Raw genomic sequence first — 115343 nt, forward strand, 5'->3', positions numbered from 1 at the left:
CGTCGCGCTCGGCCACCCGCCGCGCAGGGATCTGCGGGCTGAAGCCGAGCCGGTGCATCAGCCGGGTGGCACCCGAGACGCTGTAGGCGACGTGGAACTTCCGGCCAATCAGTGTGGCCACCCGCGCCGCGGTCCACACCTGGTCCTCCACCCAGCCATGCGCAGCCGGCCCTTCATCGAGGTACGCGGCCAGTTTCTCCAGACAGCGCGGGGACAGCCGGCATCGCGATCCGCTCGGGCCACGAGAGGCCAGAGCCTGCATGCCACCGTTCCGCCACAGCCGGTGCCACCGGTAGGCCGACTTCAGGCTCACCCGCAGGCGCCGTGCAACGTCCGGCGGCTTGATGTCCTGCTCGAACAACTCGGCCGCCTGTATCCGGACCGTCTCCCGGCACCGACGTCCCGCAGGGGTCAGCCCGCCCCCATCCGCATACCTCATACACCACGGGATACAGACAACACTCCCGGCTCATCAGGGCCTTCGAGAAAGATCACCCTAACGAGCCGAAGTCAGTAACAGCCTTCTTGTCGTACCACTTCTGGTACTGAGACAGCCTCCCCTCTACGTAGTCCTGCGCCGCGGCCACAGGCCGGGAGACAGGCGGGTGGGCTTCGAGTGACTGACCGTCATCCGTTCCTGACATGCGCGGAAGTACATCGGTGGTCTAACGACGCAGTCAACTCGGCAGCCCCAGGACAGCCCTGGAGCACCAGTTTGGAAGATCGCGTAACCAAATCGGGCCTACCTGGCGAGACGCTGACCTGTGTGTTCCCGGGGTGCTCACCGTCACTCCCCGTTGTTCCTCGTCGCGCGCTGCTCGATCGGGCATGCAGGGGGCACAGGTGGTCTTCTCCCGCTGTCGCGGGGCGTTGGCGCTCTCGCCCTCCCCGCCCGTTGGAGCCTAGTCGGCGCTCAGGCGGCCGAACAGGGGCTGTGAGGCATTGCCCTGGCGGTCTGGGCGTGATGTTCAAGCGCACCGGGTATCGCAGGCGCATGCGGTTATGGGGAGAGGCCTTGTCGGCGGAACGCTGGGTGGAGGCTCTTCTGCCGGGCGTAGTGAGGCGTGTGCTGGCGGGTGCGGAGCCCCAGCCGCGTTGGATGCCGCGGCGCGTGATGATGGTGGTGTCGGCCGATGTCGACACCACGGCCGGTGTCGGGGCGGTTTGGATCGTGTGGCATCCGAAGTCGGCGCGAGCGCGTGAGCACACGCCGCTTCTGGAGTGGTACGACGAGCAGTGGCGGTACGTGGGTGGCGGTAGTGGCCCGGTGAACGACCCTGCCAACGTCGCCGTGATCGAGCTCTGCGGCGGCGGGGGCGCACTCAGCCTCACCCGCCGCCTTGACCTGCCGCACTCCATCACCACGGCCCCATGGATCGCCTACGTCATGATCTACCTCGGGCGGGACGTCAGCCACCTCCTCATCGGCAGCCGCCGGATCAACGTTCCCGAGGGGCGCAAGCTCGTCGCCGCCTGGATGTCCCCATATGGCAGCCGTGGAGTCCGTCCCGTCATCGTGGCTCTCGGCCGCGACGGCACGGAACTCTCCCGCATAGGCCCCCACGACAGCCTGGACACCTACACCTGGGCACGGCTGAGAGCGGAGTTGTAGACGGTCCGGTTCTGAGGCGCGCACATGCCCACGCGGTCGGTGGAGCGGCTTTGGGCGGGAGCTGCTTTGGGGCGAGTGATCATGGCCCCTTAAGCTTCCGGCGAGTCGGGCAGTCTGTGGACCTGGCTGCATAGGAAGGTCTCCGCAGTTCGAGGGGATTGACAACCCTGCTTACAGCGGCCGGAGTCGCGCCCCGCGTCGTGATGGAGATCCTCGGGCACAGTCAGATCAGCATCACCATGGACGTCTACACACACGTCGTCCAGGACACGCAGCGCGAGGCCATGAGTCACATGGATCGGCTGCTCAGGAGGCGTCCCGGTCGTCAGTGACCGTGCTCGTTGATGTCAGCTGTGGATATCAAAGGCCCCGGACCATGATCGGTCCGGGGCCTTTGCCCTGGTGCCCCCGGCAGGATTCGAACCTGCGACACCCGCTTTAGGAGTGGGGTCCAATCCGTGATCGGGGGTGTTCGTTCATGCCGGGTGTTGCTGTCCTCGCAGGTCGGAAGTACCTGGCGGGCCGCTTGATCCTGCTCGTGACGGCTTGTGCTCGACGATCCGCTCACGCATCGCTCACGCGTGGAGGCCCTCTGGCCTGGTGTGAGTGGCCATGCCATCAGGTTGCCCTGATGCCCGGGATGGCGCGACGCCAGGGATGGCACGAGTGGTCGCTGACGGGAAGGCGATGGGCCCTCAGGGGCGGTTCACCGCGTGGATGTGCGAGTTGGTGGCGTCGGTGATGAAGTCGCGGGTGCTGTCGGCGCCGAGGGCCTGGGCCTGGAGGCCGTCGTACATCACGTGGCTGCGGAACTGTCCCCGTCCGGTTGATGATTGTCGGCGCGCGGCGTGGCCACGGCGGCCTCCGGGCTCCACGTGGCGGTGACCGCCAGGTGGGCTTGGCCGTTGCCGTTGACGATGCCCAGTTTCAGGTCCTGGCCGAGCTGTACGCCGAACGTGACGGTGATCTCGGTAGGCGGAGTGGGCACGGCGCTCATGGCGTCGTGGACCTCTTGGACCAGGGGGCCGAGCGGCTTGAGCGTGGTGCGCAGCACGCCCGCGGCGACGGTGGCAACGGCTTCCCCTCGCCTGCCCACGGGGATGACCGGGCCGAGACCGTCTGCCGAGTCGTCGTCATCGAAGGCGGGTTGTCCTGCGCCAGCGAGCAGGAAACGGACTGTGGTGCCGTCGTCGAGGAGGTAGTTCTCTGAATCGGTCATGGGAAGAAGTGTGCAGAAGGGGCGCTTGGTGAGGCCGGGCCGCGAGCAACTCGGTTACAAGATCGTGGCAGTTGGGGCTCGGGGAGCCACCCGCGCTCGCCGTGCGTCCCGGTCAGGGACAGGGGGGACCGGGCGGGGTTCCCTCCGGGAGGAGGTCGCGCTCCGCCTCGGTGTAGTCGCGTCCGGCGGCTGCGCAGAGTGTGCGGAACTGGTCTGCGGGGCGAAGGCCGAAGGTCCGGCGCCCGGCGCTGTTGTCGATGAGTAGCTGGTACCCCGGGGTGATTCTTGCCGTCGCGTTGGTTATCTCCTCGTCGATCTCCGCCGTCACGTTCAGAGTCACGGAGGAGCCGTCCGTCAGGTCGTGGATCTCGATCAGTCCCTTGTCCGCGACGTGCGAGACGAGACTGCCGTCCGGTCCGAAACCGATCAGTTGGTTCAACAACAAGCGGGACACCCCTTCCGGCAGCTGTTTTCCGCGGTCGACGTCCCACACGCGCACCTGTCCGTCGGAGTTCTGCACGGCGAGGCGCGAACCGTCGGAGGTGAAGACGAGTCCACTGCCGAGAGAATCCTCCGTATTCGGCATGCTGATGACAGGTCCCGTCAGCTTCGCGACCTGTCGCGGAGCACGGACATCCCACAGCAGGATCTGGCCGCGACGCACTCCTGCCCTGGTCACGACGGCGACCTGTCCCAAGTGCCCGGGACGGGGCATGAGTTGGCCGTAGATGAAGAGGTCCCCGATGGGACCGTTGGAGTTGGGTCCCTGGGCAGCGAGAAAAGGCTGGGTAAGTACGGTCCCGTCGGTGGCGTCGAGACGCGCCAGCGTCCCGTCCTCGGTCAACAGGACGATCTCGCTGCCCCGTAGCCCGACGACGCTGTCGACCTTCTTCCCTCTCCGTACCGCGTCGGGGAGCGGCACGCCCTCACCGAGGTTCCGCGCCGGGTACGCGCGGTGGAGGCCGCTGTCCCGCCCCCACACCACGACCCACCGCGAGTCGGCGGTCCAGGTGACCTTCCAGTCGCTGGAGCTCTCCGCGGCCGGGATCGTCACGGACCGGAGCCGGGTACGGGAAGCATCCATGACTTCGAGGGTCTTCTCGGTGACCTTGGCGAGGAAGCGCCCGTCGGGCGCTAGCGCGTAGCTCCCGCCCAGAAGGGCGTCGGCCTGGAACCGTGCATTGCCCGACCGCTCGGCACGCACGGCCATCAGTGTCGTACCAACCGGTACGAGAACGGTGAGCCCGCCGCCCTTCCGCGGCACAGCCGCGACACCCGTGTACCCGGCGGGAGCCTCGCCCGAGGTGGGCAGGCGAGTGCGGTAGGCCTGCCCGGTACGCACATCGGTCAAGGTCGACTCGGCATATCCCCCCTTCTCGACTCCCCCGTCGGCCGCCGAACCGTCGACGTTGTAGTTCCCCGTGGCGTCGCCGCTCGTACTCACAGCGGGAATCGCGGTCTTCGGTCCGGGCGTACGGCCGAGTGACTGGGCATACCACCGGTCACCGACCGCCGAGATCGCCGATTCACCTCCGGCTCTGAGAAGCGGGGTGCCAGCCGACATCCCCTTGGGCTCCGGGCCCGAGCTGTAGAGCTGTCGCCCGGTCGTGAGGTCCTTGATCTGAACCTGCCGTCCGCTCTTGCCCCAACTGGTCACTACCACGGTGCCCGGGTCCGTGGTGAAGGCCGCCTCGTCCACTCCGGAGGCGGACACGAGACTGTCTGCGACAGGCAGCCGGTCACCGGAGGGCACTTCCCACGCCTCGGCGAAAGGCGGGACACACTGCCGGACGTCGTTGTTGCACTCCACGGAGTGGTCGTCCATCGTCACCAGCAGCCGTTTCCCGTCACTGCTGAAGTCCGCGGTGGCTCCGAGCCTTTCGGGGATCTCGTGCTTCCCGCGGTTCAGGAGGATGGGATCCTTCGGGCTGCTCATCCGCCACAGCCGGACCGTGTCCCGTGTGGCCACGGCGAAAAGGCGGCCGTCGGGGCTGATGGCGCTCGTGAAGTCGCCCGCGGGGACTCCGCCGAGCTCCGTGGTCCGGATCTTTCCTTCGGCGGCGCCTGTGACCACGGTGAACGTCCACCGGTCGGTGCCGTTCGGCTTCGACACCACTACGAGCGTACGGCCGTCCGGTGTGGCGTCCATGCCCCTGACCTGGCCCTTCCACACTGACGGATGGGAGCCCACCAGGTACTGCCCCCGCACGTACTGATGCATCAGCGCATCGCGGGTCTTCGTGGTGTCTTTGGTCTTCCACGCGGCCAGCGCCAGCTGCAGGGCAGTGGCAGGGTCGCTGCCGGGGGTGCCATCGGCGGCTTGGGCCAGCAGCCCCGCGGCCTGGTCCCGCAATTGCTGCTTGGTGCGTTGAAGGCTCTGCCAGGTAGATATCGCCAGAACGAAAGCAAGCACGGTGAGAACGGTCAGCGCTCCCACGGCGGCCTGCTTGAGACGGGTCCCGCGCCGGGAGTGGCGGCGGCTGGCCAGGATGTATCCGCGCTCGTCGGCGGAGACGTCGTCAGGGTGCGCGGCCAGCCGACGATCAGCCTCCGCGAGTTCGCTTCCGCTCAGCAGCCGGGCGGACTCCCGCTGCTGCGCAAGCCAGCGTCGCAGGTCGGCCCGCAGCTGCTCCTGCCAGGCACGGAAGTCCCGGGACTCGGCCAGCCACTGCCGGAGGCGCGGCCAGAGCTGCGTCAGAGCCTCGTGCGCCAGATCGACGATCTCCTCGTCGCCGCCCGGGGCCCTGGAGAGGACGAGAAGCTTGCTCGGTGCCAGCTCCCGGGCCAGGCTGATGAGTTCGGGCGCAAGGTCGGCGACCTGGGCCGGACGACGGAGGAAGGCGTCCCCGTCAGGCCGAGCCAGTTGTACGAACAGCCGTCGCGCGCAGACCTGTTGGACCTGTGTCAGACCGGCGAGCGTGTCGTCCGCGTATCCGACAAGAGCCCCCGCCACACCACCCTGCTCGTCGTACGCGGTATGCGTCAGCATCGACCGGCTGCGACGCTTCCACAGCTCAACCAGGGCGAACTGAATCATGGGCATCCGGCCGGGCTCGTCGCCCGCGTCCGCGACGATCCGCTCCGGCAACCCCGGCTCGAACCACAGCCCCGGTACGGCGTCGACGGGCGCGGTCACCGCCCGCTCCAGGTCCTCGGCGGCCAGCGGGGCGAGGAACTCCACGGCGTCGCCGACCAGATCGGATGTGTCGGTCGTCACCAGCGCTTCCAGGGAGTCGGGCCGTGCAGTCGCAACGACCCGCAGTACCGCCGCGCCGTCCTTGCCCGCCAGGGCGACGAGCAGTCCGAACAGGTTGCGAGCGGCGGCCGCTTCGGCACCCGCGTACTCCTCGAGTTGGTCGACGAAGAACACGTGGCCGGCGCTGTCTCCGTGGGCGAGGATCCTGCTGCGCAGCTCGGCCGGCAAATCGTCACGGGTCTCCAGCAGTCCTGCCAGGTCCTCCGCCTTGGCGAGCCGATCGGTCTCGCCGAGCTCTGGCTCCAGGAATCCCATCAGCACCCGTGCCAGCACCACGGACGCCCGTGCGCCGGGCACGGGCCGCAGCTCGGACACACTCATCCCCTCGGCCCGGAGGCGGGGCAACACACCGGCCCGCACCAGGGACGACTTCCCGCACCCCGAGGGCCCCACGACCAACGTCACCGACCGCCTGCGGACGGCCGTGTGCACGCGGGCGGTGTCGCTGTCGCGTCCGTGGAAGAATTCCGCGTTGTCCTCCGTGAACGCCGCGAGCCCTTGGAACGGGCAGCGCGGCCGCAGCGTCTCCTCGTCGACCAGTTCGGCTGACGGCATCAGGTACGCAGTGCGCTCGCCCCGGTGCGCGGCGACCGTCATTCCGACGACGCCGTCCTGCGCGTCGTCCCAGACCGGTGACCCGCTGAATCCTCCCGAGATCCGCGGCCCCGGCCCCTGCGTCTCCATCTGCACCCAGCCCGAACCCTGCCCGGCCCGCAGGGTGCCCGAGGCCCATATACCCCGATCGGCGCCGACGGGGTAGCCCAGCGCCCGGAACGTGTGGCCCCATACGCCGGTCCCGTCGACCAGAGGTACGGGCCGCGCGCCCTCGACCGCCTCCTCCAGCCGCAGCAGTGCGACGTCCAGCCCGCCGTGCCGCCACGACACCACGACCGCGCGTGCCCTCGGCCGGCCCTCCAGCAGCGGAAAATCGAGATCCACCGCCTCGCCGGGTGCCTCTTCCGAACCGTTAGGCACCCCGAGGGCCTCGGCCACGACATGGGCACAGGTACACACCACATCGGCGGAAACGAGGAACCCGGCGCCGACCACCTCGCCCCCGGCCGAGCAGACCCGCACCTGCGACGCCTCGAGCACGTCGCTCCCCCGTACCGCGGTCATGAACTCCCCCAGTTCTTGACTTGTCTCCCGCCATGCCACAAGCCAGCATCCTCGGCGCAGTCACCCCACACAACTCATCACCCGAAGAACGCAGTTGAAGAGGAGCACGCCTGCGGTCCCGTACCAGGGGTCTTGGTGCGAAGTGGGTTGCTCCGATCCGTGCGTGATGCGGTGAGGTGCCCGACAAACGCGGCCCGGACGGGGCAGGCACGGGGTCTGCGACATCCCGGGGCCGGACGGCGACGGGCGGCGGCTCGTGGGCAAATTTCAGGGACTGGCGATCCATCCGCTCACGCAATCGGCCCCGGACGAGGAGCCCGAGGCCGGTTAGAGCGACTCCGGGGGGATAAACCACCAGGTCAGATGGGTAATGCGCTGTGCCCCCGGCAGGATTCGAACCTGCGACACCCGCTTTAGGAGAGCGGTGCTCTATCCCCTGAGCTACGAAGGCGGGGGGATCTCTGTGAGACCCGGCGACTAGCGTAGCGGATTCGGGGGGGGTGGGGGTTCTGGCGTTCGGTCAGTGGGTGGTTCGGGTTTCCAGGCCGTCCAGGACGCGGGCGAGGCCGTACTGGAAGTTCTCGTCGCGGGCGGTGCGGGGGTCCTTGCCGCGTTGTTCGGCGTAGCCCTCGCGGAGGTGGGGGTAGGACTCGGCGGCCTGTTCGGCGGTGGGCCAGAGGCTTTCCACGTACTGCTGTTCGGTGTGGCCGCTGCGGGCGAGGACGTTGAGGTAGGCGGCCTCGCTGGTGGCCATGCCGGTGACGTAGGCGACGAGGGTCGAGGCGGCCTGGTCGGCCTCGGTGGTGGGCAGGCCCGCGCGGGTGAAGAGGGCGAGCAGGAACTCGGCCAGGCGCATGGCGTTCGGGCCGAGGTACGACATGCCCATCTCGCCGAGGACCGAGGCGATCCACGGGTGGCGCAGCATCGTCGCGCGCAGGCTCTGGGCGCAGTGGGTCGCGTCCGTGCGCCAGGTCGCGGGGTCGGTGGACCGGGGGATCTCGATTTCGCCGTAGATCTCGTCGATGGCCAGCTCGATGAGCTCGTCCTTGTTGGCCACGTGCCGGTAGAGCGAGGTGGCTCCGGCGCCGAGGCGGGTGCCGAGCTTGCGCATGCTCAGGGCGTCGATGCCGTCGGAGTCGAGCAGGCGTAGCGCCTCGGCGACGATCTGGTCCCGGCTCAGCGCCGGCTGTTCGCGACCGGCCCGAGGGCGGGTCCACACCGACTGGACGGGCGTCGGCGGCCCCGCTTCGGCCTGCTCCTGGGGGGACATGCGGCTTCCTCTCTCCCGGTCCGGCCACCGTAGCGCACAGCATGCGCAGGATGCGTACGCGTAGCCATGGACCCGTACGGTGTTCTCTCTTGCGTACAGTGTGCGCATCGCCGTACGGTGTTCCGCGAAGCGCACGGTGTGTGCGGCTCAGCCCGTCGTTCGAGAGGTAGTGAGATGGACCGTCATCCGCGTCGCTGGCTCATCCTGATCGTGTTGTGCCTCAGCACCCTGGTGCTGGTCGTCGACAACATGGTTCTCACCGTGGCGATCCCGACGATCGCCGAGGACCTGAAGGCCGGCGCCCAGGACCTCCAGTGGATCCTCGACTCGTACATGCTGGTCTTCGCCGGGCTGCTGCTGACCGCGGGCAGCCTCTCCGACAAGTTCGGGCGGCGGAAGGTGATGGTCATCGGGCTCGCGCTCTTCGGGGCGGCCTCGGTGGTGGCCATGGAGGCCGCCACGCCCGGGGCGCTGATCCTGGGGCGGGTGCTGATGGGCGTCGGGGGCGCGCTGATCATGCCCAGCACGCTGTCGATCCTGGTCACCGTCTTCGACGACGCCGAGCGGCCCAAGGCCATCGCCGCCTGGAGCGCCGTCGCCATGGTCGGGCTCGTCGGTGGTCCGGTCGTCGGGGGCGCGCTGCTGGCCCACTTCTGGTGGGGGGTCGTCTTCCTCCTCAACATTCCCATCGCCGGTCTCGCGATCATCGCCGCGCTGGTCCTCATGCCCGAGTCCAAGGGGCCCTGGCGCAAGGCCGACCCGATCGGCATGGTGCTGTCGATGGTCGGCATGACCGCGCTCATCTGGACGATCATCGAGTTCCCCGAGGGCGGGCTGAGTCAGCAGGGCACGCAGCTCTCGCTAGGCGTCGCCGTGCTCGCACTGGTCGGGTTCGGGGTGTGGGAGAGCCGCTGCTCCTCGCCGATGATCCCGGTCTCGATCTACCGCAACCGTGTCTTCACCGGCGCCAGCTTCTCCCTCGTGCTGCTGACCCTGGCCCAGGGCGGCCTGATGCTGGTGCTGACCCAGTACCTGCAGTTCGTCCTCGGCTACTCCGCCACCCAGACCGGTCTCGCCTTCACCCCGCTGGCCCTCGCGACCCTCGCCTTCAACAGCGTCGGCGCCGCCCTGCTGCCGAAGACCGGCAACCGCGCCATGGTGGTCTTCGGACTCCTCGTCATCGCCTCCGGGTTCGGGTTGCTGTCCACACTGAACCCGGAGAGTGGGTGGGGCGTCCTCGCCGGTGCGATGTGCCTGATGGGCGCCGGTGGCGGGCTGACCATGCCCGCGGCGATGTCGGCCATGATGGGTGCGATCCCGGACGAGCACGCCGGTGTGGGCTCCGCGCTCAACGACACGGTCCAGCAGGCCGGAGCCGCGCTCGGTGTCGCCGTCCTCGGCGCGGTCCTCTCCAGCACCTTCACCGGCCGCATGCCGGCCGCCGCCCCGGCCGCCGCCCGCCACTCGATCGGCGACGCCCTCGCCGTCGCCGCCCGCACCGGCGACACGTCCCTGCTCGCCTCCGCCCACGACGCCTTCACCAGCGCGATGTCGGCGAGCTTCCTGGCGGGCGGGGCGGGAGTCCTGGTCGCGGCCGTCCTCGCCGTCTTCCTGATGCGCGACGGCGGGCCCGCCGGAGCCTCGGACCAGGGTGCGGCGGACGAGGGTGTGTTGGGTGAGGGTGTGTTGGGTGAGGTCGTGTTGGGTGAGGTCGTGTCGGCTGGGAGTGCGGAGGTCAGCCGCTGACGTACAAGGGGCACCCTCACACCTACCTGCTCACGCCTTTGTCCGGATCCTGCTCACGCCTTTGTCCGGATCACGTTCCCGTGGTCCGGACAAAGGCGTTCACGTGCTCAAACGGTCGTCGGAAGGGGTACGCGCCTGCGCGTCACGTCCGTGGTACCCGGCGGAACCGTCCCGCCACCCACAGGTCCTCCTCCATCCTTCCCACCGTGGCCCGCAACTCCGGCAGCACCTCGGCGACGCACTCCTCGGGCGTACGGCGGCTGCTGTGCATCGCGACATTGACGGCGGCCACGACCCGCCCACCGCGCTCGCGCACCGGCACCGCGACCGAGCGCAGCCCCACCTCCAACTCCTCGTCGACCAGGGCGTATCCCTCTTCCCGTACGCGGTCCAGGACGGCCTTCAGTCGAGCGGGGTCCGTGATCGTGCGGGGGGTCAACGGGAGCAGTTCGGTGAGAGGGGGCTCGGGCAGGTCCGCCAGCATCACCCGGCCCAGCGCGGTGGGGTACGCGGGCAGGCGGGTGCCGATGGTGATGTGGACGCTCATGACGCGGCTGGTGGAGACGCGGCCCGTGTACTGGATCTCGTCGCCGGTCAGGACCGCCAACGACACCGAGTCGTGCAGCCGCTGCGAGAGTTCGGTGAGGTGCGGGGCGGCGATCTCGGCGAGCGAGGTCCGTGACAGGGGTGGGAAGCCGAGGCCCAGTACGCGGGGGGTGAGGCGGAAGACGCGGTCGTGCGCGGTGACGTATCCGAGGTGTTCCAGGGTGATCAGGGCGCGGCGGGCGGTCGCCCGGGCGAGTCCGGTGGCTTGGGCGACCTCGGTGAGGTTCAGTTCGGCGCGGCCCTCGCCGAAGGCGGTGATGACGGTGAGGCCCCGGGCCAGCGACTCGATGAACTCCCGGCCCAGTTCCTGCTTGGAGGCGCCGGTCCATACGGCGAGGCCGGAGGGAGCGGCGGTGGTGCGGGGCGTGGCGGATTCGGCGTGCCGTGCCTCGCGCAGTTCCCGTTCCATCGCGGCGACGGCCTCCCGCAGCCGGGGCAGCAGGGTGTCGCGCAGATCGGCCGCGGTGTGCCGGCTGGTGTGGCTGACCACGCTCACCACACAGGCGATGCGGCCCGCCTCCCGTACGGGCATGGAGAGGGCGACCAGTCCCGGTTCGATCAACTGGTCGTCCAGCGCCCAGCCGGCCTCCCGCGCCTCGGCCGTACGCTGCTCGAAGTCGTCGCCGAGGGTGGGGAGTCGACGTGCGCTTCGGCCGGCGCCCGGCTCCTCCGGCCTGTCCGCCGCGAGGCTTTTGCCGACGGTGAGGTCTTTGCCGACGGTGAGGCCCTTGGTGACGGTGAGGTCTTTGGTGACGGTGAGGTCTGTGCCGTTCTTGCTGTTCGTGCGGCTCGCGCCGATCCTGCCCTTCTCGTCGTTTCGGTCGTCCTCGCCGTACTCGATCGGCCGGCTCCGCGCCGGGACCGCCGGAAACCCCCGGTCCTCCGGATCGGCCGCGCGCCGCTCGCGCCACCGCGCCCACTCCCGATCTCCCCACTCGGTCGCGAACAGCGGGCCGGGCGCGGTGCGTTCGGCGGGCAGCAGGTCGCCGATGCGGAAACTCAGCGACATGGCGCGGCGCCGGGTCGCCTGGTGGATGAAGCGGATGCCGTCCTGGTCGCCGACCGCGAGCGAGACGGACTCGTCGAGCTCGTCGGCGAGGGCGTCGGCGTGCGCGTCAAGGAGGCGGGGCAGGCGCAGGGCGGCCAGGTAGGCGTTGCCGAGTTCCATCAGACGGGGGGCCAGGACGGCGTCGCGGCCGTCGAGGCGTACGTACCCCCGGCGCGCCAGGGTCGCGGTGATCCGGTCGACGGTGGAGCGCGCGAGCCCGGTGGACCGCTCCAGACCGCTGAGGCTGGACACTCCGTCGGCGTCGGTCAGCCGCCGCAGTACGGCGATACCGCGGATGAGGGGCGTGACGGCCTCGGCGGGCACCGCGGTCTCGGCGCCTGCGGTGCTGCCGGCGCTGCTGGTGCCGGTCCCGGGGGCCGGTGCGACGTTCGATGGCATGGGCTCTCCGATGCGGATCTCTGAAGAGACGCAGTCGCGGATCTCCGAAGAGACTCAGAACAGACACCGTAGTCCTTGCACGGCCAGGTCAGCAGGTCGGAGGCCGGGAGGGGTGGGGGAGAGATCGGTAAGGGGAGGGGGAGCGGCCGGTCAGCGGCGGGTGACGGACACCCGGTAGTCACCGCTCGGATCCGACGCCGTGACCGCGATCGTGATGCCCGTCTTGGGGTCCTTGAAGGACTCGCCGGGGGTGAAGGGGGCGTCGGAGAGTTCCGCGTGGACGTTGGGGCTGCGGGTGCAGCCGCCGCTGTGGCGCTTGGAGTCGTAGACGGTGATGGGGCCGTTTCCGGTGTCCACGCCCGCGTCGACCTTGTAGATGAGGATGCCGGGGCGGCAGACGGCGGAGTCGTTGCCGTCGTGGGTGCGCAGTTCGAAGGCGTACCCCGTCTTGGTGCTGGTGGGTACGAAGACCAGTTTCTCGCCGCCGGGCCGGGACAGCGGGGTGAGGGTGTACTCCGTCGTCCCGGGCGACGCGACACATCTGACCTGCGACTCGTCGAGCCAGCCCAGCTTCCACTTGTGCCAGCCGAGGAGGTCGTTGTCGGCCCCCCAGTCCTCGCTCATGATGTCCCAGTGGCCGACCGCGCCCCCGCCCTCCGGGGTGTAGAGGTCGGGCAGGCCGAAGGTGTGACCGTTCTCGTGGGGGAGTACCCGGTAGCCGGTCTCGGCGTAGGAGCCGGATCCGTCGTCCTGGCGGCTGTAGACGAAGGACGCGTTGGAGACGGGGACGCCGTCGGCTATGGGTGCCTCGGTGTTGCCGGCGAAGGTGACGGACAGGACGGTGTCCAGGGCGGAGGGCCCGGCGTTCGGCGTCACCAGCACGTTCAGGAGGTCGTACGAGTGGAAGTCGACCTCGGGGTCGGCCGTCGCCACTATGTCCTGGACCAGATCGCGGTAACCGGGGTCGAAGGGGGCGCCGCGTTCTATGCCGTACGCCTTGAAGGGCTTGGGCATGCGCAGCCAGTGGTGGATGGGGGTCTCGGGGCGGTAGTCGAGGCGGCCGTAGGAACTGGTGCGAAACCAGTTCTGGGTCTGTGGGAAGAACTCGGCGAGCCGGTCGAGTGCGCTGCCCGGGCCGGGCGCGTCGGAGAAGTCGACCATCAGGGTGAGGGCTCGGACGGTGCCGGTGGAGCGGGCGTATCCGGGTTGGGTCGGTATGCCCTCGCCCATCTGTACGCCCATCGGGCCGGTGATCATGCAGGGGCCGAGCGCCGTGGAGCGGGCCAGCGCGATGGAGCCCGCCGTCGTGGAGCCCGCCGGGAGGTGACCGGTGCCGGCGGAGGTGCTGACCGTCAGCGTCAGAAGGGTCACCGTGGCGAGGGCGGCCACGCGGCGCGAGCGTATCCGGCGGGTGGTGGGCTGCATCGGCTGCATGCAGGGGCCCTTCGCTCACGGCAGCCGCCCGGTCACCGGCTGCACCCTGTGCGATCACCCTGTGTCGGGGGATGCGGGGGCGCGCGCTGGAAGAGCCCGAACGTGGGTTTCTTGCCGGGAGAGGGGTGACGGGAGCCGCGCCAGAGGTTTGGCCAGGAGTCGGGGTGGGGCGGATGTGTGGGGTGGGGTGGGCGTGCGGGAGTGGGGCGGGGTGGGGTGGATGTGCGGGCGTGGGTTGGGACGGATGCCGAGCTGTGGCTGGGGCGGATGCTGAGCTTCGGGCCGCGTCGGATCTTCGGCACCCCGACGCCATGCCGCCCCCCACCCCCAGCACCAGTCCGCCCCCACCCCCAGCACCAGTCCGCCCCCACCCCCGACACCGCGCCGCCCCACCCCCAACGTCAGACCGCATCCCGCCCCCAACCCCTAGTGACGCAGGTCACATCAGATCTCTGGGGATGCGGGAAATAACCGGGGACCGTTTCCCCGTTTAGCCATGTGTCCGAGCGAAACGGGGATGGATTCCCCGGATCGCGCCACAGTCTTCCTACACCTACGTCTGAGGAGTACGCCGTGGAGACCGCCACCCCCGTGAAGCGTCGCGTGCCCCGGCCCCGCGCCGATGCCCTGCGCAACCGGGAGCGGATCGTCGCCGCCGCGCGTGAGATGTTCGTCGAGTTCGGCCCCGACGTGCCGTTCGACGAGATCGCCCGCCGCGCCGGTGTCGGCAACGCCACGGTGTACCGCAACTTCCCGGACCGCGACGCGCTCGCGCGGGAGGTCGTCTGCTCGGTCATGGACCGTACGTCGGAGTGGATCGAGTCGGCTCTCATGGAGGGCGGCGACGCCTTCCAGGCGCTGAGCGACTTCGTGCACTTCGCGGCGGACGAGCGGATCGGCGCCCTGTGCCCCATGCTCTCCGAGGCCTTCGACCAGCACCACCCGGATCTGTTCGCCGCACGCGAGCGGACCATGGAGTTGGTCGGCGCGCTGATGAGGCACGCCCGCGAGGCCGGACAGTTGCGGCCCGACGTCGAGTCAGGTGACCTCATGGTCGCCGTCAGCCAGCTCACCCGGCCGCTGCCCGGCACCGCGTGCCAGGGCATCGACCGCTTCGTGCACCGTCATCTGCAGCTGTTCCTGGACGGTCTGCGGGCACCGGCCCGCTCCGTACTGCCCGGAGTGGCGGCCACCGTGGAGGATCTGCGAACAGCCTGACCAGCAGCCAGACCAGCCCGACCGATGAGATCGGCGCACAGCGCCAGTCTCTTAGTCCGACGTCAGTCCCAACTTAGTCCGACAAGCTTCCGGAGGCTTGCGGCCGTCGTCGACGACGAGCCGCCGGCTCCCGTGACCTTCCCTCACCTTTTTCACTGCGAAGTACCGGAGTGGGTATCCCCATGTCTGAAACAGGCACCTCAGCCTCGGCGAAGTCGGCGGCCGAACTCGCCGACGCACACAGCAACCGCTGGAAAGCGCTCGCGTTCATCGCGCTCGCCCAGCTGATGGTCGTCCTCGACGCGACCATCGTGAACATCGCGCTGCCCTCCGCCCAGCAGGACCTGGGGATATCGGACGGCAACCGGCAGTGGGTCATCACGGCCTACGCCCTCGCCTTCGGCGGTCTGCTGCTCTTCGGCGGCCGTATCGCCGACCTGTGGGGCCGCAAGCGCACCTTCGTCACCGGTCTGATCGGCTTCGCGGGCGCTTCCGCCATCGGCGGCGCCGCGCAGAGCGAGGCGATGCTGCTCGGCGCCCGCGCCCTGCAGGGCGCCTTCGGTGCCCTCCTGGCCCCCGCCGCGCTGTCGCTGCTCGCGGTGATGTTCACCGACGCCAAGGAGCGCGCCAAGGCGTTCGGCATCTACGGTGCGATCGCCGGTGGCGGTGGCGCCGTCGGCCTGATCCTCGGCGGCTTCCTCACCGAGTACCTGAACTGGCGCTGGACGTTCTTCGTGAACATCCCGTTCGCGATCATCGCCGCCCTCGGCGCGTACTTCGTCATCCGTGAGCCGGCCGGCGGCCGCAACCGCTCGCCGCTCGACATCCCCGGTGTCATCCTCTCCACCCTGGGCCTGGTCTCCCTGGTCTACGGCTTCACCCGTGCCGAGTCCAACGGCTGGAGCGACTCCACCACCATCGGTCTGTTCGTCGCCTCGGCGGTGCTGCTCGCGGCCTTCGTGTTCACCGAGTCCAAGGTCAAGGCCCCGCTGCTGCCCCTGCGCGTCATCACCGAGCGCAACCGCGGCGGTGTCTACCTCTCGCTCGGCCTCGCGATCATCGCGATGTTCGGCCTGTTCCTGTTCCTGACCTACTACCTGCAGATCGTGAAGGGCTACTCGCCGGTCAAGACCGGCTTCGCCTTCCTGCCGATGATCGCGGGCATGATCACGGGCTCCACCCAGATCGGCGCCCGTCTGATGACCCGCGTCCCGCCGCGGCTGCTGATGGCACCGGGCTTCGCCCTGGCCGCCCTGGGCATGCTGCTGCTGACCCAGATGGAGATCAACTCCTCCTACGCGGGTCTGCTGCTCCCGGCCCAGCTGCTGCTCGGCCTCGGTATGGGTACGGCGTTCATGCCCGCCATGTCCCTGGCCACGTACGGTGTCCAGCCGCAGGACGCCGGTGTCGCCTCCGCGATGGTCAACACCTCGCAGCAGGTGGGCGGCGCGATCGGTACGGCCCTGCTGAACACGATCGCCGCCTCGGCGACCACCTCGTACATCAAGGACCACATCGGTGGCGCCGCCTCCAAGTCGCAGCAGCAGCTCGTCCAGCTGCAGGGCATGGTGAACGGCTACACCAACGCCATCTGGTTCGCCGTCGGCATCCTGGTGGTCGCGGCCACGATCGCCGCGACCCTCGTCAACACCGGCCGCCCGGACATGTCCGCGGCCTCCGGTGCGGGCGACGGCGCCGAGGACGAGGTCAAGGTGCCGGTGATCGCCCACTGATCACCCGTACCGCCCGTACCGCCGCTGGTACCTCCGGTGCTTCAGGTGCTTCGAGTACGGGCGCGGGGTGGGGACGCCTCGCCCGTACGATTCCCAGGGTCCGCCCCGGTTCCGAGTTCATCGGGACCGGGGCGGACCCGCGTCCGCTCCCGGTCAACCCGTAACCCCGTAACCCCGTAACCCCGTCAGCCTGTCAGCCCGTCAACGCAGCCAAGGCAGGTCCGCGCCCGCGTCCTTCGGCTGCAGCCCCTCGGCGATGATCCGCATGGCCTCGCCGAGGGCGTTGTGCTGTTCGGGCGTGAGCCGGTCGAAGAAGGCCTGCCGTACGGCGTCGACATGGCCCGGCGCGGCCTTGCTCAGCACCTCGTAACCGGCGTCGGTGAGGACGGCGAACTGGCCCCGCTTGTCGGAGGGGCAGTCCTCGCGGCGCACCCACCCGTTCTTCTCCAGGCGGGCGATCGCGTGCGAGAGGCGCGAGCGGGTGATCTTCGCGTTCATGGCCAGCTCGGTCATCCGCAGCCTTCTGCGCGGCGCCTCGACGAGCTGGACGAGCAGACCGTAGTAGACGTGCGGCATGCCCGCGTCGCGCTGCAGCTGACGGTCGAGATGGTCCTCGAGGAGGGTGGCGGCGTTCATGTACGCACGCCAGGTGCGCTGTTCCTCGTCGGTGAGCCAGCGCGGCTCTTCAGCGGATGCGGATGCCGTAGTCATGTACTCCACTGTACGAGCCCCTTCTTGAATATTAAACAAATCGGGAGTATGGTTCCGCGTGGAAGCTTGAGACTTCAAATAACTTCCCAATCGGTCTTACGATGGACCCCCGGAGGGAGTAGCCGCCATGTCTGTCGCCACGTCTGCCGTCACCGAGGGGCGTGCCCCGCAGGAGCGCATGCCTGCCCTCTACCTCAGTCATGGCGCTCCGCCGCTCGCCGACGACCCGATCTGGCCCGGAGAGCTGGCCGCCTGGTCCGCCGAACTGCCCCGTCCCAAGGCGATCCTGATGGTCTCCGCCCACTGGGAGGAGGCCCCGCTGGCCCTCGGTGCGGTCCAGACCGTACCGCTCGTCTACGACTTCTGGGGCTTCCCCGAGCACTACTACCAGGTCCGGTACGCGGCTCCCGGCGCCCCCCAACTCGCCGAGTCCGTACGGAAGCTGCTGCGCGCCCCGGGCGTTCCCGTCCAGGACATCCCGGACCGCGGCCTCGACCATGGTGCCTACGTCCCCCTCGTCGAGATGTTCCCCGACGCCGACATCCCTGTCCTGCAGATCTCCATGCCGACCCTCGATCCGGTGAAGTTGATGGAGATCGGACGCAAGTTGGCGCCGCTGCGCGACGAGGGCGTCCTGATCGTGGGCTCCGGCTTCTTCACCCACAACCTGGCCGCGCTGCGCCAGGCCGGCGTCCCCTCCTGGTCGGTCGAGTTCGACGACTGGGGCCACCGCGCCCTGGACGCCCGTGACTGGGACGCCCTGCTCGACTTCGGCCACAAGTCCCCGGCCGGCCTGCTCGCCCACCCCCGCACCGAGCACTTCGCCCCGCTCTTCGTGACGATGGGCGCGGCGGACGCCACGGGCGAGCTGGACGAGCAGCGGTCGGTGATCGACGGGTTCTGGCTGGGGCTGGCCAAGCGGTCGGTTCAGTTCGGCTAGAGGTTCTTCTCGTATCGGCTAGAGGTTCTTCTCGTACCAGGCCACATCCCAGTACCGGCCGAACTTCCGGCCCACCTCCCGGTACGTACCGATGTACCGGAACCCGAAGCGTTCGTGCAGCCGCGCGGACGCTTCGTTGGGTTGGGCGATGCCCGCGTAGGCGCGGTGTACGTCCTCGTCGGCGAGCGCCTCGAAGAGGGCCTCGTAGAGCAGCGTGCCGACGCCCCGGCCGCCCGCGTCCGGGGCGAGGTAGATGGTGACCTCGACGGAGGTGACGTAGGCGGGCTTGGGGCGGAAGGTGCTGGACGTGGCGTATCCCAGAATTCGCTGTGCGTTCCCGGGAACCCCCTGTGAGTCCGTGTCCGTGGCAACCATCAGGCGGTGCGGGCCGTCTTCAGGGTGGGAGAGCAGCCAAGGGTGACGCTCTTCCGGGGTGAAGACGGCGGTGTCGAATGTGATGGGGGTCTCGCGAACGTAGTGGTTGTAGATGGCCGTGAGAGCGTCGAGGTCGGCCTCGACTCCTGGCCTGACCTGCACCTCTGTACGTTCCGTTGACATCCGACCTCCCGCTGTGGCGGCACAGGGTACTGCATGATCAGAAAAATAGGAGGGCGGGTTGGGAATTCTGTCCGGATTCCAGTCGTTGTTTCCTTCGGATGCCGGGCACTCGGAAGAGTGTCCGAGCCGCCACTAGGACCCGCAAGCCCACCATCGCAAGGGAGCACGCATGGCAACCCGTGCCGTCGCCCGTCGTCAGTCCGCCACCGGCGAGACCACCGACGCGGCACGCAGTGTTCGCGCCGTAGGCGGCGAAATCGCCGACCGCGACCTGGTCGGCATGTACCTCGACGAGATCGCGCGTACGCCGCTGCTCGACGCCGCCAAGGAAGTCGAGCTGTCCCAGATCATCGAGGCGGGTGTGTTCGCTCGGCAGATCCTCGACGACGAGGTTGATGCCCCCCAAGCGGACGCGACCCGCGAGGAGCTCGAGGCGCTGGTCGCCGAGGGGGAGCGGGCCAAGGATGTCTTCATCCGCTCCAACCTGCGGCTGGTCGTCGCCGTGGCTCGGCGGTATCCCCGTAGTGGCCTGCCCCTGCTCGACCTGATCCAGGAGGGCAACGCGGGCCTGGTGCGCGCGGTCGAGAAGTTCGACTACCGCAAGGGCTTCAAGTTCTCGACGTACGCCACGTGGTGGATCCGTCAGGCCATCACCCGCTCCATCGCCGACCAGTCGCGCACGATCCGCCTCCCCGTGCACCTCGTCGAGGAGCTGGGCCGGATCCGTCGCGTGCAGCGCGAGTTCAACCGCAAGAACGGGCGCGAGCCCGAGCACGCGGAGATCGCCGCCGAGCTGGACTCGACCCCGGAGCGTGTGACGGACGTCCTGGACTGGGCCCGCGACCCGGTCTCGCTGAACATGTCGGTGGACGACGACGGCGACACCCAGTTCGGTGACCTACTCGAGGACACCTCCGCGGTCTCGCCCGAGCAGTCCGTCCTCACCCTGCTGCGCAGCGAGGAGCTCGACGACCTGATCGGCCGCCTCGACCAGCGCACGGCCTCGATCATCAAGATGCGGTACGGCATCGACGACGGCCGGGAGCGCACGCTCACGGAGGTCGGCAAGGAGCACGGGCTCACCCGTGAGCGCATCCGCCAGATCGAGAAGCACGCGCTGCTGGAGCTGAAGAAGCTGGCCCGCGACACCGGTTTTGACGCGGCGGCTTAAGAATGTCCGCGGTTAGTGCGGTTTGCGTGGTTCATGTGGTTGGTGCGCCACGTATGGTTCGTACGGGTTCGACGGATCTGACGGATCCGATGGCCCCGAGGTCGGCCATAAGTCGACCGGACATGGCCATGTAACGCCGCTTAACTCGCTGGGCTCTGGGCACAAGACTTCAGGGCCCAGGGTTCAGGGTCCCGGGGAGCAGCCCCAAGACCCCCCAGAACCGAGTCCCGACGCACTCCCCCCCCGCGCCGGGACTCTCCAGAGCCGAGCTTCGGCGCCTTCCCCCCCCTGGCGCCGGGGCTCGGCTCCTTTTTGTGCGGGGTTCGGCGCGGTCGGTCGGGGTTCGTCCGGGGACAGGGCGGGGTTCGTTCGGGGGTGGTTCGGTCGCCGCTCCGGGGGAGCGGTGGTTTTCGGGCAGGCCGACGGGCCACCCCGTACCTGAACCCCGGGGTGACCCGGATGGCAGATTGTGCCACAGGGGCATAACCTGCCGTCCGTGACCGGTACCGACCGCCCGGCCGCCGCTCCCGGGCTCTCCCTCACGGAGCGACGCAAGGCCGCCACCCGGATGGAGATCGCGCGGGCCGCGGCCGGACTCTTCATGAGGCACGGTCTGCGCGCCACCCGAGCCGAGGACATCGCCCGCGCCGCCGGTGTCGCGCCACGCACCTTCTACCGCTACTTCGCCGGCAAGGAGGAGTGCCTAGCCCCGCTCTTCTCCGCGGGCGTCGAGAGGTGGGCCGAGGCCGTCCGCGACGCCCCGGCCGACCTGTCCGTGCCGGAGGCGCTTCGCCACGCCGTCGTCCAGACCCTCACCCCGGGCGTCGGGGTGCGACCGGAGTCCATGGACCGGGTCCGCGCTCTGCTCCGCTTGGCCGAGGGGAGCCCGGCGCTGCTGAGGGTGTGGGGCGAGGCGTGTCAGGGGGCGGAGCGGACGCTGGCGCAGGTACTGGAGGCGAGGGCTTCCGCGGCGGGCGGTGGGGCGGAGTTCCGGCTCGGTGCCGCCGTGGCCGGTGCGGCGGTTCGCGTGGCGGTGGAGGCCTGGGCCGCCGGTGACGAGCCGGCCGACGGTCCGGCCGGACCGGTCGCGCTCGCGGTACGTCATCTGGAAGCGCTGCGTGACTTTCCCTGGGGCGCCGCGTGACTTCCGCTGGGCTCCGTGTGAGCGCGCCGCGGACCGGTCGGACCCGCGCGGGGCTCACCCGGCCCTGACGCCGCGCCCTTCCCGGCGGCCGCCCTCCGACCCGTCTCCCGCCCCGCCCCCCGCCCCGTCTTCCGAGCCGCCCGCCGCCCGAGTCAGGCGCCCGCCCAACTCCCGTACGCACTCCACCAGTTCCGCCGGCCGTCGCACCGTGAACTCGCAGTCGACCATCGCGAGCCGTACCGCCAGCCACTCCACGGAGTCCCCGGCGGAGGAACGCAGCAGACAGTTGCGCTCGTCGATCGGCTCGGGCGCGCCGAACCACTTGGGCAGGCGGGCCGCGACGAACGCGGCGGGCGCGGCGAAGGCGACCTCGAAGTCGTACGTCTCCTGGCGCCCGTACATCGACTGCCGCAGGTATTCGGCCGCGTTCCCCGTCGGCAGTTCGCGTGGCGTGAAACGGACGCCGGTCGCGAAGGGCTCGGCGATCCGGTCGACGCGGAAGGTGCGCCAGTCGTCGCGGTCGAGGTCGTAGGCGACGAGGTACCAGCGACGGCCGGTGGACACGAGGCGGTAGGGCTCGGCCAGGCGTCGTGAGGGGGTGTCGTCCCCCGAGCGGTAGGCGAACCGCAGCCGTTCCCGCCCGGTCACCGACGCGGCGATCACGGTCAGCGTCTCGGGCGCGATGCTTGCGCCGTCCCCGCTGGTCAGCGGGGTGGTCGCGGCCTGGAGCGTGGACACACGGTGGCGCAGCCGGGACGGCAGCACCTGCTCCAGTTTGGCGAGGGCCCGTACGGAGGCCTCTTCGACGCCCTCGACCGCGTGCCCGGCGCCGGCCCGCAGCCCCACCGCGATCGCCACCGCCTCCTCGTCGTCGAGCACGAGCGGCGGCATCGCCTTGCCCGCCACCAGCCGGTATCCGCCGTCGGCCCCCTTCGTCGCCTGCACCGGATAACCCAGCTCCCGGAGTCGGTCGATGTCGCGGCGGACGGTACGCCGGGACACGCCCAGCCGCTCGGAGAGCTCGCCGCCGGGCCATTCGCGGGGCGTCTGGAGGAGGGAGAGCAACTGGAGGAGCCGGGCCGGGGTGTCCGTCGTCATGTTTCCCAGAGTGCCGCACATCTAGGACGTGATCTGACCTAATGGGGGTCTACCTTCAAGCCATGACCTCCACCGAGACCACTCTCAGCAGTCCGGCCGAGCCGCCGCAGGGCCCGGCAGCCGTGGCCGACCGACGGCGCTGGTTCGCGCTCGCCATCGTGATGACCGCGGCCTTCATGGACCTGGTCGACGTCACGATCGTCAACATCGCGATTCCCTCGATCCAGCGGGACGAGGGCGCGTCCTTCAGCCAGATCCAGTGGATCACCGCCGGCTACGCGCTCGCCTTCGCCGCCGGGCTCATCACCGGTGGACGGCTCGGCGACATCCACGGCCGCAAGCGGCTCTTCCTGGTCGGCATAGGCGGCTTCACGATCGCCTCCGCGCTGTGCGGCTTCGCCGCGAACCCGGAGATGCTCGTCGCCTCGCGCATCCTGCAGGGTGGGATGGCCGCGCTGATGGTGCCGCAGGTGCTGTCGATCGTGCACGCGACCTTCCCGGCGCACGAGCGGGGCAAGGTCTTCGGCCTCTTCGGAGCGATCGTCGGCCTGGGCGCCGTGTCCGGCCCTCTGCTCGGCGCGCTGCTCACCGAGTGGAACCTCTTCGGTCTCGAGTGGCGGCCGATCTTCCTCATCAACCTGCCGGTGGGCATCGCCGCGCTGATCCTGGGACGACGCTTCATCAGCGAGTCCAAGGCCCCGAAGGCCCTCAAGCTCGACCTCGTCGGCGTGGCCCTCGTGACGCTGGGCCTGCTGATGCTGCTCTACCCGCTGACGCGCGGGCGTGAGCTGGGCTGGCCGCTGTGGGGGTACGTGTCGATGGGCGGCGCCCTCCTCGTCTTCGCGGCGCTGGTGGCGTACGAGCGGCGGAAGGCGGCGCGGGACGGTTCGCCGCTGGTCGAGCTGTCGCTGTTCAAGGTGAAGAGCTTCGCCGCGGGCATCGCCGTCCAGACGGTCTTCGGGGTCGGCCTCGGCATCTTCTTCCTCGTCTGGACGCTGTACATGCAGGTCGGCCTGGGCTGGAGGCCGCTGCGGGCGGGTCTGACCGGGGTCCCGTTCTCGATCGCGGTCTCGGCCGCGGCGGGCATGTCGGTGCAGCTGCTCGTCCCGCGCTTCGGGCGCAAGGTGCTCCAGGCCGGCGCGCTGATCATGGCGGCCGGGGTGCTGCTCTACATCTGGGAGTCCGAGCGGTACGGCCTGTCCATCGCCTCCTGGCAGATGGCGCTTCCGCTGGTCGTCATGGGCGCGGGCATGGGCTTCATCGTGGCCCCGCTGACCGACGCGGTGCTGTCGGAGGTCCCGCGCGAGCACTCCGGTTCGGCGTCGGGCCTCATCAACACCGTGCAGCAGATGGGCAACGCGCTCGGACTCGGCCTGGTGTCCGTGGTCTTCTACGGCCAGATCGGCGACCGTCTGACCGCCGCCCAGGTGGGCCCGGCCTTCGTCAACGGCTTCCAGCACGCGCTGGGCTGGGTCGTGGCGGTGATGGTCGCGATCTTCCTGCTGATGTTCGCACTGCCGAAGCGGCCGGCGCAGCATGTCGAGGGGGCGGAGGACACCGCGGCCGGCGAGCAGGAGAGCGCGAACCCGGCGGCGGGCACCTCGGTGTCCGACAGCGAGCCGGCACTGCTGGGCTGACGTCCTGGTGTCGACGCCCTGGTTGTGTGCCCGCCCTCCGCCGTCGGAGGGCGGGCACACCTCGCTGGGGAGTGGTTCTGCGTTTCTTGACAGCACACGTTGATATACGGTGACGTAATGTCATCGAGGGAACACGTCACCCCCCGTGAAGTGGTGGTGTCCGGGGCGCCGCAATCCTGGCTTCCCACGTTGTCGGCACTGTCGCTCGAGGAGGTCGCGGCCCTTGATGACGCCGTTCTACGGCCGTCGATCGAGCGCTTGACTTATCGCGTCGGCCGTCCTGTGTCCACGATCGCGGGCAGCGAAGGCGGCTAGGCCCGCGGATGCGCCTTCACCACCTCTCCAACCCCGTCCTGGACGCGCTGAACTCCGTCACCGAGAACGAGCAAGCCGTCGGTTTTCTGCTCGACGCGGAGTCGAGCCGACGCCTGTTGCTGTTGCGCGCGATCCTGGACGCGGCAGCGGACGCCGACGACGTCCGTCGGGTCTGGAAGCTGCTCGAAGCCGCCGAGCGGGCGGACCCGGCGGCCTTCCGTACGGTGCTCCTCGACCCGCAGGTGGGTGTGTGGGCGGCGAGCCTGCTGCGCAGACTGTCCCTCCCGGATCCGGCGGCGACCGAGATCGAGACACCGCTGCACGTGGAGCTGGGGTTCCTCGGACAGTTGGCGGCGGCCGTGTTCATCACCGCCGGGGCCGACTTCCGTGCGTGTGTGCCGGTGCGGGAGGGGCGGGTGTTCCTGCCAGGCCTTGGCCGGGCCACGGTCGGTGGCGATCTCCGGGGAACCGCCGAGGTGTGGAGGCAGGACGGGGTGGTCCGGGTCGGCGCGGGCGGGGTGACCGTGACGGTGCCGGACGAGACGGAGAACGACGCCCCGGGATGGGAGGGGCAGCGGTGGCTGCGTGCGCAACACGCGGGAGTCGACCTCACCCTCGCCCTCGACGACCTCGGCCCCTATGCACCGGTGCCGCAGCTGACGGCGCCCGGACGTCTCGCTCCCGCGCAGTTCGCTTCCTGGCAGCGCTGGTTCGAGCGCATGTGGCCGGTACTGGTGGAGGGTCACATGGACGGCGCCCGGGCCTTGGCCGCGGGCTTGCGATCCGTCATTCCGCTGCCGCGGGGCGAGCGGCTGCGCGCGCGGGCGGCTTCGTCGAGCGACGCGTTCGGGTGCCTGCTGCTGTCCGAGCCGGACGAGGACGAAGACGTCCTCCCGGCGCAGCTGGGGGTCGCCGTCCTGCACGAGTTCCGGCACACCCTGCTCAACGGCCTCATCTTCCTTACGCCGCTGTTCGATGAGTGCGACGACCTGTTCTACGCGCCCTGGCGCGACGATCCGCGCCCCCTCGGGGGGCTGGTGCATGGGGCCTATGCCTTCTCAGGGGTCGCGCACTACTGGCGCACGCGCGGTCCGGAAGGGCTTGCGGGCTTCGAGTACGCGCTGTGGCGGAGCGCCGTCCGCACGGTGCTCGGGACCCTGCGCGACCACCCCGCCCTGACTCCGCTGGGGCGCTCGCTGATCGGCAGCCTGGACGAACAGACCGCGCCCTGGCATGAGGAGTCGGTGGGAGCGCGTGAACAGCGCCTTGCGCACCTCGCGACGGTCCACCACCGTGCGACCTGGCGTGTGCACCACCTCCATGTGCCCCCGGCGCATGCGAGGGAGCTGGCTGACGACTGGCGGGCGGAGCGGCGGGTGGATGTCGGCATGCGCACCGAGCGCGCGTTGCGGGCCGATTCGGGCGCCTGTCGGCTCGACACACTCGCGCTGCTGGCGCGCCTCAGCCTCATCGCCCCCGGCGAGTTCGACGCCCTGCGCGCGGCGGAGAACCCGGCGAGGACGGTGCCGGGTGTCGTACCCGCCGATCTGGCGCTGGTGGACGGCGACGCCGCGACCGCGGTCAAGCTGTACACCGAGGAACTCATGGGTCCGGTCGCCAGACCCGCCGCCTGGGCCGGACTCGGCCTTGCGCTGGCCGAGTGCGGCGAGCGAGCCGCCGGGACCGCCCTGATCGAACGACCCGAACTGGCCCTGGCCGTCAGCCGGTCGCTGCCCACCCCGCCCGATCCGGCACTCCTGGCTCACTGGCTCGCGGAGTAGGGGCACTGCTCGGGCCAAGCTCGACCCGAGCGGCGCGGATCCGTCACAGCGGCATCGGATCGATGTCGCAGTCCGCGCGGTGGTCCCAGTCCGCGGCCTGGGCGACGGCCGGGTGTCCGCTGCCCAGGGTGCGGTGGAGACGGTCGCGGGTGTCGCCGTGCAGTGCCTCCGCCTCCTCACCCCGTCCCACGGCCCGTAGATCCATGGCGAGGTTCGCGGCACAGGCCAGGGTGGAGGGGTGTGCGTCGTCGAAGACCTCCCGGGACCTGCGGAGTGTTTCGGTGTCGAGGTCCAGCGCGCCGACCGCGTCACCGAGCGCGTAGTGGTCGCTGGCGAGATTGGTGCGGCACACCAGCGCGGAGGGGTGCGTCGCGTCCAGCGTCTGTGTGAACTGCTCGAGCGCCACGGCGTCGATGTACTGTGCGGCCGCGGCGTCGCCCAGGAGCCGATAGGTGATCGCGAGGTTCACCGCGGCGGACAGGGCATGCGGGTGGTGCTTGCCGTACGTCTCCTCGTACCGTCGGCAGATCGCCGTACCCAGACGCAGTGCTTCCTCCAGGTCTCCCCGGTGGCGCAGGTGGATGGTCAGTTCGAGGGTGGCGGCCATCGACTCGGGGTTGCGGTCGCCGTACCGGCGGACGAGTTCCGCGCGAATGCGCTGCGCCGTCGCGGCGGCCTCCTCGTGCTCGCCGGCCTTGCGCAGGGCGACGGCCAGGAGGCGGATGCAGGACAGGGTGAACGGATTGCTGCCGCCGAGCAGTGTGGTGGCCTGCTCGGTGATCTCGCGGTGGTAGGTCAACGCTGTTTCGTAGTCGCCGAGTTCGCGGAGGTCGACGATCATCCCGAGCCAGGTGCTCAGTGAGTCGATGTGGTCCTGGCCGAAGATCTGGATGCGGTTGTGCCAGGTCTGCTGGTCCAGTTCGTAGGCGCGGGCGAACTTCCCCACCAGGCGCAGGCTCACGCCGAGGTTGTGCGCTGCGCGCAGTGTCTCCGGGTCGTCCGGACCGATGAGTTGCAGGTACTGCTGGTGCACGGAGTCGGAGAGTTGGAGGGCCTCGGTGAACGCGCCGCGCACGCGGTGGTCTATGGCGACGTTGCCGAGCGCGGCGAACGTGTCCTGGTGGTGGGGACCCAGCGACCTGAGATGTGCTTCCAGCGTCTTCGTGTTGAGCTCGGCAGCCTCCTTGTAACGGCCCATGCTGAACTGGAGGAACGCCAGCCACCGGGCGATCTGCAGAGTCTGGGTGTGCTCAGCGCCCAGGCGACCGGACCAGTCGTCGTAGGCGGATCGGGCGAGTTCCAGACAGGATTCGTAGTCCCCCCAGCGCCGCAGGTACTTGACCTCGTTCACCACCAGCCTGCGTACCCAGGTCTCGTCGGACTGCATCGCGCCGGAGACCACCACGTGGGGATAGAGCGCGCCGTACCGGTCCCAGCGCAGCGCGTTGCTGGGGTCGTTGGGGTCGCTCGCCACCAGCAGCATGTGCGCCCCGTGCCGCATGGTGGACCGGTCCGCCTCCGTCATCCGGAACTGCAGCGCCGCCTGCACCAGCCGGTGCATCTGGAGGGAGTTGGTGCGGTGGTCGAAGCGGGCCAGGGAGTAGCGGCCGATGTCGCGGATGGCCTGGCCGAGCCGGATCGGATCCTCCAGGGCGGCGTCCAGCTCGGGGGTGATGGGACTGGGCGGCATCCGCATGAACATGGTCCGCGCGATGGGTTCGGGCGCGTAGAAGGAGCACACCTGAAGCAGCTGGTACGCGGCCGGGCTCTTGGCCTCCAGCCGGTCCAGGGAGATGTTCCAGGCCGCTATCACCGGATGCTGGTTGCCGAGCGGCGCGGTGCCGCGCAGCAGGTCCACGCGCTTCTCGTCGAGCAGCCGCAGGTACTCGTCCACGGGCATGCCCGTCTCCGCGTGCCAGGCGGCGGCCTGCTCGATGGCGAGCGGCAGGTCACCGAGTGCCTCCGCGAGCCGGTCGGCCTCCGCGTCGCTGATCTCCGGGCCGCGTATGCGCAGCAGCTGTTTGCTCTCCTCCCGCATGAAGACGTCGACCTCCAGCGGCCGGGCGACGGAGGCCCATTGGGGATTGCGCGAGGTGACGAGGATGTTGCCCGGTCCTTGGGCCGGGAAGAACTGCCGTACGGATTCCGGGCTTTCGGCGTTGTCGAAGACCAGGATCCAGTTGGCGTAGGGCACGCCGATGCGCAGCGCCTCCAGGACCGAGGCGACGGTCGAGGAGACGTCGGACCCGGTCGGCAGGCCCAGGCGCGGTGCCAGTTCCACCAGGGACAGGGAGATCTGCGCGGTGCGCTCCGCGGAGATCCACCAGACCACGTCGTACTCCGCCATACGACGGTAGAGGTACTCGACGGCCAGCAGGCTCTTGCCGACGCCACCCATGCCGTGCAGCGTGTGGGGCAGCACGGCGGTCGCCTTCTCCCGCAGCAGCCGCTGGTGCAGCTTGTCGAGGAGTTCCTCGCGGCCCGTGAAGTTCGGATTCCTGGGCGGGATGTTTCCCCAGATAGTGGGCGTGCTCCTGGTACGTCCGTTGCCCACCGTGCTCGCCGGGGCCTGCTGCGGCATCACCGGCCTCCTCTTCCCCTGATCGGTCCGACGGTCGGCGTCGCCCGGGGGCCGGACGACGGCATCGCTGGGTGCTGTGGGTGTTGCGGGTGCGATGGCGGTGCCGTGGTGCTGTGCGTGCTGCGGGCGGGTCCGGTCGGCCGGGGCGGCCGCGAGGGCCTCGTCGACCTCCCTCGCCGGCTTCAGGAACGGCCCGGACAGGGCGTGGAGCACAGCGCTCTCCGCCATGAGCCACGGCCCGGACTCCGCGTCGACCGGCGGGAGTCGGTGCACGGCGGCCCCGCGCAGCAACCGGGGCAGTCGCCACAAGTGTTCCCCGCCGGATCCCCGGCGATCCCCGATCAACTCGACTACCCGCACCACATCGGTACGCCGTCCGGTGGCCAGCAGCTCCTCGCGGATCCCGGGGGCGAACGCGAACGTGGTGTGCCCGCCGTCGGCCGGCCGGACCAGGCCGTGCACCAGCAGGTGTGCGACGTCGGTGAGGGAGGTGCCGGGCAGGAGCGCGCCCCGCACCTCCTCGATCAGCCCGGCATCGAGGGGTGTCGCGGAGAGCATGGTGGCGAGCGTGAACACGCTCCGGGGCACGGAAGACTGGAATCGCGCCACCCGAGCCGCCGGGGTGGGGTCGGGCTCCGCCGCCGGAGCGGCGGGTACGCGCGCGTGGGGGAACATCACCGTCATCGGCAGCCACGACGGCGGGCCCCCGCCCAGCAGGCCGGACCAGGCGTCCAGCCAGCGGGGGGCGAGCTCGAGCACGGGCACCGCCACGTCGGGACGGTGGGCCGGTGGCAGGCCGTGGAGATCGGGGCCCAGGCCGCGGGGCCGCCACCGCATCCGGTGGTTGGCCGCGCCCGGGGCGGGCGCGCGCAGCAGCACCTGCCAGCCGCGCAGCCCCGTCGTGTGCCACACCGGGTGCGGCAGCAGGTGGATCAGCGCGAGCGGTCCGGACTGGCCCCAGCGGCGCAGCAGCGGTTCCACTTCGTGGGTGCGCCAACGCGGGCCCGCGCCGTCGGTGAGGAGCAGGGTCAGCCGGGTGCCCGCACGGTGACGCGGCAGGGTCGCGGGGTCGGCACTGTGTCCGTACGGCAGCCTGTGCGTGGTGATCCGGCCGAAGGCCCCGCACCGATGCAGCGCGGTGGCGAACTCGTGGACCGTCCGGTGCCAGATCCCCATCGTCGGCCCCGTGTCGGCCACCACCGCCACGTCCCGGACAGCGGTGCGGCCGAGCGCGGTGCCGATGTGCCGCAGGGATTTCGGGAGCCCCGGCGGGAGCGCCGCGGGAAACGGGCCGGGCCCCGTCATGGCTCCTCCGGCGCGGTCCACTGCCAGAGAGTGTCGACGGCCTCCTGCCAGGCGCCGTCCTCCGCCACGGCCTGGAGGACACCGTCGGCGGCCAGGCGGAGTGCGTCCAGGAACCGCTCCAGCACCGGTCCCTCGGTGGCGGTGGCCCGTTCGACGAAGGCGTCCACGGCGTCCGGCGCCGGGCCGGGACGTCCGGGCTCCGCAGGGAACCGGTTCGCCGCGATGGCGCGCAGCAGGTCCGGGCCGGGCCGCTGGGTCCGCAGGGTCACACAGCGGCGTACGAGATCCGATGGCAGATCCCGCTCACCCGTGGTGGTGATGACCACCACGGGGAAGGCTCGGCAGCGCACCGTTGCGTCCGGCAGGGAGAATCCTCCGGCCGTCAGTACCGTGCACAGGTCCTCGGGCAGACTGATCTCGGCCCGGTCCAGCCGGTCGATCAGCAGCACACGAGGCCTGTGGTACGGCAGGAAGGCGGTGCCCAGGGGCCCGAGCCGGATCCCATCGTCGGGCCCGCCCGCGTCAGGACCCTCGTGCGGGCGGTCGTGCCGGCCGTTGTGCGGGCCGTCGTACAGGCCCTCCCGAAGTGTGCTCAGGGAAGTGATCTGCCAGCGCAGGACCGGGCCGAGGCCGAGCTCCCCGCTGATGCGGTAGGCGAGGGACGACTTGCCGGTGCCGGGCTCGCCCGTGACGAGCAGGGGGCGGCGCAGGTGCAGCGCCACGTTCACCCGGGCCACCTCGTCCGGTGGAGCGGGCAGTGGCTGCTCGATGGTGCCCAGCACCGCGGGGGCGCACGGGTCGTCGACGGGTGGCGGGGGGAGCTCGGGGCCGCCGCCGAAGCTGCGCCAGGCCGGTGCCTGGGGCCACTCCTGCGGTGTCGCACCGGGCAGCCCCGTGCCTCGGTACAGTCCCCACGACTGGCTGTTCGGCGGCATGAGCGGCGTCCCTCCGTACGACGACTGGGGTGGCGATGCCCGGACCGGTGGCGCCGGTCCGCACTGCTGGTCCGTGGTCATGGATCCGCGCGCTGCTGGTCACGTGGTCCGTGGTCACGGTGGCTCGGGACGCACGGGTTTGCGGTCGGGGTCGTCCCACAGGACCGCGAGGTGGCGGCCGATGTGTGCGGCGTCCTCGTCGTCGGCGGCGTCGATCGCCGCACGGCGGCGGTAGGCGGCCACCTTGGCAGGGAACCGCGACAGGCCCTCGGTGAGGAGCCCGTCGAGGACACCCCGGAACTCCTTGGTGGAGCGGCCCGCGCGGTGCCAGATCACCACGGGCAGCCCGCTGCGCAGGGCCGCGTGCAGCTCCCGGCGGCCGTTGCCGTGGTCGGGCAGCGGCGGCTCGCTCAGCACCAGGGCCACGCAGTGCTCGTTGTCCCCGAGGCGGGCCTCCAGGCCGCGCAGATGGTTGCCGTTCTGGTGCGCGACGTTGACGTACACCGACTTCGACGGGTGTTCGTCGCGCGCCAGCTGCTGCCAGCGGGTACGCCAGAACCGGTACCAGTCCCGGTTCTGCAGCCGGTCCAGGCTGCGCACGACCACCGGGTAATCCACCGCGAGCGGCACGTTCGGTACTTCGGTGGTGTCCCGGGGCCACCAGTCGACGGGCAGGTTGAGCAGTTCGAAGGGGAGCACGAACTCCAGCCACACATGGGCCAGCCGGTCGCCGCCGCCCCCTTCGACCGTTTTGATGATGCGGGTCACGGCGTGCTGCAGCCCGTCGGTCGGCACCCGCTGCATCGGGTCGCCGTGCTGCCAGTTCGGGCCGCCGGCGTCGGACATGAGGGAGTGCGAGACCGTGTAGCGCCCGTTCTCCAGCGGGTCCGGAGCGATGTGGATCGCCAGGTACTCCTGGCCCGGCCTGACCGCCGGCGGTGGCGCCGGAGTCCGGGCGCGGTCGAGGTCGAGCAACTCGGCCAGGTCGCATCTCAGGGCCCACTGCCGGTTGCGTGCGAGCAGCTCGACCGCGACGGGGTGGCCCATCGCGTCGGCAGTGCGGTCGAGGTAGACCATCCACGGTGGCAGCCCGCCCCGTGGAGCTCCCTGCCCGGCCATGTGCAGGAAGTCGTGCCAGCAGGTGTCGGCGTGCGGCGGCGGTGCGGAGACCCTGGCCTCGGTGGCCGTCCGGACGAGGGCCGTCCGCATGGCGTACGACATGGCCAGCGTGCCCAGGGTGGTACCGAGGAACTGCCAGGAACCGGTGACCTCCGGCAGGCCGTCCAGCGAGTCCACGGCCGTCCATTCGTCGGCGAGCCGTTGCACGACGGGTCCCTGCGGGCAGCCCGGCTCCAGCATCGGCAGTTTCCGCGCGAGCGCCGACAGTCCGTCCTGGTGACGGGTGCAGAAACGGAACAGTTCCAGCAGCTGCAGCGGCACGGTGGACTGTTCCCGCAGGTCGGCCCGGTGCCCCAGCGCCTCGCCCACCAGATCGGTCAGCAGGGCGCGCGCGTATCGGTCGTGGAGCGCGGGGACCGCGAGCAGTGCGTCGAGGGTCTCCTCGCCGATCCGCTCCCGTATCCGTAACGCCGGGTTGTGGCGGCCCGCGCCGCCCCGTCCCGTCAACGTCGGCCCGCCGGGTCGGGGAAGCGCGGAGGTGCGGCGTGCCTGGTGGGGACGGTGCGGGTGACGCCGACGGCGTCGAGCAGCCGGGTGCGGGCCTCGTCCTCGCCGAGGCCCGTGAGGTCGGTGTGCGCGATCGTGGACAGTGGCCACGGGGGCCGGCACGGCTCCACCATGACCGGCACCAGCAACCCGGCCATGCCCTCCGGGCTCCGGCGATGCACGGCCTGCCAGGCCTGCTGGACGGGTGCGGAGCCGACGTAGGCCGGGGACAGGACGGCGAGGACGCGTTCGCGCTGTTCCGGACCTTTCTGTTCCAGGCCTCTGTGTTCCGGATCTCTCCGTTCCAGACCGTTCAGCGGTCCGTCGAGGAGGTCGAGGCGTACGCCGACGCCCGCGTCCTCCAGGTGCCAGGCGATCCAGGACGCCCATGCGAGGTCGGTGACGGCGCAGGAGAGGAACAGGTGAACGGGGAGGTCGGCGTACGAGGGGGCATGCGGTGGTGCGGCCCGTACGACGTGCTCCCGCACCAGCTCACCGACGGCGTCGGCCGTCCGGCTGCGGCCCTCCAGCAGTGACACCGCGTCGGCCAGCGCGGACAGTCCGTGGTTCGCCGCGATCTCCTCGCGGACGCAGAACCGCACCAGTTCGAGCAGCTGCAGCTGCGTGGTCGCCTGTTCCCGCAGGACCACCGGCCGCCCCAGCCGGTCGCCGATCAGCTCGGCCAGCATCGCGCGGGCACTGCGGTCACCCAGGACCGGGGAATCGCTCAGCGCCTGGACCACGGCCTGCTGCCAGTCATGGTCCGGGCGGGCGCGGAGACCGTCCCTGTCCACAACACCCCCCGAGAAGTTGTGTCCCGCATTCCAGGATACGGACGCGATGACACGGCGTCAGGGCTTCTGCGAGGCCGGAACGAGCGGGGAGGAGGGCTCACCTCGATGCCCGTTTGTGTCCACCTGAGACCCGAACCTGTTTACTTTCCGGAAATCCGGGCGTAGCCTCCCAGCGAAACCACAAGTTCGGGCATCGGCCGCACAGAAATCGGAGGCGAACGGACATGTACGCACCGGAGCGGCAGCAGGAGATTCTCCGGCTCGCCCGTGATGGCGGTCGGGTGGACGTGCTCTCGCTGGCCGAGGAGTTCCAGGTCACCGCGGAGACCATCCGCCGCGATCTGAAGACCCTCGACCGCGCGGGACTCCTGCGGCGGGTGCACGGCGGTGCCATACCGGCCGGGAGGCTGGACTTCGAGCCCGACCTCGCCGAGCGCGAGTCCACCGCGGCCGACGAGAAGGACCGCATCGCACAGGCCGCCGTCGCGGAGCTGCCGGACCAGGGCACGATGATCCTCGACGCGGGCAGCACGGTCGCCCGGCTCGCCGGGGACCTTCCGCTGGAGGCGACGCTCACCGTCGTCACGCACAGCCTGCCGATCGCGGCCCGCCTCGCGGACCACCCCGGCATCCAGCTCCACCTGGTCGGAGGGCGCGTCCGGCACCGTACGCGCGCCGCCGTGGACGCCTGGGCGCTGCGCGCGTACGCCGAGATCCGCGCCGACGTCCTGTTCGTCGCGGCCAACGGCTTCTCCGCCGAGCACGGACTGACCACCCCCGACCTCGCCGAGGCCGCCGTGAAGCGCGCGGCCATCCGCGCCGCGCGCCGCGTGGTGCTGCTCGCCGACTCCTCCAAGCACGGCCAGGAGCACTTCGCCCGCTTCGGCGACCTGAGCGACGTGGACCTGCTGATCACCGACAGCGGGCTGAGCCCCGAAGACGCCACCGACATCGAGCGCGGTGGCACGGAAGTAGTGCGCGCATGATCCTCACCGTCACCCCCAACCCCTCCCTCGACCGTACGTACGAGGTCCCGTCGCTCGACCGCGGCGAGGTCATCCGGGCCACCGGCGAACGCATGGACCCGGGCGGCAAGGGCGTGAACGTCTCGCGCGCGGTCGCGGCGGCGGGGCAGCGCACAATCGCCGTACTGCCGCTGGGCGGTGCGCCCGGCGCACTCGTCGCCGAGCTGCTCCACGCGCAGGGCATCGAGGTCGCGCCGGTCCCGGTCACCGGAGCCACCCGCTCGAACATCTCGGTCGCCGAGCCGGACGGCACGCTCACGAAGATCAACGCCCCCGGCCCCGAGCTCACCGCCGCCGAGGCGGAGCTGCTCCTGGAGACGGTGCGTCAGCAGTATCGTTCCGGCGACACCGACTGGATCACCTGCTGCGGCAGTCTGCCGCGCGGTCTCGGTCCTTCCTGGTACGCCGACCTCGTCGCCCGCGCCCACGCGGCCGGCGCCCGGATCGCGCTGGACACCTCCGGCCCCGCGCTGCTCGCGGCGCTGCGCGAGCGGCCCGACGTGGTGAAGCCCAACGCCGAGGAGCTCGCCGAAGCCGTCGGGCGCCCCCTCGTCACCGTCGGTGACGCGGTCAAGGCCGCCGAGGAACTGCGTGCGATGGGCGCCGACGCCGTGCTCGCGAGCCTGGGCGCGGACGGGCAGCTGCTCGTGGACGGCGCGGGCGCCTGGTTCGGCAGCGCACGGGTGGATGCCGTACGCAGCAACGTGGGCGCCGGTGACTCCTCCCTCGCCGGATTTCTGATCGCCGGTGGCCGCGGCCCGGAGGCCCTCGCCTCCGCCGTCGCCCATGGCGCCGCGGCCGTACAGCTGCCCGGCAGTGTGATGCCGGGCCCGGCCGACCTCGACCCCTCCGCCGTGACCGTCACGTCGGAGGTCCCCGTGGACCGCGTACTGACGGAGCCGGTGTCATGACGAATCCCCGTGTCATGACAACCGCCACTCCTGCGGCCCCACCCCCTGGACCGGCTCTGATGAGGCGGGGTTTCCCCGGCCCCGCCTCCGCCATCTCAGTCCCGGTCTCTCTTCCCCTGTACCCCGCGCTCCTTGAGCGCGGCACCCCCGTCCCCACCCCCGCCCAAGACTTCCCCCGGGCGATACGCGTGCGAAGGAGCCCGCGATGAGCGAGATGATCACCGCGGACCTGGTCGATCTCGACCTGTCCGCCGAGACCAAAGAGGCGGCGGCACGCGCCCTCGCCGAGCGCATGGTGACCCTGGGGCGGGTGACCGACCTCGAAGGCTTCCTCGCCGACGTGGCCGCCCGCGAGGCCCAGATGCCCACCGGCCTCGACGGCGGGATCGGCATCCCGCACTGCCGGAGCGAACACGTCACCGAGCCGACGCTCGGCTTCGGCCGCAGCGCGGCCGGGATCGACTTCGGCGCGCCGGACGGCCCGGCCGACCTGATCTTCCTGATCGCCGCCCCGGCGGGCGCCGACGACGCGCATCTGACGATCCTGTCGTCGCTGGCCCGTCAGCTCATGAACGCCGAGTTCACGTCCGCGCTGCGGGCCGTGGACGACGCGGCGGCCGCGGCCGCGCTCATCCGCGGGGACGAGTCCCCGGCGGCCGCGGCCTCGACCGCGCCCGAGGGCACCGAGCCCACTGAGGGCTCCAAGGACTCCGTGGCGGTGTCGGCGGCGGCCTCCGCCGACACCGCCACGGGCACCACGACCGACACCGGCGACACCGCCACCGCGGACACCGGAGCCTCCGGCGAGCGTCCGTTCCGGATCGTCGCCGTCACCTCCTGCCCGACCGGCATCGCGCACACCTACATGGCGGCCGAGTCGCTGGAGAACGCGGGCCGTGAGGCGGGCATCGAGGTCGTCGTCGAGACACAGGGCTCGGCCGGCTTCACCCGGCTCGACCCGGCGGTCATCGCGGCCGCGGACGGTGTGATCTTCGCGCACGACGTGCCCGTACGGGACAAGGACCGGTTCGCCGGCAAGCCCACCGTCGACGTCGGCGTGAAGGCGGGCATCAACAAGCCCGCCGAGCTGATCACCGAGGTGCGTGGCAAGGCCGCGCGCGGCGAGGTCAGCGCGGGCTCCGCGCCGGGTACGCCGGTGGAGCGCTCCGGCGACTCCGCCGAGGGATACGGCACCAAGCTCCGCAAGTGGCTGATGTCCGGCGTCAGTTACATGGTCCCGTTCGTCGCCGCGGGCGGTCTGCTGATCGCCCTCGGCTTCGCGATCGGCGGCTACAAGATCAACAAGGCGCCGTCGGTCATGGACCACTTCATGTGGCTGCAGGCGGACAGCTGGGGCGCGCTGTTCTTCCAGATCGGCGTCGTCTCCTTCGGCTTCCTCGTCCCGGTCCTGGCCGGCTACATCGCCTACGGCATGGCGGACCGGCCGGGTCTCGTGCCCGGCTTCGTCGGCGGCGCGATCTCCCTCACCATCAACGCGGGCTTCCTCGGCGGTCTGGCCGCCGGTCTCATCGCCGGTGGTGTGGTGATCGCGATCCAGAAGGTGAAGATCCCGGCGGCGTTGCGCGGCATCATGCCGGTGGTGGTGATCCCGCTGATCTCCGCGGCGATCGTCGGATTCCTGATGTTCGTGGTCATCGGCAAGCCCATCGCCTCCGCGCAGAAGGGCATGACCGACTGGCTCAACGGCCTCACCGGCACCAACGCCGTCCTGCTCGGCGCGCTGCTCGGCCTGATGATGTGCTTCGACCTCGGCGGCCCGGTCAACAAGGTCGCGTACACGTTCGCCACCGCCGGTATCGCGGTCGCGAGCCCCAGTGACTCGGCGATGAAGATCATGGCGGCCGTGATGGCGGCGGGCATGGTTCCGCCGCTGGCCATGGCGCTCGCCACGACGGTGCGCGGCAAGCTCTTCACCGAGACCGAGCGGGAGAACGGCAAGGCGGCCTGGGTCCTGGGCGCCTCCTTCATCTCGGAAGGCGCGATCCCGTTCGCGGCGGCCGACCCGCTGCGCGTGATCCCCTCCGCCATGGTGGGCGGCGCGGTCACCGGCTCCCTGTCGATGGCCTTCGACGCCACGCTGCGGGCCCCGCACGGCGGCATCTTCGTGGTCCCGCTGATCGGCAACCCGTTCCTCTACCTGATCGCCATCGCGGCCGGTGTCTGCGTCACCACCGCCCTGGTGGTCGTCCTGAAGGGCATGCGCAAGCAGGCCCCCGAGGGGACCGGTGCGGGGGTCGCCGACACCGCGATAGCGGCGAAGGTCGACTCCAAGGAGCCGGTCGCGGCCTGAACGGCCAACTACTCGCCCTTTTAGGGCATCTGCGAGATACGTCACGGTCCGGGGCCAAAGTCCCGGACCGTGGTGTCTACTGGAGGGCATGCCTGAGCATGTGTCGATCCTCCAGCTGATGGGCGTGGCCGTCCTCGCCCTCGCGACCGTCATCTGGGTCGTCGGCCTGTCCCGCCTGCTGCGCCGCGCGCGCACCGGGGCCGCCGTGCGCCACCACGGGCAGGTGCTCCGCGCCATACCGCGTCAGCGCCGGTCCGGCCCCGCCGCGGAGACCGTGGAACTCACCCCCGAGGAACGCGCCGCGTTCGCGGGCCTGGTACGCCAGTTCAGCGACAGTCGCCCCTGACGAAGGCGGGTTCCCCTGAGGGATGAGGGTTCCCCCTGACGAAGGGGGTGTTCGGCTCAGCCCGCCAGGGCCTAGGCGAGCCGCGCCGCCCGGCGTTCCATGGCGGCCCGGGCCGCGTGCTCCGTCGGATAGACCTCACACATGTGCCGGCCGTCCGGCGTCGCCGTGTGCTCGACCTCCCACAGGGAGATCTCCTGGCCGTCGCGGAGCAGGAACGCGTGCTCGTAGAGCGAGAAGCACAGCCCGACCTGGCCCGCCCGGCAGGGGCGCCCGAAGGCCTGGGTGATCTGGTGCGCGAACGCGGTGCGCAGCAGCAGCGTCGTGATGTCGGCCCCCGGCCGGTCCGCGTTCTCCGCCCGCCGCAGCAACCGCCGCGCGTGATCCGCCGAGTCGTCCGTCAGGTAGACGTGCCGCGGCTCGGGGACCGGTGACGGATGGACCATCACGGGCAGCTCGAAGTCAGGCGCGTCCGGCGGCAGCGGCAGCCGGGCCGTGGCGGCGCGCAGCTCCTCCTCGTCGACATACACCTCGTGCTGCGGCTCACTCCCGAGCGCCGTGTTGTGCACGAGCTCCCACAGCGTGACCGCCGAGCCGTCGGCGAGCAGCCAGGTGTGCCGGTACGTCTCGCGGTGCAGCCCCGCGCTGTGGTGCGCGGAGTGCAGCGAACTGTCGTGCGCCAGCGCGCAGTCGAGCCGCCTTATCGTCTCGTCGGGCAGCTCGAAGGAGTTCAGGGCACGGCCGAGGAGTCGCTCGAGGTGCTCCTCCGGAGACTCGGGCGACTCGGGTGGTTCGTACGCTGCTGTCTCGTACGGAACGCTCAAGGCTTCTCCCGGCGTTGCTGCATGTCACCTTGTGGGTGCATACCGTAGCCCCTCGGTCGGACATCAATCCTGCGAACCGAGAAAACGTACGGACAGAAAACGAGCGGGCCGCGCGGCAAGTTCCCGCGCGGCCCGCCGTGACGTCAACGGCCCCAGGTCAGACCGTACTTCCCGCGGTCCACGCACTCCAGGACATGTTCCAGCCGTTCAGTCCGTTGTCCGGCGAGACGGTCTTGTCGGGCGAGTTCTTCACCACTACGACGTCCCCGACGAGAGAGTTGTCGTAGAACCACTTCGCGCTGGTGTCGCCCTGCGCGCCCTGTACATCGGCGAGACCGACACATCCGTGGCTGGTGCCCTGCTGTCCGAAGGGCGGGTTCCCGCGGTTGTACCAGTAGTTGCCGTGGATGAAGGTCCCCGAAGACGTCAGTCGCATCGCGTGCGGCACGTCCGGGATGTCGTACTCGCCGCCGTAGCCCACCGTCGAGCCGTTCATCCGCGTCTGGACGAACTTCTCGGAGATCACCATCTGACCGTTGTACGTGGTGTGCTCCGGGCTGCCCGCCGAGATCGGCACCGACTTGAGCGTCTTGCCGTCACGCACGACCGTCATGGTCTGCGTGTTGACGTCGACCGTGGAGACCTGGGAGCGGCCGACGGTGAAGGTGACCGTCTTCTTCTGCACCCCGAAGACGCCGTTCGCGCCCTCGACGCCGTCCAGGTCGATCTTCATCGTGACCTTGGAACCGGCCTTCCAGTACGTCTCGGGCCGGAAGTCGAGCCGCTGCGAGCCGAACCAGTGCCCGGCCACCTGCTGGCCGCTGCTGGACGTGACCGTGATGTGCGACTGCACGGCCTTCTGGTTGCTGATCACCTTGTTGAAGTTGAACGACACCGGCATTCCGACGCCGACCGTGGTGCCGTTGTCGGGCGTGTACGTGCCGATGAAGCTGTTGCTCGAGGAGACCGTCGTGAAGATGGAGTTGGCGGCGGCCGTGCGCCCGCTCGCGTCCTTCGCGGTCGCCGAGATCTGGTACTTCGTGCCGCGCTCCAACTGCGCCGCCGGCTTCCAGCCGGTCCCGTCCGCGGTGATCGCCCCCGGCACCGCCGTCCCGGACCCCGACACCGTCATCTTCACGTCGGTCAGCTTGCCGTCGCTGACCTTCACGCCGGTCGCGTTGATGGACGCGTCCGTCGAACCGTCCTTGGCCGAGATGACGATCTTCGCCGTGGACGTCTTGGCCGAGGTACCGCCGTCCTTGCCGCCCTTGGCGTCGGCGCTGGCGTTGCCGCCGCAGCCGGTCAGGGCGAGGGCGCCGACCATCAGGGCGGCACAGGCCCCCAGTGCGCGCCGCGCTGTCATGTTCGGCGTTGTCACGGGCTACTCCAGTTTCTCGTGATGTGCGTGATCCGCTCCAGTGCGTGGAGAAAGAGCGAGCGGTGCCGCGAAGGGTTCCCGCCGTCCCCGGCCCAACACCGTCGCGTGACAGAACCGGGACAATCACCCACCGGGCCCAGACGAACTCCCCCTCCCCCTGACGCGACTTGGCGTCAGCGAGGGCAGCGGGCCACCCGCGGCCACGGGCCAGGACTCGTCCTAGGCGCTCCCGTACAGCTCCCCGTACGACGGCCACACCCCGCCCGGTCCGTCCACCGGGTCGGCCGCTCGTACCGCGCGGACGATCGCCCGGGTCACCAGATCCGCGCCCGCCGCGAGGATCTCGTTGAGGGCCAGGGGGTTGTCGGAATGGAGCGGGTGGGCGCCCGTGGCCAGGGCGAAGACCGTGTCGCCGTCGTTCAGGAGGTGGACCGGGCGGACGGCGCGCGCGATGCCGTCATGGGCCGTGCCGGCGAGCTTGTGGGCCTGGGCGCGGGTGAGATCGGCGTCGGTGGCGACGACGGCGAGTGTGGTGTTCAGCGGGGGAGGCGCGTTCTTCGCGGCGGCTTCGGCGAGCCGTCGCCGCGCCGCCTCGTGGACCTCGGCGGCTGGATAGGCCGTACGACCGTCTCGCAGCAGCTCCCCGTACAGCACCCCCGTCTCCGGATCCACCGCCGAACCCGCCGCGTTGGCCACCACCAGCGCGGCCACCGTGATCCCCGAGTCGAGCACGGCGCTCGCCGTCCCGATCCCGCCCTTGATCCGCCCGACCGTCGCCCCCGTCCCGGCGCCCACGCACCCCTCCGGCACCGGCGCGCCCGGCCCGCTCGCGTCGGCAGCCTCGACCGCGGCCCGGCCCGTGGCCGCGTCCGGCCTCGCCCGGAAGTCGCCACCGCGACCCAGGTCGAAGACACAGGCGGCGGGCACGACGGGCACGACGTGCGCAGGATCGAGGCCCACCCGCACCCCGCGGCCCCGCTCCTCCAGCCAGGCCATTACCCCGGACGCGGAGTCCAGCCCGTACGCGCTGCCGCCGGTCAGTACGACCGCCTCCACCTTCTGCACCAGGTTGCGCGGGTCGAGCGCGTCGGTCTCCTTGGTGCCGGGCCCGCCGCCGCGTACGTCCACGGCCGCGATGGCGCCGCCCGCAGGGGCGAGCACGACCGTGGTGCCGGTGAGCCAACCGTCGCCGGTACGCGTCGCGTGTCCCACGCGCAGCCCCGCGACATCCGTCAGAGCGTCAACTGTCATGTCTCCAGTGTTTCCCGCCCCGCGCTCCCCGCCCCCTCCGTTGTGACCATCCGTGCCGTCAGGACGACCCCGACCGCCACCGACAGCGCCGCCACGACGCCCGCCGCGAGCACCGCCCAGCTGTGCAGGAAGGTGCACAGGATCACCAGCAACGCCGTCGTCGGCAGGACGAGTTGCTGTGTGATGCCCATCTTGAAATGGCGCGCGTGCAACAGCCACACCGTGAGGAAGTACAGCGCCGTCGGCAATGTCACCGCGGCGGACGCGGCGAGCGTCGAGATCTGTGTCTTGCCGACCGCCTGCTCGACCGCGACCTCCAGGCCCGCGCCGATCGCCGCCGCCGACGCGAAGATCAAGTAGTGGCCGTATCCCCACAGGAACGCGTGGACGCTGGACCGCAGGCGTCCGTGGATGGGTACCACGAAGTAGATCCACCAGGCAGAGAAGACGATCAGCAGTCCGCCGGCGGCGATCGGCAACAGCTCGCCCAGCGCGTCGTGCGCGTCCACCGCCGACTTCACGGCCATCGTCGACGCGGCGATCGCCTCGCCCAGCACGATGATCGTGAACAGGCCGAACCGCTCGGAGACGTGGTGCGGATGCCAGGAGGTGACGAAGTCCTTCTCCGCGTACGCCGGGACGCACATCTCGGCGATCGCCATCACCAGGAACACCCAGGGACGCCCGTGCTCCGGCAGGACCAGCAGCCCCAGCCAGCCGACCTGGCACAGCAGCACACCTCCCGCGTACCGCAGCGCCATGGTTCTCTCGGGGCCCTTCGTGCCGCGGGCCACCCGCAGCCACTGGGCGATCAACGCGAACCGCATGATCACGTAGCCGAGCCAGACGGCCAGGTACACATGGTCCTCGAACGCCCGCGACACTCCGGCGGCGAGGACCAGGACACCGGCGATCTGCACCAGCGTCACGACCCGGTAGAGCGCGTCGTCGTTGTCGTACGCCGAGGAGAACCAGGTGAAGTTCATCCACGCCCACCAGATCGCGAAGAAGATCATTGCGTAGTTGAGGATGCCCTCGCCCGCGTGTCCCGCCGCCACGGCGTGCACCAGCTCGCCGCCCGCCTGGGCGATGGCCACGACGAAGCACAGGTCGAAGAAGAGCTCCAGCGGCGACGCGACGCGGTGCGCCTCGTCCCTCCTCCGGGCGGTCATTCTGCGCAGGGGCCCGAGTCGGGCCGTCCTGGGCGTCGGGGTGGGTTCGGAAGCGGCGCTGGACGTCATACGGCCAAGCACAGCAGAAAAGAGTCCAGGTCGCTCGGGTTGACGGCCGCAGGACGCGGCCGTAGCGGGGTGGGCCGGGGACCCCTCGGCGTACTCTGGGACGCATGAGTACCGGCCCTGCCCCCACCTCCGAACCGCGTGACGCGTCCGCACCGCGCGATCCGAAGTCCGCGCTGATCTTCGACGATCCGCTGAGCCAGCAGTCCTCGGACGACACGGACCGGGGATGGGGCGAGCAGTCCGGCGGTGACGGTGACAGCGTGGCGGACCTGAAGCGGTTCCTCGACGAGAAGCCGCCGCACCACCTCTGAGCCGCCGTACCTCGGCGCCGGCTGCCGCCGACCCCGCCATGGCGAGCGCCGGTCCCGAAGCCACCGCGCCCGGACCCGCGGTCGCGGATCCCGGCCTGGGGAGAACGAAGGACGATTCCGATCGTCCGGAGCCGGCCACCGAGAGTCTCAAGCCTGGCCCGGATCGTGCGGGGTCGACTTCCGAGCTTCCCGGGCGGGCACCCGACGGTCCGGAGCCGACCTCCGAGCTTCCCGAACCTGATGCCGACGGTCCGGGATCGCGCTTCGAGCCTCGGGAGCAGGCCGCCGGGCCTTCGTATCCCTACGGCGACTGCCCGGCACCAGTCCGGACGATTCCGGGGTCCGACTCCGATGGTCCGCAGCCGGCCTCGGAGCTTCCCGAGCCCGACCCCCATCGCCTGGCGTCGGCCCCCGGGCTTCCGCAGGCCGACCCCGGTCTTCTCCGTCAGTGCCGGCTGTTGCCCGAACCGCGCTGGGCCACCAGGGCGTCGCGGATTTCCTTGAGCACCTCCAGCTCGGACACCTCGATGACCTCCTGGGTGCCCTCCTTCGCCTTCTGCCGGGCCGCCTGCCGGGCCAGGAACTTCGACATCGGCAGGACCATCAGGAAGTAGACGACGGCCGCGGTGATCACGAAGCTGAGCGTGGCGCCCAGCACGGAGCCCCACATGATCCGGATGCCCGTCGCCGTGTCCCCGGTGCCGGTGCAGCGGGGTTCGAGGCAGGAGCTGTAGCTGTCGAGGTTCTTCGTGCCTATCGCACCCACCAGCGGGTTGATGATGCCCTTCACCACCGAGTTGACGATGTTGGTGAAGGCCGCGCCGATGACCACCGCGACGGCCAGGTCGATGACGTTGCCCCGCATCAGAAAGGCCTTGAAGCCCTCCAAGACACCGGGTTGCTTCTTCTCGCTCACCAAGAGGCCCCTCTGCACAAGTTGTGGAACAAACAGCTCCGCAACCTACGGCAGGGCCCGCCGGACCTGTCCAATTCGGTAGCACCATCGAGCGAGTTGACACCGATTCGATATCCAGGAAGTCCGGCAGTACGGCATTGCGCACGACGCTCAACACAGCGTCACCGCCAGCCGTGCCGTCGTGCCCGCGCCCGCCAGTCGCGCCGCCGTGGCCCGGGGCACGGAGAGGACCACCAGCGCCCCGGTCTCGGTGGCGGCGAAGTCCGGAACCTCGGCCACCCGTGCCCCGGCCGCGACCACGCGGCCCTCGCCGCTCCCGTCCGCCGCGATCACGTCGACCCGGTCGCCCGGCCTGAGCAGCCGCACCGTGGCCGCGTCGGCGATCCGCACCGGCGCCGCCACCGTCTCCACCGCGCCCCGCCCCCGCACGGACGCGGTAGCGGAAGGGGAAGAGAGGGAAGGCGGAGAAGAGGACATGGGGGAGGAAGCGGACGTGGAGGGGGAAGCCGCCGAGGGATGGCCCCGTGCCCGCCCGGAGTCACCGGGGCCCGCCGCCACGAGGGCCGCCGCCGTGACGGCGAGTCCCGCGGCCACGGCCCGCCGCTTGTGACGGGTGAGGCGCCGCAGCCCGTACCGCCCCCCGCGCACGTGCACGGGGGCGAACTGCGGCACCTCGCGGATCGGAGGCGCGTCCACACCGGGCGGACGTACAGGATCCGTGCCCGGTGCCCGTACGAGATCCGTGTCCAGCGGGCGTACAAGAGGAGCGTGCTGTGCCATGGGACCACCACCTGCGACGAGGGATCGGCTTGCGATCCCACGATGAGGCCTCGCGGCGGAGCCCGTCGGCGCCGGTGGACTACCGACGAGTTGTGGACAACTCCCTCACCCGAACGGGAAGTTCCACGGCGTGGGAACGCCCGTCAGCGCCTGGCGGAGCCCATCGGCGCCCGGCAGCACCCGTTGGCACTCACCGAGCGCCCGTCGAGGCCATCGTCACGGCAGCTCGAAACCCGGGTCCATACCACCCAGCGCCTTCGTGCACAGACAGTCCCGCGTCCCGTTCTGCGGCAGGGCCGCCACCGCGTCGTACAACACGTCCCGCAGCCGGTCCACGTTCGACGCGAACACCTTCAGCACGTCGTCGTGCGAGACGCCCTCGCCGGCCTCCGCGCCCGCGTCGAGGTCGGTGACCAAGGTCAACGAGGTGTAGCAGAGCTGGAGTTCACGGGCGAGCGCGGCCTCGGGGTGGCCGGTCATGCCCACCACGGACCAGCCCTGCGCCTGGTGCCACAGCGACTCGGCGCGGGTGGAGAACCGCGGTCCCTCGATCACCACGAGCGTGCCGCCGTCCACCGGCTCCCAGTCACGCCCGCGCGCCGCTTCGAGGGCGGCCTTGCGGCCGACGGGGCAGTAGGGGTCGGCCAGCGACACGTGCACGACGTTCGGCACGGTGCCGTCCGGCAGCGGCAGCCCGTCGAAGAACGTCTGCGTCCGCGTCTTCGTACGGTCGACGAGCTGGTCCGGCACGAGCAGCGTTCCCGGCCCGTACTGGGGGCGCAGTCCGCCCACCGCGCACGGTCCGAGGACCTGACGGGCGCCCACGGAGCGCAGCGCCCAGAGGTTGGCCCGGTAGTTGATGCGGTGCGGCGGCAGATGGTGGCCGCGGCCGTGGCGGGGAAGGAAGGCGACCCGTCGCCCGGCGATCTCACCGAGGAACAGGGAGTCGCTCGGCGGCCCGTACGGGGTCTCGACTTGTATCTCGGTCACATCGTCGAGGAAGGAGTAGAAGCCCGAGCCGCCGATGACACCGATCTCTGCGTTCGCCATGACGATCACAGTAGCGGGCTTCGAAGATCTGACCCCGAAAACGTCGAGGACCCTGTCTCCCGAAAACGCCGAGGACCCCATCGTCGTACGACGACAGGGTCCCCGCGAGAAAGTCCTACGCGGCCGAGCTGCTGCTCGACGAGCCGCTGCCCGACGACTTCGAGTCCGACGAGGACGACGAGGTCGTCGACGGCGAGGACGAAGTCGAAGCGGTCGACGGCTTGGACGCCGGCGAGCTGCTCGACGAGGAGCCACGGCTGTCATTGCGGTAGAAGCCGGAGCCCTTGAAGACAATGCCGACGGCCGAGAACACCTTCTTCAGGCGTCCACCGCAGTTGGGGCACTCGGTCAGGGCATTGTCGGTGAACTTCTGCACCGCCTCGAGGCCCTCGCCACACTCGGTGCACTGGTACTGGTAGGTCGGCACTTGTCTTCCTCCTGGCACTCTCACTCAATGAGTGCTAACGACGATCCATACTGACGTATTCCGTGGGATCAGTCCACTGTCACCGGCACTCGGTGACCGACGCCACGTGCGACGGTGCGTCCGGTGGGCCGCGTGGCCAGTCGTGAGCGCAGGGCCACCAGGGTCGCCAGCGCCAGTGCCGTACCGGCCATCGGCACCAGGAATCCGGCACCGTTCCACAGGCGGTCCTCCAGCTGTCCGGCGACCGTGACGGCCGCCGCCTGGCCGAGCGCGACGGCGCCGGTCAGCCAGGTGAAGGCCTCGGTGCGGGCGCCCGCCGGGACCAGGCCCTCGACCAGCGTGTAGCCGGTGATCAGGGACGGAGCGATGCACATGCCGACCAGGAGGCCGATCGCGGCGAGCACGACCACGGAGTGCGCGGCCCACAGTCCGCACGCGGCGAGCGCCAGGGCGGCGTAGCCGATGACGAGCCGCCGCTGCGGGGCCACCTTCCAGGCGATGGCGCCGCAGACGACGCCGGAGAGCATGTTGCCCGCGGCGAAGACGCCGTAGAGGACGCCGTTCAGACCGGGCTCGCCGATCGACTCGCTGAACGCGGCGAGTGAGACCTGCATGCCGCCGAAGACGGAGCCGATGCCCAGGAAGGTCACGATCAGCACGCGCACTCCGGGGACCCGCAGCGCGGAACCGTGCTCCACGCGCGTGTGCCCGGCGGCGACAGCGGGCTGGGTGCTCTTCTGCGCGGCGAAGAGGAGACCGCCGATCAGGGTCAGCCCGGCCTCGGTCAGCAGGCCCGCGGCCGGGTGCACGGCGGTGCACAGCGCCGTGGCGAGCAGCGGGCCGAACACGAAGGTCAGCTCGTCCGTGACGGACTCGAAGGCCGCCGCGGTGGTCATCAGGGGCGAGTCCTGCAGTTTCACGCCCCAGCGGGCGCGCACCATGGGCCCGACCTGGGGCACCGAGGCGCCGGTCGGCACGGCGGCGAGGAAAAGAGCCCACAGGGGGGCGTCCGTCAGCGCCAGCGCCGTCAGGGAGAGGCCCGCCAGGGCGTGCACCAGGACGCCGGGCAGCAGAACGGCCCGCTGGCCGTGGCGGTCGGCGAGACGGCCGGTGAAGGGTGCGAACAGCGCCATGGAGACGCCGGTGACGGCGGCGACGGCGCCGGCGGCCCCGTACGAGCCGGTGGTGTGCTGGACGAGAAGTACGAGGGAGAGCGTCAGCATCGCGAAGGGCTGACGTGCGGCGAAGCCGGGAAGCAGGAACGTCCAGGCGCCGCGGGTGCGCAGCAGCTGTCCGTATCCGGGGCGGGAGGTGACCGTGGATGCCACGGCCCGTGCCTTTCTGCCACCTGGTAGCGCGGCCCCTTTTGTTGGGCGGGGGCGCCGAGAGCTGTCCTCTTGCGCGGAACTGCGGTAGATGCCGCGCCGCCCACTGCGGGGACGTCGCGACCGCCATACGGTCGCGCCAGCTCTGCTTCAGGCAGAGTTGGTTCGATCAAGTGCCTTCATCGTACAGGGGCGAGTGCTGCGGTGCCTGTGAAAGTGAGCACCATGGCGGTGTTCGCCTGTGAATGCACATCGCCCCTTAATGCCCCGTTTACTGTCCGGAATGTCGGGAGTGCGGTCCGGTGCCGTTGCCCGCGAGGCCCAGCCAGCCCGCCAGCTTGCCGCCCTGGCCCACCGCGCGCAGCCGTCGCTCGGCCGCGTCCCGGACCGGGTCGGTGGTCACCACGAGCAGCTCGTCGCCGCGGCGCAGGACGGTCGTGGGCAGCGGCACGAAGGAGGTCCCGTCGCGCACGACGAGGGTGACGGCGGCCCCCGAGGGCATGCGCAGCTCGGCCACCTCCACGCCGTGCATGCGGGAGCCCTTCGGGATCGCGACGGACAGCAGATGGCCGCGCAGTCGCTCCAGGGGCGCCGATTCGATCCCGAGGTCGGCGGCGCCCTCGGACTCGCCCAGCCGCAGCTTGCGGGCCAGCCAGGGCAGCGTGGGGCCCTGGATGAGGGTGTAGGCGACGACCAGGACGAAGACGATGTTGAAGATCCGGCGGCTCTCCGAGATGCCGCTCACCATCGGGATGGTCGCCAGGATGATGGGCACGGCACCGCGCAGGCCCGCCCAGGACAGCAGCGTCTGCTCCTGCCACGGGATCCGGAAGGGCAGCAGGCCGACCACGACGCTCAGAGGGCGCGCCACCATGGTGAGCGCCAGGCCGATGACGAGGGCCGGCACGATGTCGTCGCCCATCTCGTGCGGGGTGACCAGCAGGCCGAGCAGGACGAACATGCCGATCTGGGCGATCCAGCCGAGCCCTTCGGCGAAGCCTCGGGTGGCGGGCCAGTGCGGCAGTTTGGCGTTGCCGAGCATCATCGCCGCGAGGTAGACGGCGAGGAAGCCGCTGCCGTGCGCGAGCGCGCCGGCGGCGTAGGCGGTGACCGCGATCGCCATCACGGCGATCGGGTAGAGGCCGGAGGCGGGCAGCGCCACGTGCCGCAGCCCCCAGGAGCCGAGCCAGCCCACCGCGAGGCCGATGGCCGCGCCGATGGCCAGCTCCAGGGCTATCTCGCCCAGCAGCACGTACCAGTGCTCCACGGGGCCCGCTGTGCAGAACGCGACGACGAGGATGACCACCGGGGCGTCGTTGAAGCCGGACTCGGCCTCCAGGATGCCCGTCACGCGCGCGGGGAGGGGTACTTTCCGCAGCACCGAGAAGACGGCCGCCGCGTCCGTCGAGGACACCACCGCGCCGATGATGAGCGCCTGCCGCCATTCCAGGCCGATCAGGTAGTGGGCGGCCGTGGCCGTCACTCCGACGCTCACCGCGATGCCGACCAGTGCCAGCGAGGTGGCCGCCGGCAGGGCCGGCTTGATTTCCTTCCACTTCGTGCCGAGGCCGCCCTCGGCCAGGATCACGACCAGGGCCGCGTATCCGATGACCTGCGTCAGTTCGGCGTTGTTGAAGTGGACGTCGCCGACCCCGTCCTGGCCCATGGCGATGCCGATGCCGAGGTAGACGAGCAGGCTGGGGAGCCCGCTGCGCGAAGAGATACGAACCGCTGCCACCGCGACGAGCAGAACGAGCGAGCAGACGAGCAGGAGCTGGTTGAGGTGGTGGACAGTCAGCGGCTGTTCCCTTCTCGCCAATCCGGGCACTGGATTCGAACGTGTGGATGTGAACACGTCGATTCGATGTGATCGCGTCGAGGTCGACGCGTGGAATCGAGGTGATCGCGTGGATCCCAGCATGTCGATCCGACCACCCGAAGTCGGTACATGAGTCCAAGTACTTCGTTACCTTACCTAACTCTTGACGCTTTCTTGACACTCCAGGGGCCGAGATCGAACGCCCGTCCGTCCTCTACCCGACTCCGCGTCAAGGCGCGTCGGGCCCTGCGCCTATGGTTGCTCCAGCACTCCAGGACCGCCTGCCGCTCGCGTTAGGACAGCAAGGACAGCGATGCCCCCGAACACCACCGCCTCTTCCGGCCAGAAGCCGGGCAAGTCCGGCAGGAAGAAGGGGCGCAAGGCCCGACTGTTCCTGATCGTCCTGGTTCTGGCCCTCTTCGGAGGCGTTGCCTATGGCGGCTACTGGGGGGTCAGTACCGTCCGTGCCTCCTTCCCGCAGACCAAGGGCTCCCTCACACTCGACGGGCTGTCGGGCCCCGTGGACGTCAAACGGGACGGCAATGGGATCCCGCAGATCTACGCCTCCTCCGACGAGGACCTGTTCATGGCGCAGGGTTACGTCCAGGCGCAGGACCGGTTCTACGAGATGGACGTACGCCGTCACATGACCTCGGGCCGACTGTCCGAGATGTTCGGCTCCGGCCAGGTCAAGAACGACGAGTTCCTGCGCACGATGGGCTGGGACCGGGTCGCCAAGGAGGAGTACGACAAGAAACTGTCGGCCTCCACGAAGAAGTACCTCCAGGCGTACGCCAAGGGAGTCAACGCCTACCTGAAGGGCAAGGACGGCGAGGACATCTCCCTGGAGTACGCGGCCCTTGGTTTCACCAACGACTACAAGCCCCAGGAGTGGACCCCGGTCGACTCGGTCGCGTGGCTGAAGGCGATGGCCTGGGACCTGCGCGGCAACATGCAGGAAGAGATCGACCGCTCCCTGATGACCAGCCGTCTGGGCCCGAAGCAGATCGCCGACCTGTACCCGGAGTACCCCTACAGCCGGAACAAGACGATCACCCAGGAAGGCCAGTACGACAGCGTCACGGGGTCGTACGTCCAGGGCAGCAGTACGACGGCGGGCAGCGGGACGCAGTCCACAGCGGGCACCGGCCTCGCGGGAAACACCACCGCGCCCGACGGCCTGCAGAGCCAGCTCTCCAAGCTCTACAACGTGCTCGACAACGTGCCCACCGCCGTCGGCGTGAACGGCAACGGCATCGGCTCGAACTCCTGGGTCGTCGCGGGCGAGCACACGATCACCAACAAGCCGTTGCTGGCCAACGACCCGCACCTGTCGGCCTCGCTGCCCTCGGTCTGGTACCAGATGGGCCTGCACTGCACGAGCGTCTCCAGCAAGTGCCAGTACGACGTCTCCGGCTACACCTTCGCGGGCATGCCCGGCGTGGTCATCGGCCACAACCAGGACATCGCCTGGGGCATGACCAACTCCGGGGTCGACGTCACCGACCTCTACCTGGAGAAGATCACCGGCGAGGGCTACGAGTACGACGGCAAGGTGCTGCCCTTCACGACCCGCAAGGAAACGATCAAGGTCGCGGGCGGCGCGGACAAGACGATCGTCGTCCGGGAGACCAAGGACGGGATGCCGCTGCTCTCCGACCGCGACGACGAACTGGTCAAGGTCGGCAAGAAGGCCACCGTCGACAGCGGGGCACCCGACCGCGGCGACGGATACGCCATCGCGCTGCGCTGGACCGCCCTGGACCCGGGCAACTCCATGGACGCCGTCTTCCAGCTGGACAAGGCGTCGAACTGGTCCGAGTTCCGCACGGCGGCCGCGTCCTTCGACGTGCCCTCGCAGAACCTGATCTACGCCGACACCAACAACCACATTGGCTACCAGCTGCCGGGCAAGATCCCGACCCGGTCGAAGGGCGACGACGGCTCGCTCCCCTCGCCCGGCTGGGACTCCAAGTACCAGTGGACCGGCTACATCAAGCAGTCCGAGCTGCCCTACGAGTACGACCCGAAGCGCGGCTACATCGTGACCGCCAACCAGGCGGTCGTCGACAAGGACAAGTACCCCTACACGCTCACCACGGACTGGGGTTACGGAACGCGCAGCCAGCGGATCTCCGATCTCATCGAGGCGAAGATCAAGGGCGGCGGCAAGATCTCGACCGACGACATGCGCCAGATGCAGCTCGACGACAGCAGTGAGATCGCCAAGCTGATCGTGCCCAAGCTGCTCAAGATCGACGTCGCCGACAAGAACGTCCGCGACGCGCAGAAGCTCCTGGAGGGCTGGGACTACACCCAGGACGCCGACTCCGCGGCGGCCGCGTACTTCAACGCGACCTGGCGCAACATCCTCAAGCTCGCCTTCGGCAACAAGCTGCCCAAGGAGCTGCGGGTCAAGGGCCAGTGCCTGAACGTCGCCCCGGTCGACTCCACCGGCCCCGCGGACGAGAACCAGACCGTGCGCGAGTGCGGCCAGCGTGAGGCGGACCAGGCGCAGCCGGACGGCGGCGACCGCTGGTTCGAGGTGGTCCGCAAGATCATCGACGATCAGAACAACGACTGGTGGAAGGCGCCCAAGACGCGCCTCGACAAGGCGGCCGACAACCGGGACGAGCTGTTCGCGCGGGCCATGAAGGACGCCCGCTGGGAGCTGACCGCCAAGCTCGGCAAGGACATGGACACCTGGAGCTGGGGCCGGCTGCACCGCCTGTTCCTGAAGAACCAGACCCTGGGCACCGAAGGTCCCGGCGTCCTGCAGTACATGCTCAACCGCGGCCCCTGGAAGCTCAGCGGCGGCGAGGCGACGGTCAACGCGACCGGCTGGAACGCCGCGGGCGGCTACGGAGTGGTCTGGGTGCCGTCCATGCGAATGGTGGTCAACCTCGACGACTTCGACAAGTCGAGGTGGATCAACCTCTCCGGCGCCTCCGGGCACGCCTTCAGCGCCCACTACACCGACCAGACGGACAAGTGGGCCAAGGGCGAACTGCTGCCGTGGTCCTTCTCGGACAAGGCGGTCGACAAGAGCACGAGCGACACCCTGGTGCTCAAGCCGTGAGCCATTGACGGCGACCACGAGTCGATGAACGCGACCGTGAGTCACTGACGGCGACAGGCGAAAGGGCCCTCCACACGCGTGGAGGGCCCTTTCGGCTACCCGGACCCGTCAGTCGAAGCGGCGCACCCCCGAAGGCGTCACCACCGCGTGGACGGGACGGTCGTGAGGTTCCGCCGGGACGTGCGCGACGACCTCCGCGTCGTACAACAGCACCACCAGCGCGGGATCGGCCCCCGCGCGCTCCAGGCGGGCCAGTACGCGGTCGTACGAGCCGCCGCCGCGCCCCAGACGCATTCCGCGCCGGTCCACGGCCAGGCCGGGCAGCAGGACGGCGTCGGCCTCCTGGACGGCCTCGGGGCCGAGCCGCTCACCCGCCGGCTCCAGGAGAGCCATCCGGCCTCCGTGTTGGACCTGCTCCAGGGAGCCCGCTCCGGCGTACGCGCCCCAGTCCAGGTCGTTGTCCGCCATCAGGACCGGCAGCAGCACGCGCGCCCCGCGCGTGTGGAGCGCGTCCAGGAGTGCGAGGGTGCCCGGCTCGCTCCCCACGGAGACGTACGCCGCCACCGTGCGCGCGTGCGCCAGCTCCGGCAGCTCCAGCGCCCGCCGGGCCAGGGCCCCGGCGGATTCCTGCAGGTCGTAGGGTGTCAACCTGTTTCTCACCGCGAGGAATCCTCGCCGCAACATTCGCTTGTCAGGCTCTGCCGCACGTCCCACGTGGCTCACAGCTCACTCCGTACCGTTCCTTATGCGCTCATATGAGAGCTATTTAACGGGACCAACAGATTGCGCTCATAGCCACCGGATATGGTTACGCGCATGACTGAGTCGCACCCCAGGATCAGCAAGGCTGTCATCCCCGCAGCAGGCCTCGGCACCCGGTTCCTGCCGGCCACCAAAGCCACTCCCAAAGAGATGCTGCCGGTCGTCGACAAGCCGGCGATCCAGTACGTGGTCGAAGAGGCCGCGTCGGCTGGTCTCGACGACGTTCTGATGATCACCGGCCGCAACAAGCGCCCCCTCGAGGACCACTTCGACCGCAATTATGAGCTGGAGTCCGCCCTTCAGAAGAAGGGCGACGCCAACCGGCTCGCCAAGGTCCAGGAGTCCAGCGACCTGGCCACCATGCACTACGTGCGCCAGGGCGACCCCAAGGGCCTCGGTCACGCCGTCCTGTGTGCGGCGCCGCACGTCGGCCACGAGCCCTTCGCCGTGCTCCTCGGCGACGACCTGATCGACCCCCGCGACCCCCTTCTCGCCCGCATGGTCGAGGTCCAGGAGCAGCACGGCGGCAGCGTCATCGCGCTCATGGAGGTCGAGCCCGAGCAGATCCACCTCTACGGCTCCGCGGCCGTCGAGACCACCGCCGAGGGCGACCTCGTCAAGGTGACGGGCCTGGTCGAGAAGCCGGACCCGGCGGACGCGCCCAGCAACTACGCGATCATCGGGCGCTACGTCCTCGACCCGCACATCTTCGACATACTCCGCAAGACCGAGCCGGGCCGCGGCGGCGAGATCCAGCTCACCGACGCCCTCCAGCAGCTCGCGCAGGACGAGAAGGTCGGCGGCCCCGTGCACGGCGTCGTCTTCAAGGGCCGCCGTTATGACACCGGCGACCGAGGCGACTATCTGCGTGCCATTGTCAGGCTCGCGTGCGAACGTGAGGACCTGGGCCCGGACTTCCGGACCTGGCTTCGCAGTTACGTAGCCGAGGAGATGTAGGAACTTGAGCAGCGCCGCGACCCGTGTCACCGGCCAGGACCACCTCTGGTCGGTGACCGAGCACCTGGAGGACATCCTCGCGACCGTTCGCCCTCTCGAACCCATCGAGCTGCAACTCCTCGACGCCCAGGGCTGTGTCCTGGTCGAGGACGTCACGGTGCCGGTCTCCCTGCCGCCGTTCGACAACAGCTCGATGGACGGGTACGCGGTCCGGGTCGCCGATGTCGCGGGCGCGAGCGAGGAGTACCCGGCGGTCCTCACGGTCGTCGGCGACGTCGCGGCCGGCCAGGGCGAGCAGCTCCGTGTGGGCCCCGGTGAGGCCGCCCGCATCATGACCGGCGCCCCGCTGCCGCCCGGCGCCGAGGCCGTCGTCCCGGTGGAGTGGACCGACGGCGGCCTGGGGGAGGGTCCCGTCTCCGGGATGCGCGCCCGCAGCGCGGCCCCCGAGGGCGCCTCCGGCCAGGTGCACGTCCACCGCCCGGCCGAGGCACGCGCGCACGTGCGCGCGAAGGGCAGCGACGTGAAGGCGGGAGACCGCGCCCTCGAAGCAGGCACGATCCTCGGCCCGCCGCAGATCGGCCTGCTCGCCGCGATCGGCCGCGGCACCGTACGCGTGCGCCCGCGCCCGCGCGTGGTCGTCCTGTCCACCGGCAGCGAACTCGTCCAGCCCGACGAGCCGTTGGGCAGCGGCCAGATCTACGACTCCAACAGCTTCGCCCTGTGCGCCGCCGCCCGCGACGCCGGGGCCATCGCCTACCGGGTGGGCGCGGTCGCCGACGACGCCGAGACGCTCCGCGCCACCATCGAGGACCAGCTCATCCGCGCGGACCTGCTGGTCACCACGGGCGGCGTGAGCGTCGGCGCGTACGACGTCGTCAAGGAGGCCCTGTCCTCGGTGGGCGACGAGGACGAGGAGGGCAGCGGCATCGACTTCCGCAAGCTCGCCATGCAGCCCGGCAAGCCCCAGGGCTTCGGCACGATCGGCCCCGAGCACACCCCGCTGCTCGCGCTCCCCGGCAACCCCGTCTCGTCGTACGTCTCCTTCGAGCTGTTCGTCCGCCCCGCGATCCGCACCCTGTCGGGCCTGGACGACATCCACCGCCCCACCACCACGGCGACCCTGGAGACGGGCAAGGCGCTGACCTCGCCGGACGGCCGCCGGCAGTTCCTGCGCGGGAGGTACGTCGACGGCAAGGTGACCCCGGTCGGCGGCGCCGGATCCCACCTGGTCGCGGCCCTCGCCCAGGCCGACGCGCTGATCGTCGTCCCCGAGGACGTCACCTCGGTCGAGCCCGGCACCGAGGTCGAAGTGGTCCTGCTCGGCTGAGTGCCCCGAGTGGCGGTACCGTGTCGCGCACAAGAGGCCCGACCGGGAGCGCCGCGCAGACATGAGTACGCAGGACCGACTGACCCACATCGACGAGGCGGGCGCCGCCCGCATGGTCGACGTCTCCGGGAAGGACGTGACCGCGCGCACCGCCCGCGCCAGCGGCCGTGTCCTGGTCTCGCCCCGTGTGATCGAACTGCTGCGCGGTGAGGGCGTCCCCAAGGGCGACGCCCTGGCCACCGCGCGCATCGCGGGCATCATGGGCGCCAAGCGCACCCCGGATCTGATCCCGCTCTGTCACCCGTTGTCGGTCTCGGGTGTCAAGCTTGATCTGTCGGTCGCGGACGACGCCGTCGAGATCCTCGCCACCGTGAAGACCACCGACCGTACGGGCGTCGAGATGGAGGCCCTCACCGCGGTCAGCGTGGCGGCCCTCACCGTGATCGACATGGTCAAGGCGGTCGACAAGGGGGCGGTCATCACGGACGTACGGGTGGAAGAGAAGACCGGCGGAAAGTCGGGCGACTGGAGCCGGGCATGACGACACCGTCGTACCGCGCGCTCGTGGTCACGGCCTCGAACAGAGCCGCCGCGGGGGTCTACGAGGACAAGGGCGGCCCCTTGATCGCCAAGGGGCTCACGGCGTACGGCTTCGAGGTCGACGGCCCCCGGGTGGTGCCGGACGGAGACCCCGTGGAGGTGGCACTGCGCGCGGGTGTCGACGCCGGGTACGACGTGATCGTGACGACGGGCGGTACGGGGATCTCGCCCACCGACCGGACGCCCGAGGCGACCCGGCGCGTACTCGATCACGAGGTGCCGGGCATTCCCGAGGCCATCAGGGCGTTCGGGAGAGAGAAGGTGCCCACGGCGGCGCTGTCCCGGGGGCTCGCCGGAGTCGCGGGACGGACGTTGATCGTCAACCTGCCGGGTTCCACCGGCGGGGTGAAGGACGGCCTGGCCGTTCTGGAGCCCCTTCTGATCCACGCCGTCGACCAGATCCGTGGCGGCGACCACCCCAGACCCAGCGGCAGTGGGGGTGCGAGCTGAACAGCCCATCCTGGCCCGTCGAGCTGGTGGACGGCGATGTCGTCCTTCGGCCGATAAAGGTGCGCGACCAGCGGGCCTGGCGCGAGGTGAACCGGCGCAACCGGGACTGGCTGCGGCCCTGGGAGGCGACGATTCCGCCACCCACGCCCAGCGGTCCGATAGCGCACCGGCCGACCTACCGCCAGATGGTCCGGCATCTGCGCGCCGAGGCCAACGCGGGCCGGATGCTGCCCTTCGTCATCGAGTACCAGGGCCGTCTGGTCGGGCAGCTGACCGTCGCCGGGATCACCTGGGGATCGATGTGCTCCGGGCACATCGGCTACTGGGTGGACCAGTCGGTGGCGGGGCGCGGAGTGATGCCGACGGCCGTGGCGATGGTGACCGACCACTGCTTCCGCACGGTCGGACTGCACCGCATCGAAGTCTGCATTCGCCCGGAGAACGGGCCGAGCCGCCGAGTGGTGGAGAAACTCGGATTCCGCGAGGAAGGGCTCAGGCCGCGCTATCTGCACATCGACGGGGCCTGGCGGGACCATCTCGTCTTCGCACTCACCGCGGAAGAGGTACCGGAGGGGTTGCTGGGGCGTTGGCGGCGGGCACGATCGATGCAGGCCCGTTCGGAGAACCAGAGCAAGCCCGGCACTCAGTAAATGAAATGTATGTTCGAAATTGATCGGTGCGTGATCGGCTCGGGGCATTAAATTCGCGCTCCCTGCGGCCTGCTGATCGCATCGGTCACAAAAAAAGCTCGAAATATCAGCCGGATCGTGCGACACACCGGCCGAATTGGCAGATGGCCTCACGCAAACCCCTCTACCGTGTGAGGCGTGAGCAGCAGCGGCCTCATCTACGCAGTCATCGTCGGGGCCTGGGCCGCCTACTTGGTGCCGATGTGGCTCCGTAGGCAGGACGAGCTGAACGAAGCCCGTCCGACGGAACGCTTCAGCACCGCCATCCGGCTGCTGTCCGGACGGGCGGGAATGGAGCGCCGGTACGCCAAGGACTTGCGGGCGCGCTCCGCCGAGGAGGGGGAGCCCAGCGCCGATCCGGACGCCGTCACCGACTCGGTGGACGTCCGGGCCTTCGCCATGCCTCCGGTCCGGCAGCAGACCAAGGCCCAACTCCCGCCGCCCGCCCGGCCCGAACCGCAGCAGGCGCCACAGGCCGCCGCCCGGCAGGGTGCCCCACAGGGCTCCTCGACGGCCGGCCGGGCGGTGCCGCAGCAGTCGGCTCCACCCGAGCCGAACTCGGGCTCGGGCCCGGGCTCGGCATCGGACTCAGGATCGGATTCGGCCAACTCCGGGGCTTCCAGAGTTCCGGCCGCACGGCGGGCCTCCGCGGCGGAGGCCGCGGCGCGCGCCCGGCGCTCGAAGGTGCTCGCGCGCCGACGGCGTACGACCGTGATGCTCTTCCTCGCCTTCACGCTCGGCGCGATCGTGGCGGCCGTCGGGGGGCTCGCGTTCCTGTGGGCGCCCGGCGTGCCCGCCGTGATGCTGAGCTCGTACATCGTGTACCTGCGCGCCCAGGAGCGACGGCGCTTCACGTACACCATGGACCGGCGCCGGGCCGAGGCCGCGGCGCAGCGGCTCAGGGAGCGGCAGCCGCGTCGGCGGCCCGCCCTCGACCCCGGCGCCGACGAGCCCGACGACAGTCCCGAGCCGGAGACCGACCCCGGTCTGTCCGCGCTCGCGGCCGACCGCCGCGCCCTCGTCGAGCAGACCGACCACGCCGAGTGGGTCGACCAGCAGCGTGAGCGTCAGCGGGGCCCCGGCCGGGGCGACAGCTGGGATCCGGTGCCGGTTCCGCTGCCCACGTACGTGACCGCGCCGGTCGCGCCCCGGGCCACGTCCAGTGTCGATCTGGGGGCGCCGGACGCGTGGAGCTCGGCGCGCTCCAGCGCCGCGGAGCCGAGCGAGCCGGAGGCGGAGTCCGCCGCCGAGGAGGGCCACGAAGCCGCCGAGACGGCCGAGGCCGCCGATGACGGTCGCAGTGACGCCCGGCGTGCCGCGTCCGCCCGGCGGGCCCGTGAGCGCGGTCGCACTCCGCTGTTCGACCAGTACGAGGACGGCGAACGGCCGCGTGCCGCCAACGAATGACCAGGCGCTCGGGAGCCCCGGCTGACCTGCCAGGAACGGATTTCCAAGCACCCCGACGGGGATGCTAGAGTTTCACTCGTTGCAAGGGCCTGTGGCGCAGTCCGGTAGCGCACCTCGTTCGCATCGAGGGGGCCAGGGGTTCAAATCCCCTCAGGTCCACTGCAATTCAGAACCCCGTCGGATTCGTCCGGCGGGGTTCTTGCCTGTTCGGCCGCACTCTCTCGTTCACTGAATGCTCAGCGGCTTGGCATAGCAGAGGCTCAGTTCGTGGAAGCGGTAGTAGCCGAACTTGGCGCAGGGCTCGTAGCCGCTGGAGAGGTAGAGGGCGACCGCCTCGGGCTGTTTGGCGCCGGTCTCCAGGACCATGCGGGTGCGGCCGGCCGCGCGGGCGTCGTCCTCCAGGGCGGCCAGGATGCGGCGGGCGAGGCCGAGACCGCGGGCCTGAGGGGTCACGTACATGCGCTTGAGCTCGGCGTCGCCGTCCGCGTACCCCTCGTCGTTCGTGTCCTGGCTGCGCCAGCCGCCGGACGCGATCGGGCGGTCCCGCTCGTCGTAGGCGAGGAGGTACAGGCCGAGCGGCGGCTTGAACATCGACGCGTCGAGCGGTGTGACATCGCCCTCATCGCCGTAGCGCTCGGCGTATTCGGCCTGCACCTGGTCGTTGAGCTTGACGGCGTCGGGGTGGTCGTACGGGACCGGGCGGATACTCATGCGATGTATCGTACATGTATGCGCCCGCTGGGTGGAATGGATTAAGTATCGTGCCCAGGTGCTGACTGTTACCTCGGTGAATGTGAACGGGCTCCGGGCCGCCGCGAAGAAGGGCTTCGTGGAGTGGCTCGCGGAGACCTCCGCGGACGTGCTGTGCCTTCAGGAGGTGCGGGCCGAGCCCGGGCAGCTGCCCGAGGAGGTGCGGGCGCCGGAGGGGTGGCACGTCGTGCACGCTCCCGCGGCCGCCAAGGGGCGCGCGGGCGTCTCCCTGTACACCCGACGCGAGCCCGACCGGGTGCGGATCGGGTTCGGGTCCGAGGAGTTCGACTCCAGTGGACGGTACGTCGAGGCCGACCTCCCCGGTGTCACCGTCGCCAGCCTCTACCTGCCCTCCGGCGAGGTCGGCACCGAACGACAGGACGAGAAGGTCCGGTTCATGGACGAGTTCCTCGCCCACCTGAAGGAGCTGCGCGAGCGCGCCGCCGCCGACGGGCGCGAGGTCGTCGTCTGCGGCGACTGGAACATCGCCCACCAGGAGGCCGACCTCAAGAACTGGCGCGCCAACAAGAAGAACTCCGGCTTCCTGCCCGAGGAGCGCGCGTGGCTGGGGCGCGTCCTGGACGCGGACGACGGCGGGTACGTCGACGTCGTACGGGCACTGCACCCGGACGCCGAGGGGCCGTACTCGTGGTGGTCGTACCGGGGGCGGGCCTTCGACAACGACAGCGGATGGCGCATCGACTACCACGTCTCGACACCGGGGCTCGCGGGCAAGGCCGTGAAGGGGTTCGTGGAGCGGGCGGCGACGCACGCGGAGCGCTGGTCCGACCATGCGCCGGTGACGGTCGTCTACGAGCTCTAGGCCCTGTCGTCACATTCCTGTCTGCCCTGCGACGCCATGCACGCGCCCCCAAGTTCTCGGCTTCGCTCGAACAGGGAGGGACCCCCTTCGCCGCACCGGGCACGGACCCAAGTACATCCAGTACGAGGGCCTGCGCCCGGCACGCCGAGAGCACGCTCCCCCAAGCTCTCGACTCCGCTCGAGCGGGACCCCCATGACGCCGCAGGGCCCGCCCTCCGGGCGGACGACGGGAATGTGACGACAGGACCTAGCCCTGCAGCCGCCGGTGGCGGTCGTCTACGAGTTGTAGTCCCGCAGCCGCCGGTCCAAGGCCATCGACACCTCGGCCTCCACCACGCTCTTCGCCAGGGGGCGTAGGCGTTTGAGGTCGTCGGTGGTGCGGTTCTCCGTGAGGACGATGCCGGCGAAGAGGTCGGCGAGGGCGTCGGCGTGGTCGCGGACGCGGCGGGCGGCGGTGAGGACGTCGGCCAGGGGGATGCCCTCGCGGACCAGGGCCGCCGAGACGTCGAGCAGGCGGCGGCTGATGTGGACGATCTCGCCGCCGTCGATGCCGAGATAGCCGAGGTCGAGGGCCGCGGCGAGGTTCTCCGGGGTGGCCTGGCCGGCGAAGACGTCGGCGAGTTCCTCGGGGGAGAGGCGGACGGGGGTCTCCTCGGTGGGCTCGCCCAGACCGAGGAGTTCACCGACGTCACGGCCGTGGTCGAAGGCCTCGGCCAGCTCCGCGATGCCGTTGAGGGTGTGGCCGCGTTCGAGCAGCGCCGAGATCGTGCGCAGGCGGGCCAGGTGCGTGTGGTCGTACCAGGCGATACGGCCCTCGCGGCGGGGCGGCGGTATCAGCTTGCGCTCCCGGTAGAACCGCAGGGTGCGCACGGTGATGCCGGCCTCCTTGGCCAGCTCCTCCATCCGGTACTCACGCTTCTCCGCCACGTGCGAAACCCTACGTCGTACCGTCGGTAACTTTCGTCGTCGCAACCCTACCCATCAGTACGGAGCTGCTCTACGCTCCCATTGCGCCAGTGTTCACTGGCAGAGTCGGGCGGCTAGGGAGGCGTGGGATGGTCGGGATGACCGAGCACGAGCATGTGCGCGTCGCGGTGATCGGGTCCGGGTTCGGCGGTCTGGGGGCCGCGGTGCGGCTGCGCCGCGAAGGGATCACCGACTTCGTCGTCCTGGAACGGGCCGGAAGCGTCGGGGGAACGTGGCGGGACAACAGTTACCCGGGATGCGCCTGCGATGTGCCCTCGCACCTGTACTCGTTCTCGTTCGCGCCCCACCCCGACTGGCCGCGCACCTTCTCGGGACAGGAGCACATCCGGGCCTATCTGGAGCACGTCTCCGACGTCTTCGGGCTGCGCCCGCATCTGCGCTTCGACTCCGAAGTGAAGATGATGACGTGGGACCAGGAGAAGCTCCGGTGGGGGATCGAGACCAGCCGTGGCTTCCTCACCGCCGATGTCGTCGTGTCCGCGACCGGGCCGCTCTCCGATCCCAAGATCCCCGACATACCGGGGATCGACTCCTTCCCCGGCAAGGTCTTCCACTCGGCCCGCTGGGACCACGACTACGACCTGCGCGGCAAGCGCGTCGCCATGATCGGCACGGGCGCCTCCGCCATCCAGATCGTGCCCGCCATCCAGCCCGACGTGTCCCGGCTGACCCTCTTCCAGCGCACGCCGCCGTGGGTGATGCCCCGCGTCGACCGGGCCATCACCGGCGCCGAACGGTGGCTGCACAAGCAGCTGCCCTTCACCGCACAGGCCCGGCGCGGACTGCTGTGGGGGATCAGGGAGCTGCAGGTCCAGGCGTTCACGAAGCGTCCCGACGAGCTCGGCCTCGTCGAGCGGCTGGCCAGGCGGAACATGGCGCGGGCCGTCCACGATCCGGCGCTGCGGGCCAAGTTGACCCCCGACTACCGGATCGGGTGCAAGCGGATCCTGCTCTCCAACACCTACTATCCGGCGCTCACCCGGGCCAACGTCGACGTCGTGGCCTCCGGGCTCGCCAAGATCGACGGCTCCACGCTCGTCGCCGCCGACGGCAGCACGGCCGAGGTCGACGCGATCATCTTCGGTACGGGCTTCCACGTCACCGACATGCCGATCGCGGACCGGGTCGTCGGAACGGAGGGCAGGACGCTCGCGGAGGTGTGGCGCGACGGCATGAAGTCGCTGCGCGGGGCCACCGCGGCCGGGTTCCCCAACTGGATGACGATCATCGGCCCGAACACCGGGCTCGGGAACTCCAGCATGATCCTGATGATCGAGTCCCAGCTGAACTACATGGCCGACTACGTGCGGCAGCTGGACGTCCTGGGCGGGCGCGCGGCCCTCGACGCCCGCCCCGCCGCCGTGGAGGGCTGGAACGACAAGGTCCAGGAGCGGATGCTGCGCACGGTGTGGAACACCGGCGGCTGCACCAGTTGGTACCTCGACGCGAACGGCCGCAACACCACCATCTGGCCCGGCACGACGACCGAGTTCCGTAGCGCCACCCGGCGGGTGGACCTGGGAGAGTACGAGGTGCTGCGCGCCCCCGGGTCGAACACACCCGGGCCGCGCACACCCGAGTCGCGCACCAAGAACTCCGGCACACAGGGCGCCAAGAAGGTGGAGGCGGGAGCGTGAGTCGACTGACGCATGTGGAACACGGGGCGTACGCGCCGCCCGCGCCCGCGCGCGAACTGACCGCCGTCTCCGCCGACGGCGCCCGGCTGCACGTAGAGGTGCACGGACCCGATGACAAGCCGGCCGCGCCCGTCGTCGTCCTCGCGCACGGCTGGACCTGTTCGACCGCCTTCTGGGCGGCGCAGATACGGGACCTCGCCGTCGACCACCGGGTGATCGCGTACGACCAGCGCGGGCACGGCCGCAGTCCCGCGAGCGAGACGTGCACCGCGGACGCGCTCGCCGACGACCTGGAAGCCGTGCTCGCGGCCACCCTCGCGCCCGGCGAGAAGGCCGTGCTCGTCGGGCACTCCATGGGCGGGATGACGCTGATGGCGGCCTCGACGCGGCCGCGTTTCCGGGAGCACGCGGTGGCGGCCCTGCTGTGCAGCACGGGCAGTTCGCGGCTGGTGGCCGAGTCGCGGGTGGTGCCGATGCCGGCCGGACGGCTGCGCACCCAGGTGACCAAGAGGATCCTCGGGTCGGCCGCGCCGCTCGGGCCCGTCACACCGCTCGCCCGCCGGATCCTCAAGTACGCGACCATGGGCGCCGGTTCGTCACCGGGCATGGTGGAGGCGTGCGCGCGGATCGTGCACGCCTGCCCGCGCAGGGTGCGGTACGCCTGGTCGAAGGTGCTCGACCTGCTCGATCTCGACCACGGCGTACGGGCGTTGACGGTGCCGACGGCCGTGGTGGTGGGTACGGCGGACCGGCTGACGCCCGTGGTGCACGCGCGCGCCCTGGTCGCGACCCTGCCGAACTGTGTCGGCGTCACCGAACTGACCGGCCTTGGGCACATGACACCGGTGGAGGCGCCGGAACTGGTCACCGCCCGCATACGCGAACTCGTCTCCACCTACGCAGAGATCAAGGAGGGCAGCGCATGACCAAGGTGAGCCTGGAAGGGCAGGTCGCGGTCGTCACGGGGGCCGCGCGGGGCGTCGGCGAACTCCTCGCCCGCAAGCTCTCCGCGCGCGGTGCCAAGGTCGCGCTGGTCGGCCTCGAGCCGGACGCGCTCAAGCAGGTCTCGGACCGGCTGCACGGCGAAAGCGGCTTCTGGCATGCCGATGTCACCGACCACGAGGCGATGGCCCAGGTCGCGACCGAGGTGAAGGAACGGTTCGGGAAGGTCGACATCGTCGTCGCCAACGCCGGTGTGGCGAACGGCGGTCCCTTCGTCGAGTCCGATCCCGTCGCCTGGCGGCGGGTCATCGAGGTCAACCTCATCGGATCGGCGGTCACCGCACGGGCGTTCCTGCCCGTGCTCATGGAGAGCCGGGGGTATCTGCTGCAGATCGCCTCGCTCGCGGCCATCACCCCGGCGCCGATGATGACGGCGTACTGCGCGTCCAAGTCGGGCGTGGAGGCGTACGCGCACAGCCTGCGTGCCGAGGTCGGCCACAAGGGCGTACGGGTCGGGGTCGGCTACCTGTCCTGGACCGACACCGACATGGTGCGCGGGGCCGATCAGGACGAGGTGATGCGGGAGTTGAGGCAGCGACTGCCGTGGCCGTCCAACAAGACGTATCCGCTGGGGCCGGCCGTCGACCGCATCGTCGCGGGGATCGAGCGGCGGTCCAGTCATGTGTACGCGCAGTGGTGGCTGCGCGGGATGCAGGGCGTCCGGGGCTACCTCCCCGGGATCATCGGGGCGGTCGGACAACGGGAGATGCGGCGGTTCGAACCGCGGCTCAAAGGCGTGAGTACGGGGCTCGTGGGTGCCGGCGGGGCGGCCGACGAGCAGCGCCAGCAGGGGATATCACCGTGAGTGACTGATCGAAATGCGTGCGTAGTCCGTGCGTGTAAGTCTGGTCGAGCCCGATCCCCCTCACCCACAAATGGGAGTGAAACCTCATGGGCAAGAAGGACCAGATGCAGAACAAGGCCGAGCAGATGAAGCAGCAGGGCAAGAAGAAGATGGGCCAGGACATCGGCCACGAGAAGGCCCGTCCCGGCGAGCACTCCCCGCAGCCGGGTGCCCGCACCTCGCAGCAGGGCGCGCGCTCCCCGCAGTCGCCTGAGCGCTCCCCGCAGAGGGGCGACCGGACGATCCCGGAGGCCGAGCGCACGCAGCGTGAGGCGAAGGACCGGCTCGACCAGGACTACGACGTCTGACGGTTCGCTGCGCCGGCTTAGGCCGAGTTGTGGGGCGCCCCTGTTGGTTGGGGGCGCCCCACGCTTTTGTCTGGGTCGGACAGGTGCGTTGTCTGGTGCGGGTTCTATGTGGGTGGGCGCGCCCACGCGGCGGAGCCGCATATGTAAACAGCCCCGCGCCCCTTCAGGGCGCTTGACCCCGCCCCCTATTGAGATCGTGGGGGGAGTTTTGGTCTTGATCTGTCGGGGGCGTCCGAGTAGTCGGGTGGGGAGGCTGCGTGGTGGGTGGTCAGGAGGTCCAGGGCCAGTTGGATGGCGGTGTCCATTTCGGTGTGGTGGCCCTCCGCCCAGTCCAGGGGGGTGCGCAGGACCGCCAGGTCCGGGGGGACGCCCTGGTTCTCGACGGACCAGCCGTACGCGTCGAACCAGGCCGCGTTCATCGGCACCGTGATCACCGTGCCGTCGCCGAGGCGGTGGCGGCCGGTCATGCCGACGACTCCGCCCCAGGTGCGCTGCCCGACGACGGGCCCGAGCTTCAGCAGCTTGAACGCGGCGGTGATCATGTCGCCGTCGGAGGCGGTCGCCTCGTCGGCGAGGGCGACGATCGGGCCGCGCGGGGCGTTCGAGGCGTACGACACCGGCTGGGCGTTGCGTGTCAGGTCCCAGCCGAGGATCGTGCGGGTGAGCTTCTCCACGACGAGTTCGCTGATGTGGCCGCCCGCGTTGCCGCGCACGTCGACGATCAGTGCGGGGCGCGAGACTTCCAGGCGCAGGTCGCGGTTGAACTGGGCCCAGCCCGAGCCGCCCATGTCGGGGATGTGGAGGTAGCCGCACCGGCCCCCGCTCAACTCCCGGACGACCTCGCGGCGTTTGGCCACCCAGTCCTGGTAGCGCAGGGGGCGCTCGTCGATCAGCGGGACCACGGCCACCCGGCGTGAGCGGCCCTCGCCCGCCTCGGGGATGAACGTGAGCTCCACCGTCGTACCGCCCGCGCCCGCGAGGAGGGGATAGGGGCCGGTGACCGGGTCGACCGGGCGGCCGTCGACGTGGGTGAGGACCGCGCCCTCGCGGATGCCGGTACCGGCGAGTGGCGAGCGTGCCTTGGAGTCGGAGGAGTCGCCGGGGAGGATCCGCTTCAGGGTCCAGCTGCCTTCGCGCCGGACGAAGTTGGCGCCGAGCAGGCCCTGCCAGCGTTGGTATTGGGCCGGGCCCTCGTTGCGGCGGGCGGCGGCGACGTACGCGTGCGAGGTGCCGAGTTCGCCGAGGACCTCGCGCAGGAGGTCGGCGAAGTCGTCGGGCGAGGCGACCCGTTCGACCAGCGGGCGGTACTGGGCGAGCACACCGTCCCAGTCGATGCCGCACATGTGGGGTTCCCAGAAGTAGGCGCGGGTGAGGCGGCCCGCTTCCGCATAGGCCTGGCGCCACTCGGCGGGCGGGTCCACCTCGTGGATGATGCGCCGCAGATCGATCCAGACCGTCGAGTCGGAGTCACCGACCTCGGTCGAGGGGACCGCTCGCAGGTCGCCCTCGTCCACGACGACCAGACGGGAGCCGTCGCCGCTGACCGCGAACCAGTCCAGGTGCTGGACGAGTTCGGACTTCTTCGCCTTGCTGATGTTGAAGAACTCCAGCGTCGGCCGGCCGGAGGTGTCGTCGGGGTTGACGAAGGTCTCGCCGAGGGCGCCCGAGATCGGCCAGCGCAGCCAGACCAGGCCGCCGCCCGCGACCGGGTACAGCGCCGAGTACTTGGAGGCGGTGACCGGGAAGGGGGTCACCCGGCTCTCCAGGCCTTCCAGTTCGACACTCACCGCGCCGTCCGCGCTCTCGTCCTCGATGGGGTCCAGGCCGCCGGCGACCGGCCGCCCGTCGGGGTTGAGCGCGAAGGGGGAGGGGGTGGCGGAGGACAGGGGGACGAGGTAGGGGCGGCAGCCGAGCGGGAAGGAGAGGTCGCCGGTGTGGACGTCGTACACCGGGTCGAAGCCGCGCCAGGAGAGGAAGGCGAGGTAGCGGCCGTCGCGGGTGAACACGGGGTTCTCGTCCTCGAAGCGGCCGTTGGTGACGTCGACGATGAGCCGGTCCTTTATGCGCGCGATCTTGATCTGGCGCAGGGAGCGGCCGATCCCCGGGTGCGACCAGGTCAGCCAGGCCCCGTCCGGGGAGAAGGCGAGGTCCCGGACCGGCCCGTTGATCGAGGTGATCAGCTCGGTGACCTCCCCTCCCTCGGACTCGGTCGGCGAAGTGCCCTCGGACTCTGTCCGTGAGGTGTCCTCGGACTCCGGCTCCGAGGTGGTGCTGTCGGGCTCTGGCAGGGAGGCTTCCTCGGGCTCTGGCCCGGACGTGGACGTGTCCCCGGACTCCTCCGTCGCGTCGAGGATCAGCAGGCGTCCGTCGTTCGAGGCGATCGCGAGGCGTTCGCCCTGCGGGTCGGAGACCATCTCCAGCACGCGCCCCAGTTCGCCGGAGGCGAGGCGGCGCGGCTCGCGCTGGCCGGAGGCTCGGGGGAGGAAGGCGATCTCGACGGCGTCCTCGCCGTCCGCGTCGGTGACGTAGGCGATCCGGCCGCCGGAGCCGAGCATCTCGGGGAGCCGGACGCGTACGCCGGGAGTGTCCGCGATGGTGCGCGCGGGGCCGTCGCGGTGGGTGAGCCAGTACAGGCTGCCGCGTACGACGACGGCGCTGGCCCGGCCCGTCTCGTCGACCGAGATGCCGTCCACGTGCTGCGCCGCGGGCACCTGGTACGTACGGCGTCCCGCGCGCGGACCGCCGAGGCGGACGTCGAGGCGGCGCGGGGCCGAGCCCGCGGACAGGTCGTCGACGATCCACAGGTCCCCGGCGCACTGGTAGACGACCCGGGTGCCGTCGCTGGATGAGTGCCGGGCGTAGAAGGCGTCGTGGTCGGTGTGGCGGCGCAGGTCCCCGCCGTCGTACGCGCACGAGTACAGGTTCCCGATGCCCTCGTGGTCGGAGAGGAAGGCGATACGGCCGCCGACGAACATGGGGGAGTCGAGGTGGCCGTCGAGATCGGCGAGCAGCCGTCGTCCGTGCAGCCACAGCCGGCCGGTGGCGCCGCCCCGGTAGCGCTTCCAGGAGGCGGGTTCGTGCGGCGGGGTACCGGTGAGCAGGAGCGTCTTGTGTTCGCCGTCGAGGTCGGCGACCTGGATGGCGGCGACCGGGCCCCAGGGGAGCGCGCCGCCGGGGTCGCCGTCGGTGGGGACCTTGTAGGCCCAGGTGAAGTACGAGAAGGGCTGGCCGTGGGAGGCGACGGCGAGGATGTCGCTGTGTCCGTCCTTGTCGGGCGGCGACCAGCCGCAGACCTGGGTGTCCGCGCTGCCCCAGTAGGTGAGTCGGCGGGAGGGGCCGCCGTCCACCGGCACCAGATGGATCTCCGGCACGAGGCTGCGCCAGCTCGTGTACGCGATGAGCCGGCCGTCGGGGGAGAAGCGGGGGTGGCCGACCTTGGTCCGGTCGACGGTGAGCCGCCAGGCGCGGCCCGGCCCGTCGAGGGGGGCCATCCACAGGTCGTCCTCGGCGGCGAAGCAGAGGTGGTCGCCGCTGAGATGGGGGAAGCGGAGGTAGCCGGCGTTGCCGTCCGTCCGCGGAGGGTGGGAGGTCTGCGGGTGGTCCGTGGCTGGTCGCGCAGTTCCCCGCGCCCCTGACGGGGCGCTGTGCGCCTTCTCGTACGCATCGCTCACCTACCCATGCTTTTCCTCTCGGAGGCGCCCGGCAACTTGTGGGTGGGTGTCCTTTCTGCTGTGCGTGACCCAGCACACGTACGAAACGGTTTCGTTTCTTTGAATCTCGGGGTATCTTCATAGGTGTACGAAACCGTGTCGTCCGGAGCAGAGAAGGTGAGTGGGATGACTGAAGCCGCAACGGTGCGTCGCAGTCGGATCACCCCCGAGCGTGAGGCCGAGCTGTACGCGGCCGTGCTCGAACTGCTCCGAGAGGTCGGCTACGACGCCCTGACCATGGACGCCGTCGCCGCCCGCACCCGGTCGAGCAAGGCCACCCTCTACCGCCAGTGGGGCGGCAAGGCCGAGCTCGTGGTGAAGGCGCTGCGGCACGAGAAGCCGACCACCGGCGACATCGACACCGGATCCCTGCGGGGCGACTTCCACGCGATGGTGAAGCGCGAGGAAGACTGCGACATGGAGCAGAACTCCGCGCTGATGCGGGGTCTGGCCACGGCGCTGCACGGGAACCCCGATCTCCTGCGCGCCTTCCGGGAGTGGATCATCGATCCGGAGATCGAGACACTCCGCACGGTCCTGCAGCGCGCCGTCGACCGGGGTGAGATCCGGGCGGACAACCCGGCCCAGGACTATGTGCTGCACATGATGTTCGGCGCCTTCGCGGTGCGTGGCGTCCTCGATCAGCTGCCCCCCACCCAGGCCTTCCTCACCTCGTACATCGACGCCGTGATCCTCCCCGCTCTCGGCGCCTGAGCCTGCCCGACCTTCAGTAACGCCTACGTGCACCTGACGCGACCGCTCACGTCGTCGGGCTGATCTCCCCTGCCCAGCTGCCAGCAAACGACCTGACCGGGAGTATGCCCTCGTGGCCACATTCCTTTATAAACTCGGCCGATTCGCCTTCAGGCGACGCCATTTCGTCGCCCTGATCTGGGTGGCCCTGCTGACGCTGGCGGGTGTCGGCGCCGCCTCCGCGCCCACCGCGGGAGCGTCCTCTTTCTCGATCCCGGGCACCGAGGCGCAGAAAGCCTTCGACCTGCTCGAACAGCGCTTCCCCGGGATGAGCGCCGACGGCGCGACCGCCCGTGTGGTCTTCAAGGCGCCCGCCGGCGAGAAGATGGGCGACAAGGCCAACAAGGCGACCGTCGAGAAGACCGTCAAGGCGCTCGGCGACGGCTCCGAGGTCACCTCCGTGTCCGACCCCTTCAAGTCCCACGCGGTGAGCAAGGACGGGTCGGTCGCGTACACCTCGGTGAAGTACAAGGTGTCCGGCATGGAGTTGAAGGACTCCTCGAAGACCGCCCTGGAGGAGGCCGCGCAGCAGGCGCGGGACGCCGGGCTGAGCGTCGAGGTCGGCGGTGACGCGCTCCAGGCGACGCCCGAGACCGGGTCGACCGAGGTCATCGGCATAGCGGTCGCCGCGGTCGTGCTCGTCATCACCTTCGGTTCGCTGATCGCGGCCGGGCTGCCGCTGCTGACCGCGCTGATCGGCGTGGGCATCGGCGTCTCGACGATCACGGCGCTGGCGAACGCGCTGGACCTGGGCACCACCACCTCCACCCTGGCGATGATGATCGGCCTCGCGGTCGGCATCGACTACGCCCTCTTCATCGTCTCCCGCTACCGCGCCGAACTGGCCGAGGGCCGGGAGCGCGAGGAAGCGGCCGGACGGGCCGTCGGCACGGCGGGTTCGGCGGTCGTCTTCGCCGGTCTGACGGTCGTGATCGCGCTGGTCGGTCTGTCGGTCGTCAACATCCCGATGCTGACGAAGATGGGTGTCGCGGCGGCGGGCACGGTCGCCATCGCGGTACTGATCGCGCTGTCGCTGATTCCGGCCCTGCTCGGCTACGCGGGCCGCAAGGTCCAGCCCGCGGGCAAGAAGAGCAAGCTGCTCGGGGGTGGGCGTGCCGCGAAGAAGGAGGGCAAGCCCAACATGGGCACCCGCTGGGCGAGCTTCGTCGTGCGCCGGCCGCTCGCCGTGCTGCTGCTCGGCGTGATCGGCCTGGGCGCCGCCGCGCTCCCGGCGGCCTCGCTCGAACTGGGTCTGCCCGACGACGGTTCGCAGCCGACGTCGACCACGCAGCGCCGGGCGTACGACACGCTGTCCGACGGCTTCGGTCCCGGCTTCAACGGTCCCCTGATGCTCGTCGTGGACGGCAAGTCCAGCGACGACCCCAAGGCCGCGGCCACCAAGGTCACCGACACGGTCAAGGACATGAAGGACGTCGTGTCGGTCAGTCCGGCGGCGTTCAACAAGGCCGGGGACACCGCGACGATCACGGTCATCCCCGACTCCAAGCCGTCCTCCGTCAAGACCGAGGACCTGGTGCACGCCATCCGTGACGCGGGCGGCAGCATCACGACGGAGACCGACGCGAAGGTGCTGGTCACCGGTACCACCGCGATGAACATCGACTTCTCGCAGAAGCTGAACGACGCGCTGATCCCGTATCTCGCGCTGGTCGTCGGCCTCGCCTTCCTCCTCCTGATCGTGGTCTTCCGCTCGATCCTGGTCCCGCTGAAGGCGGCGCTCGGCTTCCTGCTGAGCGTGATGGCGGCGCTCGGCGCGGTCGTCGCCGTCTTCCAGTGGGGCTGGCTGTCCGGCCTCCTGGGCGTCGAGGAAACCGGCCCGATCATGTCGATGATGCCGATCTTCATGGTGGGTGTCGTCTTCGGTCTCGCGATGGACTACGAGGTGTTCCTCGTGACCCGGATGCGCGAGGCGTACGTCCACGGGGAGAAGCCCCACCAGGCGATCGTGACCGGGTTCAGGCACGGCGCACGGGTCGTCACGGCGGCCGCGGTCATCATGATCGCCGTCTTCTCGGGCTTCATCGGCTCCAGCGAGTCGATGATCAAGATGATCGGCTTCGGCCTCGCGATCGCGGTCTTCTTCGACGCGTTCGTGGTCCGCATGGCGATCGTTCCGGCGGTGCTGGCCCTGCTCGGGAAGAAGGCCTGGTGGCTGCCGAAGTGGCTGGACCGGGCGCTTCCCAACGTGGACGTCGAGGGCGAGGGCCTGCGCACGGCGGCGGAGAAGGGCCAGGGACCCGGCGACGGGGGCCGGGACGAGGACCGGGAGCTGGTACGGGTCTGAGGCCCGACCGGCTGGCCGACTGATGCGCTGAGGGGCACCCCGCGTTGCTGCGGGGTGCCCCTCACTTCTTGCTCCTGGCTGTGGAATCATCCGGTTCCAGGCTCTCTCACCAGGAGGTCCGCCGATCGTGTTGCACGAGTCGGTCTTCAAAAGCGCGGACCTGCCGGTCGGTGACCGGTTCGAGGCGTGGACGCAGCGCATGGGCCGTACGCACGCGCCCATGCAGCTGGCCAGTGACCGCGCGGCGGACTACCGCGCACACCAGCGCATGATCGGGCTGGGGGACGTCACGGTCTGGCCGGCGACCTTCGACCACCTGGTCTTCCGTCGGACGCCGAAGCTGATCCGCCAGTCCGATCCCGAGGTGTTCCACCTCTCCCTGCTGCTGCGTGGAGAGGGAGCGGCCGCCTGGGACAGACAGCAGGCCGCGTACCGGGTCAACGACATCCACACGAACTGTTCCTCGCGGTCGTACGAGATACACACCGGCGCCGACCCGGTCAGTCTCGTGGGAGTCGAGATCCCGCGGTCGCTGGTGGCGCTGCCCGCGAACCGGGCCGACCAGGTGATCGGCAGCCGGATCTCGGGCCGTGAGGGAGTCGGCGCGCTCCTGGCGCAGTTCCTCGTCCAGCTGGCCTCGGACACCGGCTCCTACCAGCCGTCGGACGGACCCCGGCTGGGAACGGTCCTCTCCGATCTGGTCACGGCCGTCTTCGCCGGTGCCCTGGACGCCGAGGCCCTGCTGCCGCCGGAGACCCGCGGCCGGACGCTGACCCTGCGCATCAAGGCGTTCATCCGCCGGAATCTGGGCGACCAGGAGCTGACCCCCGCCCGGATCGCCGCCGCGCACCACATCTCGCGCAGCCATCTGTACCGCCTCTTCCAGGCCGAGGGCCTCACCGTGGCCTCCTACATCCGCGATCAGCGGCTGGAGAACGCCCGCCGCGACCTCGCCGACCCGGCACTGCGCGCGATGCCGGTCCATGCCGTCGCCGCCCGCTGGGGCTTCCCCCGCGCCGCCGAGTTCACCCGGGCCTTCCGCGCCGCCCATGGCGTCCCGCCGAGTGAACTCCGCAGGCAGGCGGTGGCCGAGGAGCGTGAGGCAGGTCCGGAAGGCCGTGGACCCTGCGCCAAGTAGGTGGCGACTGTGTGCCAACGACAGGCGGGCGGTCGGCCGCGCATTCTGGTGATCGCCGCGCGGCGAGGGACGGGCGGACCGGAAGGGGCGGGCCAGGATCGCGGGGGTGTCCTGGCACGGCCCGGCCGGATCGACTACGCCGCGTCCCAGGTCCGATCAGCTACGCCGCGTCCCCGCCCCGGTCGGCTACGACGACAGCGCCGACCGTACCGCGCGTACCAGCGCCTGCGCCCGTGGATCCGCCGTCACCGTCTTGCGGAAGCCGTTCGTGATGTAGCCGAAGGCGATGCCCGACTCGGGGTCCGCGAAGCCCAGTGGGCCGCCGCGGCCGGGGTGGCCGAACGAGGCCGGGCCCAGCAGCGGGGAGGCCGTGCCGTGGAGCATGTAGCCGAGGCCGAAGCGCGTGGTGATGACCAGGGTGCGGTCCGGTCCCGCGGACGCCTCGGCGCGGGCCAGGTCGACCGTGGCCGGGGTGAACAGCCGGGTGCCGTCCAGCTCGCCGATCAGGGCGGCGTAGAAACGGGCGAGACCGTCGGCCGTGGCGATGCCGTTGGAGGCGGGGAGGGCCGCCGCGCGATAGGCGGGGTCGTTGTCGTCGGGCGGCGGGGTGATCGCGGCGAAGGCGCGGACGGTCGTCGAGTCCGGGTCCTTGTAGGCCTCGGCCACCGAGCGCTTCGGGCGGGTGCGCAGGGCGCTCGACGGCTCGGGCGAATCGACCCGGCCCGCGCGGCCCACCCGGTGGGCCTCGGCCCCCGGCAGCCCGACCCAGAGGTTCAGGCCGAGCGGGGCGGCGATCTCCGTCGCGATGAACTCGCCCACGCCCCGGCCGCCGGTGACGCGGCGGACCAGTTCGGAGAGCATCCAGCCGAAGGTGTGGGGGTGGTAGCCGTGGTCCGTGCCCGGCTCCCAGAGGGGGGTCTGCGCCGCGATCGACTCGGCCGTACGGTCCGGGTCCGCGGCCTCGGCCGGGGTAAGCGGCGTGTCGACCACGGGCACGCCCGCCCGGTGCGACAGCACATGCCGGACCAGGAGGTGTTCCTTGCCCCGAGCCTTGAACTCGGGCCAGTACTTCCCGACCGGTGCGTCCAGGTCCAGCTCGCCGCGCTCGTGCAGCATCAGGAGTACGGCGGCCCCGACACCCTTCGTCGCCGAGTGCATGACGTGGGCCGTGTCGTGCTCCCAGGGCGCCGAATCCGCCGTACCGTCCACGTCCCGCGTGCCGCCCCACAGGTCGACGACCTTGCGACCGTGCCGGTACACGGAGACCGCCGCACCCCGTTCCCCGAGCGTCTCGAAGTTGTGTGCGAACGCTTCCCTGACCGGCTCGAAGCCCTCGGCCACTTCGCCGTTCACGTTCACGTCCGTACTCCCTGTCGCCCGGCCACCCTCAACAGTGGATGCAACACACACGCGGAAGGCTCGATTCCTAGCCGAGCAGGATCGTGACCTCGATGTTGTTCCGGGTCGCGTTCGAGTACGGGCAGACCTCGTGCGCCGCGTCCACGAGCTTGGTCGCGACGTCCTGGTCGAGGACGGGCAGCGAGACGCTCAGGGCGACCGCGAGGCCGTAGCCGCGCTGCTTGTTGGGTCCGATGCCGACCTTCGCGGCGACGGTGGAGCCGGTCAGGTCCAGTCCGGCGCGACGGCCCACCAGTACCAGCGCGTTGTGGAAGCAGGCGCTGTACCCGGCCGCGAAGAGCTGCTCGGGGTTGGTGCCGTTGCCGTCACCGCCGAGCGCGGGCGGCATCGCGACCTTCAGTTCGATCTGGCCGTCCTGGCTGGTGACATAGCCGTCCCGGCCGCCGTGCGCGGTGGCCTCGGCGACGTACATGATCTTCGTCGGACGAGTGTCGACAGCGGTGTCGCCGACAGTGGTGCCATCGATCATGGCGGGACCTCCCCCAGGACGGAAAACACAGGAGTGCGCAAGTACATCGTGCACAAGGTACCGGCCGGTACGGCAGGTGTGCCTACCAGGGGGCAGAAACCGTCGGTAACCCCCGTCCCGTCCCGGACGGGCAGGTCAGCGCCCGCGCCCCGCCGCACCCTCCGCGCGCTCGGCCAGCCCCCACAGCTCCTGCCGCAACCTGGCCACCTCGTCCCCGGTGAGACCGGTCGACGCCAGCAGCGCCCGCGGTACGCCCGCCGCGCGCTCCCGCAGCGCCTCGCCGCGCCGGGTGACCGCCACCAGCACCGACCGCTCGTCGCGCGGTGAGCGGTCACGGCGGACCAAACCGGCCGACTCCAGGCGCTTGAGCAGCGGCGACACCGTGCCGTAGTCCAGCCGCAGCGCGCCCGCCAGCTCCTTGACCGTGGTCTCGCCGCGCTCCCAGAGGAACAGCAGGACGAGGTACTGCGGGTAGGTGAGGCCCAGCTCCTCCAGCAGCGGGCGGTACGCAGCGGTCACCGCGCGCTGGGCCGCGTACAGCGCGAAGCACAACTGGTCGTCGAGGAACAGCGACCCGGCCGATCCGAAGTCCTCTTGGTCCCCTTGTTTCGTCACGCGCCCATTGTCACGGAGTACGCACAGCTGTCGAGCGCGGATCGAAACCGAAGGGCAGCTCCAGGCGGTGGGTGCGCATCAGCTCGTCGTCGGAGAGCAGCTCGCCGGTCTTCCCGTCCGCCGCGATCACGCCGTCGCTCAGGATCAGCGCCCGGGGGCACAGCTCGAGGGCGTACGGCAGGTCGTGCGTGACCATGAGGACGGTCACGTCCAACGACCGCAGGATGTCAGCGAGTTCGCGGCGTGAGGCCGGGTCGAGGTTGGAGGACGGCTCGTCGAGGACGAGGATCTCCGGCTCCATCGCGAGGACGGTCGCGACGGCCACCCGGCGTCGCTGCCCGAACGACAGATGGTGCGGGGGGCGGTCGGCGAAGTCCGCCATGCCGACCCGCTCCAGGGCCGTACGGACGCGTTCCTCCAGCTCGGCGCCCTTGAGGCCCGCCGCGGCCGGTCCGAAGGCGACATCCTCCCGCACGGACGGCATGAACAGCTGGTCGTCCGGGTCCTGGAAGACGATGCCGACCTTGCGCCGGATCTCCGCCATGTGCCGCTTGCCGACCGGGAGTCCGGCCACCGTCACGGTCCCGGCGCCGCCGGTCAGGATGCCGTTGAGATGGAGGACGAGGGTGGTCTTGCCGGCGCCGTTCGGGCCGAGCAGCGCGACGCGCTCGCCGCGCCCGACGGTGAAGTCGACGCCGAAGAGGGCCTGGTGGCCGTCGGGGTAGGCGAAGGCCAGTCCGGCCACTTCCAGAGAGGGGGTCACAGGGTCCATCCCAGCAGACAGACGACAAGGGCGGCGAACGGGAGGGCGAGGGCGTACGACCACTGTGCCCGGGACGCGGTCACCTCGTCGATGACCGGCATCGAACCGGCGTACCCCCGGCTCACCATGGCGAGATGGACGCGCTCCCCGCGCTCGTAGGAGCGGATGAACAGCGCGCCCGCCGACTTCGCGAGGACGCCCCAGTGCCGTACACCCCGGGCCTCGAAGCCCCGCGACTCCCGCGCGATCCGCATCCGCCGCATCTCGTCCGTGATGACATCGCCGTAGCGGATCATGAAGGAGGCGATCTGCACGAGGAGCGGGGGCAGCTTCAACCGCTGGAGCCCCAGCAGCAGTTCGCGCAGTTCGGTCGTCGAGGCGAGGAGCACGGAGGCGGCGACGCCCAGGGTGCCCTTGGCGAGGACGTTCCAGGCGCCCCACAGGCCGTTCACGCTGAGCGACAGACCGAGGACGTCCACCCGCTCGCCCTGCGCCACGAACGGCATGAGCACGGCGAAGGCGACGAACGGGATCTCGATCAGCAGCCGCTTGAGCAGGAAGGCGGCCGGCACCTGGGCCTGGTACGCCACCGTGGCCAGGAGCGTGGCGTACAGCGCGAAGGCCCACATCGCCTCGCGCGGGGTGGAGACGACCACGACGACGAAGGCGAAGGCCGCGGCGAGTTTGGTGTGCGGGGGCAGGGCGTGCACGGGGGAGTGTCCGTGCCGGTAGAGCCGGTGGGCGTGACCCGCGCCCACCTCAGGCCACCTGCGTGGGGGAGACGTCGGCGGTGCGGCGCCTGCGTACCGCCCAGAAGATGCCCGTGCCGGCGACGACGGTGACACCGACGCCGATCACGCCCGCGAGGCCGCCGGAGATCCGGGCGTCGGAGATGTCCTTGACGCCGTACCCGGCGAGCGGGGAGTCCTCGGTGTGGTGCTTCTTGGTGTTCTGGTCGATGCCCTGGTCCTTGGCGACCTTCTCCAGGCCGTCGGGGCTCGCGGAGGCGTAGAAGCTGACGAAGCCCGCGAGGACGAGGGAGGTGACGAGGCCGACCGCCCACACCTTGCGGCGGGAGGTCCGGGCTGCCACGGGGACGGCGGCGGGCGCGGGTGTGTCGACCAGTTCGCCGCCGACGCGCAGCTTCAGCCGCTGCTGCAGACCGCGCGCCCCGTACACGAGGTCCGGTCGTACGGCGATGACCGCGCCGACCGTGAGAGCGGTGATGGTGGCCTCGCCGATGCCGATGAGGACGTGCACGCCGATCATCGCGGTGGCGACCTTGGTGATCGGGACGTCGGTGGTGCCGCCTAGGGCGTAGATGAGGGTGAAGGCGACGGCGGCCGCCGGGACGGAGAGGAGCGCGGAGACGAAGGCCGCCACGGTGATGGAGCGCTTCTTGCGCGGCAGGACCTTCACCAGGCCCCGGAAGACGGCGTACGAGACGACGGTCGTGACGATCGCCATGTCGGTGATGTTCACGCCGAGTGCGGTCAGGCCGCCGTCGGCGAAGAGGATGCCCTGCATCAGCAGGACCACGGAGACACAGAGGACCCCGGTGAAGGGGCCGACGAGTATCGCCGCGAGCGCGCCGCCCAGTAGATGTCCGCTGGTCCCGGCGGCGACCGGGAAGTTCAGCATCTGTACGGCGAAGATGAAGGCGGCGACCAGGCCGGCGAGCGGCGCGGTCTTCTCGTCGAGTTCGCGGCGGGCGCCCCGCAGGCTCACGGCGATGGCGCCGGCGGCGACCACTCCGGTGACCGCGGAGACCGGGGCATTGATGAATCCGTCAGGAACATGCACCGTTCGATGATAGTGCCTTGTTGCGAACGGCTTGCAAGAGCGAGGTGCCCATGAATAGCGGCGAGGTGGCGATGCATGGCGGGGGTCGATCAGGGAACCCGGTGGGCATGGGACTCCGTGGGCGAAATCTCCTAAATGTGCGACATTGGAGAGGTGACGGGTTCATATATTCCACACAGGTAACGCAGCGCAAGGAGTCGGTTCATGTCCGCCGTCGAACAGTACGCACGCGCCCACATCGTCTCCGACACGGCAGACTCCTTCGAGGACGAACACCAGGCTGTCCCGGTGGCCCTCAGCTACGACCCCGATGCTGATCCCCGCCAGGTGCACATGACGCTGCCCGGCCCCCACGAGTGGGCCTTCCCCCGGGAGCTCCTCGAGCGGGGCCTGCGCGGTCCGGTCGAGTCCGGCGACGTACGCGTGTGGCCGTGCGGCCGGGTGCAGGCGGTCGTGGAGTTCCACTCCGCGCAAGGCGTGTCGGTGGTGCAGTTCGACTCGAAGGTTCTGATCCGCTTCCTGCGCCGCACGTACACAGCGGTGACCCCGGTGGCTCACTGACGGTCGGTCCACCTCGCGTGCGCCATCACCTCGCGTGCGGCGTCCTCGCCTGCGCCATCACGCCGTGTGCGGCATCAGCCCGCGTGCAGCATCAGACCGATCCCCACCAGCAGCAGCCCCGCCGCCGCGATCCTCGGCGCCCCGAACCGCTCCTTGAAGAACACCGCCCCGATCGCCGCGCCGACGATGATCGAGGATTCGCGCAGGGCGGAGATGGGGGCCAGTTCCGCGCGCGTCTGTGCCCACAGCACCAGCGCGTACGCCGCCACGGACAGCACCGAGCCGAGCAGCCCCAGGGCGGCGAAGGGCCGTAGGACGGGGACGAGCCGGGAGCGCAGGCGGTAGGCGGCGTACGCCGGGATCACGACCCCTTGCACCGCCATCAGCCAGGCGATGTACCCGAGCGAGGAACCCGAGGCGCGTACGCCGAGTCCGTCCACGACGGTGTACGCGGCGATCGACACACCGGTGGCCAACGCCGCGCCGATGGCGGCCCAGTTGGGCCGCCGCCCACGCATCCCCCACAGCGCGACCCCCGTCAGCCCCGTGCACGACACCGCGATCCCCGCCGCCGCCCACGCGTTCGGCACCTCGTGCGCGAACACGGCCGCGAGCACGGTGACGACCAGCGGGGCGGTCCCGCGGGCGATCGGATAGGCCTGCCCGAAGTCGCCCAGCCGGAAGGAGCGCATCAGCAGGACGTAGTACAGGACGTGGATCGCGGCCGACACGAGCAGATACGGCCACGCCCCGGCCGCCGGCACCGCCACGAACGGCATCAGCGCCACCCCGATCAGCACCCCGCCGCCCGCGATCAGCGTGAACCCGACGAGTTTGTCGGTGATGCGGTGCGCGATCGCGTTCCAACTGGCGTGGGTGACCGCGGCGAGCAGCACCGCCGCGGTGACCAGCGGGGTCACAGGTGTTGCTCGCGCACGTCCACCAGCGTGCCACCCGCATGCGCGACCAGTGTCTTGGGGGCCATGGGGAACACGGTGTACGGGGTGCCGGCCGCGGCCCACACCACGTCGTGGTCGAGCAGCGAACGGTCCGCGAGCACCCGCGTCCTCGTACGGTGGCCGAAGGGCGGCACCCCGCCGATCGCGTACCCGGTCGTCTCCCGTACCAGCTCGACCCTGGCCCGCGTCACCTTCCCGGCCCCGAGCTCCCGCCGTACGAGCTCCAAATCGACCAGCGACGCCCCGTCCATGAGTACGAGCACGGGCACCCCTCCCCCAAGCTCTCGACTCCGCTCGAGCAGGGGGGACCCCCATGCGGCGAAGATCAGCGACTTGCAGATCTGGCTCAACTCGCACCCGATCGCGGCGGCGGCCTCTGCGGCGGTACGGGTCGCGTCCGGGAAGCGGCGGATGCGCGGCAGCAGATCAGCGAGGCCCAGCTCCCTCAGGGCCTCGGCGAAACGGGGGTGGGCTCCGGACTCTTCGGCGGCATCGGTCGTCATGGGCGGCACGCTATCGGTCGGTGTAGGAGGCACGCGAGCGAGTTCCAGCTCGACTGACATCGTTCCCTGGGCCGACCCGTTCCTCGCCCGGACAGGCCTTGGCTCCCTGCCCGGACAGGCCTTGGCCAACGCCCGGACAGGTCCCAGTCGCCCGCCCGGCTAGCTTCCCGCCTTCAGGAGTGTCGCCACGATCGGGCCCGCCGTGTCGCCGCCGTGGCCGCCCTGTTGGACGACGCCCGCCGCGGCGAGGTCGCCCTTCCACGCGGTGAACCAGCCGTTGGGCTTCTTCTGGCCGTCGACCTCCGCGGAGCCGGTCTTCGCGCCGTAGTCGGGGCCGAGGCCGGACATCGCCTCGGCGGCGGTGCCGTACGCCGCCGTGTACTGCATGAGTTCCCGGAGCTGGGCGAGGGTGGTGGCGGAAAGGGTGCGGGAGGCCGTCGCCAGCTTGCGGTTGTCGACCGTCGGAGACACCAGGTACGGCTGGTGGAAGACGCCCGTCTTGACCGTGGAGGCGACCGAGGCCATGTTCAGCGGGTTCATGCGGACCCCGCCCTGGCCGATCAGCGAGGCCGCCATCTGGGCCGCCGACTGGACCGGGACCGAGCCGTCGAAGGACGGGACGCCGATGGCCCAGTTGTTCATGGACAGGCCGAAGTACTGCTGCGCCTGGTTCGTCAGGTCGGAGTTCGACAGCTTCTTGGCCTGGCTGATGAAAGCGGTGTTGCAGGAGCGCGCGAAGCTCGCCTTGAACGTGCCGCCCTTGATCTCGAACTTGTCGTCGTTCTGGAACTTCCAGCCGCCGTACGTCACGTACTTCGGGCACGGGTGCTGCTTGTCGGCCGAGGCGAGCCCCTTGTCGATGAGCAGCGACGACGTGATGACCTTCATGGTGGAGCCGGGGGCCAGCGAGCCCTGGAAGGCCGTGTTGAAGCCGTGGCTGGTGTTGGCGACCGCGAGGATCTCGCCGGTCGAGGGACGCATCAGGACCACGGACGCCCGGTCCTTCTTGGCGACCTGCTGCTCGGCGTCGGCCTGGAGGGTCGGGCTGAGCGTGGTCTTCACGGTCCCCGGGGTGCCCTCGCTGAGGGTCACCAGGGTCTTGTCGGGGGTCTTCTGGGTGCCCTTGGTGGCGGCCTTGCGGGCCACGCGCAGTTCGATGCCCGCCTTGCCGCCGGCGATCTTTCCGTACTTCTCGCGCAGCCCGTCCAGCACCGTGCCCAGCGAGGGGTACTTGGCCGTGGTGATCTCGCCGCCGTCGCGGTCGAGGGCGGTGACCGGGGGCGTGCCCGCCGGACCGGTGACCAGTCGGTCGCCGTCCTGGAGGTCGGGGTGCACGACCGACGCCTTCCAGCCGACCAGCGCCGCACCGTCCTTGGCGCGCCGCACGACGGTCAGCTTCGAGTCGTACGTCAGGGGCTTGCTCTTGCCCTTGTACGTGACGGTGGCCTTGACGGAGAAGGGGACGGAGGACCCGGACGCCGTGCCCGGCGTGAGCTTGACGCCGGTGATGTGAGCGTCCTTGCCGTAGCCGGTCAGCAAGGTCGTCGCGGCCGCCGAGTCGTCGGTGGCCGCGGCCGCCTTCGCGACGTCACCGCTCTGCCAGGCGGTCAGGAACCGCGTGGACAGCGTCGTGACCTCGGCCGCCGACGGCGGACCGGTCTTCACGGCCTTGTGGGCGGCGGTCTCCGACGTACGGTCCTCGGCCGACGCCCCGCCGCCGTACAGGCTGTAGGCGCCGAACGCTCCGCCGCCGACGACCACCGCGATCAGCCCGCCGACCACGGCGGGCTTCGTCTTTCGTCGCTCGGCGACGCGCCTTCTGTTCCCCACAGCTCTCGATCCTCCGCCTGTTCCCCAAGTCCCCCGGCACCCTCATGCTCCTCAACGAGAACCCCCACCCTAGGGTCCCGCCCTGTCAAGGGTGACTTCAGCCGCCCGTTCGTAGCACAGCTGCGACGATCGGACCGGCCGCGTCCACCCCGTGCCCGCCTCCCTGGGTCATCGCGGCGGCCGCGATGTCGTTCCGGTAGCCGGTGAACCAGCTGTTCGACTTGGACTGGGCGTCGACCTCCGCGGAGCCGGTCTTGGCGCCGATGTCGCTGCCGAGCCCCGCCATCACCTGGGCGGCGGTGCCGCTGGTCGCGGTGAGGTTCATCATCGCGCGCAGCTGCGCGGACGTACTGCTGGGCAGGCCCTTCGCCTTCGCCAGTTCCCGGTCGTCGAGCTTGGGCGAGACGATGACCGGCTGCCGGAAGGTGCCCGTCATCGCCGTCGCCGTGACCGACGCCATGTTCAGCGGGCTCATCTGGACCTGGCCCTGGCCGATCGCGTTCGCGGCGCGGTCCGGGCCGCCGGAGGCGGGGATGTTGCCGTCGAAGGAGGGGATGCCGGTCTTCCAGTTGTTCTGGCCGAGGCCGAAGCGCGTCTGTGCCTCGGTCGTCAGGGACTCGTCCGTGAGCGGCTTCTCGTCGATCAGTTTCACGAAGGCCGTGTTGCAGGACCGCATGAAGCTGTTGGCGAGGCTCGCCTTCTCGTTCGGTGCGAGGTTGGTGAGGTTGTGGAAGGTCTGGCTCTGCCAGGTCGCGGTCGGCGGGCAGGGCGCCGGGCCGTTCATGGTGGTCACGCCGTTGTCGATGAGCATCGCCGCGGTGATGATCTTCATCGTGGAGCCGGGGGCCAGGGTGCCCTGGAAGGCCGCGTTGAAGCCGTCCGCGCGGTGGTTGGCGACCGCCAGCACCTCGCCGCTGCTCGGCTGCACGGCCACCACGGACGACTCGGCGTACCGGGAGACCGCCTTCTCCGCAGCGGCCTGCACGTTCGCACTGAGGGTGGTGCGCAGCTTGCCGGCCTTGCCCTTGGCGAGGGTCACCAGGGCGGTGTCCCCCGCGCCCTCGGTCGCGTGATGGATCGCCAGCTCGACTCCGGCCGTACCGCCCGCCGTGTCGCCGTACTTCTCGCGCAGCGCGTCCAGGATCGGTCCCAGCGAGGGGTACTTCTCCTTCGTCAGGACAACGTTGTTCCGGTCCACGGCCTCGATGGGCGGGCTCGCCGACTCGCCCGTGACCAGCGTGTCTCCTTCCTGCAACTCGGGATGCACGACGGACGGCTTCCAGTCGACCAGCGCCTTCCCGGTGGTCTCGCCGCGTACGACGGTCAGCCGGGAGTCGTACGCGAAGGGCTTGGACTTCCCTTCGAACGACACCGTCGCTTTGACGGAGAACGGCACGGTGGCTCCCGTCGCCGCCCCCGGGGTGATCTTCACACCGGTGAGGTGTGCGTCGTCGCGGTAACCGGCCAGCAACTCCTGCGCCTTCTGGGCGAAGTTGGTGTACGCGGCGGCCTTGGCGGCGTCCCCCTGCTCCCAGGCGGCGAAGAACTTCGTCGAGGTCTCCTTGACCTCCGCGCCGCTCGGCGGCCCGGTCTTCACGGCCGCGGGTCCGCCGCTCCCCGAGCCCCCGCCCTCGCTCCCGCTGAGCGCCGACATCACATTGAAGGCGCCGTATCCGGCACCCCCCACCATCACGGCGAACACACTGCCGATGACGGCGACCTTTGCCCCCTTGCGCATCGCGCGAAACCCTCCCCGTGGACCCCTCTCCCGAACTTCTGAACGCGTTCAGAAAAGCCGGTCTGCAGGGCACTGTATGCGGGAGGAGTGGTGGATGGGGCGGAGATTCTCCGAATCGTTAGACCGGGTATCCAGTCGTATCCGTGAACACCGGTCAACGACCAGGACGGCCCGGTGCGTTCTGCCCGTGTCCGCAGGGCCGGGCCACGGGGACCGGGCGGAACGGAGGAACCGGCGCCATCACCCGCTGCCAGGGGTGCGGGTCCGGGTCCTCCAGGACGCCGGGGGTCGAGGTCGTGTGCGCGTCCACGTCTGCTCGTTATCGTGGAGGGTCACTCACTCACTCGGGGGGCCGTCTGTGATCGAGCTCGGCGTGCTGTTCGGTCTGTTGGTGGCAGCGGTACTGGTCCTGCTCTTCGTGCTCCGGCGCCGAAGGAACGGCAGCACGGAGAACGTCGACGGTCGCCTGATCGAGCAAGCGCGGCGGCTGCAGGCGTACAACGACAGGGTCTCCTACAACGCTGCCTCCGTGCACAGCTCTTCGCCCACCATGACCGACCACTACCGTCCCTGACCCGACGGGGGAGACGGCAACAGCGGTGCCGACCACGACCAAGAGGGCGCGGCAGGCTGCCGCGCCCTCTTGGTGTGTCTGTGCAGCTAGACCCAGGTGTCCAGCCACATCCGGGAGCGCCACTGGTCTATGGGGATCGCGGTGCCCGTGTACAGGGGCCAGAAGTAGATGAAGTTCCAGGCGATCAGGAGGACCAGGACGCCCGCGCTCGCCGCGCCGATGACGCGGCGGCGTTCCGTGGAGCCGGGTGGGCCGAGGATCGCGCCGATCATCATGGCGACCGCCAGGCACAGGAACGGGACGAAGATGATGGCGTAGAAGAAGAAGATCGTGCGCTCCTGGTACATGAACCAGGGGAGGTAGCCTGCCGCGATGCCGCAGGCGATCGCGCCCGCCCGCCAGTCGCGGCGGAAGGCCCAGCGCCACAGGACGTAGACGATCGCGAAGCAGGCGGCCCACCAGAGGAGGGGCGTGCCCAGGGCCAGGACCTCGCGGGCGCACTTGTCGCCCGCGTCCGCCGGGCAGCCGTCCTTGCCGGGCAGCGGGGACTCGTAGAAGTACGAGACCGGGCGGCCCAGGACGATCCAGCTCCACGGGTTCGACTGGTAGGTGTGCGGGGACGAGAGGCCGACGTGGAACTCGTACACCTCGTGCTCGTAGTGCCACAGGCTGCGCAGCCAGTCGGGCAGGAAGCTCCAGCTGCCGCCCTTGCCGTCGGTCGCGGCCCAGTTGCGGAAGTAGCCGCCCTTGCCGTTCGTGGGGGAGAGGATCCAGCCGGTCCAGGAGATGAAGTACGTGGCGATCGCCACCGGGACCGTCGCGAGAAACGTGATGCCCGTGTCGTGCTTGAGGGCCGCCACATACGGGTGACGGGCGCCCGCGACCCGGCGCGCGCCGACGTCCCACAGGACCGCCATCACGCAGAACGCGAAGAGGATGTACAGGCCGCTCCACTTGGTGCCGAGGGCCAGGCCCAGCATCAGACCGGCCGTCCAGCGCCAGGGGCGCCAGCCGAGGCGGGTGGACTCGGCGATGTGCGCGTCGGGGCGTACGAGACCGTCCGGGTCCGTGGGCAGGGCGGCCGCCAGCCGGGCACGCGCGCGGTCGCGGTCCACGACCAGGCAGCCGAAGGCCGCCAGCACGAAGAACATCAGCACACCGTCGAGCAGCGAGGTGCGGCTCATCACGAAGTGCAGCCCGTCCACCGCCATCAGCGCGCCCGCGAGACAGCCCAGGAACGTCGAGCGGAACATCCGGCGCCCGATCCGGCACAGCAGCAGCACCGACAGCGTGCCGAGCAGCGCCGTCATGAAACGCCAGCCGAACGGGTTGAAGCCGAACATCCATTCGCCGAGCCCGATGACGTACTTGCCGACCGGGGGATGCACCACATAGGCGGCGTCGGAGGGAATGCCGACGTGCCCGTTGTTCTGCAGGATCAGATCATTGGCGTTCTTGTCCCAGTTGACCTCGTACCCGCGGTGGATCAGTGCCCAGGCGTCCTTGGCGTAGTACGTCTCGTCGAATATCACCGCCTTCGGGCTGCCCAGGTTCCAGAACCGCATCAGCCCCGCCATCAGGGTCACGAGCAGCGGGCCGCCCCAGCCCGACCAGCGCGTGATGCGCTCCGCGACCTCGTGGCGCAGCCCGAACGCAGCCCAGATCCGGGGGCTGGGCTCGGCGTACGGCGGTACGAGCCGATCACGCACATCGCTTCTGGGCGGCGCGTTGTATCCGAAGCGGCGCAGCCGCTGCTGCCACGACGGCCGCCGTTCTTCGGTTGCCTGGCCCTGCCGGGTGTCCGTGGAGGACGCGGTACTGGTCACCGCGCCATCGTAGGGAACAGGTCTGTGGGAGTCCCGTGCACGGGCCTAATGGGTGGATGCGGCCGCCGCCGAATGCCCCTGCGAGGATGGAACCGTGACAGGAACCCTTGTTTTGGCCGGCACCCCCATCGGCGACGTGGCCGACGCCCCGCCCCGGCTCGCCCAGGAGCTGGCGGGCGCGGACGTCGTCGCCGCCGAGGACACCCGCAGGCTGCGCCGACTGACCCAGGCGCTGGGCGTGCAGCCCACCGGGCGCGTGGTGTCGTACTTCGAGGGGAACGAGGCCGCCCGCACGCCCGAACTCGTCGAGGCGCTGGTCGGCGGGGCGCGCGTGCTGCTGGTGACCGACGCCGGGATGCCGTCCGTCTCCGACCCCGGGTACCGGCTGGTCGCCGCGGCCGTCGAGAAGGACATCAAGGTCACCGCCGTACCCGGCCCGTCCGCCGTGCTCACCGCGCTCGCGCTGTCCGGGCTGCCCGTCGACCGGTTCTGCTTCGAGGGATTTCTGCCGAGGAAGGCGGGCGAGCGGCTGTCCCGGCTGCGGGAGGTCGAGGGCGAGCGCCGCACGATGGTCTACTTCGAGGCCCCGCACCGCCTCGACGACACCCTCGCCGCGATGGCCGAGGTCTTCGGGGACGGGCGGCGGGCCGCCGTCTGCCGCGAGCTGACCAAGACGTACGAGGAGGTCAAGCGCGGACCGCTGGGCGAGCTGGCCGCCTGGGCCGCCGAGGGCGTCCGCGGGGAGATCACGGTGGTGGTCGAGGGCGCGCCGGACAAGGGCGCCGAGGAACTGGACGCGGGCGAACTGGTGCGCAGGGTGCGGGTGCGGGAAGAGGCGGGAGAGCGCCGCAAGGAGGCCATCGCGGCGGTCGCGGCCGAGGCGGGGATTCCCAAGCGCGATGTCTTCGATGCGGTGGTCGCGGCAAAGAACGCGGCGCACAGCGCCCCATAGAAGGGCAAAGGGCCTGCACGGAAAGCAAAGCTCAGGCCGTGTCTCGGCGGCATTCCGACAAGGAAAGGCCAAAACGACTCCAATAGTCGACAGGCCTGATGCGTTCCCGCGCGGAGAAGCGTCCACTGGTTGAAGGGACGTACCCGTCCCTCGCCCCCGCCGACCGGGGGCGCTTGTCCAGCGGAACAGCAGGAGCTGGCATGAGTGAGATCGCAGGGCAGACCGGCAACCGCAGCGCGGCGACCGCCGTCGTCAACGAGTCGTATTCCTTCGCATGCATGCGCTGCGGGCACGGCTGGGAGCAGTCGTTCGAGATAGAGCACCACCGCGACGCCGAGGGCGGCGAGTTCGTGATGTACGTGGCGGACGGCCATGTCGTGCCGTCGCCGCTGAGTCGGCCCTCCTGCCAGAACTGCGACGGACACGTGGTGCGCATCATGCGCGCAGGACAGGTGTCCTCCGTCCAGAACTCCATGCATCAGCACACGCACCGCCCGGTGCCGGCCCACCCCGAGCAGGCCCACGACGAGGCCGTCGACCAGCCGGCCGTGCCCAGGGAACCCCACCACTGGCACCTCTCCGACCTGCTACACCCCTTCCACCACCGCAAGGCGGGCTGATCGCGGGAGCGCGGTGACCTCGCCCGGGTGAGGTCCGGTCCGGCATGCCCCTTTCGTAGGATCGGGGCATGTCCTCCGACAAGACCGAAGCACCACCGCTCCCCGAGCCGCTGCGCGTCCCCGTCACCGACTCGCACACCCACCTCGACATGCAGTCCGGCACCGTCGAGGAAGGCCTCGCCAAGGCCGCCTCGGTCGGCGTGACCACGGTCGTCCAGGTCGGATGCGACCTGTTGGGCTCCCGCTGGGCGGCCGAGACCGCCGCCGCGTACGAGGCCGTCCACGCGACCGTCGCCCTGCACCCCAACGAGGCGCCCCGTATCGTGCACGGCGACCCCGACGGCTGGTCCCGCCAGGGCGCACGGCAGCCCGGCGGCGACGGTGCCCTGGACGAGGCCCTCGCCGAGATCGACCGCCTCGCCGCCCTGCCCCAGGTCAAGGGCGTCGGCGAGACCGGGCTCGACTACTTCCGTACGGGCCCCGAAGGCAAGGCCGCTCAGGAGCGCTCCTTCCGCGCCCACATAGAGATCGCCAAGCGGCACGGAAAGGCCCTGGTCATCCACGACCGGGACGCACACGCCGACGTGCTGCGCGTCCTGAAGGAGGAGGGCGCGCCCGAGCGGACCGTCTTCCACTGCTACTCCGGCGACGCGGTGATGGCCGAAATCTGCGCCCAGGCCGGGTACTACATGTCCTTCGCCGGAAACATGACCTTCAAGAACGCCCAGCCACTGCGCGACGCGCTGGCCGTGGCCCCCCTGGAGCTCCTCCTCGTCGAGACCGACGCGCCCTTCCTGACCCCCGCCCCGTACCGCGGACGGCCCAACGCGCCCTATCTCATTCCGATCACGGTGCGCGCCATGGCGGCCGTGCGGGGCATCGACGAGGACACGCTGGCGACGGCGCTCGCGGCGAACACGGCGCGGGCCTTCGGTTACTGAGGGATGGCACTTCCGGCCATTTTGCGGGGTCACACCTCAGGGCAGTGTCGCGACACAGCGTAGCCGCGTTGCTTGGGAGAGTGACGACCGCTCCGCTAGGTTCTGGTCGCCCGCCCGTCTCCCACCACCACCACCCTGAACGAGCCCTCCGGGCACCCCTCTTACTCCGCCGGATCTCCTGGAGCGTGTCGTCGTGAGCAACTCGCCCAAGTCGCAGTACGAGACGTATGGCCTGACTGGAATGTCGTTCGTGGACCGAGGAACTGGTGAGCGGCCGCCGTACGGTGCCGCAAGCCCGGACCGCGGCGGCTACGTGGACACCTACCGGCCCGCGTACGAGGCACTGGCGGTGTCCGAGGCGCCGACCGAGCCGATACTGCCCCGGCAGACGCCGACGTTGGTGCAGACGCAGGCGCTCGGGGGTTCGGCGCAGGAGCCCCGGTCCGGCGGGCGGGCCGCTGCCCGGCGCGCAGCCCGGCGCCGGCGCGCCGCCGAGCGTCCCGACCCGCTGCGGCTGCTGCCCCAGGCGCTGGTCGTCGCCTTCCTCGCGGGCGGCGCCTCCGCCTTCGTCGCCAGCGACAAGGCCATCGAGCTCAGTGTCGACGGGAAGGCGCGCACGCTGCACACCTTCGCCGACGACGTGACCGAACTGCTCGCCGAGGAGGGCGTGCGCGTCGGCGAGCACGACGTGGTCGCGCCCGCCCCCGGCACCGGGCTGACCAGCGGTGACGAGATCGCGATCCACTACGGGCGGCCCGTGCGGCTCACCCTCGACGGACAGCCGCACGAGGTCTGGACGACGGCGCACACGGTGGACGGGGCGCTCCAGCAGCTCGGGGTGCGCGCCGAGGGGGCGTACCTGTCGACCTCGCGCTCCCAGCGCATCGGCCGTCAGGGCCTCGCGCTCGACGTCCGCACCGAGCGGACGGTGACGATCATGGCGGACGGGCGGGCACGGACGATCCGGACGAACGCGGCGACCGTCGGCGAGGCCGTCGAGGAGGCCGGGATCACCCTCCACGGCGAGGACACGACGTCCGTCCCGTCAGGGAGCTTCCCCCGGGACGGACAGACGGTCAGCGTGATGCGGATCACCGGCACCCAGGAGGTCCGCGAGGAGGCCATCCCCTTTCTGACGACACGGACGAACGACCCCTTGCTGTTCCGTGGCACCGAGGTCGTCGACCGGGCCGGGGAGCCCGGGACCCGGCGGGTCACCTACCTGCTGCGGACCGTCAACGGGGTCAGGCAGAAGCCGCGGAGGGTCGGGGACGAGGTGTTCCGGGAGCCGCGTGGACAGGTGGTGCGGGTCGGTACGAAGCCGCGGCCCGATGCCATGCGGGAGGCGGACCGTCTGAACTGGTCCGGGCTCGCGGCGTGCGAGTCCGGCGGTCGCCCCGGCGCCGTGGACCCCTCCGGCACCTACGGCGGCCTGTACCAGTTCGACACCCACACCTGGCACACGCTCGGGGGGTCCGGGCGACCCCAGGACGCGCCGGCCGCGGAGCAGACCCGCCGGGCGAAGAAGCTGTACATCCGCCGGGGCACGAGCCCGTGGCCCCACTGCGGAGCCCACCTCCACGACTGACCGGTTTTCCGGCTGCGGGCCGGTGGGGGGTGTTCGCGCAGTTCCCCGCGCCCCTGTGGCGGGGCTGCGCCCCGTATCCCCGCCACCCGCTTCGTTCGGCCGCGGGCCGGTGGGGGCCGGGCGCGCAGTTCCCCGCGCCCCTTCGGGGCGCGGCCCGCACCCCCGTAGTCTTGGGGCGTGAACAGCCCCACCCCCGACGCCCTCCTGGGCCCCGCCGACGTCCGCGAGCTCGCGGGTGCCCTCGGCGTGCGGCCCACCAAGCAGCGCGGCCAGAACTTCGTGATCGACGCCAACACCGTGCGCCGCATCGTGCGCACCGCCGGCGTGCGGGCCGACGACGTGGTCGTCGAGGTCGGCCCCGGCCTCGGCTCGCTGACCCTCGCACTGCTGGAGGCGGCCGACCGGGTCGTCGCCGTGGAGATCGACGACGTACTCGCGGGGGCGCTCCCGGCGACCATCGCCGCCCGTATGCCGGCCCGTGCCGACCGCTTCGCACTCGTGCACTCCGACGCCATGCACGTGGACGAGCTCCCCGGCCCCGCCCCCACCGCCCTCGTCGCGAACCTCCCGTACAACGTCGCCGTCCCCGTGCTGCTGCACATGCTCGCCACCTTCCCGACCATCGAGCGCACGCTGGTGATGGTGCAGGCCGAGGTCGCCGACCGGCTCGCCGCCGACCCCGGCTCGAAGGTGTACGGCGTGCCGAGCGTCAAGGCCAACTGGTACGCCGACGTGAAGCGGGCCGGCTCCATCGGACGGAACGTCTTCTGGCCCGCGCCGAACGTCGACAGCGGCCTCGTGTCGCTCGTCAGGCGCGCCGAGCCCATCAGGACCACGGCCTCCAAGCGCGAGGTCTTCGCGGTCGTCGACGCCGCCTTCGCCCAGCGGCGCAAGACGCTGCGCGCCGCCCTCGCCGGGTGGGCCGGTTCCGCGGCCGCCGCCGAGGTCGCGCTCGTCGCCGCCGGGGTCTCACCGCAGGCCCGTGGGGAGTCGCTGACGGTGGAGGAGTTCGCCCGTATCGCCGAGAACAAGGTCGAGAGCAAGGCCGAGAACAAGGAGAGCGCTCAGCCGTGACGGAGTCGAAGACCGAGCCCACGACGCACACGCACACGGGCAGGGGCAGCGGCACGGGCACGGGCACGGACGTCGTGACCGTACGTGTCCCCGCCAAGGTCAACGTCCAGCTCGCCGTCGGCGCCGCCCGCTCCGACGGCTTCCACGACCTGGCCAACGTCTTCCTCGCCGTAGGGCTGTACGACGAGGTCACCGTGACGCCGGCGGACGAGCTGCGGATCACCTGCGAGGGCCCGGACGCCGACCAGGTCCCCCTCGACGCCACGAACCTGGCGGCCCGCGCGGCACTCGAACTCGCCCGCCGGTACGGCGTCGAACCGGGGGTCCACCTCCACATCGCCAAGGACATCCCCGTCGCGGGCGGCATGGCGGGCGGCAGCGCCGACGGCGCCGGCGCGCTGCTCGCCTGCGACGCCCTGTGGGGGACGAACGCCTCCCGCGAGGAACTCCTCGAAATCTGCGCCGAGTTGGGCAGTGACGTGCCGTTCAGCCTGGTGGGCGGGGCGGCGCTGGGTGTCGGACGGGGCGAGCAGCTGCGGACGCTCGAGGTCGGCGGGACCTTCCACTGGGTCTTCGCGATCGCCGAGCGCGGGCTGTCGACCCCGGCGGTCTTCCGGGAGTTCGACCGGATGAACGAGGGTGTGCGGATCCCGGAGCCGGTCGCCTCGCAGGAGCTGCTCGACGCGCTGGCCGAGGGGGACGCCGGGGCCCTCGCCCGCGCCGTCTCCAACGACCTGCAGCCCGCCGCACTCTCCCTCTTCCCGGCCCTCGCCGACACGCTCGCCGCCGGGCGGAACGCCGGTGCGCTCGCGGCCCTGGTCTCCGGCTCGGGGCCGACCACGGCCTTCCTCGCGGCGGACGCCGAGTCCGCGGGGGCGGTCGCCGACGCGCTGCGCGCCTCCGGTACCTGCCGGACGGTACGGGTCACCGACGGCCCCGCCCCCGGCGCGACGGTCGTCTGACCCCGCACGGACACGTCACGGGCACCCGGTACTCGGAGGCAAGTCACGGGCGCGCGGTACTCAGAGGCGAATTGAGTACGGGCGCGCTGACGCCGTAGCGGCGGACGGCGCGACCGTACTCGTATGGCATCAAGCGCTCACGTCCTCGCCGCGGCCACACCCGCCTCGCGCGACAAGTACGTCGACCTGCTGCGGGTCGCCTCCCTCGGCACGGTGGTGCTCGGGCACTGGCTGATGGCCGCCGTGTCGGTGCGCGGCGACGGACGGGCCGAGGTCGGAAACCTGCTCGCCGTGGAGCCCCGCCTCCAACTGCTCACCTGGGCCCTCCAGGTCATGCCCGTCTTCTTCTTCGTCGGCGGCTTCTCGCACGCGCTGTCGTACCGCTCGCTGCGACGCAAGGCCGGGGAGCACGGAGAGAACGGGGAGCACGGGGAGCACGGAGAGAACGGGGAGAACGGAGGAGCGGCTCTCTACTCCGTGTTCCTGCGCGCCCGGTTGCAGCGGCTGCTGCGGCCGACCGTGGTGTTCATCGGCGTGTGGGGAGCGCTCGCGATCGCTCTGCAACTCGCGGGCAGGGAGGGCGGGTTGCTGGACGTGTCGCTACGACTCGTCGCCCAGCCGCTGTGGTTCATAGGGATCTATCTGGCGATGGTGGCCTTCACCCCGCCGCTGCTACGGCTGCACGAGCGGTACGGGTGGGGCGCGTTCGGCGGGCTCGTCGCCGCGGCCGGGCTCGTGGACGTGCTGCGGTTCGGGTTCGGGGTGCCGTACGTCGAGTTCCTGAACTTCGCCTTCGTCTGGCTCGCCGTCCACCAGCTCGGATTCCTGCGCGCGGACGGGAAGCTGCGACGCCCCTACCTCCTCGCGGGCGCCGGGCTCGCCGGGGTGGTGCTGCTGGTGGCGTACGGGCCGTATCCGCTGTCCATGGTGGGGATGCCCGGCGAGAAGATCTCCAACATGGCGCCGCCCACCTTCGTGCTGCTGTGCCACGGGCTGTGGCTGGTCGGCGGGGTGGAGTCGCTGCGGGGCCCCGCGCGGCGGTGGCTGCGCCGGCCACGGGTGTGGCGTGCGGTCGTCGCGGCGAACGGCGTGTCCATGACGGCCTTCCTGTGGCACCTCACCGCGATGCTCGGCGTGTACGGGGCGCTGCTGGCCCTCGGTGTACGGCTGCCGGAGCCCGCGACGGGGGCGTGGTGGGCCCAGGTGCCGGTGCGGGTGGTGGTGGCCGGTGCGGTGACGGCCCTGCTCGTCACCGTGTTCCGGAGGTTCGAACAGCCCTCTGCCGTGGTCCTGGGAGCGTCGGGGGTGTCGCCCGCGGGCGCGCGGCCGGCCGCCGCGCTCGGCGTGACGCTGTGCCTCTTCGGGGTGCTGGGGCTCTCCACGGTCGGGTTCGGCGGGTTGCTGGAAGGGCGTACGGCGGTACTGATCGCCGTCCGGGTGACGGCTCCGGTCGCCGTGGCGATGACGCTCGTGGGGTGGCTGCTGGTGGAGCGGGCGGGACGCGGTCGGCCTGCGGCCGCGTAAGTATGTGGTGCGGTGCGTTGTCTGCGGGCCGGTGGGGGCTGGTCGCGCCCGCGCGGCGGAGCCGCATACGTGTCACAGCCCCGCGCCCCTGGGGGCCGGGGCTGCGCCCCAGGCCCCCACCGGCCCGCAGCCGCAGACCCACCCGTGTGGCTCGGGAGGTGAGGGAGCCGGACTACCCTTGAGGGTCGATCGTCCCCCTTGTTCAGGAGAGAAATGGCCGTCAACCTGGTCAATGTCGAGTCCGTCAGCAAGGTGTACGGCACCCGTGCCCTGCTCGACGGAGTCTCCCTCGGCGTCAGCGAGGGCGACCGGATCGGTGTGGTCGGGCGGAACGGCGACGGCAAGACCACCCTCATCCGCATGCTCGCCAAGCTGGAGGAGGCCGACACCGGCCGTGTCACGCACTCCGGCGGGCTGCATCTGGGAGTGCTGACCCAGCACGATTCCCTCGATCCCACCGCCACCGTCCGGCACGAGGTCATCCGTGACCTCGCCGACCACGAGTGGGCGGGCAACGCCAAGATCAGGGACGTCCTGACGGGACTGTTCGGCGGCCTTGACCTGCCGGGGTTCCCGCAGGGGCTCGACACGGTGATCGGCCCGCTCTCCGGCGGTGAGCGCCGCCGTATCGCGCTCGCCAAGCTGCTCATCGAGGAGCAGGACCTGATCATCCTCGACGAGCCCACCAACCACCTGGACGTGGAGGGCATCGCCTGGCTCGCCCAGCACCTGCGGGAGCGGCGGTCGGCGCTGGTGTGCGTGACCCACGACCGGTGGTTCCTCGACCAGGTCTGCACCCGTATGTGGGATGTGCAGAAGGGCGCGGTGTACGAGTACGAGGGCGGGTACTCCGACTACGTCTTCGCGCGCGCGGAGCGTGAGCGCATCGCCGCCACCGAGGAGGTCAAGCGGCAGAACCTGGTGCGCAAGGAGCTGGCCTGGCTGCGGCGCGGCGCCCCCGCCCGTACCTCCAAGCCGCGCTTCCGCGTCGAGGCCGCCAACGAGCTGATCGCGGACGTGCCGCCGCCCCGCGACAAGAGCGAGCTGATGAAGTTCGCCAGCTCGCGACTGGGCAGGACGGTCTTCGATCTTGAGGACGTGACGGTGCAGGCGGGCCCGAAGGTCCTGCTCAAGCACCTCACCTGGCAGCTCGGGCCCGGCGACCGGGTCGGGCTCGTGGGTGTGAACGGAGCCGGCAAGACCTCCCTTCTGCGCGCCATGGCCGAGGCCGCCCGCAGCGAGGGGGAGACGCAGCCCGTCGCCGGGCGGATCAGCACCGGCAAGACCGTCAAGCTCGCCTATCTGTCGCAGGAGGTCGCCGAGCTCGACCCGACCTGGCGGGTGCTGCAGGCCGTGCAGGCCGTCCGAGACCGGGTCGACCTGGGCACGGGACGCGAGCTGACCGCGGGGCAGCTCTGCGAGACGTTCGGCTTCAACAAGGAGAAGCAGTGGACGCCCGTCGGGGACCTCAGCGGTGGTGAGCGCCGGCGGCTCCAGCTGCTGCGGCTGCTCATGGACGAACCGAACGTCCTCTTCCTCGACGAGCCCACCAACGACCTCGACATCGAGACGCTGACCCAGCTGGAGGACCTGCTCGACGGCTGGCCCGGCTCGATGATCGTGATCTCCCACGACCGGTTCTTCATCGAGCGCACGACGGACAACGTGTTCGCGCTCCTCGGTGACGGCACCCTGCGGATGCTGCCGCGCGGGATCGACGAGTACCTGGAGCGGCGCAAGCGCATGGAGGAGGTCGCCGCGGCCGCCGTGCTCGCCGCCGCGCCCGCGCCGTCCGCCAGGGCCGCCTCCGCCGCCGACGCCCGCGCCACGAAGAAGGAGCTGCAGAAGATCGAGCGTCAGCTCGACAAGATCTCCGAGAGGGAGAGCAAGCTCCACACCCAAATCGCCGACAACGCGACGGACTTCGAGAAGGTCGCCGAACTCGACGCCGAACTGCGTCAGTTGATCGGTGAGCGCGAGGAACTGGAGCTGCGCTGGCTGGAGCTCGCCGAGGACGCGTAAGCCCCTGGCAGGTGGCGCGCGCGTCCCGTGAAGGGGGCGTGAAGGCGCATAACGAGGGCATCACGGGCCGGTCCTCCCTTGGGAACAGGGGGAGTACCGGCCCCTTGTTCGAGGTCTCCAGAGTGATAGAAAGGTCCGTCTGAGAACAGTCTGAGAACCACCGGTGTGGCGCGAAATCGGCGCCGCCGACCGCGCCGCCGGTGGGGCGCCACATCAGTGAACTAGGGGGAACGCGCTGATGAGTCAGCCGCCGAGTGAGCCGCCGCAGGGTGGCTTCGGAGCACCGCAGGACCAGCCACCGACGCCGTCGACGCCACCGGTTCCACCGGCGGCACCGGCGCAGGGAGGGTTCGGCGCACCCCCCAACACGCCCCCAGGCACGCCCCCTCCGCCCGCCGGTCCGCCGGCACCCGGTTACGGATATCCGCAGCAGCCCGGGCCCTACGCCCAACCCGGCCCGTACGCACAACCGCCGCAGCAGCCGGGACCGTACGCACAACCGCCGCAGCAGCCGGGGCCGTACGCCCAGCCCGGTCCGTACGCGCAGCCCGGCCCGTACGGTCAGCAGCCCGCATACGGTCAGCAGCCCGGATACGGGTCCGGGTACGGCTACCCGGGCCAGGCGCAGTATCCCGGCGGCCCGGGTACGCCTCCGCCTCCTCCCGGTGGTTCCAAGAGTCCCTTCAAGGGCCGCCCGGCCATGGTCGTCGGCGCCGCCGTGGCCGCGCTGCTCGTCGTCGGCGGGACGGTCTGGGCCGTCAGCGGCGGGGGCGGCGACGACGGCAAGAAGCCGGTCGCCCAGGGCAGCAAGGGCGGGAAGGCCTCCTCCTCCGCCGATCCGGTCAACCCCGGTGACGGCAGCGGCAACGGTGGCGGGGACCCCGAGAACCTCAACGCGGGCCGCCAGGCCGGTGAGGCGAAGGTGCTCTGGTACAAGCAGGCGCCCGACGCACCCGGATCCGGCGCCGACGCCCCCGGCCTGTGGATCACCGACAAGGCGGCGGTGAAGGCCGCGTACACGCAGGTGTTCGCGTACAACGTCGGGGACGGCAAGCCCACTTGGGACCCGATCACGTTCCCGCAGCCGATCTGCGCGGTCACCCCGCAGAAGACGTCCGACGACAAGGTCGTCGTGGCGTACAAGAGCGGTGCCGGCGACAACGCCAAGTGCAACCAGCTGCAGCAGATAGACCTCGACACCGGTGCCAAGGGCTGGAGCGGCAAGGTCGCCGACGGAGCGCTCTTCGACAGCACGCTCACCATCGAACTGTCGGTCACCGGCAAGACGCTGATGGTCGGTCGCTCGCAGTCCGGCACGGCGTACGACATCACCAGCGGCAAGAAGCTCTGGGACAAGAAGAACTACGGCCAGGCCTGCTTCCCGTCCGCGTTCGCGGGCGGCGCCAAGCTGCTGTCCGTCGCCTCCTGCGGTGCCGCCACCGACACCGAGCACGACGAGGTGCAGCAGCTGGACCCGGCCACCGGCAAGGCCAAGTGGACCACGAAGATCCCCAAGGGCTGGACGGTCGAGCGCACGTACTCCGTCGACCCCGTCGTCATCTACATGACCAACAAGGACCAGAAGAAGGTCAACGTCACCACGTTCAAGGACAACGGTGCCGTCCGCTCGCAGCTCAAGAGCAGCGACGCCTTCAGGCCCGAGTGCGGTTTCGCCATCCTCGACCGCGATCTGACGGGCTGCTTCGGCACCGCCGCCGACGCGAACACGCTCTATCTGCCGACCGAGGCGAAGAGCGGCGCCAACGAGATCGTCGCCTTCGACCTGTCGACCGGCAAGGAGAAGTGGCGCGTCAAGTCCCCGGTCGCCGAGTCGATGCTGCCGCTGAAGATGGACGGCACGCGGCTGATCGCGTACGTCGAGCCGTCGTACGACGCCGGTGGGCAGATCGTGTCGATCCCCACCACCGGAAGCAGCCACAAGACCACCAAGCTGCTGCAGAACCCGAAGGGCACGGCGTCGGTGGAGAACGGCTTCTTCTCGAAGGCGGTCGACTACGTGGACGGGCGCTTCTACATCTCCACCACCCGGCTGACGGGCAACGACCAGTCGAAGGAGAAGTTGATGCTGGCCTACGGCAAGTGACGCACGCTCACGCCACTTTCGCCCCGTTCGTCACCTTCTTCGTCTCCCGCATCTCCGTCCCCAACGCATCCGCATCCGAGGTAGACACGTCATGAGCCAGCCGCCGCCCCCACCACCGCCGAACCAGCCCCCACAAGGTGGCTTCGGCGCGCCGCAGGACCCTCCGCCGGGTGGGTTCGGTGCGCCGCAGGCTCCGCCGCCCGGTGGGTTCGGCGCCCCGCAGCCTCCGCAGGGTCCCGGTTACGGCTACCCGCAGCAGGCACCCCCGCCGGGGCCCCCGGCCCAGCCGGGCTACGGCTACCCCGGCCAGCAGCCCGCCCAGCCCCCGGGACCCCCGTACGGCTACGGCTATCCGCAGCAGCCGCCGACCTACCCGATGCAGCCGCAGGTTCCCCAGGGCGGGGGCGGCGGGCGGAAGCCGAACAGCCAGGTGGTCATCATCGTGGCGGCCGTCGCGGCCGTCGCGCTGATCATCGGCGGCGGGGTCTGGTACGCGAGCTCCGGCAAGGACGACAGCAAGAGCAACTCCTCCGGTACGAGCGGCGGCACCGGAGGCAAGGGCGGCTCGGGCGGCGACAAGACCACCGGTTCCACCGGCAAGGAGAAGGTCCCCGCCGACACCGGCTCCAAGGTCCTCTTCCAGATCCCCGCGCCCGCCGTGCCCGCCGAGACCAGCGTGTCCACCGTCGGCTCCTGGCTCACCGACAAGGTGTACGCCAAGAGCGGCGACGCCGAGATCAACGGCTACGACCCCGACTCCGGCGCCAAGGCCTGGACGATCAAACTCCCCGGCCCGGTGTGCACGGCCAGCCGCCACACCACCGACGCCGACCGGACCGCGATCGTCTACGAGCCCGCCATGCCGACCAAGGCGAAGCCTTCCCACGGCTGCAGCGAGGTCTCCGCCCTCGACCTCGCCGCGGGCAAGCTGCTATGGACGAAGACGGTCAAGTCCGGTGACCAGAAGATCGGCCTCGACAACGTCACCACCAGCGCGAACACCGTCGCCGTGGGCAGCACCAGCGGTGGCGCCGCGTTCGACATCTCCACCGGCAAGGCGCTGTGGGCACCCAAGCCCACGGACAGCTGCTACGACGCCGGGTACGGCGGCGGCGACAAGCTGGTCGCGGTCCGCAAGTGCGGCGAGTCCGGCAGTACGCGGCAGTTGCACATCCAGACCATCGCCCCGACGTCCGGGAAGGTGATCTCGGAGTACAAGATGTCGCCCGGCATCGAGTACGCGAGCGTCGTGTCGACCGACCCGCTGGTGGTGGCCGCCGACGTCGGCGAGTCCGCCGGTGACGGCAGCGGCATCTCGGACTTCTTCTCCATCGACAACAAGACCGGCCAGTTGCGCACCAGGATCTCCGCGCCGGGCAAGACGTACGCCGCCAAGTGCGACGGCATCACCAGGATCGAGGGCTGCGCGAAGCTGGTGGTCGGCAACGACAGGCTCTACATCCCGACCGAGCAGCACGACGGCGGCCAGTCCGGCCAGATCAACGAGATCGTCGCCTTCGACCTGGGCACCGGCAAGCAGACCGGCCAGCGCGCGGACGCGGGCGACGGCTACGACATCTCCCCGCTGCGCATGGACGGCGGCAACCTCCTCGCGTACAAGCGTCCGCCCTACGACAAGGGCGGTCAGATCGTGAGCATCGACGGCACCTCCTTCAAGGAGACCAAGCTCCTGGAGAACCCGGCGACCGAGGCGATCCGCGACGCGGAGACGAGCATGCTCCCGGACTACGCCGAGATCTTTTACAGCGAGGGTCACCTGTACATGTCCGCGATCTACGCCCACAAGCCGTACAGCGCCTCCGAGAAGGAGTACCTGGCGATCGCGTTCGGCACGCAGTAGGTCAACTTCCTTTGACCATGGCCCCGTCCCAGCTCAGGGACGGGGCCGTTCGCTTACCCCTCATCACTCCCGAATGCGAGGAATTTCGATATTCCGGGGCACTTCTCACCAGTAGGGGAAGCGCAACGTCGAACAAGCGTGTAGCTTCCGGGGGATGGAGAGCCGGGGGGCTCCTAATCCACGGGGAACCAGTGGGGATGCTTGGGGGGACTGGGGGGTTGCTCGATGGGAGTGCGGCTCATGGTGGTCGACGACCACCGACTGCTCGCCGAGGCGTTGGCCTCGGCGTTGAAACTGCGGGGGCACCGGGTGCTCGCCGCGGCGGCGCCCGCCGCGGGAGCGGCGGAGCTGGTGATCACCAGGGCACCGGAGGTGTGCCTGATCGGCACGGCGACACCCGCCGAGCCGGGAATCTTCGACCCGGTGATCAGGATCAAGCGGGAGCGTCCGCAGGTGGCGGTCCTGGTTCTGGGGCCGGTCCCGAACCCGCGCGGCATCGCCGCCGCGTTCGCCGCGGGCGCGTCGGGCTACGTACGCCACGACGAGCGGATAGAGGGAGTCGAGCGCGCCATCATGAAGGCGAGGGCGGGCGAGGCGGCGGTCGCCCCCGCCCTGCTCCAGGGCGCCTTCAGTGAGCTGCTGAACCCCGCCGCCCAACCGGACGACGAGGGCCAGCGGCTCCTGCAGATGCTCACCCCACGCGAGGTGGAGGTCCTGGTGAGGGTCGCGGACGGGGAGGACACGAGGCTCATCGCGGCCGGTATGGGGATAGCCCCGTCGACCGCGAGGACCCATGTCCAGCGGGTGCTGATGAAGCTGGGGGTGGGGTCGCGGCTCGAGGCGGCCGCCCTGGCCGCGCGGACGGGGCTGCTGGACCGGGCGGGGCCGGTGACGGCGGTGCTCGGGAGTACGGAAGACCCTCGGCCCACGTAGTCACCCTGCCGAGGGTGTGTGGCGGGTCGACCGAGTACGCGAAAGGCGTTGGGATCGACGGTGCAGTACCGCCGAACCCAACGCCACGACGCCACACGCTCAGACTGCGATGTCAATCGTGTGAGTCACCGACACGGTGCACGGTGAACGACCGGTCACGTGCACGCCGCGGTGAGCTGCGCATCGGTGGCCAGCACCGCGTTCAGCGCCGCGGTGATGTTGGCCGGGACGGGCGGGTTGGCCGCCAGCGCGGCGGCGAGGACCTGCAGGTCCGCCTGCAGTTGCACAGCGAGGGCCGCGCAGGTCCGCTGCGTCGGAGGCGCTTCCGGGAGGCACCCGGCGGCGCGGAGCTGTGCGACCGTTTCCCGGGCTGCGGAGACTGCCGCCTGGGCCGCGGCGAGGTTGGGCGTCGGCGTGGCGGCCAGAGCCGTCGCGGCGGCCTGCAGGTGCGTGGAGAGCTCACCGCTCAGAGTGGCGCAGAGCGGCGGGGTCGTCGGGGGCGTCGTCGGGGGCTTCGGGGGCTTCGGACCCTTGGACTCCTGGACGACGGGCGTGACGGGCTGCGGGTCCGTAGCCGCCATTGCCGCCGGGGCTATGACCAGGGACAGGGAGGCCAGGGCCGCGGCCGACGCGACAGCGGTTCCGAAGCGCTTGAAATGGAACATTCCACGCCTTTCATTGTGTGTGAGTGAGGAAGCCGGGGAGGTATCCCCGAGCTCAGGAGGCCTCGCGGCGTGGCCGCCGGCAACTCCATTTGTCCTATTCACTCCAGGTCGTGGTGGCCGTCGAGGCCCTCGCCGGGAAGAAAGGCGCAGGTCAGAGGCGCGTGGAGAAGATGATGCGAACAGGGCCGCCCTCTACTGTGAACGGGCGACCACCTAGAGCGATCGTTCCTCGTCGGGCAACGGCACGGGCGGAGCCAGCGGGCGCAGCCACAGCCACAGCAGGAAGAAGATGCCCAGGGCGAGCATGCCGAGGCCGGTCCAGAGGTTGATGTTGACGCCTTGGGCCTTGGCGAGTTCGGCGTCGGAGGCGGTCAGGCCCGCGAGGGTGACGATGACGCCGTAGACGACGAACAGGCCGCCGATGATGGTGCGGATGTCGAAGAGACGGGTCGCGGTCGCGGACTGCTGCTCCAGCTCCGTGACCTCGCGCTGGACATCACGGTCCGAATAGTGGTCGGACATGGTTGCTCAGGCCTCCTGCGTCAGAACGAGAACGGGATGTAGCAGGCGGCCGCCAGGATCAACGCGCCCCAGCCCAGCAGTGCCGGCCTGCGGTACCACGCGTCGTCGCCCACGGCCGGCGGCTCGGCCATGCCGGGGGAGACGGTGCCGTAGACCAGGCCCTGGAGGTCCTCCGCCGGTTTGGGGGCCGTGAAGAGGGAGACCGCGACCATCACCACGGCGCCGGCCACGAAGCCCGCGATCGCCGAGACGAAGTTGGCTCCCTGGTCGGAGGGGATGGCGATGATCCCCTGCTTGTAGATGACGAAGTAATTGACCATCGCCGCCGTCGTGCCCGCCAACAGGCCCCAGAAACCCGACTTCGCCGACGCGCGCTTCCAGAACATGCCGACGATGAAGGCCACGAACATCGGCACGTTGAAGAAGGAGAAGAGGGTCTGCAGGTAGGCCATGATGTTGGAGAAGGACGACGCCAGGAACGCCGTGCCGATCGACGCCAGGACGCCGATCACCGTGATCAGGCGGCCGAAGCGGACGTAGTAGGAGTCCTCCCGGTCGGTCACGACGTATCGCCGCCAGATGTCCGACGTGAACACCGTGTTGAACGACGAGACGTTGGCCGCCATGCCCGCCATGAAGGCCGCCAGGAGCCCCGTCACCGCGATGCCCAGCACGCCGTTCGGCAGCAGTTCCTGCATCAGGTACGGGACCGCGTCGTTGTACTGGAGGTTCGAGCCGCTCGTGCCGATCCTGGGCACCAGGACCGCCGCCACCAGGCCCGGGATCATCACCAGGAAGACGATGAAGATCTTGGGGAACGCCGCGATGAGCGGGGTGCGCTGGGCCGCCGACAGGTTCTTCGCCGAGAGCGCGCGCTGCACCTCCGCGAAGTTCGTCGTCCAGTAGCCGAAGGAGAGGACGAAGCCGAGGCCGAGGACGATGGTCAGCCAGTTCGCGCCCAGCGGGTTCACATGACCGATGCCCGTACCGCCCCAGGCGGTGGTGAAGTCACTGCCGTGCGTCTTGTCGAGCGAGTGGGTCAGACCGTCCCAGCCGCCGACCCGCTTCAGGCCGAGCGCGGCGATCGGGATCAGGGCCGCGAGGATCACGAAGAACTGCAGCACCTCGTTGTAGATCGCCGAGGACAGGCCGCCGAGCGTGATGTACGCCAGGACGAAGAACCCCGCGATCACGATCGCCACCCACTGCGGCCAGCCGAGCAGCGCCTCGACCACGATCGCCAGTGAGTACAGGTTGACGCCCGCGATCAGGATCGCCGCGAAGGCGAACAGGATCGAACTCAGCAGGTGCGCCGCCTTGTCGAAGCGCAGGAGCAGGAACTCGGGGACCGAGCGGACCTTCGAGCCGTAGTAGAACGGCATCATCACCAGGCCCAGGAACACCATGGCGGGGATCGCGCCGATCCAGTACCAGTGCACGGTGTAGACGCCGTACTGTGCGCTGTTCGCGGCCATCCCCAGGATCTCGGTCGCGCCGAGGTTGGCGGAGATGAACGCGAGGCCGGTGATCCAGGCGGGCAGCGACCGCCCGGAGAGGAAGAAGTCGAGGCTGGTTTTGACCGAGGCCTTGGCGGCGAAACCGATCCCGAGCACGACGACGAAGTAGATGCCGAGGATCGTGTAGTCGAGCCCGTTCGTGGGGAGCCGGAGCCCTGCGGCGAGGTATGTGGGGGCATGCATGCCCGTATCCATGCCCCATGAGTCCCACGATGCCGCCCAAGCTTCACAGACACCCCCCAAACCCCCGCAGGCATTGACGTTCCTGTTGCTTTGTGGTTTGTTGTGTTCGGTTCTGTTTGATGGTTGGGTGTGGTGTGGATGAGGAGTCCAGCGGTGAAGAAGACCTCGACCCGGCTTGCTGACGGTCGTGAGCTGATCTACTACGACTCGGGCGACAACACGGTGCGCGACGCGGTGGACCACCGCCCGCTGGAGCCCACCGTCACCAGCTCCCAGGTGCGCCGAGACCCGCTCCTCGGCGACTCGGTCGCGATCGCCTCGCACCGCCAGGGGCGCACCTACCACCCCCCGGCGAACGAGTGCCCCCTGTGCCCCTCGCAGGGCGGCCGGCTGAGTGAGATCCCGGACTCCTCGTACGACGTGGTCGTCTTCGAGAATCGTTTCCCCTCGCTCGCCGGCGACTCCGGGCGCTGCGAGGTCGTCTGCTTCACCTCCGACCACGACTCGTCCTTCGCCGACCTCACCGAGGAGCAGGCGGGGCTCGTCCTGGAGGCGTGGACGGACCGCACGGCGGAGCTGTCCCACCTCCCCTCCGTGGAACAGGTCTTCTGTTTCGAGAACCGCGGCGAGGAGATCGGCGTCACCCTCGGCCACCCGCACGGGCAGATCTACGCCTACCCGTTCACCACCCCGCGTACGGCCCTGATGCTGCGCTCGCTGGCCGCGCACAAGGAGGCCACCGGCGGCCAGAACCTCTTCGACGACGTCGTCGCACGCGAACTCGCCGAGGGCGACCGGATCGTCCTGGAGACCGAGAGCTGGGTCGCCTTCGTGCCGTACGCCGCGCACTGGCCCTACGAGGTCCACCTCTACCCCAAGCGGCGGGTGCCCGACCTGCTCGGGCTCGACGAGGAGGCACGCACAGAGTTCCCCCAGGTCTATCTGGAACTCTTGAGGCGCTTCGACCGGATCTTCGGTAACGGGGAGCCTCCGACGCCGTACATCGCCGCCTGGCACCAGGCGCCGTTCGGCGCGCTGGCGGAGTTCGAGGGTGTGAGCAGGGACGACTTCGCGCTTCACCTCGAGCTTTTCACCATTCGCCGCACTTCCGGCAAGCTGAAGTTCCTCGCGGGTTCCGAGTCCGGCATGAGCGTGTTCATCAACGACGTGCCGCCGGAAGCCGCGGCCCAGCGACTGCGAGAGGTAGCGAGTTCATGAGTGGGAAGTACCTGGTCACGGGTGGCGCGGGTTATGTCGGCAGCGTGGTCGCGCAGCATCTGATCGAGGCCGGTCACGAGGTGACGGTCCTCGACAACCTGTCGACGGGCTTCCGCGAGGGCGTCCCGGCGGGGGCTTCCTTCATCGAGGGCGACATCCGCGACGCCGGCAAGTGGCTGGACTCCTCGTACGACGCCGTGCTGCACTTCGCCGCGTTCTCACAGGTCGGCGAGTCCGTCGTGAAGCCCGAGAAGTACTGGGACAACAACGTCGGCGGCACCATGGCGCTGCTCGCGGCGATGCGCGAGGCGGGCGTGCGCAAGCTGGTCTTCTCCTCCACGGCCGCCACGTACGGCGAGCCGGAGCAGACCCCGATCGTCGAGTCCGCGCCGACGAGGCCCACCAACCCCTACGGCGCCTCCAAGCTCGCCGTCGACCACATGATCACCGGCGAGGCGGCGGCCCACGGACTGGGCGCGGTGTCGCTGCGCTACTTCAACGTGGCCGGCGCGTACGGGGCGCAGGGCGAGCGCCACGACCCCGAGTCGCACCTCATCCCGCTCGTCCTCCAGGTCGCGCAGGGGCGCCGTGACGCGATCTCCGTGTTCGGCGACGACTACCCGACGCCGGACGGCACCTGCGTCCGCGACTACATCCACGTGGCGGACCTGGCGGAGGCGCACCTGCTGGCCGTCGAGGCGGCCACCGCCGGTGAGCACCTCATCTGCAATCTCGGCAACGGCAACGGCTTCTCCGTCCGCGAGGTCATCGAGACCGTCCGACAGGTCACGGGGCACCCGATCCCCGAGGTCGTGGCCCCGCGCCGGGCCGGGGACCCGGCCGTGCTCGTAGCCTCGGCGGCGACCGCGCGCGAGCGGCTCGGCTGGAACCCGTCCCGCGCGGATCTCGCGGGGATCGTCGCGGACGCGTGGGCGTTCGCGCAGAACAAGGAGCGGTAGGTAATTCGGTGGGCGTTCGCGAGGGGTTCGAGGAGCTGTACGGGACCGCACCGGAAGGCGTCTGGGCGGCGCCGGGGCGGGTCAACCTGATCGGCGAGTACACGGACTTCAACGAGGGGTTCGTGATGCCGCTCGCCCTGCCGCACACGGCGGTGGCGGCGGTGTCCCGGCGCACGGACGGGGTGCTGCGGCTGCACTCCGCCGACATCGAGGGCCCGGTCGTCGAACTGCATGTCGACGAGCTGGCGCCGCTGACCAACACCAGCTGGGCCGCGTACCCGGCGGGCGTGGTGTGGGCGCTGCGCGAGGCGGGGCACGCGGTGACGGGCGCGGACGTGCACCTCGCCTCGACCGTGCCGACGGGGGCGGGCCTGTCCTCCTCCGCCGCTCTGGAGGTCGTGACGGCGCTCGCCCTCGACGACCTGTACGAACTCGGCCTCACCGGTCCCGAACTGGCCCGCCTCGCCCAGCGCGCCGAGAACGATTTCGTCGGCGTGCCCTGCGGGATCATGGACCAGACGGCGTCCGCGTGCTGCACCGAGGGGCACGCCCTGCACCTCGACTGCCGCGATCTGTCCATCCGGCAGGTCCCTTTCGATCTGGCCTCCCAGGGGCTGGAGCTGCTGGTCGTCGACACGCGGGTGAAGCACGCGCTGGGCGACGGGGCGTACGCCGAGCGGCGCGAAGGGTGCGAGGAGGGCGCGCGGCAGCTCGGGGTCTCGCATCTGCGGGATGTCGCGTACGAGGAGCTCGACGCGGCGCTCGCGCGCCTGTCGGACGAGCGCGTACGCCGATACGTCCGCCACGTCGTCTCCGACGACCACCGGGTGGAACGGGTCATCGCGCTGCTGGACGCCGGGGATGTCCGGGCCATCGGGCCGGTCCTCACGGACGGGCATGCCTCGCTCCGGGACGACCTGCGGATCTCCTGCGAGGAACTGGACCTGGTGGTCGCCACGGCCAACGCCGCGGGGGCGCTGGGTGCGCGGATGACCGGGGGCGGCTTCGGTGGCTCGGCGATCGTGCTGGTGGAGTCGGCGGATGTGGACACGGTGACGAAGGCGGTCACCGAGGCGTTCGGCTCCGCCGGTTACACGGCTCCTCGGGTCTTTCCGGCGGTGCCCTCGGCGGGCGCCCGGCGCTTGAGCTGACGCTCGGGTGCGTTCTTTGTCTGCGGACCGTGGGGGCTGGGCGCGCAGTTCCCCGCGCCCCTAAAGGCCTCAGGGCAACTGCTTGGTCAGGGTGTATTCCGTGACCCCCGGCGGGTAGTCGGGGATCACGCAGACCACCTTGTAGCCGTGTTTCTTGTAGAACTCGGGGGCCTGGAAGTCCCAGGTCTCCAGGCGGGAGTTGTGGCAGCCGCGCTCCTCGTGGGCGAGGCGCTCGGCCTCGGCGAGGAGCCTGCCGCCGAGGCCCGCGCCGCGGTGGGGCGCGTCCACCCAGAGGTACGTCACGTGCAGCCACGTCGTCCAGGTGTGTCCGACGAGCCCGCCCGCGAGCGCCCCGTCGGCGTCCAAGGCCCAGACGTGGAGCGGAAGTTCCCGTTCGGCAGGGGTGCCGCGCAGAGCGCGGAGGATCGGAGACGCCTGTGTGTTCGTGTCGCGCAGTCGCCGGCGGAGCAGATCACGCCGGTCTTTGTCGTCTCCTGTCTCCATACGAAACATACGGCTCACCATAAACGCGCTGGCCAATCAGTTCTGCAAATTGCCTTCCGCTGCCCGCCCCCGGTCGTACCCTGTGAACAGCGCCGGTGGGGGCCGGCGCTGATCAGGGGGCGAGACAGTCGGGTACGACGCCCGAAGTGGGGGTAGCAGTTCCAGCACGGCGGCGGCCGTGCGGCTGCGGCACCCCGTCTTCCGAGTTCGAGCGGGCTCGGGATCACTTCGGGTGTCGTACCTGCGCCGGTCCGTCCCCCGACCAGTGGGGGTATCAGTGGTTCGCATCCGTGTCCTGGTCGTCGACGACCACCGCATCTTCGCCGAGTCGCTCGCCGCCGCCCTGGCCGCCGAGCCCGACGTCGACGTGTCCGCCGCCGGCAGCGGCCCGGCCGCGCTGCGCTGCCTGGAGCGGGCGTCAGCGGAGGGCCGCAGATTCGACGTGCTGCTCGTCGACGCCGACCTGGGCGGCAATCTGCCCGGCGCCCGTCCTGCCGTACCGGTCCAGGAGGGCAACGAGGACGGGCTCGTCGACGGCATCTCGCTCGTCGCGGGCGTCCGTTCGGGGCAGCCGAGCGTGCGCATCGTCGTCCTCGCCGAGAAGGACGATCCGCGCCGCGCGGCCCTCGCACTGCAGGCCGGCGCCTCGGGGTGGGTCGCCAAGGACTGTTCCCTGTCGCGGCTCCTGACCGTCATACGGGGTGTGCTGCGCGACGAGACGCATCTGCCGCCCGCCCTGCTCACCGGCGTCCTGCGGGAGTTGACCGCCGCGCGCAAGCACCGCACCGAGAGCGAGCGGCTGGTCGAGTCGCTCACGCCGCGGGAGCGGGAAGTGCTGCGGTGCATGGTCGCGGGGCTGGGGCGGAAGGCCGTCGCGGAGAGGTTGTTCCTCTCCCCGCACACCGTCCGGACCCATATGCAGAACGTGCTGGGGAAGTTGGGCGTCCACTCGACGCTCGCCGCGGTCGCCCTCGCCCGCCGGGCCGGGGTCGGGCCCGTCGACCTAGCCGGGGATGTTGTCGAACGGGGCGGTCAGCTGGCGTAGCAGGGACGCGAGTTCACCGCGCTGCGCCCTGCTGAGTTCGGCCAGGATCGCGCGCTCCTGGTCGAGGAGTCCGGCCAGCGCCTGGTCGGCGCGATCGCGTCCCTCGTCCGTGAGGCGCACGAGTACGCCCCGGCGGTCGCTCGGGTCCGGGAGGCGCTCCACCAGGCCCTTCTTCGTCAGCCGGTCGATGCGGTTGGTCATCGTGCCGGAGGTGACGAGCGTCTGCGTGAGCAGCTGGCCGGGGGAGAGCTGGTACGGGGAGCCCGCGCGCCGCAGTGCGGTCAGCACGTCGAACTCCCAGGGCTCCAGGCTGTGCTCGGAGAACGCCAGCCGTCGGGCGCGGTCCAGGTGCCGGGCGAGCCTGCTCACCCGGCTGAGTACCTCGAGCGGTTCCACGTCGAGGTCAGGGCGCTCCCGGCGCCATGCTGCGACCAGCCGATCGACCTCGTCCTCCATGACGATCAGTGTAGTGGTTGTGTCGACATGAAGTCTCTTGATATCAAGTCTCTTGACGTCGAGATACATGTGAGGGGAAAGTAGCAGACATGACCACTCCCACCTGGGACCCCGCCCAGTACCTGCGCCACGCCGGCCACCGCGCCCGCCCGTTCATCGACCTCCTCGCCCGGGTCCCCGACCTCCCCGGCACCCCGCCCCGCATCGCCGACCTCGGCTGCGGCCCCGGCAACGTGACCGTCCTCCTCGCCGACCGCTGGCCCACCGCGCGCATCACCGGATACGACAACTCCCCCGAGATGCTCGCCAGGACGCAGCCGTACGCGGGCCCCACGGCCGGCGGCGGACGCCTCGACTTCGCCCACGCGGACGCGACGACCTGGGCGCCCACCGAGACGTACGACCTGATCGTGTCCAACGCGGCGCTGCAGTGGGTGCCCGGGCATCTGGAACGGTTCCGCGACTGGGTCGCCGCGCTGGCGCCCGGCGGCACCTTCGCCTTCCAGGTCCCCGACAACATCGACGCGCCCCTGCACGCCCTGATGCGCGAGCTCGCCGCCTCCGCCCGCTGGAAGGACCGCCTCGAAGACGTCCTGCGACACGAGGACTCCGTCCACGAACCGCTGGTCTACCTGGACCGGCTGGCCCGCCTCGGCTGCGAGACGGACGTCTGGCAGACGACGTACGAGCAGATCCTGACCGGTGAGGATCCGGTACTGGACTGGGTGAAGGGCACAGGGCTGCGCCCGGTGCTGACGGCCCTCGCCGACGACCCGGACGCCCGCGACGCCTTGGTCACCGAATACCGCGACCTGCTGCGCGAGGCCTACCCGACGGCCCCGTACGGCACGGTGCTGCCCTTCCGCCGCCTGTTCGCCGTGGCGCACAAGGGAGCGTGAGCGGATGCTCGCCGCCGTCGACCACGTCCAGCTCGCGGCCCCGCCCGGCTCGGAGGACCTCCTGCGCGGGTACTACGTCGAGGTTCTCGGCATGAACGAGATCCCCAAACCGCCCGCCCTCGCCGCCCGCGGCGGCTGCTGGTTCCGCGCGGGGGCCGTGCAGCTGCACCTGGGGATCGAGAAGGACTTCCGGCCCGCGAAGAAGGCCCACCCCGGGCTGCGCATCACCGGCATCGAGGCGTTCGCCGCCCGCCTGCGGGCCCACGAGGCCGAGGTCACCTGGGACGACAACCTCCCCGGCCACCGCCGCTTCTACTCCGAGGACCCCGTCGGCAACCGACTGGAGTTCCTGGAGCCACTCGGATCCGCGGAGCCGTTCGGGTCCGTGAAGCAGCCCGGGTCCGCGGAGCAGCCCGGGTCCTAGGACTTGCGATGCCCGATCAAACGCGGCTTCGGCTCCAGACCGTCCAGGCCGTGCCAGGCCAGGTTCACCAGATGGGCCGCCACCTCCGCCTTGCGGGGCTTGCGGACGTCCAGCCACCACTGGCCCGTCAGGGCGACCATGCCGACCAGGGCCTGGGCGTAGAGGGGAGCCAGTTTCGGGTCGAAGCCGCGCAGCTTGAACTCCCGGCCCAGGATGTCCTCCACCTGGGTGGCGATGTCCGAGATCAGCGACGCGAAGGAACCCGTCGACTGGGGAATGGGCGAGTCGCGGACCAGGATCCGGAAGCCGTCCGTGTACTCCTCGATGTAGTCCAGAAGGGCGAACGCGGCCTGCTCGCACAGCTCGCGGGGATGACCGGCGGTGAGGGAGCCGGTCACCATGTCCAGCAGACGGCGCATCTCGCGGTCCACCACCACCGCGTACAGCCCCTCCTTGCCACCGAAGTGCTCGTAGACCACCGGTTTGGAGACGCCGGCCTTCGCCGCGATCTCCTCCACCGACGTCCCCTCGAAGCCCTTCGCCGCGAACAGGGTGCGACCGATCTCCAGCAGCTGCTGACGGCGCTCCGCACCGGTCATGCGGGTGCGGCGCGCACGCCGCGGCTTTTCACTGCTGCTCGGGGTGCTGCTGGAGTCGGTCGCCACGCCGTCAATCATGCCGCTTCAGCGGTTTCCGTCTTGCCCTGGGAGGCGGACCCGTCCGTGTTGCGCTTCGAATCGATACGCGAGCGTGACGGCCAGCGCACGTCGTACGCCCAGCCGAGCTGCTCGCACCAGCGGATGATCCGCGCCGAGGAATCGACCTGGCCGCGCTGCACGCCGTGCCGCGCCGAGGTCGGGTCGGCGTGGTGCAGGTTGTGCCAGGACTCACCGCAGGAGAGCACGGCCAGCCACCACACGTTGCCCGAGCGGTCCCGCGACTTGAAGGGCCGCTTGCCCACCGCGTGACAGATCGAGTTGATCGACCAGGTGACGTGGTGCAGCAGCGCCACCCGGACGAGCGAACCCCAGAAGAAGCCGGTGAACGCGCCCCACCAGGACATCGTCGCCAGACCACCGATCAGCGGGGGGAGAGCGAGGGACAGCATCGTCCAGTAGATGAAGTGGCGCGAGATCGCGCGGATCGCCGGGTCCCTGATCAGGTCCGGCGCGTACTTCTCCTGCGGAGTCCGCTCCTCGTCGAACATCCAGCCGATGTGCGCCCACCACAGGCCCTTCATCAGGGCCGGCACCGTCTCCCCGTAGCGCCACGGCGAGTGGGGGTCACCCTCGGCGTCGGAGAACTTGTGGTGCTTGCGGTGGTCGGCGACCCAGCGGACCACAGGGCCCTCGACCGCCATCGAACCGGCGATCGCCAGCCCGATCCGCAGCGGACGCTTCGCCTTGAAGGAGCCGTGCGTGAAGTAGCGGTGGTAGCCGATCGTGACGCCGTGGCAACCCAGGTAGTAGAAGAAGACCAGCAGGCCGATGTCCAGCCAGCTCACCCCCCGGCCCCAGGCCAGCGGCACCGCTGCCACGAGGGCTACGAACGGAACAGCGATGAAGAGAAGCAGCGTGATCTGTTCGAGTGACCCCTTCCGCTCGCCACCCAGCGTGGCGGCGGGGAGCGAAGCGTCGTCGGGCGACCGCGGGACGTCGTCGATCACGTCGGAACTCGTGGGCATGAGCATCCCCTTGTGGGGTTCGAGGGCGGGGGAGATGGCCGGTTACGGGATCTCAGAGTCCTCCTACCAGCTGACGGGAGGCCCTACGCATCCGTAACTTACGGCGTCGTAAGTATGGCAGCGCGCAGCCTGGCGGCAAGAGCCCAACAGCCTGCGCGTCCGCATGGACACCTATCCTTGGATTCGGTCGGACAGCGCGGTCCGTTCTGTTTTCTTCCCGGATGCCACGTCCCTAAGCGGCACCCCGCCGCGCGACCACCATCCGGGTTCCCTCCCTGACGAGCTTCAGACGAGCTTCCACACTCTTCAGCCGAGCTTCCACACTGCAAGGAGCCGCACCTGTGAGCAGTGCCGACGACCAGACCACGACGACCAGCAGCGAGCTGCGCGCCGACATCCGCCGCCTGGGCGACCTGCTCGGTGAGACCCTCGTCCGTCAGGAGGGCCCCGAGCTCCTGGAACTGGTCGAGAAGGTCCGCCGCCTGACCCGCGAGGACGGCGAGGCAGCCGCCGAGCTGCTGCGCGGCACCGAGCTGGAGACCGCGGCCAAGCTGGTCCGCGCCTTCTCCACGTACTTCCATCTGGCGAATGTCACCGAGCAGGTGCACCGCGGCCGCGAGCTGCGCGCCAAGCGGGCCGCCGAGGGCGGACTCCTCGCCCGAACGGCGGACCGGCTCAAGGACGCCGACCCCGAACACCTGAAGCAGACCGTCAAGAACCTGAATGTCCGCCCGGTCTTCACCGCCCACCCGACGGAAGCCGCCCGCCGTTCGGTCCTCAACAAGCTGCGCCGTATCGCCGCACTCCTCGAGACCCCCGTCATCGAGGCAGACCGCCGCCGCTACGACACCCGGCTGGCCGAGAACATCGACCTGGTGTGGCAGACGGACGAACTGCGTGTGGTCCGCCCGGAGCCCGCGGACGAGGCCCGCAACGCCATCTACTACCTGGACGAGCTGCACGCCGGCGCGGTGGGCGACGTCCTGGAGGATCTCACCGCGGAGCTGGAGCGCGTCGGTGTGCGGCTCCCGGACGACACCCGGCCGCTCACCTTCGGCACCTGGATCGGCGGCGACCGCGACGGCAACCCGAACGTCACCCCGGCCGTCACCTGGGACGTCCTGATCCTCCAGCACGAACACGGCATCAACGACGCCCTGGACGTCATCGACGAACTCCGCGGCTTCCTCTCCAACTCCATCCGCTACACCGGCGCCACCGAGGAACTCCTCGCATCCCTCCAGAGCGACCTGGAGCGCCTCCCCGAGATCAGCCCCCGCTACAAGCGCCTCAACGCCGAGGAGCCCTACCGGCTCAAGGCCACCTGCATCCGGCAGAAGCTGGAGAACACCAAGCACCGCCTCGCCACGGGCACCCCGCACGAGGAGGGCCGCGACTACCTCGGCACCGGCGAACTCCTGCGCGACCTCACCCTCATCCAGACCTCGCTGCGCGAGCACCGCGGCGCCCTGTTCGCCGACGGCCGGATGAACCGCACCATCCGCACCCTGGCCGCCTTCGGCCTCCAGCTCGCCACCATGGACGTACGCGAGCACGCCGACGCCCACCACCACGCCCTCGGCCAGCTGTTCGACCGCCTCGGCGAGGAATCCTGGCGCTACGTCGACATGCCCCGCGACTACCGCGCCAAGCTCCTCGCCAAGGAACTCCGCTCCCGTCGCCCGCTCGCCCCGACCCCCGCGCCCCTCGACGCCGCCGGTGAGAAGACCCTCGGCGTCTTCGGGACGGTCAAGAAGGCCCTGGAGATCTTCGGACCCGAGGTCATCGAGTCGTACATCATCTCGATGTGCCAGGGCGCCGAGGACGTGTTCGCCGCGGCCGTACTCGCGCGCGAGGCCGGCCTGCTCGACCTGCACGCCGGCTGGGCCAAGATCGGCATCGTCCCGCTCCTGGAGACGACGGACGAGCTGAAGGCCGCCGACTCGATCCTCGAGGACATGCTCTCCGACCCCTCCTACCGCCGCCTCGTGGCGCTGCGCGGGGACGTCCAGGAGGTCATGCTCGGCTACTCCGACTCCTCGAAGTTCGGCGGCATCACGACCAGCCAGTGGGAGATCCACCGCGCCCAGCGCCGCCTGCGCGACGTCGCCCACCGCTACGGCGTACGCCTGCGTCTCTTCCACGGCCGCGGCGGCACCGTCGGCCGCGGCGGCGGCCCCTCCCACGACGCGATCCTCGCGCAGCCCTGGGGCACGCTGGAGGGCGAGATCAAGGTGACCGAGCAGGGCGAGGTCATCTCCGACAAGTACCTCGTGCCCTCGCTCGCCCGCGAGAACCTGGAACTCACGGTCGCGGCCACCCTCCAGGCCTCCGCCCTGCACACCTCCCCCCGCCAGTCCGACGAGGCACTGGCCCGCTGGGACGCGGCCATGGACGTCGTCTCCGACGCCGCCCACAACGCCTACCGACGACTCGTCGAGGACCCGGACCTGCCGACCTACTTCCTCGCCTCCACGCCGGTCGACCAGCTCGCCGACCTGCACCTGGGCTCGCGGCCCTCCCGCCGCCCCGGCTCGGGCGTCTCGCTCGACGGACTGCGCGCCATCCCGTGGGTCTTCGGCTGGACCCAGTCACGGCAGATCGTGCCCGGCTGGTTCGGCGTCGGCTCCGGCCTCAAGGCCCTGCGCGAGGCGGGCCTGCGGCAAGAAGGGGACACCGTGCTCGACGAGATGCACGAGCAGTGGCACTTCTTCCAGAACTTCCTCTCCAACGTCGAGATGACCCTCGCGAAGACCGACCTGCGGATCGCCCGCCACTACGTCGACACCCTCGTCCCCGACGACCTCAAGCACGTCTTCGCCACCATCGAGGCCGAACACGAGCTGACCGTCCGCGAGGTACTGCGCGTCACCGGCGGCAAGGAGCTCCTGGACACCAACCCGGTCCTCCAGCAGACCTTCTCCATCCGCGACGCCTACCTGGACCCGATCTCCTACCTCCAGGTCGCGCTCCTCAAGCGCCAGCGCGACGAGGCCGCGGCCGGCGCCGAGCCGGACCCGCTGCTCTCGCGCGCGCTGCTCCTGACGGTCAACGGTGTGGCGGCCGGACTGCGCAACACCGGCTGACGCCCGAGGGACCCACGCAAAAGGGGTGCCCCGCGTTCGTACGAACGCGGGGCACCCCTCGTTTCAAGCACCCGTCACGTCAAGCACCCGTCGCTTCAAGCGCCCGTCACTTCAAGAGACAGGTCACAGAACCAGGAACGTGGCCGTCAGCTGCGCGATCCCCGCCCCCGCCAGCACCCACGCCGCCCGCCGCAGTCGCAGGCCACCCGCCACCACCACCGAGGCGAGCAACAGAGCGCCACCCAGCGGGACCCAGGCGTAGAGAACGCCCGCCGGACCACTACGGACGACATCACTGCTGCCGGGTTTCACGGTCACCGTGTACGTCCGGCCCTTGCGCACCGCGACCGCCTCGTCGATGGTGACGTGCGCCCGCGCCCGCGACCCCGTCGAGGTCGGCGCGTACGTCCCCGTACAGACATCGCCGGAGCACTCGGTCACGGTCATCGTCCCCTGCTCCCGGCCCTTGCTCAGCATCACGTGCTGGGCCGTGCCCCAGGAACCCCAGACGCCCGCGATCAGGATCAGCGCCGCGACCGTACCCATCGCCGCGAGCCGCCCGAACCGCAGCGCCGGATGTGCGCTCCGACGGGAGCCTCGATGTGCGGCGACGGCAGGCATGGCGGCGATCCTTGGCCATGGCTGCGCGCCGGT

At 70.4% G+C, this 115343-nt stretch carries 95 protein-coding genes, 2 tRNA genes and 1 pseudogene (1 of these 98 only partly in view); 51 read left to right on the forward strand and 47 right to left on the reverse strand.

Going from position 1 to position 115343, the window contains the following annotated elements; translation table 11 throughout:
• Window positions 1–439 (reverse strand): IS630 family transposase gene (locus ACZ7M3_RS40455; protein WP_472070374.1); it reaches 640 nt to the left of the window's first position. Within the gene, window positions 1–439 belong to an annotated coding region that runs on past the window's edge; the region does not span the whole gene.
• A gap of 660 nt (window positions 440–1099) precedes the next feature.
• On the opposite strand from ACZ7M3_RS40455, the gene ACZ7M3_RS40460 reads away from it, so the two are divergent.
• Window positions 1100–1612, forward strand: coding sequence for a hypothetical protein (locus ACZ7M3_RS40460; protein ID WP_472070376.1), 513 nt, complete (start codon window positions 1100–1102; stop codon window positions 1610–1612).
• Between the two features lie 155 nt (window positions 1613–1767).
• Window positions 1768–1944, forward strand: a pseudogene (locus ACZ7M3_RS40465) (site-specific integrase); the annotation flags it as partial.
• A gap of 464 nt (window positions 1945–2408) precedes the next feature.
• On the opposite strand, the gene ACZ7M3_RS40470 reads toward ACZ7M3_RS40465, so the two are convergent.
• The 4 genes from ACZ7M3_RS40470 to ACZ7M3_RS40485 form a co-directional block, all read right to left on the reverse strand.
• The gene (locus ACZ7M3_RS40470) at window positions 2409–2831 is read right to left on the reverse strand and encodes a CU044_2847 family protein (RefSeq protein ID WP_472070378.1); all 423 of its coding nucleotides are present in this window, start codon (window positions 2829–2831) and stop codon (window positions 2409–2411) included.
• Between the two features lie 112 nt (window positions 2832–2943).
• Window positions 2944–7206, reverse strand: coding sequence for an nSTAND1 domain-containing NTPase (locus tag ACZ7M3_RS40475; RefSeq protein WP_472070380.1), 4263 nt, complete (start codon window positions 7204–7206; stop codon window positions 2944–2946).
• A 378-nt stretch (window positions 7207–7584) separates the two neighbouring features.
• Window positions 7585–7657: transfer RNA gene (locus ACZ7M3_RS40480), tRNA-Arg, on the reverse strand.
• 69 nt (window positions 7658–7726) lie between these two features.
• Window positions 7727–8476, reverse strand: a complete 750-nt coding sequence (locus ACZ7M3_RS40485) for a TetR/AcrR family transcriptional regulator (protein ID WP_472070382.1) — start codon at window positions 8474–8476, stop codon at window positions 7727–7729.
• A 174-nt stretch (window positions 8477–8650) separates the two neighbouring features.
• On the opposite strand from ACZ7M3_RS40485, the gene ACZ7M3_RS40490 reads away from it, so the two are divergent.
• On the forward strand, window positions 8651–10222 hold the full coding sequence (locus tag ACZ7M3_RS40490) for an MFS transporter (protein ID WP_472070384.1): 1572 nt from the start codon (window positions 8651–8653) through the stop codon (window positions 10220–10222).
• A gap of 142 nt (window positions 10223–10364) precedes the next feature.
• Here the strand turns inward: ACZ7M3_RS40490 and ACZ7M3_RS40495 are convergent, their stop codons facing one another.
• Window positions 10365–12275 (reverse strand): IclR family transcriptional regulator domain-containing protein, encoded by a 1911-nt coding sequence (locus ACZ7M3_RS40495; protein ID WP_472070386.1) that lies wholly within the window; start codon window positions 12273–12275, stop codon window positions 10365–10367.
• Window positions 12276–12425: 150 nt separating this feature from the next.
• A complete protein-coding gene (locus ACZ7M3_RS40500) occupies window positions 12426–13700 on the reverse strand; it encodes a M6 family metalloprotease domain-containing protein (RefSeq protein WP_472070518.1) in 1275 nt (424 codons plus the stop codon).
• Window positions 13701–14282: 582 nt separating this feature from the next.
• Between ACZ7M3_RS40500 and ACZ7M3_RS40505 the strand changes: the two genes are divergently transcribed.
• Together ACZ7M3_RS40505 and ACZ7M3_RS40510 are read left to right on the forward strand one after the other, a co-directional pair.
• Entirely contained in the window at window positions 14283–14927 is a 645-nt protein-coding gene (locus ACZ7M3_RS40505) for a TetR/AcrR family transcriptional regulator (protein WP_472070388.1), read from the forward strand.
• 182 nt (window positions 14928–15109) lie between these two features.
• Window positions 15110–16660 carry an MFS transporter gene (locus ACZ7M3_RS40510; protein ID WP_355309990.1) on the forward strand — a complete coding sequence of 517 codons (1551 nt, stop codon included), beginning with the start codon at window positions 15110–15112 and terminating at the stop codon, window positions 16658–16660.
• A 201-nt stretch (window positions 16661–16861) separates the two neighbouring features.
• Here the strand turns inward: ACZ7M3_RS40510 and ACZ7M3_RS40515 are convergent, their stop codons facing one another.
• Window positions 16862–17371 carry a MarR family winged helix-turn-helix transcriptional regulator gene (locus ACZ7M3_RS40515; protein WP_472070390.1) on the reverse strand — a complete coding sequence of 170 codons (510 nt, stop codon included), beginning with the start codon at window positions 17369–17371 and terminating at the stop codon, window positions 16862–16864.
• Between the two features lie 127 nt (window positions 17372–17498).
• Here ACZ7M3_RS40515 and ACZ7M3_RS40520 point away from each other — a divergent pair, with 127 nt between their 5' ends.
• Window positions 17499–18311, forward strand: coding sequence for a dioxygenase family protein (locus tag ACZ7M3_RS40520; protein WP_121415862.1), 813 nt, complete (start codon window positions 17499–17501; stop codon window positions 18309–18311).
• An 18-nt stretch (window positions 18312–18329) separates the two neighbouring features.
• Here ACZ7M3_RS40520 and ACZ7M3_RS40525 read toward each other — a convergent pair whose 3' ends face one another.
• Window positions 18330–18869: a GNAT family N-acetyltransferase gene (locus ACZ7M3_RS40525; RefSeq protein WP_472070392.1), complete on the reverse strand. Its 540-nt coding sequence runs from the start codon at window positions 18867–18869 to the stop codon at window positions 18330–18332.
• Between the two features lie 169 nt (window positions 18870–19038).
• Here ACZ7M3_RS40525 and ACZ7M3_RS40530 point away from each other — a divergent pair, with 169 nt between their 5' ends.
• Entirely contained in the window at window positions 19039–20040 is a 1002-nt protein-coding gene (locus ACZ7M3_RS40530) for a sigma-70 family RNA polymerase sigma factor (RefSeq protein ID WP_355309988.1), read from the forward strand.
• Between the two features lie 568 nt (window positions 20041–20608).
• Window positions 20609–21184: a TetR family transcriptional regulator gene (locus ACZ7M3_RS40535; RefSeq protein ID WP_472070520.1), complete on the forward strand. Its 576-nt coding sequence runs from the start codon at window positions 20609–20611 to the stop codon at window positions 21182–21184.
• A 54-nt stretch (window positions 21185–21238) separates the two neighbouring features.
• Here ACZ7M3_RS40535 and ACZ7M3_RS40540 read toward each other — a convergent pair whose 3' ends face one another.
• On the reverse strand, window positions 21239–22282 hold the full coding sequence (locus ACZ7M3_RS40540) for a helix-turn-helix transcriptional regulator (RefSeq protein WP_472070394.1): 1044 nt from the start codon (window positions 22280–22282) through the stop codon (window positions 21239–21241).
• 62 nt (window positions 22283–22344) lie between these two features.
• Between ACZ7M3_RS40540 and ACZ7M3_RS40545 the strand changes: the two genes are divergently transcribed.
• Together ACZ7M3_RS40545 and ACZ7M3_RS40550 are read left to right on the forward strand one after the other, a co-directional pair.
• The gene (locus ACZ7M3_RS40545) at window positions 22345–23919 is read left to right on the forward strand and encodes an MFS transporter (protein ID WP_452962739.1); all 1575 of its coding nucleotides are present in this window, start codon (window positions 22345–22347) and stop codon (window positions 23917–23919) included.
• A gap of 323 nt (window positions 23920–24242) precedes the next feature.
• Window positions 24243–26015 carry an HEXXH motif domain-containing protein gene (locus tag ACZ7M3_RS40550; protein WP_472070396.1) on the forward strand — a complete coding sequence of 591 codons (1773 nt, stop codon included), beginning with the start codon at window positions 24243–24245 and terminating at the stop codon, window positions 26013–26015.
• Window positions 26016–26058: 43 nt separating this feature from the next.
• Here ACZ7M3_RS40550 and fxsT read toward each other — a convergent pair whose 3' ends face one another.
• The 4 genes from fxsT to ACZ7M3_RS40570 all read right to left on the reverse strand — a co-directional run bounded on the left by fxsT (window position 26059) and on the right by ACZ7M3_RS40570 (window position 33295).
• Complete coding sequence (fxsT, locus tag ACZ7M3_RS40555; protein ID WP_472070398.1) at window positions 26059–29901, reverse strand: FxSxx-COOH system tetratricopeptide repeat protein; 3843 nt, start codon at window positions 29899–29901, stop codon at window positions 26059–26061.
• Entirely contained in the window at window positions 29898–30836 is a 939-nt protein-coding gene (locus ACZ7M3_RS40560) for an AAA family ATPase (RefSeq protein ID WP_472070400.1), read from the reverse strand. The genes fxsT and ACZ7M3_RS40560 overlap by 4 nt, the downstream gene beginning before the upstream one ends.
• Before the next feature lie 114 nt (window positions 30837–30950).
• Entirely contained in the window at window positions 30951–32462 is a 1512-nt protein-coding gene (locus tag ACZ7M3_RS40565; protein WP_452962733.1) for a VMAP-C domain-containing protein, read from the reverse strand.
• Window positions 32459–33295, reverse strand: coding sequence for a TIR domain-containing protein (locus tag ACZ7M3_RS40570; protein ID WP_472070402.1), 837 nt, complete (start codon window positions 33293–33295; stop codon window positions 32459–32461). The genes ACZ7M3_RS40565 and ACZ7M3_RS40570 overlap by 4 nt, the downstream gene beginning before the upstream one ends.
• A 224-nt stretch (window positions 33296–33519) precedes the next feature.
• Between ACZ7M3_RS40570 and ACZ7M3_RS40575 the strand changes: the two genes are divergently transcribed.
• The 4 genes from ACZ7M3_RS40575 (at window position 33520) to ACZ7M3_RS40590 (ending at window position 37888) form a co-directional block, all read left to right on the forward strand.
• Entirely contained in the window at window positions 33520–34281 is a 762-nt protein-coding gene (locus ACZ7M3_RS40575; protein ID WP_054233089.1) for a DeoR/GlpR family DNA-binding transcription regulator, read from the forward strand.
• Window positions 34278–35231 carry a 1-phosphofructokinase gene (gene pfkB / locus ACZ7M3_RS40580; RefSeq protein WP_452962729.1) on the forward strand — a complete coding sequence of 318 codons (954 nt, stop codon included), beginning with the start codon at window positions 34278–34280 and terminating at the stop codon, window positions 35229–35231. The genes ACZ7M3_RS40575 and pfkB overlap by 4 nt, the downstream gene beginning before the upstream one ends.
• A gap of 205 nt (window positions 35232–35436) precedes the next feature.
• Window positions 35437–37542 (forward strand): PTS fructose transporter subunit IIABC, encoded by a 2106-nt coding sequence (locus tag ACZ7M3_RS40585; RefSeq protein ID WP_472070404.1) that lies wholly within the window; start codon window positions 35437–35439, stop codon window positions 37540–37542.
• A gap of 88 nt (window positions 37543–37630) precedes the next feature.
• Complete coding sequence (locus ACZ7M3_RS40590) at window positions 37631–37888, forward strand: hypothetical protein (RefSeq protein WP_095854151.1); 258 nt, start codon at window positions 37631–37633, stop codon at window positions 37886–37888.
• 71 nt (window positions 37889–37959) lie between these two features.
• Here ACZ7M3_RS40590 and ACZ7M3_RS40595 read toward each other — a convergent pair whose 3' ends face one another.
• From ACZ7M3_RS40595 to ACZ7M3_RS40610, 4 genes are all read right to left on the reverse strand, one after another.
• Window positions 37960–38709, reverse strand: a complete 750-nt coding sequence (locus ACZ7M3_RS40595; protein WP_351300673.1) for a DUF6227 family protein — start codon at window positions 38707–38709, stop codon at window positions 37960–37962.
• Between the two features lie 157 nt (window positions 38710–38866).
• The gene (locus ACZ7M3_RS40600; RefSeq protein ID WP_355309979.1) at window positions 38867–40087 is read right to left on the reverse strand and encodes a L,D-transpeptidase; all 1221 of its coding nucleotides are present in this window, start codon (window positions 40085–40087) and stop codon (window positions 38867–38869) included.
• Window positions 40088–40306: 219 nt separating this feature from the next.
• Window positions 40307–41338 carry a P1 family peptidase gene (locus ACZ7M3_RS40605; RefSeq protein WP_472070406.1) on the reverse strand — a complete coding sequence of 344 codons (1032 nt, stop codon included), beginning with the start codon at window positions 41336–41338 and terminating at the stop codon, window positions 40307–40309.
• Window positions 41335–42579 carry a low temperature requirement protein A gene (locus ACZ7M3_RS40610; protein WP_472070408.1) on the reverse strand — a complete coding sequence of 415 codons (1245 nt, stop codon included), beginning with the start codon at window positions 42577–42579 and terminating at the stop codon, window positions 41335–41337. Before ACZ7M3_RS40610 ends, ACZ7M3_RS40605 begins: the two co-directional genes overlap by 4 nt.
• 104 nt (window positions 42580–42683) lie before the next feature.
• Between ACZ7M3_RS40610 and ACZ7M3_RS40615 the strand changes: the two genes are divergently transcribed.
• On the forward strand, window positions 42684–42890 hold the full coding sequence (locus ACZ7M3_RS40615) for a hypothetical protein (protein WP_095854156.1): 207 nt from the start codon (window positions 42684–42686) through the stop codon (window positions 42888–42890).
• Between the two features lie 445 nt (window positions 42891–43335).
• Here the strand turns inward: ACZ7M3_RS40615 and mscL are convergent, their stop codons facing one another.
• The 6 genes from mscL to ACZ7M3_RS40645 all read right to left on the reverse strand — a co-directional run bounded on the left by mscL (window position 43336) and on the right by ACZ7M3_RS40645 (window position 49216).
• Window positions 43336–43806: a large conductance mechanosensitive channel protein MscL gene (gene mscL, locus ACZ7M3_RS40620; protein ID WP_472070410.1), complete on the reverse strand. Its 471-nt coding sequence runs from the start codon at window positions 43804–43806 to the stop codon at window positions 43336–43338.
• A gap of 150 nt (window positions 43807–43956) precedes the next feature.
• Window positions 43957–44586 (reverse strand): hypothetical protein, encoded by a 630-nt coding sequence (locus ACZ7M3_RS40625; protein WP_472070412.1) that lies wholly within the window; start codon window positions 44584–44586, stop codon window positions 43957–43959.
• A 216-nt stretch (window positions 44587–44802) separates the two neighbouring features.
• Window positions 44803–45636, reverse strand: coding sequence for an S-methyl-5'-thioadenosine phosphorylase (locus ACZ7M3_RS40630; protein WP_261687566.1), 834 nt, complete (start codon window positions 45634–45636; stop codon window positions 44803–44805).
• 115 nt (window positions 45637–45751) lie between these two features.
• Window positions 45752–46063, reverse strand: a complete 312-nt coding sequence (locus ACZ7M3_RS40635; RefSeq protein ID WP_472070414.1) for an FmdB family zinc ribbon protein — start codon at window positions 46061–46063, stop codon at window positions 45752–45754.
• 68 nt (window positions 46064–46131) lie between these two features.
• The gene (locus ACZ7M3_RS40640) at window positions 46132–47391 is read right to left on the reverse strand and encodes an MFS transporter (protein ID WP_472070416.1); all 1260 of its coding nucleotides are present in this window, start codon (window positions 47389–47391) and stop codon (window positions 46132–46134) included.
• Between the two features lie 268 nt (window positions 47392–47659).
• Window positions 47660–49216, reverse strand: a complete 1557-nt coding sequence (locus ACZ7M3_RS40645) for a potassium/proton antiporter (RefSeq protein WP_472070418.1) — start codon at window positions 49214–49216, stop codon at window positions 47660–47662.
• Between the two features lie 304 nt (window positions 49217–49520).
• Between ACZ7M3_RS40645 and ACZ7M3_RS40650 the strand changes: the two genes are divergently transcribed.
• Window positions 49521–52286 carry a penicillin acylase family protein gene (locus tag ACZ7M3_RS40650; protein ID WP_472070420.1) on the forward strand — a complete coding sequence of 922 codons (2766 nt, stop codon included), beginning with the start codon at window positions 49521–49523 and terminating at the stop codon, window positions 52284–52286.
• Between the two features lie 108 nt (window positions 52287–52394).
• Here ACZ7M3_RS40650 and ACZ7M3_RS40655 read toward each other — a convergent pair whose 3' ends face one another.
• Window positions 52395–52970, reverse strand: a complete 576-nt coding sequence (locus tag ACZ7M3_RS40655; protein WP_472070422.1) for a 5-formyltetrahydrofolate cyclo-ligase — start codon at window positions 52968–52970, stop codon at window positions 52395–52397.
• A gap of 132 nt (window positions 52971–53102) precedes the next feature.
• On the opposite strand from ACZ7M3_RS40655, the gene galU reads away from it, so the two are divergent.
• The 7 genes from galU to ACZ7M3_RS40690 all read left to right on the forward strand — a co-directional run bounded on the left by galU (window position 53103) and on the right by ACZ7M3_RS40690 (window position 58637).
• A complete protein-coding gene (gene galU, locus ACZ7M3_RS40660) occupies window positions 53103–54005 on the forward strand; it encodes a UTP--glucose-1-phosphate uridylyltransferase GalU (RefSeq protein WP_450434308.1) in 903 nt (300 codons plus the stop codon).
• Between the two features lie 4 nt (window positions 54006–54009).
• The gene (gene glp / locus ACZ7M3_RS40665; RefSeq protein ID WP_472070424.1) at window positions 54010–55332 is read left to right on the forward strand and encodes a molybdotransferase-like divisome protein Glp; all 1323 of its coding nucleotides are present in this window, start codon (window positions 54010–54012) and stop codon (window positions 55330–55332) included.
• Between the two features lie 61 nt (window positions 55333–55393).
• On the forward strand, window positions 55394–55873 hold the full coding sequence (gene moaC / locus ACZ7M3_RS40670) for a cyclic pyranopterin monophosphate synthase MoaC (protein WP_053852462.1): 480 nt from the start codon (window positions 55394–55396) through the stop codon (window positions 55871–55873).
• Window positions 55870–56382 carry a MogA/MoaB family molybdenum cofactor biosynthesis protein gene (locus tag ACZ7M3_RS40675; RefSeq protein WP_472070426.1) on the forward strand — a complete coding sequence of 171 codons (513 nt, stop codon included), beginning with the start codon at window positions 55870–55872 and terminating at the stop codon, window positions 56380–56382. The genes moaC and ACZ7M3_RS40675 overlap by 4 nt, the downstream gene beginning before the upstream one ends.
• Window positions 56379–57032, forward strand: coding sequence for a GNAT family N-acetyltransferase (locus ACZ7M3_RS40680; RefSeq protein ID WP_054233071.1), 654 nt, complete (start codon window positions 56379–56381; stop codon window positions 57030–57032). The genes ACZ7M3_RS40675 and ACZ7M3_RS40680 overlap by 4 nt, the downstream gene beginning before the upstream one ends.
• Window positions 57033–57209: 177 nt before the next feature.
• Complete coding sequence (gene sepX / locus ACZ7M3_RS40685; RefSeq protein WP_472070428.1) at window positions 57210–58478, forward strand: divisome protein SepX/GlpR; 1269 nt, start codon at window positions 57210–57212, stop codon at window positions 58476–58478.
• A gap of 85 nt (window positions 58479–58563) precedes the next feature.
• Window positions 58564–58637: transfer RNA gene (locus ACZ7M3_RS40690), tRNA-Ala, on the forward strand.
• Window positions 58638–58703: 66 nt separating this feature from the next.
• On the opposite strand, the gene ACZ7M3_RS40695 is transcribed toward ACZ7M3_RS40690, so the two are convergent.
• Window positions 58704–59189, reverse strand: coding sequence for a GNAT family N-acetyltransferase (locus ACZ7M3_RS40695; RefSeq protein ID WP_472070430.1), 486 nt, complete (start codon window positions 59187–59189; stop codon window positions 58704–58706).
• Between the two features lie 58 nt (window positions 59190–59247).
• Between ACZ7M3_RS40695 and ACZ7M3_RS40700 the strand changes: the two genes are divergently transcribed.
• Window positions 59248–60051, forward strand: coding sequence for an exodeoxyribonuclease III (locus ACZ7M3_RS40700; protein ID WP_472070432.1), 804 nt, complete (start codon window positions 59248–59250; stop codon window positions 60049–60051).
• 276 nt (window positions 60052–60327) lie between these two features.
• On the opposite strand, the gene ACZ7M3_RS40705 is transcribed toward ACZ7M3_RS40700, so the two are convergent.
• Window positions 60328–60954, reverse strand: coding sequence for a MerR family transcriptional regulator (locus ACZ7M3_RS40705; protein ID WP_452962877.1), 627 nt, complete (start codon window positions 60952–60954; stop codon window positions 60328–60330).
• A 161-nt stretch (window positions 60955–61115) separates the two neighbouring features.
• On the opposite strand from ACZ7M3_RS40705, the gene ACZ7M3_RS40710 reads away from it, so the two are divergent.
• The 4 genes from ACZ7M3_RS40710 to ACZ7M3_RS40725 all read left to right on the forward strand — a co-directional run bounded on the left by ACZ7M3_RS40710 (window position 61116) and on the right by ACZ7M3_RS40725 (window position 64829).
• Window positions 61116–62675, forward strand: coding sequence for a flavin-containing monooxygenase (locus ACZ7M3_RS40710; protein ID WP_472070434.1), 1560 nt, complete (start codon window positions 61116–61118; stop codon window positions 62673–62675).
• Window positions 62672–63601, forward strand: coding sequence for an alpha/beta fold hydrolase (locus tag ACZ7M3_RS40715; RefSeq protein ID WP_472070436.1), 930 nt, complete (start codon window positions 62672–62674; stop codon window positions 63599–63601). Before ACZ7M3_RS40710 ends, ACZ7M3_RS40715 begins: the two co-directional genes overlap by 4 nt.
• Window positions 63598–64482 carry an SDR family oxidoreductase gene (locus tag ACZ7M3_RS40720; protein WP_095854170.1) on the forward strand — a complete coding sequence of 295 codons (885 nt, stop codon included), beginning with the start codon at window positions 63598–63600 and terminating at the stop codon, window positions 64480–64482. The genes ACZ7M3_RS40715 and ACZ7M3_RS40720 overlap by 4 nt, the downstream gene beginning before the upstream one ends.
• Before the next feature lie 86 nt (window positions 64483–64568).
• Window positions 64569–64829 (forward strand): hypothetical protein, encoded by a 261-nt coding sequence (locus tag ACZ7M3_RS40725; RefSeq protein WP_351300733.1) that lies wholly within the window; start codon window positions 64569–64571, stop codon window positions 64827–64829.
• Window positions 64830–65014: 185 nt separating this feature from the next.
• Here ACZ7M3_RS40725 and ACZ7M3_RS40730 read toward each other — a convergent pair whose 3' ends face one another.
• Window positions 65015–68500, reverse strand: a complete 3486-nt coding sequence (locus ACZ7M3_RS40730) for a S41 family peptidase (protein WP_472070438.1) — start codon at window positions 68498–68500, stop codon at window positions 65015–65017.
• A gap of 165 nt (window positions 68501–68665) precedes the next feature.
• Between ACZ7M3_RS40730 and ACZ7M3_RS40735 the strand changes: the two genes are divergently transcribed.
• The 3 genes from ACZ7M3_RS40735 to ACZ7M3_RS40745 all read left to right on the forward strand — a co-directional run bounded on the left by ACZ7M3_RS40735 (window position 68666) and on the right by ACZ7M3_RS40745 (window position 72735).
• The gene (locus ACZ7M3_RS40735; protein ID WP_388399041.1) at window positions 68666–69253 is read left to right on the forward strand and encodes a TetR/AcrR family transcriptional regulator; all 588 of its coding nucleotides are present in this window, start codon (window positions 68666–68668) and stop codon (window positions 69251–69253) included.
• Between the two features lie 112 nt (window positions 69254–69365).
• On the forward strand, window positions 69366–71597 hold the full coding sequence (locus tag ACZ7M3_RS40740; protein ID WP_097225622.1) for an MMPL family transporter: 2232 nt from the start codon (window positions 69366–69368) through the stop codon (window positions 71595–71597).
• A 127-nt stretch (window positions 71598–71724) separates the two neighbouring features.
• Entirely contained in the window at window positions 71725–72735 is a 1011-nt protein-coding gene (locus tag ACZ7M3_RS40745) for a helix-turn-helix domain-containing protein (protein WP_388399044.1), read from the forward strand.
• A gap of 186 nt (window positions 72736–72921) precedes the next feature.
• Here ACZ7M3_RS40745 and ACZ7M3_RS40750 read toward each other — a convergent pair whose 3' ends face one another.
• The 6 genes from ACZ7M3_RS40750 to ACZ7M3_RS40775 all read right to left on the reverse strand — a co-directional run bounded on the left by ACZ7M3_RS40750 (window position 72922) and on the right by ACZ7M3_RS40775 (window position 77804).
• A complete protein-coding gene (locus ACZ7M3_RS40750; RefSeq protein WP_472070440.1) occupies window positions 72922–74094 on the reverse strand; it encodes a serine hydrolase domain-containing protein in 1173 nt (390 codons plus the stop codon).
• A 67-nt stretch (window positions 74095–74161) separates the two neighbouring features.
• Window positions 74162–74623, reverse strand: a complete 462-nt coding sequence (locus tag ACZ7M3_RS40755) for an organic hydroperoxide resistance protein (RefSeq protein WP_261687582.1) — start codon at window positions 74621–74623, stop codon at window positions 74162–74164.
• Between the two features lie 135 nt (window positions 74624–74758).
• On the reverse strand, window positions 74759–75238 hold the full coding sequence (locus ACZ7M3_RS40760) for a MarR family winged helix-turn-helix transcriptional regulator (protein WP_472070442.1): 480 nt from the start codon (window positions 75236–75238) through the stop codon (window positions 74759–74761).
• Window positions 75239–75248: 10 nt separating this feature from the next.
• The gene (locus ACZ7M3_RS40765) at window positions 75249–76010 is read right to left on the reverse strand and encodes an energy-coupling factor ABC transporter ATP-binding protein (protein ID WP_095854177.1); all 762 of its coding nucleotides are present in this window, start codon (window positions 76008–76010) and stop codon (window positions 75249–75251) included.
• A complete protein-coding gene (gene cbiQ / locus ACZ7M3_RS40770; protein ID WP_472070444.1) occupies window positions 75998–76759 on the reverse strand; it encodes a cobalt ECF transporter T component CbiQ in 762 nt (253 codons plus the stop codon). The genes ACZ7M3_RS40765 and cbiQ overlap by 13 nt, the downstream gene beginning before the upstream one ends.
• Window position 76760: 1 nt before the next feature.
• Complete coding sequence (locus ACZ7M3_RS40775; RefSeq protein ID WP_351300754.1) at window positions 76761–77804, reverse strand: energy-coupling factor ABC transporter permease; 1044 nt, start codon at window positions 77802–77804, stop codon at window positions 76761–76763.
• A gap of 204 nt (window positions 77805–78008) precedes the next feature.
• Between ACZ7M3_RS40775 and ACZ7M3_RS40780 the strand changes: the two genes are divergently transcribed.
• The gene (locus ACZ7M3_RS40780; protein WP_355616346.1) at window positions 78009–78365 is read left to right on the forward strand and encodes an SsgA family sporulation/cell division regulator; all 357 of its coding nucleotides are present in this window, start codon (window positions 78009–78011) and stop codon (window positions 78363–78365) included.
• A gap of 74 nt (window positions 78366–78439) precedes the next feature.
• Here the strand turns inward: ACZ7M3_RS40780 and ACZ7M3_RS40785 are convergent, their stop codons facing one another.
• From ACZ7M3_RS40785 to ACZ7M3_RS40800, 4 genes are all read right to left on the reverse strand, one after another.
• Complete coding sequence (locus tag ACZ7M3_RS40785; protein WP_472070446.1) at window positions 78440–79285, reverse strand: EamA family transporter; 846 nt, start codon at window positions 79283–79285, stop codon at window positions 78440–78442.
• Window positions 79282–79827 (reverse strand): YbaK/EbsC family protein, encoded by a 546-nt coding sequence (locus ACZ7M3_RS40790; RefSeq protein WP_472070448.1) that lies wholly within the window; start codon window positions 79825–79827, stop codon window positions 79282–79284. The genes ACZ7M3_RS40785 and ACZ7M3_RS40790 overlap by 4 nt, the downstream gene beginning before the upstream one ends.
• Window positions 79828–79986: 159 nt before the next feature.
• The gene (locus ACZ7M3_RS40795; RefSeq protein ID WP_472070450.1) at window positions 79987–81657 is read right to left on the reverse strand and encodes a penicillin-binding transpeptidase domain-containing protein; all 1671 of its coding nucleotides are present in this window, start codon (window positions 81655–81657) and stop codon (window positions 79987–79989) included.
• A gap of 97 nt (window positions 81658–81754) precedes the next feature.
• On the reverse strand, window positions 81755–83395 hold the full coding sequence (locus ACZ7M3_RS40800) for a penicillin-binding transpeptidase domain-containing protein (RefSeq protein ID WP_472070452.1): 1641 nt from the start codon (window positions 83393–83395) through the stop codon (window positions 81755–81757).
• A gap of 358 nt (window positions 83396–83753) precedes the next feature.
• Here ACZ7M3_RS40800 and ACZ7M3_RS40805 point away from each other — a divergent pair, with 358 nt between their 5' ends.
• Window positions 83754–83969, forward strand: a complete 216-nt coding sequence (locus ACZ7M3_RS40805) for a hypothetical protein (protein WP_472070454.1) — start codon at window positions 83754–83756, stop codon at window positions 83967–83969.
• An 86-nt stretch (window positions 83970–84055) separates the two neighbouring features.
• On the opposite strand, the gene ACZ7M3_RS40810 is transcribed toward ACZ7M3_RS40805, so the two are convergent.
• Window positions 84056–85795 (reverse strand): dolichyl-phosphate-mannose--protein mannosyltransferase, encoded by a 1740-nt coding sequence (locus ACZ7M3_RS40810; RefSeq protein WP_472070456.1) that lies wholly within the window; start codon window positions 85793–85795, stop codon window positions 84056–84058.
• Window positions 85796–85889: 94 nt separating this feature from the next.
• Between ACZ7M3_RS40810 and rsmI the strand changes: the two genes are divergently transcribed.
• From rsmI to ACZ7M3_RS40865, 11 genes are all read left to right on the forward strand, one after another.
• The gene (gene rsmI, locus ACZ7M3_RS40815) at window positions 85890–86747 is read left to right on the forward strand and encodes a 16S rRNA (cytidine(1402)-2'-O)-methyltransferase (RefSeq protein WP_095854188.1); all 858 of its coding nucleotides are present in this window, start codon (window positions 85890–85892) and stop codon (window positions 86745–86747) included.
• Window positions 86748–86947: 200 nt separating this feature from the next.
• Window positions 86948–87367, forward strand: coding sequence for a hypothetical protein (locus ACZ7M3_RS40820; protein WP_450433698.1), 420 nt, complete (start codon window positions 86948–86950; stop codon window positions 87365–87367).
• A 68-nt stretch (window positions 87368–87435) separates the two neighbouring features.
• On the forward strand, window positions 87436–88308 hold the full coding sequence (locus ACZ7M3_RS40825; RefSeq protein ID WP_472070458.1) for a TatD family hydrolase: 873 nt from the start codon (window positions 87436–87438) through the stop codon (window positions 88306–88308).
• A 193-nt stretch (window positions 88309–88501) separates the two neighbouring features.
• Entirely contained in the window at window positions 88502–89896 is a 1395-nt protein-coding gene (locus ACZ7M3_RS40830; protein ID WP_472070460.1) for a ubiquitin-like domain-containing protein, read from the forward strand.
• Between the two features lie 177 nt (window positions 89897–90073).
• Window positions 90074–90970, forward strand: coding sequence for a 16S rRNA (adenine(1518)-N(6)/adenine(1519)-N(6))-dimethyltransferase RsmA (gene rsmA, locus ACZ7M3_RS40835; RefSeq protein ID WP_388202625.1), 897 nt, complete (start codon window positions 90074–90076; stop codon window positions 90968–90970).
• A gap of 74 nt (window positions 90971–91044) precedes the next feature.
• Window positions 91045–91932, forward strand: coding sequence for a 4-(cytidine 5'-diphospho)-2-C-methyl-D-erythritol kinase (locus ACZ7M3_RS40840; protein ID WP_472070522.1), 888 nt, complete (start codon window positions 91045–91047; stop codon window positions 91930–91932).
• A gap of 123 nt (window positions 91933–92055) precedes the next feature.
• Window positions 92056–93456 (forward strand): acyltransferase family protein, encoded by a 1401-nt coding sequence (locus tag ACZ7M3_RS40845; RefSeq protein ID WP_472070462.1) that lies wholly within the window; start codon window positions 92056–92058, stop codon window positions 93454–93456.
• A gap of 213 nt (window positions 93457–93669) precedes the next feature.
• Window positions 93670–95478 (forward strand): ABC-F family ATP-binding cassette domain-containing protein, encoded by a 1809-nt coding sequence (locus tag ACZ7M3_RS40850; RefSeq protein ID WP_472070464.1) that lies wholly within the window; start codon window positions 93670–93672, stop codon window positions 95476–95478.
• A 238-nt stretch (window positions 95479–95716) separates the two neighbouring features.
• The gene (locus ACZ7M3_RS40855) at window positions 95717–97582 is read left to right on the forward strand and encodes an outer membrane protein assembly factor BamB family protein (RefSeq protein WP_472070466.1); all 1866 of its coding nucleotides are present in this window, start codon (window positions 95717–95719) and stop codon (window positions 97580–97582) included.
• A 91-nt stretch (window positions 97583–97673) separates the two neighbouring features.
• On the forward strand, window positions 97674–99443 hold the full coding sequence (locus ACZ7M3_RS40860) for an outer membrane protein assembly factor BamB family protein (protein ID WP_472070468.1): 1770 nt from the start codon (window positions 97674–97676) through the stop codon (window positions 99441–99443).
• 225 nt (window positions 99444–99668) lie between these two features.
• Window positions 99669–100376 (forward strand): helix-turn-helix transcriptional regulator, encoded by a 708-nt coding sequence (locus ACZ7M3_RS40865; RefSeq protein WP_095854196.1) that lies wholly within the window; start codon window positions 99669–99671, stop codon window positions 100374–100376.
• Between the two features lie 155 nt (window positions 100377–100531).
• On the opposite strand, the gene ACZ7M3_RS40870 is transcribed toward ACZ7M3_RS40865, so the two are convergent.
• From ACZ7M3_RS40870 to ACZ7M3_RS40880, 3 genes are all read right to left on the reverse strand, one after another.
• Window positions 100532–101041, reverse strand: coding sequence for a hypothetical protein (locus ACZ7M3_RS40870; RefSeq protein ID WP_472070470.1), 510 nt, complete (start codon window positions 101039–101041; stop codon window positions 100532–100534).
• A 213-nt stretch (window positions 101042–101254) separates the two neighbouring features.
• Window positions 101255–101563 (reverse strand): hypothetical protein, encoded by a 309-nt coding sequence (locus tag ACZ7M3_RS40875; RefSeq protein WP_472070472.1) that lies wholly within the window; start codon window positions 101561–101563, stop codon window positions 101255–101257.
• Window positions 101564–101583: 20 nt separating this feature from the next.
• Window positions 101584–103263, reverse strand: coding sequence for a sodium:solute symporter family protein (locus ACZ7M3_RS40880; protein WP_177324015.1), 1680 nt, complete (start codon window positions 103261–103263; stop codon window positions 101584–101586).
• A gap of 153 nt (window positions 103264–103416) precedes the next feature.
• Here ACZ7M3_RS40880 and galT point away from each other — a divergent pair, with 153 nt between their 5' ends.
• From galT to galK, 3 genes are read left to right on the forward strand one after another with little or no spacing between them, the layout of a single operon-like run.
• A complete protein-coding gene (gene galT, locus ACZ7M3_RS40885; RefSeq protein ID WP_472070474.1) occupies window positions 103417–104481 on the forward strand; it encodes a galactose-1-phosphate uridylyltransferase in 1065 nt (354 codons plus the stop codon).
• Window positions 104478–105440, forward strand: a complete 963-nt coding sequence (gene galE / locus ACZ7M3_RS40890) for a UDP-glucose 4-epimerase GalE (RefSeq protein WP_261687611.1) — start codon at window positions 104478–104480, stop codon at window positions 105438–105440. The genes galT and galE overlap by 4 nt, the downstream gene beginning before the upstream one ends.
• A gap of 8 nt (window positions 105441–105448) precedes the next feature.
• Window positions 105449–106591, forward strand: a complete 1143-nt coding sequence (gene galK, locus ACZ7M3_RS40895; protein WP_095854201.1) for a galactokinase — start codon at window positions 105449–105451, stop codon at window positions 106589–106591.
• Between the two features lie 69 nt (window positions 106592–106660).
• Here the strand turns inward: galK and ACZ7M3_RS40900 are convergent, their stop codons facing one another.
• Window positions 106661–107116, reverse strand: coding sequence for a GNAT family N-acetyltransferase (locus ACZ7M3_RS40900; RefSeq protein ID WP_355307896.1), 456 nt, complete (start codon window positions 107114–107116; stop codon window positions 106661–106663).
• 256 nt (window positions 107117–107372) lie between these two features.
• Between ACZ7M3_RS40900 and ACZ7M3_RS40905 the strand changes: the two genes are divergently transcribed.
• Window positions 107373–108140 (forward strand): LuxR C-terminal-related transcriptional regulator, encoded by a 768-nt coding sequence (locus ACZ7M3_RS40905; protein WP_054233027.1) that lies wholly within the window; start codon window positions 107373–107375, stop codon window positions 108138–108140.
• Here ACZ7M3_RS40905 and tamR read toward each other — a convergent pair.
• A complete protein-coding gene (tamR, locus tag ACZ7M3_RS40910) occupies window positions 108099–108596 on the reverse strand; it encodes a MarR family transcriptional regulator TamR (protein ID WP_060901813.1) in 498 nt (165 codons plus the stop codon). The genes ACZ7M3_RS40905 and tamR overlap by 42 nt on opposite strands.
• An 89-nt stretch (window positions 108597–108685) precedes the next feature.
• Here tamR and ACZ7M3_RS40915 point away from each other — a divergent pair, with 89 nt between their 5' ends.
• A complete protein-coding gene (locus ACZ7M3_RS40915; protein WP_472070476.1) occupies window positions 108686–109495 on the forward strand; it encodes a trans-aconitate 2-methyltransferase in 810 nt (269 codons plus the stop codon).
• Window positions 109496–109499: 4 nt separating this feature from the next.
• Entirely contained in the window at window positions 109500–109919 is a 420-nt protein-coding gene (locus ACZ7M3_RS40920) for a VOC family protein (RefSeq protein WP_472070478.1), read from the forward strand.
• On the opposite strand, the gene ACZ7M3_RS40925 is transcribed toward ACZ7M3_RS40920, so the two are convergent.
• Window positions 109916–110596, reverse strand: coding sequence for a TetR/AcrR family transcriptional regulator (locus tag ACZ7M3_RS40925; protein ID WP_054233024.1), 681 nt, complete (start codon window positions 110594–110596; stop codon window positions 109916–109918). The two genes, ACZ7M3_RS40920 and ACZ7M3_RS40925, sit on opposite strands and share 4 nt — an antisense overlap.
• A complete protein-coding gene (locus ACZ7M3_RS40930; protein WP_472070480.1) occupies window positions 110593–111603 on the reverse strand; it encodes an acyl-CoA desaturase in 1011 nt (336 codons plus the stop codon). The genes ACZ7M3_RS40925 and ACZ7M3_RS40930 overlap by 4 nt, the downstream gene beginning before the upstream one ends.
• Window positions 111604–111944: 341 nt before the next feature.
• Between ACZ7M3_RS40930 and ppc the strand changes: the two genes are divergently transcribed.
• The gene (gene ppc, locus ACZ7M3_RS40935; protein WP_472070482.1) at window positions 111945–114689 is read left to right on the forward strand and encodes a phosphoenolpyruvate carboxylase; all 2745 of its coding nucleotides are present in this window, start codon (window positions 111945–111947) and stop codon (window positions 114687–114689) included.
• Window positions 114690–114812: 123 nt separating this feature from the next.
• Here the strand turns inward: ppc and ACZ7M3_RS40940 are convergent, their stop codons facing one another.
• A complete protein-coding gene (locus tag ACZ7M3_RS40940; protein WP_121415911.1) occupies window positions 114813–115310 on the reverse strand; it encodes a hypothetical protein in 498 nt (165 codons plus the stop codon).
• Window positions 115311–115343: the final 33 nt, after the last annotated feature.

The sequence above is a fragment of the Streptomyces sp. NPDC111656 genome, assembly GCF_055656965.1.

Excerpts from the sequence above, each read along its gene's own strand:
- ACZ7M3_RS40545 (WP_452962739.1), top strand. The coding sequence starts at position 22,345 with ATGACCTCCACCGAGACCACTCTCAGCAGTCCGGCCGAGCCGCCGCAG.
- ACZ7M3_RS40655 (WP_472070422.1), bottom strand. The coding sequence starts at position 52,970 with ATGTTGCGGCGAGGATTCCTCGCGGTGAGAAACAGGTTGACACCCTAC.
- ACZ7M3_RS40865 (WP_095854196.1), top strand. The coding sequence starts at position 99,669 with ATGGGAGTGCGGCTCATGGTGGTCGACGACCACCGACTGCTCGCCGAG.
- ACZ7M3_RS40925 (WP_054233024.1), bottom strand. The coding sequence starts at position 110,596 with ATGATTGACGGCGTGGCGACCGACTCCAGCAGCACCCCGAGCAGCAGT.
- ACZ7M3_RS40675 (WP_472070426.1), top strand. The coding sequence starts at position 55,870 with ATGACGACACCGTCGTACCGCGCGCTCGTGGTCACGGCCTCGAACAGA.
- ACZ7M3_RS40790 (WP_472070448.1), bottom strand. The coding sequence starts at position 79,827 with ATGACGACCGATGCCGCCGAAGAGTCCGGAGCCCACCCCCGTTTCGCC.
- ACZ7M3_RS40460 (WP_472070376.1), top strand. The coding sequence starts at position 1,100 with ATGCCGCGGCGCGTGATGATGGTGGTGTCGGCCGATGTCGACACCACG.
- ACZ7M3_RS40585 (WP_472070404.1), top strand. The coding sequence starts at position 35,437 with ATGAGCGAGATGATCACCGCGGACCTGGTCGATCTCGACCTGTCCGCC.
- ACZ7M3_RS40800 (WP_472070452.1), bottom strand. The coding sequence starts at position 83,395 with ATGCGCAAGGGGGCAAAGGTCGCCGTCATCGGCAGTGTGTTCGCCGTG.
- ACZ7M3_RS40705 (WP_452962877.1), bottom strand. The coding sequence starts at position 60,954 with ATGGAGGAGCTGGCCAAGGAGGCCGGCATCACCGTGCGCACCCTGCGG.
- ACZ7M3_RS40615 (WP_095854156.1), top strand. The coding sequence starts at position 42,684 with ATGAGTACCGGCCCTGCCCCCACCTCCGAACCGCGTGACGCGTCCGCA.
- ACZ7M3_RS40605 (WP_472070406.1), bottom strand. The coding sequence starts at position 41,338 with ATGACAGTTGACGCTCTGACGGATGTCGCGGGGCTGCGCGTGGGACAC.
- ACZ7M3_RS40495 (WP_472070386.1), bottom strand. The coding sequence starts at position 12,275 with ATGCCATCGAACGTCGCACCGGCCCCCGGGACCGGCACCAGCAGCGCC.
- ACZ7M3_RS40780 (WP_355616346.1), top strand. The coding sequence starts at position 78,009 with ATGTCCGCCGTCGAACAGTACGCACGCGCCCACATCGTCTCCGACACG.
- ACZ7M3_RS40485 (WP_472070382.1), bottom strand. The coding sequence starts at position 8,476 with ATGTCCCCCCAGGAGCAGGCCGAAGCGGGGCCGCCGACGCCCGTCCAG.
- pfkB (WP_452962729.1), top strand. The coding sequence starts at position 34,278 with ATGATCCTCACCGTCACCCCCAACCCCTCCCTCGACCGTACGTACGAG.
- ACZ7M3_RS40870 (WP_472070470.1), bottom strand. The coding sequence starts at position 101,041 with ATGTTCCATTTCAAGCGCTTCGGAACCGCTGTCGCGTCGGCCGCGGCC.
- ACZ7M3_RS40825 (WP_472070458.1), top strand. The coding sequence starts at position 87,436 with ATGTCCTCCGACAAGACCGAAGCACCACCGCTCCCCGAGCCGCTGCGC.
- ACZ7M3_RS40820 (WP_450433698.1), top strand. The coding sequence starts at position 86,948 with ATGAGTGAGATCGCAGGGCAGACCGGCAACCGCAGCGCGGCGACCGCC.
- ACZ7M3_RS40850 (WP_472070464.1), top strand. The coding sequence starts at position 93,670 with ATGGCCGTCAACCTGGTCAATGTCGAGTCCGTCAGCAAGGTGTACGGC.
- moaC (WP_053852462.1), top strand. The coding sequence starts at position 55,394 with ATGAGTACGCAGGACCGACTGACCCACATCGACGAGGCGGGCGCCGCC.
- ACZ7M3_RS40845 (WP_472070462.1), top strand. The coding sequence starts at position 92,056 with ATGGCATCAAGCGCTCACGTCCTCGCCGCGGCCACACCCGCCTCGCGC.
- ACZ7M3_RS40900 (WP_355307896.1), bottom strand. The coding sequence starts at position 107,116 with ATGGTGAGCCGTATGTTTCGTATGGAGACAGGAGACGACAAAGACCGG.
- ACZ7M3_RS40520 (WP_121415862.1), top strand. The coding sequence starts at position 17,499 with ATGTCTGTCGCCACGTCTGCCGTCACCGAGGGGCGTGCCCCGCAGGAG.
- ACZ7M3_RS40940 (WP_121415911.1), bottom strand. The coding sequence starts at position 115,310 with ATGCCTGCCGTCGCCGCACATCGAGGCTCCCGTCGGAGCGCACATCCG.
- ACZ7M3_RS40915 (WP_472070476.1), top strand. The coding sequence starts at position 108,686 with ATGACCACTCCCACCTGGGACCCCGCCCAGTACCTGCGCCACGCCGGC.
- ACZ7M3_RS40550 (WP_472070396.1), top strand. The coding sequence starts at position 24,243 with ATGCGCCTTCACCACCTCTCCAACCCCGTCCTGGACGCGCTGAACTCC.
- ACZ7M3_RS40470 (WP_472070378.1), bottom strand. The coding sequence starts at position 2,831 with ATGACCGATTCAGAGAACTACCTCCTCGACGACGGCACCACAGTCCGT.
- ACZ7M3_RS40755 (WP_261687582.1), bottom strand. The coding sequence starts at position 74,623 with ATGATCGATGGCACCACTGTCGGCGACACCGCTGTCGACACTCGTCCG.
- ACZ7M3_RS40710 (WP_472070434.1), top strand. The coding sequence starts at position 61,116 with ATGACCGAGCACGAGCATGTGCGCGTCGCGGTGATCGGGTCCGGGTTC.
- ACZ7M3_RS40535 (WP_472070520.1), top strand. The coding sequence starts at position 20,609 with ATGGAGATCGCGCGGGCCGCGGCCGGACTCTTCATGAGGCACGGTCTG.
- ACZ7M3_RS40475 (WP_472070380.1), bottom strand. The coding sequence starts at position 7,206 with ATGACCGCGGTACGGGGGAGCGACGTGCTCGAGGCGTCGCAGGTGCGG.
- ACZ7M3_RS40500 (WP_472070518.1), bottom strand. The coding sequence starts at position 13,700 with ATGCAGCCCACCACCCGCCGGATACGCTCGCGCCGCGTGGCCGCCCTC.
- ACZ7M3_RS40625 (WP_472070412.1), bottom strand. The coding sequence starts at position 44,586 with ATGGCACAGCACGCTCCTCTTGTACGCCCGCTGGACACGGATCTCGTA.
- ACZ7M3_RS40540 (WP_472070394.1), bottom strand. The coding sequence starts at position 22,282 with ATGACGACGGACACCCCGGCCCGGCTCCTCCAGTTGCTCTCCCTCCTC.
- ACZ7M3_RS40530 (WP_355309988.1), top strand. The coding sequence starts at position 19,039 with ATGGCAACCCGTGCCGTCGCCCGTCGTCAGTCCGCCACCGGCGAGACC.
- ACZ7M3_RS40630 (WP_261687566.1), bottom strand. The coding sequence starts at position 45,636 with ATGGCGAACGCAGAGATCGGTGTCATCGGCGGCTCGGGCTTCTACTCC.
- ACZ7M3_RS40920 (WP_472070478.1), top strand. The coding sequence starts at position 109,500 with ATGCTCGCCGCCGTCGACCACGTCCAGCTCGCGGCCCCGCCCGGCTCG.
- galU (WP_450434308.1), top strand. The coding sequence starts at position 53,103 with ATGACTGAGTCGCACCCCAGGATCAGCAAGGCTGTCATCCCCGCAGCA.
- ACZ7M3_RS40515 (WP_472070390.1), bottom strand. The coding sequence starts at position 17,371 with ATGACTACGGCATCCGCATCCGCTGAAGAGCCGCGCTGGCTCACCGAC.
- tamR (WP_060901813.1), bottom strand. The coding sequence starts at position 108,596 with ATGGAGGACGAGGTCGATCGGCTGGTCGCAGCATGGCGCCGGGAGCGC.
- ACZ7M3_RS40720 (WP_095854170.1), top strand. The coding sequence starts at position 63,598 with ATGACCAAGGTGAGCCTGGAAGGGCAGGTCGCGGTCGTCACGGGGGCC.
- ACZ7M3_RS40650 (WP_472070420.1), top strand. The coding sequence starts at position 49,521 with ATGCCCCCGAACACCACCGCCTCTTCCGGCCAGAAGCCGGGCAAGTCC.
- fxsT (WP_472070398.1), bottom strand. The coding sequence starts at position 29,901 with ATGACGGGGCCCGGCCCGTTTCCCGCGGCGCTCCCGCCGGGGCTCCCG.
- ACZ7M3_RS40930 (WP_472070480.1), bottom strand. The coding sequence starts at position 111,603 with ATGCCCACGAGTTCCGACGTGATCGACGACGTCCCGCGGTCGCCCGAC.
- ACZ7M3_RS40560 (WP_472070400.1), bottom strand. The coding sequence starts at position 30,836 with ATGCCGCCGAACAGCCAGTCGTGGGGACTGTACCGAGGCACGGGGCTG.
- ACZ7M3_RS40610 (WP_472070408.1), bottom strand. The coding sequence starts at position 42,579 with ATGACGTCCAGCGCCGCTTCCGAACCCACCCCGACGCCCAGGACGGCC.
- ACZ7M3_RS40490 (WP_472070384.1), top strand. The coding sequence starts at position 8,651 with ATGGACCGTCATCCGCGTCGCTGGCTCATCCTGATCGTGTTGTGCCTC.
- ACZ7M3_RS40575 (WP_054233089.1), top strand. The coding sequence starts at position 33,520 with ATGTACGCACCGGAGCGGCAGCAGGAGATTCTCCGGCTCGCCCGTGAT.
- ACZ7M3_RS40510 (WP_355309990.1), top strand. The coding sequence starts at position 15,110 with ATGTCTGAAACAGGCACCTCAGCCTCGGCGAAGTCGGCGGCCGAACTC.
- ACZ7M3_RS40855 (WP_472070466.1), top strand. The coding sequence starts at position 95,717 with ATGAGTCAGCCGCCGAGTGAGCCGCCGCAGGGTGGCTTCGGAGCACCG.
- ACZ7M3_RS40765 (WP_095854177.1), bottom strand. The coding sequence starts at position 76,010 with ATGGACCCTGTGACCCCCTCTCTGGAAGTGGCCGGACTGGCCTTCGCC.
- ACZ7M3_RS40880 (WP_177324015.1), bottom strand. The coding sequence starts at position 103,263 with ATGCATGCCCCCACATACCTCGCCGCAGGGCTCCGGCTCCCCACGAAC.
- ACZ7M3_RS40860 (WP_472070468.1), top strand. The coding sequence starts at position 97,674 with ATGAGCCAGCCGCCGCCCCCACCACCGCCGAACCAGCCCCCACAAGGT.
- ACZ7M3_RS40590 (WP_095854151.1), top strand. The coding sequence starts at position 37,631 with ATGCCTGAGCATGTGTCGATCCTCCAGCTGATGGGCGTGGCCGTCCTC.
- ACZ7M3_RS40725 (WP_351300733.1), top strand. The coding sequence starts at position 64,569 with ATGGGCAAGAAGGACCAGATGCAGAACAAGGCCGAGCAGATGAAGCAG.
- ACZ7M3_RS40875 (WP_472070472.1), bottom strand. The coding sequence starts at position 101,563 with ATGTCCGACCACTATTCGGACCGTGATGTCCAGCGCGAGGTCACGGAG.
- galE (WP_261687611.1), top strand. The coding sequence starts at position 104,478 with ATGAGTGGGAAGTACCTGGTCACGGGTGGCGCGGGTTATGTCGGCAGC.
- ACZ7M3_RS40735 (WP_388399041.1), top strand. The coding sequence starts at position 68,666 with ATGACTGAAGCCGCAACGGTGCGTCGCAGTCGGATCACCCCCGAGCGT.
- ACZ7M3_RS40695 (WP_472070430.1), bottom strand. The coding sequence starts at position 59,189 with ATGAGTATCCGCCCGGTCCCGTACGACCACCCCGACGCCGTCAAGCTC.
- ACZ7M3_RS40525 (WP_472070392.1), bottom strand. The coding sequence starts at position 18,869 with ATGTCAACGGAACGTACAGAGGTGCAGGTCAGGCCAGGAGTCGAGGCC.